Source organism: Nocardia sp. NPDC050408, assembly GCF_044458905.1.
Taxonomy (GTDB): Bacteria; Actinomycetota; Actinomycetes; order Mycobacteriales; family Mycobacteriaceae; genus Nocardia.
The window spans coordinates 1-113,445 of sequence record NZ_JBITIL010000019.1; the positions used below are offsets into that span (position 1 = coordinate 1).

Consider the following 113,445-nt stretch of genomic DNA (forward strand, 5'->3'; position numbering starts at 1 on the left):
ACCAGCGCCACCGCGCCACTCAACCTGCCTCCAAAGTCCGTGGTCACCCCAGGGAGACATGATCATCCCGAGCCAGATTCCACGTAACTTTTAAACTGATCAAACGACAAATGTATGGCCGAGCCAGCTTCCAACTGCTCCGACACCGCATCCTGCTGGCATAGCCCCAGCGACCACCGGAAGTGAGCCAAAGCCGTTCATCTGACAGTCCCGGTTGAAACCATTGCAGCCCAATATAATCGGTACTTATCCAACCTGCCTGACCCGGGTTGGAGTCGGTCTGGTGAGGCGAGTGGACGGTCGGAGTGCTGGCGTGCACGGTGGCGACGGGGCAACGGCCGAGAGACCCTGCGCCGCAGGAGTGGATAGGTGCTCCTGGGTTCCTCGGAGCGATCGACGCATCCCGCCACCAAGTGCGCGGCAGGCCGGAACCTGTAGGTCTGCTGGATGAGTCAGCCCTGAGCTACGACAACACGGACTGGGAGTTCGGGGTCGTCAGTGTTGATATCGTGCTCGAATCCGGCTGGGTTGTCGATTCGCCGAGTTGGGTCGTAGATCACCGCGACCAGCGCGGCGACGTTCGCTTGCCCTCGATAGCCGAACATGTCGTCGATGAGTTGGCTCCGAATCTCCTTCGCTCCCAACGATGGCCGGGTCATCTTTGCTTCGACCGCCACCTGTTCCTGACGTAGCACGAAGTCAATACGGTACGAGCCGCCTGCTCTGCGTGGGGTTGTCTCCTCCGGCTCTACGTCATCGAAGTGAAGCCGGAGCACGGCATGCAGGATCTTCTGAAGGTCATACTCGTCCGACACGGTAATGAGGCCGGGGCCGCGACGATTCGGGCGTTCCATAATGGCCAAAGCAGGTGGGAGTCGGCGAAACAGCTCGGTCAGCTGATTCATCGTGTCGTGGACTTCGGGATTGATGGCTAGCCGCCCTTTGGCTTCCAACAGCAGACGGCGCTGTTCAAGCAAGGGCTCCTCGTAGCTCTGCTTCAGTGAGTGTTGCCATCGGCCATGGCTCTTCAGGAAGCGGGGAACGGAGTTGTACAGTGCCCACGGCTTTCTGGGGTAGGCAATGAATTGCTTGATCCTGGGACTTGTGTTCGGATATCTGGCCTCGAACTGCTCGATAAACTGCCCACGGAGATCGTCTGACAGCGAGGAGAGTGAAGCCGAGTACCACAATGGATAGCGGTCCTGTAGCTGGCGTACCGCCAGCACGGCGTCTGACTCGCCCTCGCCTTGGGCCATTCTGCCGAGTTCAGCCAGCTCCTCTATCTGAGTCCGTTCAACGGAGCAGAGGGGGGAAAGGTGACCGGTAGAGCCGCCAAGGACCGGTGGAAGGGGCCAGGCCGCCAGGTCGGTGCGTCGGCCGGTATGGCCAGCTGGATCTCGGGCAGCGCATCGAGAAGCTGATCGATGGCGTTTTGAGCGAGCAGGTAGGCCAGCGACTGCGCGGGGCAGGCGTGTGGGCCGATGCCCCACGCCAGATGCGAGCGATTGCCTGTGTGATTCTCGGTCCGGATCGCGGGGTCGTTGTTGCAGCCGGCCATGCTGATGAGGATCGGCTGGTGCGCGGGCAGCCAGACGTCGTCGATGAGGATCGGCTGACGGGGATAGGTGGTGAGGAGGTTTGCCAGCGGCGGGTTGTTGAACAAGACTTCGTCCAAGGCGTCTCGGGTGGATAGGTTCCCGCCGACGACACTTCCACCGAAACGTTCGTCGGTGAGGATCAGCAGCAGGGTGTTGCCGATCAGGTTCTGTTGCAGTTCGATCCCGGCGCCGTAGACGCTGTTCAGTTGGTGGATCATCTCCAGTTCATCGAGTTCGGCCGGATGCCGCAGTAGTAGCGAGGTGATGTCGTTGCCAGGATGGGTCCGTTTGAGGGCCAGCAGTTCCAGCAGCGCCTCGACGATCATCTTGTTGCCGTCCTCGGCATCGATCCCCTCGAACATCGCGGCCATGCCTGCGGCGACCCGCTGTCCGATCTCCGGCGGGCAGCCCAGCAGAGCATCGGTGACCGCGAATGCGAGCGGTAACGCGTACTGACTGATCAGATCGGCTGTACCGGCCTGGCAAAAGGTGTTGACCAGCGGGATGGCGATCTTCTCCACGGTGGCATCGAGAGCATATAGATCTACCGCGTTGATACTCGTGGTGATTGCCTGCCGGTAGCGCTGGAGGACCGCTCCGTCGTTTCGACTCCCGGTGGGACGCCACTCCATAAGCGGCCGGACGGGGCAGTCGGCCGGGATGTTCTGCTGCCAGGTGCGCGGATCGACAGGGAAGTGCTCGGGATCGTTGAGGATCCGCAGCGCGGTGTCATACCCGACCACCAATGTGGCCGGCACGCCCGGCGCCAGCTCAACCGGAGCCAAAGAGCCGTATTGTCTTCGCATTTCGTCGTAAACACGGTGCGGATCCGCGGCGAATTCCGATGAGTACAGCGACACCCTTGGACCTTCGGTAGCCATCGGCGAGCCGTGGACGACTGGACAGGCCGGGGTGTCCAGTCGGGACTGTGGCGTACTCAAGAATGGAGCTCCAGATGTTCGTGTGTGCTGTTCTGGGGACGCGGTCTTCAGCGCATCCCTGCTTTCGGTCGCCGAACCACTGCTGCAAACTTCGAGAAGCGTACTGTCCAAGGGAATTTCGTGCCACTCGTTCCGCGCCGCGTTGACAGCAGCCGATTCGAAGTATCGTGCGTCGAACGCGGTTGGTGAACGTCTGATGGGGTCGATGGCGTGCTTTCTGGCCGCTTACGGCCTGGCCCGCGGCGCGCCCCTGGCACACGACCGCTCACATCCGCCGAGTACCTACCGGCGTGATTCGAATCGCCAGCCCTGCGACCGTCAGCGGGTTCGAGTTGTGAAGCGTTAGGCCCACGAAAGGCCCGGTCCACATGGACCGGGCCTTCGTTGTTTCGGTTGATCGTTCGGAACTACACGCAGACGCCGCCGAGGTTCAACGCGGTGACGTTGGTGTACCCGGCTGCTGGTTGGTAGTCGGGGAGACCGTCGTAGTAGACGGCGCTGACGATGTGCTGGCCCGCGATATCCGGAATCCAGAGGATGCTTGCGGTGCCGTTGGAGACCGGGACGGTGCCGACGATGTTGCCGCCGAGGCCGGGCAGGCGGCTGGTGAATTCGACGACACCGCTTTGCACCGGGGTGCCGTCGGGACGCTGCACCCTCGCCTGCGCAGTCTGCCCGCAGCCGACCGCCGCAACACTGGTAGCGCCGAGTGCCGGGCCGGTCATCGTTACCGACAGTGTTGGGGCGATCGCCGCATTCGCTTGGGGTGCAAAGGTTGTCGGTACTGTCAGACACGCCGCCGCCAGCGCCACACCGGCCGCGCCGCGCGAGAGTCCGCCCATCATGCCTGCCTTTCGCTGTGCCGACCGAGCCCCTCATGGCCCGGTGTAGGTCGTCGCACGGTACCTGAGACGCGGATCACATATGCGCAGGCCGCGCCGAGAATCTGATGTTCAGAGTGCCGAGGATCGGACGGTCCGAGCTGACGGAGCCCGGTATTCCCGTCCGAAACCGCGTCGCGCGGAGTTAGTGTTGCACCGCGCTACATAGCCACGTTCCAGCAAACCGCGAACGGAGCGTTATGGGACACAGGATGGGTATCGCCGCGTGCATGGCAGCCGGGCTGTTGTTCGTCACGGGCTGCGGAACGTCGACGGACTCCACCGGAACTTCCACGCAATCGACCTCGCCGGGGGCCGAGCCCGCGTATGCCGCCGCTCTTCGGCCGGTGATAACCACGTTGATGAAGGACAACGTCATTCCGGGTGCTGTTGTGGTTGTCAAATCGCCGAAGCAAGGCAATTGGACTGCGGCATTCGGTACTCGAACCATCGACTCGAATGAGCCGATGACGGTTGACGACTATTTTCGGGTCGGCAGCAATACGAAGACGATGACGTCGACGGTCATCCTGCAGTTGGCGCAGGATGGCAAGCTCTCGCTGGACGACCCCATCGACAAGTATTGGCCCGGCGTGCCGAACGGCGATCGGATCACGATTGCTCAGCTGAACGAAATGCGCAGCGGGCTATACAGTTACACGTTCGACCCGCAGTTCAATGCCGCGCTCGACAACGAGCCGCAGAAGGTGTGGACACCAGAGGAGTTGCTGGCCATCGCGTTCGCGCACCCGGTGAACTTCCAACCCGGGGAAAAGTTCGAGTACAGCAATACCAACTTCATCCTGCTCGGCCTGGTCATCGAGAAGCTCACGAAAACGACGGCCGCCGAGAGTTTCCAGAAGCGTATCTTCGAACCGCTGAGCCTGAAGCACACATCACTGCCCGCGGCCACGGACTCCTCGATTCCGAATCCGCATCCCCAGGGCTATGCCTTCGGCACCAACGTTTCCACCATCGACACCTACGCTCTTCCTCCCGCGGAACAAGCCGAGGCCTTCGCGGGCACATTGAAACCGAGCAACCAAACAAATATCAACGTGTCTTGGGCGTGGACAGCCGGTGGCGCGATCTCGACGGCCGACGATATGGCGACCTATGTGAAGGCGCTCGTCGGCGGTGGCCTGCTCGATGCGAAGATGCAGAAGACTCGGGTGGACAGCATTCAGCCGATCGATCCGGCCAATCCGGAGCAGGCCGGATACGGTCTCGGCATCGTGCGTTTCGGTACGCACCTGATCGGACACGACGGTCAGCTCCCGGGTTTCATGACCTTCATGGGCCATGACCCGGCATCGGACCTCACGATCGTGGTCACCACGAACCTCGCGGCAGTTCCGTCGGGTGAGGGGTCCGCCCTGGTGCTGGTCAAAGGCATGCTGCCGACCTTCTACGGTGCTGATGCCCTGCCGGGCAAAGCGACTACGAGCCCGACGAGCAGTTCCACCGAAACAACGACGACCGGTCGATGACAGTACGAGTGATGCCGGATGGATGAGACCGCCGTACTCATCGCGGGCGCAGGCCCGATCGGACTGACCACCGCGATCGAGTTGCGCCGCAGGGGAGTGTCGTGCCGGATCATCGACCCGGTACTGGAATCGCCCCAGTATGCGAAAGCCGTTGGTGAAATCGACATTCGTATTTGAGCCTGTTGCGGAACAGTGGCGCGACGTCGGGAACCGTGCTGTTCATACTGCCGCTGTGCATGAATGCGGTGGGATTCCAGAACTTGGAGTCCTCGAAGACTCCGCGCTCATTTGGTGTATCCGGACAGGCTCGGCGCGAACATTTGGGGGCGGTCATTTTGCGCGGGCGATGTCCACGATCGGCGCGGCTCCCGGGCTGTCTGTGTGCGAGACAGCCGAATCCTATGCTCCGTGGTTGTGATCCGAGCCGCCGGAGACAGTAGCGACGGCGATCATGACGGTCAGCGCATGGAAACCGGAATTTACGCGCCGACGACCAGTCCCGGCAGATAATGCGACGTAGCGGGCAGACGAGGAGGAAGCCGTGCGGTACCAGGCCGGGCTGGCGGGGACGTTGCGAGTCACCGTCGAATTCACCGATACCGCGCGTCGATTGCTCGACATTACGTGGTCGGCCGCCAACGCATCGGCCGCCCGCAAGAAGTTCGAGTACGCGCGGATCTTCCTGGTGACACTGGGTGGCGATCCGGAGCGGATGTACCTGGACCTCGTGGACCGACGGCCGTCGGCATCGGTGCAACTGCCAGCGGAATTGGCCGAGGGCGCATACGCCATCGAAGTCGACGCCTACGGCAGTGCGAGTTGGGGTGATGGGCGGCTCGACGCACGCGGGCGAAGTGCCTCGTTCATGATCGACCCAGGCGAATCAGGCTAGTGCCGCGTCCAAACAGCCCCTGCCGTATCGAGCCTGGTTCGAGGGGTTCCGTCGAAGGCAGTCGAAGGGTGGTCGCCCACGCCGCATCGACTGTCATATGACAGCCCTGCGAGCGGTCGGAGCGGGTGGCGCGGCAAGCTATCTGGAAGCGGCACTAAAAGAACTGTGTGCGGGATGCCAACTGTTCGACGTATGCGACCGAGTTATTCGACCGTGGTCAAGTGCGAGCGCGGTGAGCGGTGAGTATCACTCGGGCCCAAGAAGTTTCGACTGGTTGTGAGGCAGTGCCCGGGAACCGCGTTGCGGCTCAGCGAGCATGGCGGCGATGATGCCGCGCTGTTCGGCGGATCCGAGATCGGCGATCAGGGTTCTCATCGCGCCTCCATCGGCGTAGCCTCTGAGCTGTGCTGCGCCGCCAGCGAATGCACCAGATAGATCAGATTGCCTACGGTTACCAGACTGTGCACCTGATCATTTCGCACTGGGCCGGCCAATGAATCGCGGTGGAACTGCGGTAGTACTCGCCCGAGATGGGCCGGCCCCGCCTCGCTGACCACCTGGACCTCGAGCCGATCCGAACAACCTGGTTGCCGGGCATGCAAGACCGCGGCCTATGGGCGCCCTCTGGTCGATGTGGTGGTTGATACATCAGATTGGTTGTGAATCAATGCAATTCGTCAGATCGAACCGATACCATGGGAAAATGACCGCGATGCGGCTCGGTAACGGTACGTGGTCGATTCTGCGGGACGCCTGCGCGGGCGTGGGCATCAATTCCGCAGACGCCCAACTACTTCGAGTGACCGGGGAGATCGACTATCGGTTGCCCGGCGGTGTGATAGCGCGGATCGGTGCGCCCGGACAGCAGGGTGCCGCCAAGCGCGCAGTCGATGTCGCCCGATGGTTGACCGCCGCCGAAATCCCAGTGGCACAGGCGGTTTCCGACATTCCGCAGCCGGTAGTGGTGGACGGTCGCCCGGTGACGTTCTGGCATGAGTTGCCGCAGCACCGCGCGGGCACACCCGCGGAGGTGGCCGCGGCGCTGACCCGATTGCACCGACTCGCGCCGCCGACCGATATGGAAATCGGACAGGTGGCGCCCTTCGTCGGACTCGATGAACGCATCGACGCCGCGCACACCATGAGCACTGACGACAGATCCTGGATGCGTAGGCATTTGGCGGAACTACGTGGTCGCTGGGCCGCGCTGCCGACCGGACGACCGTGGTGCGTCATCCACGGCGCCGCGTGGAGCGGCAATGCGGTTGTCGCGGCGGACGACAGCGTGATTCTGCTCGATACCGGACTGTTGTCGTTCGGTCCGCCGGAATGGGATCTGGTGCATGCGGCGATCGAATGCGCCTCGTTCGGCTGGATCACCGATGCGCAGTACGGCGAGTACTGCCGGGCCTACGGCAGTGATGTGATGCGCTGGGACGGCTTCTATCTGCTGCGTGATATCCGGGAGTTCCGGATGGCCACCATGGCCGCGCAGGCGGCGGCCGCGAATTCGGAGTACCAGGAGCAGGCGGATCTCCGACTGGCCTGTGTGCGCGGCGATATCGGCCCACGGGTGTGGGACGGGTGGACAGCGCTGTCCTAACGCGCTTGCGATGCCGAGCGGCGGAGGTCCGGGAGGGCGTCCGCCGCATCGGGTTCAGCCCTGCTGGGTCGGCACGACGATGAGCTCGGCCACATTGACGCGCGGCGGTGCGGCGACGGCGTAGGCGATCGCATCGGCGATATCGTCCGAACCCAGGATTTCGAGTTCGCTGCGCCACTGGGTGAGCCCAGTGCGCTGTTCTTCATCGCGCATACCCGCGCCGAGTTCGGTCTCGACGAAACCGGGTTCGATATTCTTCACCCGGACACCGCGCGGGCCGAATTCCGCGCGCAGATTGCGGGTGAGATGGGCAACCGCGGCCTTCGTCGCGGTGTAGACGCCGTAGTTGGGGAATACGGTGTGTCCGCCGATCGAGCCGACATGCACCAGATCCGCGCGGCGGCCGTCGCGTGCCGCGGCGAGCAGGTCATCGATGAAAGCTCTTCCGGTGTAGAGCAATCCGTTGATATTGGTGCCGACCATCTGATCCCATTCGTCGGTGTCAGCGGCTTCGAACGGCGCGGCGAGCATGACGCCCGCATTCGCGACCACCAGATCGACCGGGCCGAATGCAGCGCGCACCGTCGCCGCGGCATCGCGCACGGATCGCTGATCGACCACATCGGCGACCACCGCGAGGGTCGGTCCACCGATCTCGGCGGCCAGTTCTTCGATCCGATCCTTACGGCGGCCGAGCAGGGCCACCCGTGCGCCATTGTGTGCGAGCTGTCGGGCAGTGGCGGCGCCGATACCACTGGACGCACCGGTGACGACCGCGGTGCGGCCTTCGAGGTTATTTGTCATGAACACCACGTTCGTATCCGCCGCGGCCATCCGCCAGGCTGCGGACTTCCTGGTAGTCGCAGGGCCACCCAGGTCCGACCAGGTTGTCCTACCCTCGGGTACATGGACTCCGAGAACCGATTGGGCGTATTCCTGCGCGCCCGCCGCGAACTAGCGCGTCCGGAGGAGTTCGGGATTCCGGCCGGCGGGCAACGGCGGGTAGCCGGGCTGCGTCGCGAGGAAGTGGCCATGCTGGCGGGTATGAGCGCCGACTACTATGTGCGGCTGGAGCAGGGACGCGATAAGCATCCGTCCGAGCAGGTTGTCGAGGCATTGGCCCGGGTCTTCGCGTTGGACGAGGAGGGGGTCGCGCATCTGCGCGAGTTGGCACGGCCGACGGCTCGGCGCAGGCGGGCAACGCGACGGCCCGAGCGGGTTGCGCCCGGGCTGCTGCGCCTAATGGATTCCTGGCCGAATACGCCCGCATTGGTCCTGGGCCGACATATGGATGTGCTCGCCGCGACTCCACTGGCCACCGCGGTCAATTCCTGTTCGGCCAAGGGCGTCAATATGGTGCGGGCGATCTTTCTGGACCCCCAGGCGCGTGAGTGTTATGCCGACTGGCCCACCATTGCCGCCGATACCGTTGCCAGTCTGCGTGCCACCGCGGGCACCGATCTCGACGATCCACGCCTGACCGAACTTGTCGGAGAGCTGACGCTGAAGAGCGAGGATTTCCGGCGGCTGTGGGCCCGTCATGACGTGCGGGCGAAAACCGCAGGCGTCAAACATTTTCGCAACCCGCTGGTCGGCGATCTCACGCTGTCGTACGAAACCTTTGCCGTGAACGGTGCTCCGGGTCAGATCCTCATCGCCTATCACGCCGAGCTGGATTCGGCCGATGAGCGCGCGCTCGCGCTACTGGGCATGATCGTCGCGGGTGCGGTGCCCGAACCCACTTCCGTACCAGCCGATTCCGATAACTGATTCAGTCTTGGTCGCGCGACGAACCCCGGCGATCCGGAGCGGTCGGTCCTGGTCATCGCGGACTTCGAAGGGGCCGAGCAGCAGTACACGCACGGCAGCAAGCCCGCCGTATCAGGTAGGGGAGTCGACGTTCTGGTGGATCGGCTAACGACTGTGCGGCAGGATGCCGAGTGTCACGGCCAATCCGGCCGCGATGCATCCAGCGGCCGCGGCGCTGGTCGGGAAGGAACGGGTGATGGTGGCGATGCCGGCCACGAAAATCAGGCAGGTTGCCGAGGCCAGCAGCGCGGTTCCGCGATCGACACCGGCCCGCCGGTGAATTCGCTTGTGCGTCACTGTCATGTTCGCTGATTACCCGATTGCCGAGTTATGAAACTGTTATCGACCGCGACAGGCCGAATCATTCCGTGACAACTGCCGTCTCCGACGCGCCTCGAGTGGTAGGACTGGCAGATGGGCAATGACGAGACGGACGCGGACCTGATCGAACTCGCCACCAAGATCTTCGATCTAGCTCGGCATGGCGATGCCGAGCAGCTCACGGCGTACCTCGATGCCGGTGTCCCGGTGAACCTCACCAACGACAACGGCGACACGCTGCTCATGCTGGCCGCCTACCACGGTCATCAGGACGCGGTGCAGGTGCTGCTCGGCCGCGATGCCGACCCGAACCGCGCCAATGACAAGGGACAGACACCGCTGGCCGGTGCCGTCTTCAAGGGCGAGACCGAGATCCTGCGCGCTCTGCTCGCCGCCGGTGCGGATCCGGATGCCGGGACACCGTCCGCGCGGGCCGCGGCCGCCATGTTCGGCAAGAACGATCTGTTGAGCTTGTTCGGGGCGTGACCGATTGGCATGAGCCCGAACGCCGATTCGGCTGCGTTCGGGCGGATCGGTATAGTCGCCGCGGATGAGTAGTGTCACCACCCCAGATAGGTCCAAGCCCGTGAACCGACGATTCGGGCGCGCGGTGTGGCTGGTGCCGGTGCTGCTCGTCGCCTTCGTCACCTGGTGCCTGCTGGCGCCACTGTGGCCCTTCCACCGGATCACCGGTGGGTTCATCGACCTGCAGGTGTACCGGCTCGGTATCGAGGCGCTGCGCGACGGCGCGGATATGTACGGTCAGCTGCCGCAGACCACCATCGGTATCGGCCTGCCATTCATCTATCCGCCGTTCGCCGCGCTGGTGCTGAGCCCGTTCGCACTGCTGCCGTGGGACGCCGCGGCGTTCACATTCTTCATCTCCTCGACGCTCGCGCTGGCCGTGACGCTGTATCTGGTCGCGCGGCGGCGCTGGCCCGAGCGTGGCGGATTACCTCTTGCGCTGCTTGCCACCTCCTGCGCGACCCCGCTGGCCATGCTTTTGGAGCCGGTCCGCTCGACGTTGGACTTCGGACAGGTGAATCTGCTGCTGATGGTGTTGGTCGCGGCCGACGCACTGACCGCGAAGCCGAAGTGGCGGCGCGGCATGCTGGTCGGCGTGGCCGCCGCGATCAAGCTGACGCCGGCCGCGTTCGTCCTCTATTTCCTGGTGCGCCGGGACTATCGCGCCGCGATCACGGCCGCGATCACCGGTGCGGTGGCGACCGCCCTCAGCTTCGCGATCCTGCCCAAGGAATCGGTCAACTACTGGTTCGGCGGACTCGGCAATGTCTCCGGGCTCAGCGGCTCGTCCTTCCATACCAACCAGTCGATCCAGGCCGTGCTCGCCCGCTTCGGCGTGGAGAAGCCGCTGTTCACCGTGCTGTGGCTGCTGCTGAGTGCGGCGCTGCTCGCGCTGGTGGTCCCGGCCATGCGTCACGCCGCCGAGGTGCCCGCGCTCGCGCTGTCGATCAACGCCGTCTTCACGCTGCTGGTCTCGCCGATCTCCTGGTCGCACCACTGGGTGATGATCGCGCCCGCGCTGTTCGCGATGGTCTGTTACGCGACCATACTGCCGCGCGGCCGGGCGATCGGCTGGTATGTGGCAATCGTCCTCACCACGGCAGCATTCGTCTACGGGCCGCAGAATTGGCTGCCCGGCGATAATCGCCGCGAATTGGCTTGGACCCCTTGGCAACACCTGTGGGGGAATACCTACGTGTGGTTGAGCGTTTTGCTGGTGGTTGCGTACCTCGTTGCCAGCAGGCGGACGAAGTCGCAAGTGGGCGAACGCGATCGCGCGTCGAAGGATGTCGATCTAGTCGATCTGGCAGGTCCTCGCCCGGCGGCCTGACCATTTCTGGGATGCCGGGTTTTGGACGGAGGGTGCCGCGTGGTCGCGATCGATATCGAACGGAATCCGAAGCCGGCGTGGCCGCTGACGCCCCTGCGCGCGGTGCACGCGCGCGGGCTCGGCGGGGTGCCGCCGACGGCACTGGTGCTGATCGGGATCGTCAGCGTGCAGGTCGGTGCGGCGCTGGCCAAACAGCTGTTCACTGCCACCGGTGCTGCGGGGGCGGTCACGCTGCGCCTGTTCTTCGCCGGAGTAGTGCTGCTGGTCATCTGGCGGTCCTCGCTGCGAATCGAGCGGCGCGCGCTACTTGTCGTGCTCGGCTACGGCACCGTGCTCGCCTCCATGAATCTGTGCTTCTATCAGGCCATCGACCGGATTCCGCTGGGTATGGCGGTCACCCTCGAATTCTTGGGGCCGCTCACCGTCGCGCTGGCGGGCTCGCGGCGATGGACCGATCCGGTGTGGGCGGTGCTCGCCGGTGGCGGCGTGCTGCTGCTGACAAAGGCGGGCGGTGATGTCGGCTGGTCGGGTGTGCTGTTCGCGTTGGCCGCGGGAGCCCTGTGGGCGAGCTACATTCTGCTGAGCGCCGCACTCGGTGACCGGACCAGCGGCGGCGGGGGATTGGCCATTGCGATGGCCTTCGGAGGTGTGCTCATGGTCCCGGTGGGCATTGCCGACGCGGGGGCCACGTTGTTCCAGCCGTCGGTCCTCGCCGCCGGTTTCGCGGTCGCGATGTTGTCGTCGGTGCTGCCGTATTCCGTGGAACTCGAAGCGTTGCGGCGCATTCCACCGCGCGTCTTCAGCGTGCTGATGAGCCTGGAACCGGCGGCCGCCGCACTCGCCGGACTGATCGTCCTCGGCCAGATCATGCATGCGGCGCAATGGGCGGGCGTCATCTGCGTGGTGGCGGCCTCCATCGGAGCGACCCGCACAGCGCGGCGGAAATAGTCAGCACCCTGCACTACCCGGGGCGAAGATCGGGATTTCGCACCACCACGGCTTGATCACCGGCGGTGTCGCCGGTGCGCCCGCGACGATCCAGTCGCCCTGTACGGATACCTCGCGGGGTGACAGCGGTTCGTTGGCCGGACCGGTGGCGACGGACCCGTCGAGATTGAATTTGCTGCCGTGACAAGGGCAGTTGATGGTGTTGCCCGCGATTTCGTTGAGGGCACAGCCCTGATGTGTGCAGATCACTGAGAAGCCCCGGTAATTACCGGGATTCGGTTGGGTCACCACGGTGTCGCCGAGGATGAGGCCCGAGCCGACCGGTACATCTGAGGCGCGGGCGATGGCGTTCTCCGGTGCGCCCTCCTCGACCCGCGGCGCAGGTGCGGGTTGTTCCGGGACCTGTTGATGGGTGGCGGGTAGCGGTGCGAACGCGCCCGCGACGATCCATTCGCCCTGAACCGAGATGGTGCGCGCGGCGAGCGGCTGAGTGGCCGGACCAGTGGCCACGGATCCGTCGAGATTGAATTTACTACCGTGACAAGGACAGTTGATGGTGCCGCCGCTGATCGTGCCAACCGCACAGCCCGCATGCGTGCAGATCACCGAAAAGGCTTGGTAATTACCGGGACTCGGCTGGGTGACGACGGTATCGCCGAGTAGCACTCCGGAACCGATCGGCACATCGGAGGTGCGGGTAAGCGCGGTGCCGGGAACCGGTTCCGGCCCGGCCTGCACCTCGGTCGGGGGCGGCGTCGGTTCCGCGGACGGCGCGGCGGCGACCGAACTCGACGAACTCGGCACCGCGGTGGCAGTGGAAGTGGCTTGGTTCGAGGAGGTTTCGCTCGTAGAACAGGCCGCGACAACTGCCGCCGCCCCTGCTCCGATGACGATTGTTCGACGGTTGACGTGTTCGACGCTCATCGGGACCTCGGCGTTGTCGGCTCGTTGTTGTAGGTGTTACGAGATGGCCGCCGATTCGGTTCGAGGTCGTTTCGGATTCTTGCCGAGGTTGGCGCTGCCTACCGCCCGGGTGAGACCGGACCGGGCGGGGCAGCCACCGGCCATTGAACAGAACAGTTCTGAGACCAGAGGTAGGTGTTCGATGAGACTCTCCTGAGAAACTCGGCGGCGCTACCCATAGGCGCGCGGTGTGACCCGTAGGCTGGAATGATGCGGGCGATTGCGTTCTACGAATTCGGCGGTCCGGACGTACTGCAGATCGTCGACATCCCGATCCCGGAACCGGGCCCGGGCCAGGTCCGGGTGGCGGTGCGAACCACTGCGGTGAATCCGGTGGATTGGAAGATCCGTTCTGGCGCATTATCTTTCGGCGAACCGGTGTTTCCGCAGTATCCGGGTGGTGAGATCGCGGGTGTGATCGATGCGGTCGGTCCCGATGTCACCGGGGTCGCGGTCGGCGACGAGGTACTCGGCTGGGCGGTCGCGGCGTATGCCGAATACACCCTCAGCAACGCCGTTGCGAAGAAACCCGAGGAATTGTCCTGGCCGGATGCCGCATCGCTCCCGGTCGCGGTATCGGCAGCGGAGAAGTCATTGGCGGCACTGAAAATACAGCCGGGCGAAACACTGTTGATCAACGGTGCGTCCGGTGCGGTGGGGTCGATGGCGGCGCAACTGGCCGCGGCCGAGGGGGCCACCGTAATCGGCACCGCATCCGCGGCCAATCAGGATATTGTGCGCGAACTCGGCGCCACGCCGATCACCTACGGCGTCGGATTGGTCGAGCGCGTGCGCGAACTCGCGCCCAATGGCATCGACGCGGTCTTCGATGCGGCCGGATATGGTGTGCTGCCGGCCGCCATCGAATTGCGCGGCGGCACCGACCGGATCGTGACGATCGTCGACCCGACAGCCCGCGAACTCGGCATCACTTTCCTCGCCGGTAGCGGTGCCCAGCGGCCGACCGAACTCCTCCACCAGGTCGCCGAACGGGTCGCCAGTGGTGCGTTTCGGCTGCCGGGCCCGGCGCGGACCTTCCTGCTCGAGCGCGCGGCGGCCGCACAGGAGGAGAGCGAAAAAGGGCGTGGCCCAGGCAAGGTCGTCCTCAACGTGAGCTGACCCCGTCCCGGAACGCCTTGTTGCGAACGACAACCGGCGTACCATCTTTTCTTGCCGTGTGCCGATCGGAGCCGCGGCAAAGAGGAGGACGGGCGCGATGGCCGGTAGTCCATCGGCGGACGGAACGGGCCGCGGTGTGCTCGATGCCGGTTTCCAGATCCTGGAGGCCATTTCGGCGGCACCGGAGGGCTGTGGACTCTCGCAACTGGCCCGCACCACCGGATTGGCGAAGGCCACCGCATATCGGTTGACCGAACAATTGGTGGCGCTCGGTGCCGTACAGCGAGTGGAGCAGCGGTATTTCGTCGGCGAGCGGATGGCGGAGCTCGGGCGGCATTGGCAGGCGGCGCCGATCCTGCGCCGGGCCGCGCAACGACCGGCCCGGGTATTGTCCGCATTAACGAATTCGACTGTCGCGGTGTGCATTCTCGACGCGGGCGAGGTTCGCATGGTCTCCGGGATCAAAGGTGCGGAGTTCTTCGTCAACACCACCGCGGATCCGGAGTTGGTCTACCGCACCGCGCTGGCACAGGTGCTGTTCGCGGGACGCGCCGACAATACTGTCCCGCCACCGACATATTCGGCCGCGGAATGGCAGCGTGTCTGCTCCGGAATCGTCGACGCCGGAATGGTTTCCGTCGACCATCACAAGCTGATCGCCGGGATATGTTGTGCCGCAGCGGCTATCCGTCAACCGGGCAGGTGTGATGCGGCCGCGATCGGCTGTATCTCTCTGGCCCAACAGTTTCCGCCGAATCTGCCCGGTCTGGTCGCACATACCGCCCGTGAAATCGAGAAGAATCTTCGCTGATCGGTTCGTTCAGTGGACCGGGCCGTTCCTGCATGCTCGGCGGGCGAACCAGGATAGATGGGCTGTCGAACGCTGAAGGGCCGATCCACCGATGCAAGACTCCGATCTCTGGGGCCACCGCTACGTCTCCTCATCCGTCACCGAGAATGGCCGACCGCGATTCCTGGTCCGCGGCACCCGGATCACCCTGTGGTTCGTCGACGAAACCCGCCGCCTCTCCGCCCACGCGGGTGCCAATACCGTGATGTTCGAGGTGGATCCCGACAGCGGCGTCCTGAAAACCCGATCCCCGTTCTCCACCGTGCTGTCCTACCCTCGGGAATTCGCCGCCCAGGACTCCTGGCTCACCGAATTCCTGCTGCTCGCGCCCACATGGACCACCACCGGTGACGGCACCCTCATCCTCAGCGACGACCGCATCAGGATCGAGCTGCAACAAACCGCCGACTGCCCCTGATACCTAGCTCGCCGGAATAAGAAAGCTTTCGACAACTCGGCGGACCTTGGACACCGCATCGGCTTCGCCGAGGCGCAGTGCGGTATTGGCGGCGCAGAGGACGGCGTCGATCTGGAAGGCGGCGAGATCGATATCCAAATCGGCGATTTCGCCCGCATCGACGGCATACCGGAGTTCGCGCGCCATGGTCGCTATCCAGTCGCGCTGATCGCGCACCAGGGCAGCGCGCACCGGGCCGGGGCGACTGTCGAACTCCGCCATATTCGCGACCCGATAGCAGCCGCCCGCGAACAGCGGTGTCTGCGCGTAGACGATCCAGTGTTCGATCAGGGCGCGAAGTCGTGCCACCCCATGCGGTTGTGCGCGGGCGGGCTGGATGACGGCATCGACGAACATATCGCGGGCGAAATCGAGCGCCGCGAGTTGCAGCGTCTCCTTGGTCTTGAACAGGGTCTGCACCCCCGCTTTGCTGAGCCCGGTATCGGTCGCCAACTTGCCGAAGCTCAAACCGTCGAGACCATTGAGGGAGGCCGTGTCGACTGCCTGGCGCAATACGAGCTGGCGACTCCGGGCACCGCGCAGCAGGCGCTTGTCCTCCGTAGTCATAACCAAAGAGTACGTCCGACCGTATAGCTAATCAACCGGCGTCACCATAGCGTGCAATAGATCGCGCAGAGTTCGCTGCTGAGTGGCGGTGAGCGAGGTCAGTGGCGACTGCGCCCCGAGTAGGTCGAGCGCCTCGGCGCGCCGCCGCTCCCCGGCTGCCGTCAGCACGATCTGCTTGGCGCGTCGGTCGGTCGGATGTGGTTGTCGCCGAACGAGATCCTGCTGTTCGAGGCGGTCCAGCACGAAGGTCGCGTTCGACGGCTCGCACGACATTCTGGTGGCCAATTCGCGCGCGGTAATCGGCTCCGACAGTTCGCGCAGGGCGATGACCTGCGACGGCGTCATATCCAACGTCTCGGCGACGCGGCGAACGTGCACGTCGAGGCGGTGGGTGAACTGATGTACCAGCTTGCAGACATCGCGGTCGATCTCGGTATCCACGGCGAGATTCGGTGCTGCCTGCTCCTTCATGCCGCCGAGTCTAGTGCCACGCTTCGAACTGTGATAGTTCTAGTTCAAATCATTTGAGTTGTCACTATCTGGGGAGTGAATGTATGCGTCCTGCTGTCTTTGCGCTCATGCTGGTGGTCTTCAGCCTGACCACCGGCGAATTCGTGATCGCCGGAATCCTGCCCGAGGTGGCGGATGGACTCGCGGTATCGGTGCCCGCGGCGGGTCTGCTGGTAAGCGCCTATGCGCTCGGCATGATCGTCGGCGGGCCGGTGGTGACCGTGGCGACGGCGCGGCTGCCGCGCAAACCACTGGTGGTCGGTTTGGTCGCGGTGGCGGTCGTCGCGAATCTGGGCTCGGCTCTCGCGCCGAACTATTCGACCGTGCTGCTGGCCAGATTCGCCGCGGGACTCGTGGTGGCAACGTTTTTCGCCGTCGCCATCGCGGCGGTCGTCTCGACGGCCGAACCCGGCCGCGAGGCATCGGCGGTGGCGCAGGTGGCGCTCGGCATGAATCTCGGCATTGTCGGCGGCACTCCGATCGGCGCGGCTATCGGCCAAACTTTCGGCTGGCGTGCGACATTCGTGTCGGTTGCGTTGTGCGCGGCGGTCGCGCTACTGCTTGTGCTGCGTTTCCTGCCGACGATGCCCGCGCTGTCGAGCGGATCGGTGCGCGGCGAGCTGCGCGTATTCGCCGATCGCCGTGTGCAATTGGCGATTGCGCTTACCGCGCTCGGCAATGTCGGTGTGGTGACGGTCTTTACGTACTTCACCCCGCTGCTCACCGAAGTGAGCGGCTTCGCGGCGGGGGTGGTTCCCGCGCTGCTGCTGGTGTACGGAGTCGGCGCGGTGCTCGGCAATTATCTCGGTGGACGGCTGGCCGATAGGGCGCTGATGCCATCGCTGGCCGTTCTGCTCGCAGCCCTGGCGGGCACGCTGGTGTTGCTGTGGGGAGTCGCCGATATTCAATTGATCACGGTGGCAATGATTTTCGTACTGGGTGTGCTAGCCTTCGCGATCATTCCCGGTATGCAGACCCGGGTCGTGACCTCGGCGGGCGGGGCACCCACACTGGCGATCGCGGTCAATGCCTCCGGATTCCAACTCGCCGCCGCGTGCGCGGGCCGCATCGGCGGCTGGGCCATCGATGACGGACCGGGGCTGCGTTCGATCTATCCGATAGCCGCTGTCCTCACGGTATCGGGCTCGGCGATGGCACTGTACATGCTGCTGCGTGATCGCAAGCCCGCGGTGGAATCGAGCTGACCGGTATGTCGTTGAATCCGATTGCTGCACAATCTGTCTCGAGTTGAGCCGCTATTATCTGGCTAGACGCTTACCAGCGTCGCCGATATCAGAAGAGGGGTACGACTGTGAGCATGATTCTCGCCGCGGCACATGACACGTATGGAGCAGTCCTGGCCCAACTCGGCAATCCGACACCGGAGGCGCCGCCCCTCGCGGACAAGATCCTGCAGATGGTCCGCTATTTCACCTGGTTCATCCTGCTCGCGGGCATTACCGCCATCACCTACGCGGGCGGTCGGTTCGCCTGGGAGAAGTGGTCCGGTGGTGGCCTGCAGTCGCCGAAGATGGTGGCCGGAGCCATGATCGGCGGCGTCGTCGCGACCAGCGCGGGCACCATCATGAATGCCGTAATCGGCAGCTAGGCACGCCATTTGATGGAGCAACCCATGCTCGGCCGGTGCGGCTCGGGCACGGGTGCTCCGGTGAGTACCGCCTCGACGGCGGCGCGTAATTCGTTGCCGGTCACCGGTTTACCGTTGCCGGGGGTGGATTCGTCGAAGGCGCCGCGGTACGCGAGTTCGAGGCGTGCGTCGTAGAGGAAGAAGTCCGGTGTGCACGCGGCGCGGAAATCTCGGCCCACCTGCTGTGTTTCGTCGATCAGGTAGGGAAACTTCCAACCGGCGCGATCGGCTTGGGCCCGTAGGTGTTCCGGCGCGTCATCCGGGTAGGCGTCGGCATCATTGGTGCAGATCGCCACGGTCGGGATGGTCAGTGTGCCGAGCACCTCGCCGAGCTTCGACTCGAGGTGCCGCACATACGGGCAGTGGTTGCAGGCGAAGACGACCAGTAGCCCGGACCCGTCCGCATAGTCGGCGCGGGCATGCAGGTGACCGTCGAGGTCGGGCAGACTGAATTCCGGAGCGGGTGTTCCGATCGGGACCATCAGGGATTGGACCGACATGAGGTGCCTCCATCCGAGTCGATATCGAGCGTAGTGCGTTTATCGCGCCAGATCCGCCGGATCGGTGTTGGCCCCGCACAGTACGACGCAGACCCGTTCACCCGGCTCGGGCCGATAGGCCTGGGTGGTCAATGCCGCGAGAGCCGTTGCGGCGGCGTGTTCCACGGCAACGCGGCGGTCCTGCCACAGCGCCAGCCGGGCCGCGATAATGTCGGCGTCGGGGACGAGCACCGAGGTCACGTCATAGTTCTGCGCCGCGTGTAGTGCCAGTTCGGTGGCGCGGCGGGCGCCGAGAGAATCGGCGGCGACCGAATCGACCGGCGCGTCGACGATCCGTCCGGCCTGGATCGCGTCGTGCAGCGCCCGGCAGCGTTCCGGCTCCACCGCGATCGTCCGGACGCCGTAGTGGTCCGCGGCCGTGGCGACTCCGGCGAACAGACCACCGCCGCCGACCGCGACGACAACGGTGTCCAGCCGTGGGAGCTGATGGTGGATCTCTACCATCAGCGTGCCCGCCCCGGCGGCGACGTAGGGGTTGTCGTAGGCGTGTGAGGGCAAAGCGCCACTGGTATCGGCGAATTCGCGACAGGCGGCGAGTGCTTCAGCGTATTCGGTGCCGACCAGGCGTACATCCGCGCCGTAGCCGCGCAGCCGTTCGACCTTCACCGTCGGCGCGGTAGTCGGTAGGAATACCGTCGCCGGTACTTCCTGTTCGCGGGCCGCCCACGCACACGCGAGTCCGGCGTTTCCGCCGGATGCGATGGTTACGCCCGCATCCGGCAGCGTCCCGTCGTCCTGGTGCGCCTGGATGAAGTTTCGGGCGCCACGGGCCTTGAACGAGCCGGTGTGCTGCATGAATTCCAATGCCAGCCACAGCTCACCCGTTGCGTCCCCGGGTGCGATGGCGACCGGCCGCACATGCCCGGTGATCCGATCGGCGGCGGCCTTCACATCGCCGTAGCTCAGCTCCATTCGCACTCCTGTCCTCGGGTTGCTCATTGCTCATCCTGCCCTCTCATCAGGCGTTGGGGAGCGCCCGGTGCAGGGGGTCGAGTAGATCGGTGAGGTGGTGGTCGTAGGGCGCCTGATCGAAGACCGTGGTGTCGCGCATGGTGAAGCCGTAACGGGTATTCGGGGAGGGCGCCGAGGCGTAGCGGACGTGCGCCACGTCGAGGGCGCTTGCCAAACGGGCGATCGGCTCCGGAGTATCGAATCATCTTGGCTCGCATGGGCGATCAACAATTCGGTGGTAGATATCCATCGAGTCCTCTTATTTGCGAACAAATTGCTGATATTCCCACCATGTAGTCTGCGTCCCATCTGGAAGTTGTAGTCATGCTCTGTCGAAGAGAGGTTGACCTGTGAAACTGATCTGGATGACGGTGACGGCCGCACTTGCCGTTGCCGTGGCGGGCTGCTCCGATGACAAGTCCACGACGACCGCATCGAGTTCGTCCGTACCTGCGCAGACGAGTTCGGTGAGTGCGACACCGATCGAAAACCAGGAGCCGGGCGAGGGCGTGCGGATTCCGTTGGGGGAGACCAGGAAAGTGCCGATTCCCGCCGATGCCGTGATGGATATCAGGGTGCCCGTCGACTGGGGCGCGGCTGGCGCCGGACTGCGCTGCGCGGTAACCGACAGCACCGGACGCAACGAAGACCTCCGTTCCACGAATACGAAAAAACAGGAAACAATCGGCGGAAAAGAATGGATGACGTTGTGGACCTTTTCCTCACCCGCGGGCGCCGAGGTCACCGTCGGATGTAAGGATCCGGAGGCGAAAATCGCCGCGGGCGACGATCATCTGATCCGGGTCGTCCCGCGTGGCATCACCCCGCACTGAATCGCTGTGACGCGGGCGCCCACCCCGCCTCCCGGGCCTGTGGTACGCCACCGCGATTGTCTACCGTGTAGACGATTTCCACCGATCCGCCGGGCAATGCGCGCGAACTGTCGAGGGTGAGGCCGGTGTCGATATCCAGGGCTTCGGTCAGCCGCATCCCGCCGCCGACGAAGAAGGGCAGCACGACCAGTTCGAGCTTGTCCAATGCGCCTAGTGCGCGGAAGGTTTCGATGGTGCGCGGACCGCCGATCAAGTGGACATCACCACCGCGATTGGCCGCGCGCAGCTGCTCGAGCAATCGCGTCGGATCGCTGTCGACGGTGACGTGATCGGGAGTGCCCGCGGGGCGCTGCGATGCGAGCACGAACACCTGCAGTGTCGGCCACGGCCAGCGGTCATTGGTCAGCGCGGGCGCGAAGGTGGTGTGCCCCATGAGCGCGGCCTCGCAGGTCGCGACGAATTCCGGAACGCCGTGGCTTTCGCCGGGCACATACGCCGGGTCGACTACCTGTGGCGGCCACCCAGTGGGCGTGGTGATGTAGCCATCGGCGCTCATGCACAAGCGAGAACGGATTCGCATACGACGTGCCTCCTCGGTGGTGTTGTCCAGTCTGCTCGATACGACGACGCGGCCGCCGGGAATTCATCGGCGACCGATCACCAATCCCAGTAGGCGCAAGGCGAGTTCGGTATCGCCCGTGACGTGCACGCGGTCGACCACATCCGCCGGATCGAGTTGGCGCGTGCCGAGGCGACCGAGGGTGTGCAGGTCGGTGGTGACGGTGGCATCGGCATTGGCGAGTTCACCGGGTGTCACGGTGGCTCGTCCGTCGTCGATGACGATGGCCGCAGCGGAACCGTCGATGTGGAACTGGATCGTCGCCCGCATGTCGGCGGGAGGGTCGATCAGTGTCGCGAGGAAGACGAGCGTCCATTCGGCGCGGTAGCTCTCCTCGGGCCGTCGCGGTTCGTCGAAATGGTGCCGCATGCCCCACATGGCAAGGGGGACAAGCGCTGCCGCGAGTTCCCGACCGGCCGGGGTGAGTTCGTACACCTGCGACGCTGCCGGTGGCGGCAGGGTGGTCCGGCTGATCAGGCCGTCGTCGTCGAGCTGTTTGATGCGCGCGGCGAGCAGGCTGGTCCCGATGCCGTCGAGTGCGTCGGCGAGGTCGGTGTAGCGCTTCGGGCCCGCCATGAGTTCGCGGATGATCAGCAGCGTCCAGCGTTCGCCGACGAGATCGAGGCTGCGGGACAGTCCGCAGTACTGGTTGTAGGTGCGCCGCGCCATCGCCATCCTTTGAGTTCGAAATCATGGTGTGCTTACTTCTAAATCTTATGTTAGCTTCGAGTTGGGGGGTTGGTCGAACTCAGGAGAGACCCGTGACTACATCGCTGACGAATTCCGCCGAACTCACCGCACTTTCCGCCGATATCCCGACTGCCGTGCGCCACCACTTCGTTCAGATCGATGGCCTGCGCATCCACTACGCCGAGGCGGGCGCGGGTGAACCGCTCATCTTGCTGCACGGCTGGCCACAGCACTGGTGGGAGTGGCGGCACGTGATCGCACCGCTCGCTCAGCGGTATCGGGTGATATGTCCGGATATCCGCGGCCTCGGGTGGTCCGAAGGATCCGGTGACGGCTATACGTTCGAGCGCTTGGCGCGTGATCTCGTCGAATTGCTGGATCGGTTGGAAGTGGATCGAGCGCGGGTGGTCGGACGTGATTGGGGGCTGGTCGTGGGGTATCGCGCCTGCCTGAACTGGCCGGAGCGGTTCGACCAGTTCGTCGCGCTGGCCGGTGTGCATCCGTGGACTATCGATGGGGTGCGTCCCGCGGTATTCACCAGACCGTGGCACGTCTACGCGCTTGCCGCGCTTGGACGTTCGTCAGCACTGCAAACGGTGCTGACAAAGCGGAGTCTGCGCGCGTGGCGGCACCAGGGGCGCTTCAGCGATGCGGAGGCCGCGGTCTATCTGTCCCGGATGCGCACACCGAGTGCGCATGCGGCGACCATCGACTTCAATCGCAATGTGATGTTGCACGAGGTACCGCATTTCGTACGGCACTACCGCATGATGCGGCTGCGGGTGCCGACCCTGCACCTCAACGGCGCCTGCGATCCGCTCTCCGAGGGCGTGCCGGACAGCTATCGCGATTACGCCGACGATATGCGCCTGGAACGGATCCCGGACTGCGGTCACTACGTGCCGGAAGAGCGGCCGCAGTGGCTGGCCGACCGGCTGCTGACCTTCCTCGGCTGAGGCGCGAGGCGGCGCGGGTAGCCTCGGATTCGTGGCAGAGGTAGTGCCGGGATACCGGGAGCGGCCGTCGCGGCTGCCGGGCGCCGTGGTGTGGACGAATACCAATGTCACCGGGGCCGCAGCCTTACCGGTGTTGCCGGACGGATGTATGGATCTGCTGTGGAGCAATGGCAGGTTGCTGGTGGCCGGACCGGACACCCGGGCGTATATGGCCGATGGTGCGACGGGCACTCGATGGGTCGGGATTCGATTCGCACCGGGCAGCGCGCCCACACTGCTCGGGGTGCCCGCGCACGAATTGCGCGATAAACGAGTGGAGTTGCCGGATCTGTGGCCCGCGGCGGCGGCTCGGCGGCTCGCGGAACAGGTCGGGGCGGCTGCGGATCAGACTGCCGCATTGGAGGCGATCGCAATGCGGCGGGCCTACCACACCGAACCGCCCGACCCGGTATTGCGACGGATCGTCGATGCGCTGAATGCCGGATGGTCGGTGGCGGCGACGGCCGAAGCAGCCGGGCTCGGTGCGCGGGTATTGCATCGACGTTCGCTCGCGGCCTTCGGCTACGGGCCCAAGACATTGGGCCGAATCCTGCGGCTGCAGCGGGCGCTCGCGGTGGCCCGCAGCGGAGTACCGCTCGCGGACACCGCATTTCGTACCGGATTCGCCGATCAGGCCCACCTCGCGCGCGATGTGCGCGAACTGACAGGTATGCCGTTGAGCGAGTTGCTCACCCGCTCATAGCGAAGGCTCAATCGGACAGCGGGGCGTACAGATCGACGCTATTGCCATCCGGATCCAGGATCGTCGCGTAGCGCTGGCCCCAGAAGGCGTCCCATGGCTTCAGTTCGCCGCGGTATCCGGCATCGATGAGTTCGCTGTAGACCGCGTCGACCTCGGCGGGGTCGACGCACTGGAAGGCCAGGCCGAGTCGCCCTGCGGAAGTCGGCGGCTGCCACTCGGAGTGGAACGACTTGATCACGGCCTCGGTATCCAGCGTCAGGCGCATACCGCCGGGCAAGGGGGCCTCCATATGCCCGTCATCCGCCTCCGGGAATTCGAGACCCAGGCGTCGGTAGAAGGCGAGGGAGGCGGCCATATCGCTGACGACAATGCCGATGACATTGAGTTGTGGAGTCATACCCGCAGCGTATGCCGCCCTTCGGTGGGCGTCTTGAACAAATCGGACTCAGCAGGCGGTGGCCGGGATCAGTTCCGCGATGAGGTTCTCGACCAGGATGCGGATCCGGTCGCGGATCGAGCGCACGATGGCGATGTCCTCATCTGTCGCCTCCGGCAGCATCCAATCGCGGTAGCTGATACCGGGGAAGAACGGGCACACGTCGCCGCAGCCCATGGTGACGACGACATCGGACATGGCGACCGCGTCCACGGTCAGCAGCTTCGGCGCGTGCGCCGAGATATCGATATCGAGTTCGGCCATGACCGCGACGGCGGCCGGATTGATGGTGTCGGCGGGCGCGCTCCCCGCGGAGTGCACATCGATGCGGTCGCCGGCGAGCGCATCGAGGAATCCGGCGGCCATTTGCGACCGGCCCGCATTGTGGACACAGACGAACAGCACGCTGGGCTTGTGAGCCATGTGCGGGAATACCTTTCAGGCTGGTGCGTGGTTCTGGGCGCAATGTCGGGATTGTCGGACGGTTGCACCGGGTCTGCGTCGTAGGGTGCGTGATACGTATACCAGGATGGGTGGAATATGTTTCGCGACGAGGGGGGCGACTTTGTCCGCCAAAGCATCTCGAGGCCCGTCGCTCGAGAGTTGTTGCCGCACGCGGGATATCGACCGAGAAGAAACCGGTCGGTCAGAAATTCAGTGTTTTGCCTGGATATGACGCGGCCCGCGGTGCCGGAGCGGCAACCGCGGGCCGTGCACGCGCGCGAGGCGTCACATGGGACGCAGGTTGATGACCTTGCGCAGCCGCGCGCGATCACGCTCTAGCCGCCGCGCCTCGTATGCGATCGGAAAATAGCGCACCCGCTCCGGTAGCAGCGGCACCGTGCGGGCGATGAACCACCCCAATGCCTTCAGCTTGCGCTCATCGGACTCCGACCACGTCAGGCCGAGCTTGCGCCGGGCTGCCTCCGGGGTGGTGCCGACGGTGACGAAGTACTGCAGCCACCCGACGGGTGCGACGGCACTTTTCCAGACCGGGTGCAGTACCCGTGGTAACTGGGTCGGCGGCGCGATCGTCCGGATCACCTTCAGGTAGTCGTGTGCAGTACCGGTCGCCTGCAGGTGGTTCTCCACCATATCTGTGAAGAATTTCTCGAATTCTGTGTAGTCCGCCGGAATCTCCTTGGGGGCGACCGAGAAATTTCGCATGAGTTGCACCGTCTCCTGGAAGTACGCCTCCTTCTCGGCCGCGGTCAGTGGGCGGCGGGCGAAGTATTCGGTGCTCACGGTGAAGGCGAAGGTGCCGGTGTGCAGCACCCAGGCCCAGGGCCCGGAGGCCAGCGCCTTGTGCCGGACGCCGTCCGGAGTGGTGGTATTGAGCGAGGCGTGCATCTTGCGCAGGCGATCCGCCTCGGCGATCGCCTCGTCGCCGCCGTAGATCCACATCATCACCGAGCCGAGGCTGCGCACCGCGCGTCCGAGTGGATCGGTGCGGAAAGTGGAGTGTTCGTCGACGACGGCGGCAATGGTCGGTTCCATGGTCTGCAGCAGAAATGCCGAACCGGCGGTGAGGGAGAAGGTGATCAAGCCGGTCTCGTCCCACATGCGCGTCCCCGGTGCGAACGGGCGGCGCTCCGGTGTGGTCCGCGAATCGGCGTCCGGTGCGACGGCTGTCATTGCGATCTCCTTTGATCGACCATCTAAGAACTTGAGAGACTTAGTGTAACAATCTCTCACAAATTTGGCTTGTCGACCGCTCTGTCCTGGGCACCGCTGACACGGCCCCCTAGGCTGAATCAATGTGACGACCGACTGGCGCAAACGGGACGGGCGGATCGGCGTGCTCACCGGCGCGGGCATCTCCACCGATTCCGGCATTCCCGATTTCCGCGGCCCCCGCGGCGTGTGGACGAAAGACCCCATCGCCGAACTGTTGTCGACCTACGATGCCTACCTCTCCGATCCGGAGCTGCGCAAACGCTCCTGGCTGGCCCGCCGCGACAATCCTGCCTGGCAGGCCCAACCCAATGCCGCGCATACCGCACTGGCCGATCTGGAACGGGCCGGACGCACCATCACGATCATCACCCAGAACATCGACCGGCTGCATCAGCGCGCCGGATCCTCACCGGGCCGGGTGATCGAAATTCACGGCAATATGTTCGAAGTCGTCTGTATCGGTTGCGAATACCAGACGAGCATGGCCGCCACCCTGGCTCGCGTCGCGGCGGGCGAGGCGGATCCGCCCTGTCCGGCATGCGGCGGCATTCTGAAATCCGCGACCATCATGTTCGGCCAGCAAATGGATCGCCGCACCATGACCAAGGCCGCGCTGACCGCCGAGTCCAGCGATGTCTTCTTGGCAGTGGGTTCCTCGCTGCAGGTCGAGCCCGCGGCATCGATGTGCGCGATCGCGGTCGACAGCGGCGCGGATCTGGTTATCGTCAATGCCGAACCGACGCCCTACGACAGCATCGCCACCGAGGTCATCCGCGAACCCATCGGCACCGCCCTACCACGCTTGGTCGCTGACGTACTGGCAAGTTGACGCTAACCCGCTTGGTCGCCGAACTAGTACTGGCGAGTTGACGCGCGACTCTGCCCCAACGGAGCGAGTTTTACGGGCGACACCTTGGCGGTCCAAGCGCACGCGACGCAGGCGCGCAGGACTCAACCATCCACCGTGCATCAGGTGCCGAACTCCCCCGCCATCACCGACCGCCACGGAGTGTCTTACAAAGAGTCAAGGACAACCGCCGCAGGGCTCTCATCCATAATCTCTGTCTTACGAGCGGCCCGTTCGCGGCCCGACGCGAGACACCAGGGGGCCGCCAACACGCGGCGCCCGCGCCGCCAACAACACAGCAAATCAAACACAACCGAGTACCCGCTCGACGTAGCCGTTGGCGAAGCGGCCTTTGGGATCGAAGCGGCGGCGCACCTCGGCGAAGTGATCCCAATCCGGGTAGCGCGGCCGCAGTGTTTCGGCGGTCTGGAAATGGCGTTTGCCCCAGTGCGGGCGGCCGTTGTATTTATCGAAAACCGCCTCGCAGGCGCGGAAATACGGCTCGAAGTCCATACCGCGGTACTGGTGCACGGCGATGTAGCACGTATCGCGCCCGTTCGCGGGGGAGAGATACGCGTCATCGGGGGCGACCCAGCGCACCTCGATCGGCATCGGCGTATCGAACCGTGTCGCGAGCTCCTTGATCTCGCGAATGGCGGCGACGGAATGTTCGCGCGGGATCGCGTATTCCATCTCGGTGAAGCGAATCAGCCGGGGCGAGGCGAAGACTCGATAGGAGCGGTCGACCTGGCGGCGGTAGCTGCCCGCATATGCCGCGCCGCGATGAATCCACGGGACCAGCCGGGGCCGGCGCTTGCCGAGTCGGCACAGCGCGTCGAAGGCGTAGTTGGACATCAGGATGTCGGCGAACCAGTCGGCGGCCCTACCGCGCGGCTGTTCCGGCAGGTCGACGGGGTTATTACGCTTGGTCATGGCCAGCGGGCTGTGCCCGAACATGTAGAACTCGAAATGCTGGTTGCCCTCGACGTAGGAGTCCAGATCCGCGAGGACCTCCTCGACCGGTACCGGGCGTTCGATCCCCTCCAGCACGAATGACGGCACCAGTTGCAGGGTGACCGCGCTGATCACGCCGAGCGCCCCCAAGCTGACCCGCGCCGCGCGCCAACCCTGCGGATCGGACTCCTCGTTCAACTCGACCCGGCTGCCGTCGGCGAGTATCAGCTCGATGGATTGCAGTACGGCCGAAAGGTTTTGCAGCGTCGCGCCGGTGCCGTGGGTGGCGGTGGCGGTCGCGCCCGCGATGGTCTGTACGTCGATATCGCCGAGATTGGGGAAGGCCAGGCCGAGCGGATGCAACGCATTGCTCGCGGCATTGAGGGTGATGCCCGCCTCGACTCGGGCGCGGCCGGTCTCCCGATCCGCATTGAGGATGCGGTTCAGCTTCGCGAGGTCGAGCAGAATCCCGTCGGTGAGGACGGCATCGGTGAACGAATGACCCGCACCGGCGACACGTACAGTCTGTCCGGTGGCGGCGGCGCGGCCGATGATCTCGGCCAATTCTTCGGTATTGCGCGGGGCGGCGATGGCAGCGGGCGCGCACTGCTGATCCCCGGTCCAGTTCCCCCACGAGTTGGTCATGCGTCCAACTGTAAGGGCTGGCTCGGAGCAGCGCTAGATATGTCCGGTTTTCTGCGCTAGCGCTTGCGGCCCGCGCAGACGAACGACTTGGCCTGTTCGACTTCTTCGTCCGTCAGGGGCGGTGCCGGCAACGGTCGGCGTGGAGTGTCATCGCTGCGTACGCCGTTGAGTGCGATGGCCATATAGCGCTGCCACGCATTCGGATTCACCGGCTTGGAGAACTCGGCGAGCGCGTCGACCATATGGATCAGTGCGAAGAAGTCCGAGGGCTCGATATCGGGCTGCAGTGCGCCGGCGTCACGCGCGCGATCGATGACCGCGGCGACGGTCGGCTTGATCCGGTCGCGCAACTGGGCGAAGCGCTCCAGATCCTCCTCGAGTTCCAGCATGACCTCGCTGAAGCCGCGATTGGTAGCCAGATGAGTGCAGGCGTACTCGAAGAATTGGACCAGCCCCAGCCATGGGTCGGGATGCTTGGCCGCGGTATCCGCGGCGACGGCGAACTCGCCGACATTCTGTTCGAAGACCTCGGCGATCAGTTCCTTCTTGTTGGCGAAGCGCCGGTAGACGGTGCCGACGCCGACCCCGGCGCGTTCGGCCACGTCATCGAGGGTGATCTCCAGGCCGTGATCGGCGAAGAGCTGACGGGCTGCCTCGACGATGCGCTGCTGATTGCGGGCAGCGTCGGCGCGTAGCCGCCGAGGTGGAGGCACGGTAGTGGCGGGATTCACAGGCACATCCTAGCAATAAGCGGGATTAAGTGGAGGAGTTGTCTCCGTTATTGTGTTAGCTTAACTCGGTAAGCGGAGGAAGTTCCTCCGGATTAAGCCTCGAGACAAATAGGGGACACATGACTACCACGTTGGACCGTGGGGCACCCGCCCCCGAGACAACTGACTCGGGCCGCCGCGGTTCGCACGCTCTGCGCTGGTGGGTGCTCGCCGTACTCGGCGTGGCTCAGCTCATGGTTGTGCTCGACGCGACCGTCGTGAATATCGCGCTGCCCGCAGCGCAACAGGACCTCGGTTTCAGCGATGGCGACCGACAGTGGGTTGTCACCGGCTACGCCCTGGCCTTCGGCAGCCTATTGCTGCTCGGTGGCCGACTCAGTGACCTGTTCGGCCGACGTAACACCTTCATTATCGGCCTGATCGGATTCGCCGGCGCCTCTGCGGTCGGCGGTGCGGCCACCAGCTTCGAAATGCTGGTCGCGGCCCGCGTCGGACAGGGCGTCTTCGGTGCGCTGCTCGCGCCCGCAGCACTGTCGCTGCTCACGGTGACCTTCACCGAACCGGGTGAACGCGCCAAGGCCTTCGGCATCTTCGGTGCGGTCGCCGGTGCGGGTGGCGCCATCGGTCTGCTGCTCGGCGGTATGCTCACCGAATGGGCCTCGTGGCGCTGGGTGATGTTCGTGAACCTCGCCTTCGCGGCGGTCGCACTGGTCGGCGCGGTGCTGCTGCTGGCCAAGCATGTGGTCGTCGAGCGGCCCAAGCTCGACATCCCGGGCACCGTCGTGGTGACCGCCGCACTGTTCGGCATCGTCTACGGGTTCTCGCACGCCGAATCGACCAGCTGGGGCAACCCGGTCACCCTCGGTTTCCTGATCGGTGGCGCGGCCCTGCTCGCGATGTTCGTGTGGATCGAGACCCGAGTCGCGAATCCGCTGTTGCCGCTGCGCATCGTGCTGGACCGCACTCGCGGCGGTTCGTTCCTGACGGTTTTCGTCATGGGCATCGGAATGTTCGCGATCTTCCTGTTCCTGACCTACTACATGCAGCTGAGCATGGGGTACTCCCCGATCAAGACTGGTCTGGCGTTCCTGCCGATGGTGGCGGGCATGGTCGTCTCCTCGACCACGGTGCCCTCGCTGCTGCTGCCGAAGGTCGGTCCGAAAATGGTGGTCGCCGGTGGCTTCCTGGTCGCCGCGCTCGGCATGGCATGGCTGACCCAGATCAGCCTGGACAGCAGCTATGTCGCGAATATCCTGCCCGCCCTGATCCTGATGGGTCTCGGTCTCGGTGGCGCGATGTCGACCGCCTTCCAAGGCGCGACCGCCGGTGTGCACCACGAGGATGCCGGTGTCGCCTCGGCAATGATCAACACCAGCCAGCAGGTCGGCGGCTCGATCGGCACGGCGCTGCTGAGCACCATCGCCGCGTCGGCCGCGACGGACTACCTGTCATCGCACACGCCGGGTCCGCTGGCCGTGGCACAGGCGCAGATCGAGAGCTACACGACCAGTTTCTGGTGGGCCACCGCGATTTTCGCGGCGGGTGCGGTGATCACCGGATTCCTGATGCCGAATACGGTTCCGGCTCCGTCGGAAGGTGAACCGGTAATCGTGCACTGATCTGTTCCGCTCGAACAGCACAACGCCCGCATCAATGATGATGCGGGCGTTGTGTTTTCCGGAATGTTCAGCAGTCCGTCCGGCTACGAAAGACCACACTTGCCACGAATCGATCTGCCGAACAGTTGCTGGCGTCCGCTTTTCGCCGTCTTCCGAGGCGCTGCGGGTACCGCCCTTCGTGCCGCCATCATCGCTGCGGACCTGTGTCCGTAAGCGGAGGTGGAAACTTCGGCCAACCTTCCCGGCATTCGTGTGCCCTCGACGCCGCCGTGTCAACGAACGATGCTGTTCATCGGGTGTGCCGCCGTGCCGGATGTTCGGCTCGGCCGACCCGACCGTTAGCATTGCGCCGGTGACATTCGGCTCGGCAGGAGGTCAGCGGATGGGTCAGCGGGCCCGCAACCCTGCCGTCGAACCGTTGGTGCTGGTGGTGATCTCGCTCGGCGGTGGTCTCGGCGCGCTGGCGCGCTACGGCATCGGCGTGTGGTGGCCTTCGCAACCGCATCAGGTCCCCTGGGCGACCTTCACGATCAATGTCGTGGGATGCTTTGCGATCGGAATTCTGATGGTTCTGATCACCGAGGTGTGGGTAGCCCACAGACTGCTCCGCCCATTTCTCGGTATCGGCGTGCTCGGCGGCTTCACCACTTTTTCCACCTACAGCCTCGAGGTTCGTAGACTGCTCGAATCGGGTGCCGCGGTCGAGGCGCTCGGCTATCTCGGGGGGACGGTGGTGGCCGGACTGGGGGCGGTTGTGCTCGGCATGTTTTCGGCACGGTGGGCTACTGGTACGGCACGGCGGACGAGTTGAATAGTGGACAGCGCGACGGAAGGGGGTCAGGCGATGAAAGATTCACCGACGGGCACTGGTCCGGCGGCGGGACAGTGGCAGTCGGCGGCGCGGCTGACGGTGCTGCTCGACGAGGACGACAAGTGGCGGCACGGGCCCCTGTTCCACGAGATCGTGCGGCGCGCCCGCGACACCGGCCTGGCCGGCGCCAGCGTGTGGCGTGGCGTGGAGGGTTACGGCTCGTCCTCGCGCATCCACACCAGTCGGATCCTAGATCTGGCCGAACATCTACCCGTGCTGGTGATGATCATCGACGAGGTCGAGCGGTTGCGTGCCTTCGTCGAACAGAATTCCGAGGTACTCGCCGGGGTGACAGTCGCATTGTCCGAGGTCGAGGTCTGGCAGCCGAGTCTGGGAGTCGCCCGATGATGGTGGTGCTCGTCCTGGTCGGCGGCATGGTCGGTGCGCCTGCGCGGTATCTCATCGACCGTGCGGTGGCCGCGCGATTCGAATCTCTGCTGCCGCTGGGCACATTGACCGTTAACATTGTCGGTTCGGCGTTGCTCGGTGGACTGATCGGCGCCGGCGCGAACCACTGGCTGTTGGCCGCCGCGGGAACAGGTTTCTGCGGTGCGCTGACCACATTCAGCACCTTCGGCTACGAGACGATCAGGCTCGCGGCCGAGGGCGCCTACGCCTATGCGGTGGGCAATGTGGTGCTCAGCGTCGCGACCAGCTTGACCGCGGTGTTCGTCGCCGCGGCCACGACCCAGTGGTTGTGGACATGATTTTGATGACGAGCCGGGCGCAGCCGACACGGAAGGGAGACCCGAGCATGGCCCATGATCGAGCCGGGCGACCCGCGCGTCCCACCGACCTGGAGGACATCGCGCGTCTGGTGACGGCCTACTACAGCCGCATCCCGAATCCGGCCGAGCCCGCGCAACAGGTGGCCTTCGGGACCTCGGGACATCGGGGCTCCAGTCTGGACACCGCGTTCAACGAGGCGCATATCCTGGCCATCACGCAGTCGATCGTGGAATACCGCGCCACGCGCGGGATTACCGGTCCGGTCTATCTGGCCCGCGATACCCACGCATTGTCCGAACCCGCGTGGACCACCGCGCTCGAGGTGCTGGCCGCCAATGATGTGACCACGATGATCGATGCCCGCGATCGCTACACCCCGACGCCCGCACTGAGTCATGCGGTGTTGCGGCACAACCGCGGTGGGGCCAAGCATCAGGCCGATGGCATCGTCGTCACGCCGTCGCACAATCCGCCGCGCGACGGCGGCTTCAAATACAACCCGCCGCACGGTGGTCCGGCCGATACCAAGGCCACCGATGCCATCGCCAACCGTGCCAACGAACTGTTGCGCAGCGGACTGGCCGGGGTGCGGCGGACCACGCTGCGGCATGCGCTGGAGAACTGCGTCGAGCGCTACGACTACCTCGACCACTACATCGCGGATTTGCCGAATGTGTTGAACCTGGATGCCATTCGTGGCGCCGGGATCCGGCTCGGCGCCGACCCGATGGGTGGGGCCAGTGTCGACTATTGGGAGGAGATCGGGCAGCGCTACGACCTCGAACTCGAGGTTGTCAACCCGTTCGTCGATCCGACCTGGCGGTTCATGACGCTGGATTCCGATGGCAAGATCCGGATGGATCCGTCCTCGCGCTATGCGATGGCCTCGCTGATCGCGATCAAGGACGATTACGACATCTCCACCGGCAACGACGCCGACGCGGATCGGCACGGCATCGTCACCCCTGATGGCGGACTGATGAATCCGAACCACTTCCTCGCGGTCGCCATCGAATATCTGGTCGCGAATCGGATGGGCTGGGATGCGCTCACCAAGATCGGCAAGACGGCGGTGAGTTCGTCGATGATCGACCGGGTGGTCAGCGTGCTCGGGCGCGATGTGTACGAGGTGCCGGTCGGCTTCAAATTCTTCGTGCCCGGATTGTTCAGCGGCAGTCTGGCTTTCGGCGGTGAGGAGAGCGCGGGCGCATCGTTCCTGCGGATGGACGGCACCGTCTGGACCACCGACAAGGACGGCATCCTGCTCGCCCTGCTGGCCACCGAAATCGCCGCGGTCACCGGCCAGAGCCCGTCCGCGCGCTATGTCGAACTCGAGAAGCGCTACGGCAGTCCGGCCTACGCCCGCATCGACGCCGCCGCGACCCCGGAACAGAAAGCACTGCTCGGGAAGTTGACACCGGACATGATCAGCACAAAGGAGATCGCCGGTGAGCCGATCACCGCGGTCCTCACCCGAGCCCGCGGCAATGGCGCCCCCCTCGGCGGACTCAAGGTCACGACCGAAAACGCCTGGTTCGCCGCCCGCCCCTCCGGCACCGAAGACAAGTACAAGATCTACGCGGAGTCCTTCCAGGGGCCCGAACATCTGACCCAGGTCCAAGCGGCCGCGGAAGAAGTGGTGGGGCAGGCGCTGTCCGGTGAGTGATAGATCGACTGCGGGGTCGTCGGGGTCGCTAGGTTCGAGAGCTTCAGCGGGGGAGCAGGGCGGCGCGGGGGCCGGATGGGGTGGGGTGGCATCCAGGGCGCTGCCGGTTGAGATCTGGGTGTTGGTGGGGGCGTCGTTTGTCATCGCCGTCGGGTTCGGTCTGGTGGCGCCGGTGTTGCCGCAGTTTGCGCGGGGGTTCGGCGTCGGGGTTGCCGCGGCTTCGGCGATTGTGAGTGCGTTTGCGTTGATGCGGTTGTTGTTCGCGCCGGTCAGTGGGCGGTTGGTGCAGCGGCTGGGGGAGCGGTCGGTGTATCTCGGGGGGTTGTTGATTGTCGCTGTTTCGACCGGGGCCAGTGCGTTTGCCCAGAGTTATTGGCAGCTGCTGGTTTTGCGGTCGGCGGGTGGGGTCGGGTCGACGATGTTCACGGTGTCGTCGCTGGCGCTGGTGATCCGGATGTCGCCGCCCGCGCAGCGCGGGCGGGTCTCCGGGCTGTGGTCGACGAGTTTTCTGATCGGTTCGGTGAGCGGACCGTTGGTCGGCGGTGCGCTTGCCGGGCTCGGATTGCGGGCGCCGTTCCTGATCTACGCGGCGGCGTTGCTGCTCGCTACCGCGGTGGTCTATGTGAATCTGCGGCATTCGACCCTGGCCGCACCCGAACCGGTGGGCGGGCTGCGGCTGATGTCGTTCCGCGAGGGATTGGCGCGGTCGGAGTATCGGGCAGTACTGCTATCGAACTTCGCCAATGGTGCGGCGGTATTCGGCGTGCGAATGGCGCTCGTGCCGCTGCTCGTTGTCGAAGTGCTGCATCAGAAACCGGGCATGGCCGGTGTGACACTGACAGTGTTCGCCGCAGGCAATGTGGCGGTGCTTTTCGCATCCGGCAGGCTCTCCGACCGTTTCGGACGCAAACCATTCCTGATCACCGGATCGCTGATCTGTGCGGCCGGTACCGCCGGACTCGGTCTCGCGTCGAACGTGCCCTGGCTGCTGGTGACCTCATTCGTGGCCGGGCTGGGTTCGGGCATGTTCACTCCCGCCCAGCAGGCCGCGGTCGCGGACGTCATCGGACCGAAGGCCCGCGGCGGCCCCGTCCTCGCGGGCTTCCAAATGGCCGCCGACCTCGGCACCGTCATCGGCCCGGTCGCAGTGGGTGCCGTGGCCCAACACTTCTCCTACGCCCTCGCCCTCGCCCTGACCGGCGCATTACTCGCCATCGCCGCCGCCATCTGGGCCTTGGTCCCGGAACCACTGCACCGACGAGGCGTCGAATCGAAAGTGGAGATCGCCGCGGATCACCCATCCGACTACATCTACCGCCCCGACGGCGCCGAGTGCCTCGTAGACACCCCCGCCCCAGCTCCTCAAAACGCCGCCCGCTGACCTGGACGTCTGATCACCAGGTAACCCTGGAGGGGCTCTCCGTTTGCCCGCATAAACGCATGGTGATCAGTGGTCCAGCAGCACCCCGTGCGCGGGGTGGCGTGTGATTGGGGCAGAGTGTTCGGGGTGAGCGAATCGGGATCGAAGTACACGCCGCGGCCGATGTCCAGTGCGACGACATATGCCCTGGGTGGCGTGGCGCTCGCGCTCATCGTGTTGATCGTGATCCTCGCGTTCCGGTGGGGGCGCGACGACGCCACGATCCGCAATGACGGCTACGGATCGGTGCACAGCGCGGACGTGCACGCGGTCCTGGACCAGAACAACGGCACGATTCTGCTCGGCCGCCCGGACGCGGCGAAGACCATCGATGTGTACGAGGATCCGCTGTGCCCGTCCTGCGGCGCGCTGGAGCGACTCTACGGTCAGGAGATCGCGCAGCAGATGGACGAGGGCAAGCTCGCGGTCCGATACCACCTCGTGACCTTCCTCGACCCGAAGTCGAAGAGTAAGGACTATTCGACCCGCGCGGTCGCCGCGAACGAATGTGTCGCGGAAACCGGTTCGGGTCCGGTGTATTCGAAATTCCACGCGCTGCTGTTCACCTCGAAGCAGCCGGAAGAGGGCGGCGCGGATCTCAGCAATGACGATCTCGCCAATGTCGCGAAGGAATCGGGCGCCTCGCTGGCGGCGGTGCAGTGCATCAGCTCCGGCGCGAAACTCGATGCGGCGAAGATCCACGCGCAAATGGCACGCGCGGCGTTGACCGATGCCAACGGCGAGGTCGCCACGCCCGCCGTCTTCGACGGCAAGAACAAGGTCGAGGTGAACAACCACGAGTGGGTCCTCGACCTGACGAAGTAATCGTGCCGGGCGGTGGCGCCGCCCGGCACGACGCACCTACCCGGCGGGCTCCGGCTCCGGCTCACCCTTCGCGATCGCGCTCAGTTCGCGCTCGACGAGTTCGTCGTGCGCCCTGGCCTGCGCGGCCGCCTTCTTCGGGCTCCAGTGTCCGGCCATCAGGAAGACGAACGGTAGGAACACCACCTGCGCGACCAGGCAGATCCACCACCAGCGTTCCCACTGCTTCGGCGAATCGGCTTGCGCCTGCTGTACTTCCTTGGCGTGCGCGGCCAGATAAGCCTGATCATCTGCCGGGATGGTGCCGACCGACTGCAACTGCGTAGTCGCCTGCGCCAGTTTGGGGCCGACGGTCGCGGCCACCGCGAGGTCGGCGGCCGGAATCTGCTGCACGGCTTGCAGGCGCGCGATCGCCTGATCCACCGGAATACCGAACTTCTTCGCGACCTGTCCGACCGCCGCCAGACCCGCGTTCGCGTCGGCCGGATTCGTGGTCAGTGTGGTCAGTGTCGCCGAATCGATGGCCTGCAGCGTCGCCAACTCCTGCGGATAGCGGGTGTTGAGACCGACGGTGGTCTGGATATCGGCGGGTGACGCCCCGGTCAGCTTGGTCAGCGCGGTGACCTGTGCGGCCTGATCATTGGGGTTGTGCTGCAGTGCCGCAAGGGTTTCCGTGCCGACCGTCTGGATGGTCGCGAGTTGCTGGGCGTATTTGTGTGCGATCTCCGATAGCCGCGGTCCGTAATTGACCAGCGGACCGGCCGCGTTCACCACGATCAGCAATCCGAACAGCACCACGGTGACGACGCTGCGCAGCGTGCCGCCCCACACCGCGAGACCCACCGCCGTCGCGGCGGGATTACGGGCCTCGACCGTCTCGGTGAAGCTCGCCATCCAGGTGGAGTAGGCGATGCCGGTGCCGACCGCGATCACTACGAAAACCGTCGCGAACGAGTAGTAACCGGTATCGGGCTGATCGGTGTAGCCGATGAACATGTACATGCCGACGATGCTGATGAGCGCGCCGACGATCATGAACGGCTTGCGCACCTTCAATTTGTCCGACACGATCCCGGCCAGCACCAGGGCGATCGCATTGGCGGCCCAGTACCAGTTGCCGAGCGCATTGGCCTTGGCCGGACTGAATCCGAAGTTCGTCGCCATATACACCGGAAGGAACGACACGATGGTGTAGAAGAAGGCGAGGAACAGGCTGATCGCCAAGGCCGAGCCGATGATGTCGGGGCGCAACATCTGTCGCCACACACCCTGCTCGAGTTCCTTGACATCCAGACCGCGGGCGCGGGCCTCGATCAGCGCACGGTCGCGCAAGGTCACCATGATCTGGTCGCGCAGTCGCGGATTCAGCTCGCGCAATCCGATCACCGCGACTACCGCGATGACGAGGCTGATCACACCGCACAGCCGATAGTGGTACTGCCAATCCGGATGCGCGTCGAGCGTGTGAGTGGAGATCTGCGTCGTGACCAGGGCGCCGATGACCGGCCCTAGCGTCCAGAAGCCCATTGCCGATGCCCGGTCCAGCTGCGGGGAGAAGTCGCGAATCAGAGCCGGTGTGGCCACCAGCACCGCACCCTCGACAATGCTGACCAGGCAGTACACGAGCAGGTACTGCTCTTTGGTGGTCGTCGCGGGCACCGCGAACAGGGTCAGCAGCGAGCAGATCACCACGCCGTAGGCGACGATATTCGCCCGCCCCCATCGATCCAGCACGCCCGCGAGCACCGAGGCAACCGCGCCGAAGGCGGCGCCGATGATGAAGATCCAGACGAAGTAGGCGAAGGACAGGTCGAAGTAGCCGATGAGTTCATTGCCCACGGCGCCGGTGACGAATAGTTGGTAGTAGAGCGCGATCGAGGCGATGACCACGACGGCCAGGTACCAGGAGCGGGCGGGTGTATCGGGATAGTGCGGTAGTTTGCGTTGCCACAGCCCTGTGAGCAGGGTCGGCGGATCCGCAATCTGGGTCGAGCTCATGGTCGAGATGCCTTTCTAGCCACGGCATTTCGTAAAGGACCTGAACCGTGTGTGGATCAGGGCGATTTGCCGGGTGGACACAGGGTAGTGAGATGGATCACTGCCCGCAGGTGTTTCGGACCATGAGAACGCTCGATTTGCGCAATTGGAATAGACGGTACCGATGAGTGGGACCATTGGTTGACGCCGCAAGCATCTCGAGCTGGGGTGGGGATTATGAATTCGGCCGCCGCAGTAAGGGTTTCGATTCCGAGGCGGGGGCGGATATTCGCCGGAATAGCACGGCGGTTGCGCACGGGGGCTGGAAATAATTCCGGCAGTGGCGATTTCGTTGCTCGTACCGACGACAACGGGGCCCGTGCACGATGGCGCGGACCCCGTTAGGTCTATCCGGGCTTACAGGTAAGCGCCGCACACGGGCCAAGCGCCCGGGCCCTGGGTGGCGAGCACATTCTCCGCGACGCGGATCTGCTCCTCACGGCTGGCGCCGCTCGGGCTGCCCGAGCCGCCGTTGGCGGCCCAGGTGCTCTGCGTGAACTGCAGGCCGCCGTAGAAGCCGTTACCGGTCGCGATGCCCCAGTTGCCGCCGCTTTCGCACTGCGCGACGGCGTCCCAGTTGTGGCCGGAGGCCGACGCGGTGGCGGTGGACAGGCCGAACGGAACGGCGGCGATGGCACCGGCGACGGCGGCGAGACCAAGGGCACGGGTGAACTTGCGGTTCTGAGTCATGTGGATTCCTGGCTGCGCCCGCTCGGCTCCGGCGGACTTCCGCCGTGTCCCTGCCCCCAGCGATGTCGGGGACCCTCGAAACCGCGGGGCAGGGTTACCGGCGTTCAGCGATTCGAGTTCGAGCCCGTCGCATTGATCCGGGCTGTCGACGACGACGCTAGCGAAGAATTCGCGACAGATCACGTTGAGATAACGTCCGAATTGCCTCGACCCTAACTGCGGATTATCGACATTCACGCAGTTCGAATGCGTAAAAATGTATATATACGACCGTTCGTGATAGTTACGTTATGTGTTCGGGATCACTACGAAATAGTGATCTGGATCGCGTTTGAGCGCTGGATCCTGGGGTGTATGTCTGGTTTCGCCGCCAGTCCGGCTCGGTGCGGATGGTGAAGTTGTGACCCGCTGGGGTATTTGTGAATCCCGCTCGCCCTCGGATCGAAGTCGACAAATCGAGCTTTGCGGCATGTGGGTGTTATGTGACGCTTCGAGCGCGAGCTGCCTTACCGATGTCGACGTGGCGCCGCATGGGGCTTCGACGCACACGGCCCGAGTGATGCCGACAGCACATAGCTCGTGGCGACTGGAGACGTGCAAATGGAATGTTGCGCCGCAAACGGCGATGGGTGCCGAGCGGTCACGTGAGGGGCGCGCAATCTGGAGGTGTCAGGGGCCAGTCATGGGGCAACGGGCGGGGGCACCGCGCCTCCGGCCATACGGCCGAGCGTTGGCGAGGGATGCTCCGTCTCGGTATCGCCGAGGCCGACCGAATGCCTGAGCTGGCGGCGGGCCTCTACGACGTCCTCTTCGGGATCACGGTCGGCGATCTCGCGTCACATTTGGTGGCAGCCTTTGGCCTCGCGGCCGACAAGGCAGAGGTCGTGGCGAACGAACTGATCGGCCTCGTCATCCACCCAACGCTTCCCCGCCTGCTGTTCGGAGTCGAACCCCTCGTGGACGCGATGCCAGAGGAGACTCGGCTGGCGGCCGATGTCGACCTCGACGGGATCAGGCACCTCCTCCGCATCGTGATGCCTCCGCCGCCCGCAGCGTGAGGCCGGCGACTGTCGACAGCCACCGCACTCATGCTCGGCCTTTCGCGCAGGAGCGCGGCACGACCGCTGTGCTCACGCAGGCGCTCACGCGGGCGCGCCGGTCGGCTGCGGCAGGCCCAGCGCGCCCAACCTCGCAGCGAACCCGATCCATCGCCCGGAACTACCGCTCCCGAGCCGGAATGTGTTCAGCGGTGGCACACTTCGCGGAGTGCGAACGCGTCGCGCACCGACCAAGAGGATCCCGCGGGCCGCTCGAGGCGGCTATGTGTCAGCTCCGCTGTCGTACGCCCGCTGGCAGTTCTGGATTTCCTCGCCGTGCTCGACAGTCCAGCTGTAAAGATGCCCAAACGGCTCGCGCAGGATGGACGAGGTCGTCCGGTTCGCGATCGCCCGCGATGCCTGACTACTCGGCGCCGCGACTGGTGAAGTCGAAGGATCCGCTGTCGATGCCCCAGGAGATGACCCGTTCGGGGTGAATTCGGATGACCGCGCGGTCCTGGGGTTGGAACGGTGGCTCCTCGTCATCGAGCGCCTCGGCCGTGCCGCGTACCTCGATGCCGCGAATAACGTACGGCTCCAATGAAACCTGTTCGTCGATGACGAACGACACCCGGCTGCCCGCCTCGACGTTGCGGTACTTTCGACTGGCACGCATCCGCATGCCCCCGATGTCGATCGTGCCGTCGGCGTTCACCCGATAGCTGGTCGGGTTGTTCTGCACAACGCCGTCGGGCGACACCGTGGCCAGCCGCCCGATCCCGGCCTCCGCGAGGAACTGCTGTTCATTGATGGTGAAGGTCATGTCAGGTACTCCTGGTGAATTCTATGTCTAGCAGCGCTAGATAGTGGAGCAACGGTAACATTCGTCCACTAGCTTGTCTAGCGTTGCTAGATTTCAGCTCGCTACCCGCGGGGTCGCGCTCGGATCAGCAAGTTGCACATGCCCGGAAGGCGCCGTACCACAGGCAGCGTCGACGCCGAGCGTCTCGTCACGTTCACGGGCAACCAGTTCCGGGTACGGTCCGCGAGGGCGGGGAGGCGGGGATCGTTCGGCGACCAGTCGTAGGCGGCGTCGTGTTCGAGGTAGATGGCACGGAACTCGGGATCGGTGATGAGGTCGCGTTTTTCGGTGATCCAGCCGTCGCGTTCCAGGTGGATCCGGTGTTCGCTGACGCCGAGTTCGCGCAAGTCGTCGAGGTAGTCGGCGACTTCGGGGGAGACGAAAAGTCGGTCGCCGCCGCGTAGTTGGGCGAGCCGATCGCGGGTTCGTCGCAGTTGCGCGATGCGGTCGCGGAGGTGGTCGATCTCGGCGATGGCTGCGGTGAGCGCGTCCGGGTCGGTGTCGAGGAGGTCTTTGATGCGGGCCAGTGGTACGCCCGCATCGGCAAGGGTTCTGATCTTGATGAGGTCGATGGCCTCTTGGGCGGTGTAGCGACGGTAGCCGGACGAGTCGCGGTCGGGTTCGGGTTCGGGTTCGGCGAGCAGACCGCGTTCGTGATAGTGGCGGATGGCTTTGATGGTCACTCCGGCGTAATCCGCGAGTCGGCCGATCGTGATCATGCTGGACATCCTTCCACTCCAGCGGCGGCAAACGGAACAGTCAGGCCCGTCGGGTCAGGCGACCTCCGCCGTTGCGGAAGCGCGCCTGGCCGTCGCGGACATCGTGGTAGGAGACGAGCAGCAGTCGCAGATATCCGTCGAATGCCTCGTGTGGGTATCCAGCGGGCGCGAAAAGGCCGGGCCGGATCGGGACGTAGCGTTGCGGCGGGGCGGAGGTCGTGCCGCCGGCGAACTCGGTGAAGATACGCCGTTGCGATTCGTCGGCCGGTTCGTAGGTTGTCCGCTCTTCGAGCTGACCGTCGACGACGCTGACGTCGACGCGGAGCTGATTGGAGCGGTAGGTGCCCGCGTAGGGGGTGAGGTCGACGTCGGGCTCGGATTCGGTTATCAGTGTGGGCGTTTGGACGCCGAGATGCTCGCTCAGGAGCCGCTGCAGGATCTGGTCCTGCAGCATGATCGCTCCGGAGGTATTGCCGAAGGCGGTGAAGACCAGGTCATGTTCGGGTACAACGCACAGGATCGATACGCCACCGGGCGATGCGCCCGACATGGCGAGGACGGTCGTGTCACCGAACGGATACAGCACCCAGCCCATGCCGATCGGCGGGACGTTCGGGCTGGCCATGTCGAAGGAGACCTGCTGCATCAGCGCGGTCGACTCGGTCGAGAGAACCCGTGCGCCGCAGGGAGATACACCGCCCGCGAGGTGCGTGCGCCCGAAGGCGAGCAGGTCTGCGATGGTGCCGATCGGCGTGCCGCCGGCTGGTCCCCAGGTGTCGGGCAGCGTGAACATGGCTGTGGGCTTGGCCGCCATGGTCTCGGGGTCATTGAAGTGGCCGACCGCGGTGCTGCGCAGGATGGCCTGCTCGGCCGAGGTGCTGGAGTCCTGCATGCCGACGGGTACGTAGAGATCGTGCTCGAGAAGTTCAGGGAACGGAATGCCGGTCACCACCTCCAGCAGGCGTCCCGCAACGATCATGCCGCCGTTGGAGTAGCTGACCTGCTCACCGGGTTCGAACAGGGTGCCGCAGCTGCTCGCGAGGCCCTCGACGTAGATCCTCAGGGCGTCGCGACCCTTGGCATCGGGGAAGAACAGGTCCGCGTCGATGCCATTCGTGTGCGAAATCAGGTGCCGGACAAGGACTTTGTCCGCCGCACCCGGTACGGTCAGGGCGAATTCGGGTAGGTACTTCACGACCGGTGTGTCGAGGTCCAAGACTCCGCGCTCGACCTGTTGGAGGACCAACGTGGTGGTCATGACCTTGGTGACAGAACCGAAGAGGAATCCGGTGTCTTCGAGCATCGGTGCGCCGGTAGCGACGTTCGCGGTGCCGTGGGCGACGACGATCTGTTCGCCGGCGTGGTAGACGCCGGCAACGAACCCGGGAACGTTGTTGGACTCGCAGTAGGCGGAGACCTGCTCGCGGATCTGGGCTTCGACGGTGTGCAGTGCGTTGTTGTTCATGCGAACCATCGTCGAACCTTGCCCTAGGGGCAAGGTCAAGCCCGGAACAAGGAAACCGGTGGACGCCGCCGCCGCGAAACGCACGCTATGCCGCGAGGAAGGCGATTCCCACCCGGCATACTGACTATAGTCAGTAAGAGTTAGCTGTAAGGCCGCATATCGAGTGATTTCACCTGGTTGCGGCAACATGCTTGGTCCCGGGTTTACCCCGAGTTGTTGTGTCGGAGGCGAAGTGTCCTCGCTGCGGGCGAGTGCGCGAGCGCGGGCTGCCGGCAGTGTCGCGTGTGGTGACATACCGGCAGCCGATCTGCCGACCGTGCGCGGACTGCGAGGCCGAGCGGGAGTCCCTCGGGCTCGCCTCGATCCAGCCAGCACGCTGGCCGGTCGATCCCGACGACTATCCCCGTGTCAGCTGAGACCATCGCCTTGTACCTCGAACACCCGTTCGTCGAAACTGCGAAAGTCGAGACCCCCTACCGTCACCCCCGAATCGAGGCGATTTGGTTGCCGACACGCCAGTGGTGTAACTTCGTTCAGGCAGTCAGGGAAACCCGACGGCAACCCACTCGGGGCTATGGCGCAGCTGGTAGCGCACCACACTGGCAGTGTGGGGGTCAGGGGTTCGAGTCCCCTTAGCTCCACTTTTTTTGCAGGTCAGGGCCGCTTTTTGGTTCGGTGAGACGAATCGAAAGCGGCCAATCCTCCAACAAACTCCCAACTAATTCCCCGGACCATTGACGGCGCGTTCGAGTGCTTCCGCCGCCGCGTGGTGAGTTCGCCCGCGTGCCATGTAGCGCCGCTGGGTCATGGCGGGGTCCGCATGGCCGAGTACGTCAGCGGTGATCCGTGCCGACAGGCCCGCGTCATCGAGAATTGTCGCGACGGCGTGGCGGAAGCTGTGCGCGGTGATGTCATCGGCCATGCCCAGCGCTTCGCGTACCCGCTGCCATTCGTGGCCGACGTTCTGGGGGTCGCGCAGCGTCCACACGGCCGAGGGAAAAACCAGGTCGAGTGTCGGTGTGTCCGGGTCCGGCGGCGCGACCAGCTTGCGGGCCGCTAGTACCGCTTTGCGCCGCTTGAGCATCTCAACGGCGAAGTCAGGCAGGGCGATTGTTCCCCGGCGGTTCTTGGGGTCGTCGTCGCGGTCTATGCGTACCAGGCCCTCACCTTTGACGCGCACGACCTTGCCGGTACTGCGCAGAGTCCGGGCCTCGAGATCAATGTCGGTCCAGAGCACGCCGAGAATCTGACTGCGCCGCAAGCCCGTTGCCGCCAGCAGGGTTACCACGTCGGCCAGATCGGCACTGTCGCAGTAGGCCGCGACCGTGGGTGGGGTGTACGCCGTCACCAGAGTTTTCCGGTTGCGCTCGGCGCGCGAGAGCTTGCGCGGGCACGGCACTTGCGAAGTCCGCACCGCCGCGAGGATGAACCGCAGTTCATCAATAGTGATGTCACGTGCGCCGCCGGTACGGCCCTTGGCCTCCACGTTTTTCGCCATCTCCGACTCACGGACAGGGTTGACCGTGAGGGCATCTTTACGCACCGCGTAGCGGAACATGCCCGACAAGACATTGCGGCCGGTCCGCATCGAAGACGGTCCTTTGGCCGCGCCGACCTGCTTGAGGAACGCCTCAACCGATGACGTGGTGACCTCCAGGAGCCGCCGCTGCCCGAACGCTGTGGTGAACAGTTCTGCTGCCACGTCGTAGCGTTCGAGTGTGCTGCCCGCGCGGCCCTGTTCGACCAGATAGCCCCGGTACAGAATCCACAGCTGTTGCACCGTGGTGGAGTCCGACAGTTCCCCGCCGAGGTCCACTCGGATAGCCGCCGCAGCCGCCATCACCGCATCCAGAGCGTGAGACCCGTTGCGGTCGGGTATCTTTCGGCCGCGTGTGTCGAGCCTGACCGGGGAGACCCGTCTCAGGTCACGCCTCTTGCCGGAGGCGTCGCGGACGAGTATCCGCGCTTCCCAGTGCCCGGCCGATAACTCGGTCAGCATGGGCGTGCCGGGGACGCCGATAGGGCGGGCCGGTCTGCCCCGCCTCACCGCCGCATCTTCTCAGCGGCGCGGTTCACTCGTCGGTGCGTGCCTCTAGCGCCGCGTCGAGCGCGTTCAGATCCCACCGAAAATCCTTTCCGACCCGCTTGGGTCGCGGTAGCCACGGGTACTTGTCACGATTGCGATTCCAGCGGCGCAGCACTTCGGGATGTACGCAGATGTGCGCCGCAGCGGCTTTGGTGGTGGCCCACTGTCGAACCGGCCGTGATCGTGCGTGTTCAGAAGACCCCGGTCCGGCAGGAAGATCAATACTCATTCGATTGCTCCAAATTAGCTGTATTGGGTGGCGGTCGATCTCTCCGGGCCGGGTGGAGGTTCGGCGGCGAGCATGGCCCGGTCGTATTCGTTGCGCCAGGCGATGCGTTGAGCGATGGCGGCCATGAGCAGATGCGCCCGTGACGGGATTCGGGTTCCCGGTGCGAGTTTCGACCAGGTGTAGCGGTGCGGGTCGGGGGTGGGTTTGTCGATCCCTGCCGCCGCGAGGGTGGCCCGGACGAATTCCATTCGGTCGGCCTGGTGGTCCCCGAGGGTTTTCCCGGTCCACAGTTCCGAGGTCAGCACTCGGTTGCCGGGCAGCCCGAGTGTTTCGCGGCGGTGTGCGCGTGCCTTGCAGCGGCCGGGTTGCATCCGCGATTTCGCGCCCTTGGGGACGATCCCGTACAACAACCACACTGCGCACCGTTCCGAACATGGTGTGCGACACAGCGCTTGGTGTAGCCGGTCGTAATGGGCGTGTTGCCGAGGAGTTTTCGCCTCCAGAACCTCACTGACCGATTTGGTGAGGTACTTGCACAGGTAGCCGATGTGGCGGTTGGCTTCCTCGGTGCCGCCGAGGATGCCTTTGGAATGGACCTGTGTACCGAACCGCACCAGGTGCGCCGGGTTCTCGTAATCCCAGGTGCTGTCCATCGCGGCGTCCCAGCTTTGCAGCGGTATCCGCGTGTCCGGGTCGACGAACGTCTTGGCCTCGCGGTCCCACAGCGGCGCCCGCGCCCCGTGGTAGACCATTTCGTTCGGGTGGGGCCACCACACTTGGTGGTAGGTCGCTTGGGTGACTTGCCGGATGATTCGGTGGGGGATGTCGCCGCGGATTGCGATGTGGGCATGGGGTGCGCCGCGTCGTTGGGGTTCGACGCTGGCGAAGTACTGCACGTTCCAGCCGACCACGCGGCGCAGGTTTTGAATCCAGCGGGAGAACAACCGCGCGAACCAGATCGCGTCCCACGCCGCACGCTCGTAGTCGTAGCTGTCGGGGTCGATGGGGGTGCCGTCGTCACGATCCACGCGCCCGTAGCTGTCCAGGGTGAGTGTGATCATCATCGAGGGTTTGAACTTGCCCGCGTATTCGCGCCCGATGGTGCGGTTCTGGATCGGGTTGCGCGGCAGTTCCGGCACATCCGGGCAGCGACGTGTCGACCGAGCACGCCCGGTGTCTCTGTCAGAAACTGAATCACTGTCGGCATCGTGGTCAGGATCGGCATCCGTATCGGGGTCAGGGCCGACCTCGATACCGGCATCGGTGATGTCCTGCGGGGCTGGCGCTTTGCCGCGCATTCCCAACGCCGCCAATTGTTTATCCACCCACACGATTTCCGCGCGCAACTCCTCGGCGTCTTGGGTCCAGCCTTCGGATTCAGCTTCGGTCAGCGTAACCATCAGATCGGCCCGGTAATACATGAGCCCGGTCTGATCGAACGTCGCTCGCGCACGCGGGATTTCGGGTTCGTGGTCCAGGTGCCAGCCTTCCCGGCACTGGGCCAGCCGCAACGCCTTCGCCTTGCGCGCGCACGCTGGGCACACCGCTTCCATAGTGTTGCCGCACGGCACCGGAACATGCGAGATGGCCCCGGTCGTGGTGTCGGTGCGTTCGAGGACCATCGGCCGGATACACACCCCGAACCGTTTCGCCGTTTCCACCGCCACCTCATCGAACGACGTCCCCCGCCCTGGAGGTTGCTCATCGTCTTCGCTCGCGTGTGACTGGCCGGCATCGAGCCTGTCTGTCATGAAATTCACCTATCCCGTAGTAGAAGCGGCATCGCGCCGGACACACCGCGTGGAGACCTCGGCGCGATGCCGTAGAGAACGAATGAGCCACTGCCGGAACAGATTTCAGAAATGGTTGTGACGCCGCCGGTACGACAGCCACTAGGCGCTACCCGCGCCGAGAAAGTTTCGAGGATGCGCTACCCGCGCTGGAATCAAGAAAGGTGAGGATGCGCTACCCGCGCTGAATGAGAATGCCGCTCGCAGAGGGTGTTTCGTGATGTCGCCTGGCGCGGCTTATACCAGGCTACCTATCGTCTCAAGATGTGCTGTTTCCCCTGATCACCAGGGTATCGATCGCTTTGTGAGAGTTCGGATGTTCATTGTTGTTCGGGATCGTCGTCGAGCCGGGGCGTGCCGTCAGGGTGGCGTGGCAGCGGTGGATAGGTGCGCATGATCCACTCGATATCGTCATCGGTGACCCAATAGGCGCGAACCCTGGTGATTTCCACCGATTCCTCGTGCTCGACGTAGGCTACGCCCGGAGTGGACTCGGGGATCTCGTCGCATAACGCGCCCCGGTCGCGCCCGCTCTGGCCGAACAGCATGTTCGGTTGTGTCGGCTCGCTCATGCGCAAACCGATCCGGTAGGGGTAGAGCTGGCGTAGCTCGAGCACGTCTTTGGACGGGTCTTGAAGGGCTCCGACCATCGGCACCGCCACCGCCCGCGATTGCGTGAGCACGATCCCCATCAACCGCGTGATCTCGTCTTTGATCTTGCGGTCGCTGTAGTAGGCGGTCAGGCTCGCGGCCTCATCGATGATCACCACGACCAGTGGTTCGGCCACGGTCGGAGTGATCTTTCGTTCGGCCTTGGGCATGTAGAGCCCGCCCCGGGACTGCACCAACGCCGCAGCGTCACGCAACAACTCGAGCGCCATCGGACCGTTGTCGTAGGCGAAACGCGCGAACCACTGCCGAGCTGCCCCGTATTCCATGCCTCCTTTCGGATCAACCAGCCACAGCACCACGCTTCCGTCTCGGATCGCTGGGCCGAGTGCGGCGATCAGCGACCACACCACCGACCCTTTACCCGAGCCCATCTTTCCGGCGACGAGGACTTGATTGCCGAGCAGACGAATCCGCCACGGTTCCCCGAGTTCGGTCAGCCCGATCGTGAGTGCCTCTAGGTCCACGGTTTTCGGCACCACCCGAGGCAACGGGATGGGTTCGATCAGCCGATCGGTGTGGATGACCTGAAGGCGCACGAATCCCGATTCGGCGTTGCGGACCCGGACCCCGACCACACCGAACCCGTGGCGCAACGCATCGGCCTGCTTGGCCCATGTCTGCACCGTTTGACCGCCTACCAGCTTGATCAGCAGTTCATCGGCGGTGTCGCCGATGGTGATCTTCACCAATGCGGGAGTCTGGACGCCGTTGTCGAGGATCTTAGTCAGCCCGTGGACCGCGGTCAGCGTCTTCCACCGCCGCTTGTAGCGCTTCCACGACAGGTAGTGAGAGGTCATCCGACCCCACACCCACCGCCGCCACGAGCCCGGCCACCAAGCCCACCACATCACCCACAAGGCGACCGACGACGCGGCGACACCGGCACCGTACGGCCAGCCCAGCCACCACGCTGTGGCGCCCGCCAACAAGAGCGGCACCGAAAGCATCGGGAACAAGGCTGCCCACCACAGCAGATGCATCAGTATCAGCACCAGTGCCTCGAGCAGATACATCAGCCCTTGACCGAGATCATCCATGATCGTCGGCGGACGCGCCGAGGGCTTCTCATACTCTGCGGAACGAACCATTTGCCTATCCACCTCTTCCAGCTTGAATTTGTCGAATGTTGTTGTCCCACAGCCTCATACAGCACATGAGTGGGGTTATGACGGGTCGGCTCCCATCACGGCGAGCCGACCCGCCACACAGAAACAGCGGTCAGCGATCAGGCCGGGGACTTGCCCGTGCCCGATCCACCCGCCGACCGACTACCCGACCCCGGCGGGGTCGCATACCCGCTCGCCCGCACGGTCTGGGTCAGGTATTTGAACTCACCCTGTCCACCCACGCGCGGCTGAACTGTCAACCCCGTCAACGCGACCGGACGCATACCCGGGGCGATTTCTTGGGTGGTGGGTTCGGGTTCGGTATCCGACAACAGCAGAACCTCGTAGCTGGCGCGGCGAGGGTTGGGTTCATTCGGGTCGGTGACCGGAATCTTCCACACCAGCTGCCCCGTCTGTTCATCCCGCTTCTGGGGTCCCGGACGGTCCGGGTTGCCGGTGTACTCCAGATCGGGGCGCACATCCCCGATCTGATACAGCCCAACGGGGAAGAACTCCCCGAACTCCACGGGGTATCGAAAGTTTCTGCGAATGTCGGACTTGTTGTCGTTGGCCACGACGGTCACCTTTCATCTGTATCTATCGGTTTTCTCGAGTTGGCACCGCCACTACGGCGGCAGCCTCGACGCGGTCACACACCGCACCGCTGATCGAAGGGGCTCCCACCCGGACGTGAGCAGCGCAAACAGGCGGGTCACGACCGCCGACACACCCCCGCGCACCACGGCCACCGACCGGCCGAACATCGGCCCGGATGGTTGAGAATTCGCCCCAAGAACCCGATGATCGGTGTTCTAACACGCGGGAATGCACTACTCTGAACACAGCAGAGACCGCCGTTTCTGCACTGGATGAAATGGGGACTCCGAAAAGGCGGCCCTGCTACCGGATTGCCTTCTAGGAGTGTGTTTCGTTCACGCTGTCCCCTCGTTGGCGCGGGGGGACAGCCGCGAAAACCGTTCGGCTCAGCCGATACTCACATCAGCCAATCCACTTCACCTACCTCTCATTGATCAACATTCCATCGTCACCGCCACAACCCCTACATGTCCAGGCTTCACCCTCTCCTAAAAATAGGTGAGGGTGAGATCGTCAAATGCCGCGAACACTCGAGACGCCGAGATATCCAGAGCGACAACATAGTTCGCGAACCACTCGCGCGTTCACGTGCCGCGAATCCCTCAGCGACACGGAAGCTCTCACGCCGACGACACGAACCGGGACACCCAACAACGGTGCCCCACAACCGATCCGAGGCCAAAGACAGGACTGACACGATCCCTGATCCTCCTTTTCCGTTGAGAGACACCCACAATCGTTCTCCAGAACCACAATACGAGGCTTGTCCAGCATTACTGCACAGTCACGCACCCGCGGTGAGCCCGCCGATCGGATATAACCCTCGTTCTATCCGGAATTCGAGGCGAAATACGCCCGAAAAGCGAATCGAAACCAACCGAACGCGACCGAACGGGACTGAATACGCCGAACCGGACGATCCGGCATCGAACAGCACCGAAACCGACCCAACACGACCAAACATCACCAAACGCACTCAACAAGACGACAAGAGCGACAAAAGAACATGCGACTATGATTTCAATCACACTTGATCAAACGTGCGGCAAGGTCCCTTAAAAGCACCGCTGCCGTAGGTTCCGCCGTGCGTCAGCTACGACGAAGCCCGGCGGCCTCCACGACCTGCCGGGCTCCCATTCTGCTACCGGGTTCTACAGGCCCCGACGCACCTTCACGGTGATTGTTCTGTCTATCGCGTCCAGTACGGTGATGAAAGCTTCCTGGTCGCCGTCGTGGGCTGTGCGCTCACGAAATAGAGTGTCTGCCAATGTGTTTCGAAGATCAGTGATCGTCCGTCGGGGGTCTGCCGAACTTGCGTAGATCATTGCGGGCGTTGAGTCTTCGATGACTGCACCGCTCGCTTTGCAGTGCGCAATCAGTTCGTCGCGCACTTGTTGATTGCTGGCATACATCCCGGCCATCCCCGAACCTCATGCATTCTCTTCGATGCCAACCAATTGCCCTGCGCTGCTGCGCAGAGCCCGAACATCTGGGTGGTCGATCGCCGCCGCCGCGTGAATAGCGCGAACGTCGGACGCCAACCGCGCCGAGCCGATGCGTCGTGCTTCCTCAACGACCTCGAGACCGAGCGCCGCGCCTTCCCTTGGTTCCCCGTTCTGAAGTGTCAGCACGGCCTCACGTGCCAGGCAGAACGCTCGCGACCGTGCCCACGACTCCGAGTAGCTCTCGATGGCAACCCTGAGCCGGTGCCGCGTCTCTGTCACTTCGACGCCGTGAACTGCGATGTCGTACAACGCGTGCCCGGTGTCCCCGTTCAGTTGGGCGAATGTGTAGAACTGCGCGAAGTTCCCATAGTCAGGCACGTCGTCATCCGCCGAATCGTGAAAGTGCTCGTCCGCATCACGAACCGCCCGAACGCACTCGCGAGCGTTGCCGAGCGACCCGAATGCTCGAGCTTGCACCGCGGACAGGTTTGCCCGCCGCAAGTTGCTGATCCTGTCCTCGCGCACCTTGGCCGCGCCCAGCAGCGTCAAGGCTTCGTCGGGCTGACCGAGGTAGATCGCTTGCCGCGCCATATCACTCAAGATGTCCGCGCGTAACGACCAGGCCCCCGCCTCATCCGCGCAATGCAAACCCACGCGCAGGTATCGGTCAGCCGCTCGATAATGCCCGGCGTCGAAGTGCGCCCAGCCGACCGCATCCGCCAGCGCCCCTACTGCCCCGTACAGATCGCGGCTTACCTGGTTGTCGTTGGCTGCTTCCAGGAGAGCGGCACCACGACGCACTTGTGCCGCCATTACCTCCCAGGCCCAAGGGTGCCCAAGGTGATCGGACTCGCGAACGGCGTGCATGACCTGTTCGATCTCGGCGACATGCTCAGGCCCGATGCTGTTCGGGATAGCGGTATGGACGATCGCGTCGTCCAGTGTCGCGGTTAGGCCCCCCGCTAGTAGCGAACTTCCCCCCACCGCGGCAAGCCCGCGTAGGAAGTCAATACGGCGCACGTCATCTCCATCACTAGCCCGGCGATTGCGCCGGAAAAATCCAAGGTCCTCAATCGGCACCCCGAACGCCTGAGAAAACGCCTGCCGGTATGGCTTCTGAGGCCACGTCACGCTGCCCCGTTGAAGTCGGCGGATCGCTTCATCGTCGTAGCGGCCTTCCCGCCCGGTGATTTCGGCGTACGCGGCGTTGACCCGCTCGGCTGTCTCGGCCTGGGTCCAGTCACGTTCTTGAATGTGTTGCGTCAACCGCACATTGGGTTCCCGATACACAGTCGACCCTCTCTTGTGTTCCTAACCGAGAATAACCACCCAGTACCCCGCATTGTCACCCGCTGACGGCACTTTGCGGGGGGCTTTGCGGGGGTGTTTGCCCTGCTAGAACGGCTAGAGCGGTGTGACGCTCATTGCTGCGCAACCATTTCACAGCAAGCAGGGGAGCTTGATTATGCCGTCGCCGTCGTTGTCCGACTTTCAGCCTGGCCCCTGTTCCCGTCCCGGGTACGTACATGAGCGCCGTTACGACCGGGCACACCTAACCAATCGAGCTACTGAGGGGGCGCGATGGTGAACCCAGAACTCCCGCACCGGACGCCATTCGTCGGCCCTCCCGCCGCCATCGCGGTCGATCTCCCTGCCGAGGTTGTTGAGCGCTACCTAAACGCCCTACACGAGTGGCAACCCGAACAAGCCCACGAACAACCCGATCAGGGGGTCTGAACTCCAATGGACCACATAGCTTTTGGCGACACACCGTTGTCGCGCTGTCACTTCTACAAGCGGGTGTGCGATCTGCCCGCGACCGTCGATTCGCCCCACCTCGGCCGCATCATCATGAAAGCCGAGCACGTATGGGCACTCATCCTCCCTGCCCACCTCGGACAAGCCGTGAAAACCTATATGCAACACCATGGTTCGGATATCGGGCCGATACTGTCGCATCCACGCTCGAACCGGTGGACGCTGCTTGTGCGCCCGGACATCCCCGACGACGCACGCCTGTTCGCCGAGATGTTCCGGCTGAACGTGTCGGTAGTGCGAACCGGTGGCACCGTCGCGTTGCCGTCACCGGTCGACAACGGCGCGCAGTTCAGACGTTGGATCGAAGCGCCGCGCTGCACGTTCCGGCCCTCCGGGCTTGTGGTGGTCGATGCGATCCGGGCGTGCTCGGGCCTTTATCGCCCGGTGAAGCGCTGGACTGCTCATGTCTGAATGTGAGTGCGGGCCGTGGATCAAGTTGTCGATGTGCGGTATCGGGACATTCGACCCCGACACCAGCGAATTACGGTCGGTCAGGTGCCCGGATCGGCTGTGCTCAGGCTTGGTCCCCATCGTCGACGCTCGGATCGCTGACCACGACGGCATTCTGCCCTCGGCCTTGCGCTGTCCATGGATCGGCGTACGGGTGGTGGATGACTCGGCCGAACGCATGCCCGATTTCTACACGCGCATATCGACGCAGGACCGGCCGCATGAATGAAGTTGCGCGGCCGCGAAAGGTACAGATATCTCCCCGCGTGCGGAAACTGCTCGCGGTCTTCCATGAGGAAACCCATTTCAAGCTCGACCTGGCCCCCGTCGACAGTACTCCGATCTACCAGCGCGCGGACGGCTCGGTGATGCCGGTTGACGAGGACGGATGGGTCTCCGACTCGGACGCCGAGCTGGACAAAGACGACGCAATCACGATTCAGCCGACCAGTGTTCGCGATCGCGAGGAATCATGAGCCTGGAAGTTCCTGTGCAACGCGACCTTTCACCGCTACCCGATGACCCGGACGTACACCTGAGTGTGTTCCTACACGGTGCACGGTTCGACTTCGTCGCGTGCCTTACGGCCGCGCTGATCTTCGTACAAGAGCACCAGGCGCAGCACTACGCCGATGCCGTCGCGGTCGACCTCGGCGACACCAGAGGCTACCCGCGGCTGCCGTGCGAGCGCCTTTACCTGTCACCGTGAGGTGAGACACTGGCGCGCGAGGTCCGAGGCTCACGAGCGTCAGCGGAATCTTGATTCGGACAGAGGGAACGAGAAGCGACGGAAGCGGAGGTATCAGCGTGGGGAATGATGATCAACTGGGCCTGGATTTGGTCGTTGATGTCAAGCCGAACGCATGGGTTACATGGGTCGAACCGCAGCGACGGACGGCACAGGTCAGGAAACTCCTCAACCGTGCCGAGCTGCCCGCACTGCCGTCGGAGCCATGGGATTTCGAATCAGACGAGGCAATTCAGATCAACGACGTGATCGCTGAGCTGTTTCCGGATATCACAGCCGCGACCCTTTCAGAGAATGCCGATCTCGTCGATCAACTCGTGTGCTTCCTCGGAGAATGGTTCATCCGCTATCTGGACGCACAATGGTGCGATCTGACCGATATGCCATCCGGATACAACTACTGTAAAGATATGTCTATATACGACGACATTAAGCCAGGCATAGCTTTCAAGTTCATGGATTGGAAGACCTGCACGGCAGAATGTCTTGTTAAATTCGTGATCGAGCATGAATTCCTCGATATTGTCGAACTGGTATCGGTGGGGTTCTGGAGGCTGCACAAAGATGGCGGCCCGTTGTTCTCCGATCTCGGCGAGAGCTTTCCTGACCACCCTCCTTTCGTGTGACCTAAAATAAATTTCGTTTCATAGTTTCGGGGGCGGGGTATCGCCATGCCGGGTGACGGTTACAGCAGTGATCGCAAAGGATTCGACAGCAACCAACGCGGGAGGATCTTCGAAAACGGCAGCGACCGATTCTTCCGTGACCGCGAAAACGGATACACTCACCAGTCTCGAACATACAGGGACGGAAAAGACAGTATCAAGTTCGACAAGGTCAGAAAGGACGAGCTAGGACGCACATCCACTATCGAAGAGAAATCAGGCAGAATCGGAGGAGATAAAGACGAAACTCAGCTGAAAGTGGTGCGCGCTCTCATCGAAAAGGGTGAGGTCCAGCATCATCTGCTGAGATCGGTTGAGGGCGAAGCGATATCGCCACGAGCTAAGGAACTCATCGATGGTCTGGTCCGCGACCACGGGGATAAGTTCACACATCAGATCATCTCGCGCGAGGACGCCCGCGAGGTCTGGGCGCGGGGATTGGAAAGGGAACCGACTCCGCAACTCGAACTACCTGGCGTCGGTGAGCAAGCGCGGCTGCAAAAGGAACGGCAGCGGGAGGCGCGGGACCTGGCGAAAGAGCGTCAAGAGCGGACGCGGATCGCGGAGCGAGAACAGCGGGCACGTGATAGAGAGTTGGCGCGGGGTGTAGGTCCGCGCGAGTTGAACGAGAAACGCGAACAGCTCCGCGAACATGTGGCAGAGGCGCGGAAGATTGCCGAACCGCGCGAAAAGGGTCAGGCACTCGAAATCGATAATCTGCGGGAGTCGCACACACGGTTGACCAAAGACCTAGCGGATATTCGCGAAATAGAACGCGCGAAGGCTCGGGAGATGGTTCACGACGCCGGACTAGGGCGCGAACACGCCCAAGAAACGGAGCGTCTCATAGAGCAGAACCACGAAGATAAACGCAGAGACGTAACGCATGAGCTTGGAAAGATCGGCTCTACCCTCGCACGTGAAGAGAAAGAGCGGACCGAGCGGGAAGCGATCGACAAACAACGCGAACAAGCGCGAGAAATGCGTGAGCGAGCAGTGCGGGAGGGGGTGCCACGGGAAGTTATTCGTGTGTACGAATTAGGTCGGCCCCAGCCGGGTGAGGAAGCAAGACCAACTCGAACCCATGCCGACGCTGAACGAGAACGGGCGATACATCAGCAGCGCGAACGCGAACGCTCCGAACGCGAACGTGAGGGCCGACACCGAGGCGAGTAGCGCTCAAAACGAAACCCAGCGTAGCCACGTCAGCATTCAGGACGGCACTGACGACGATCAAGCTCGCCGTCATGGACATGGTTGTGGAAGGCGTCCCGCTCCACCGGGCACTTGCCTGTGCTGGTCCTCCGCTGTGCTGGATTCGGCTGCCCCAGTCCTGAAATCCTGCGTGCGGAGTGCCTGCCGGGGTGCGTCGCGGATCGAGCGGGCTTACCGATCAGTCTCGCGAAAGCTATTGTGCCGCAGACGTGATGACCTCATGTAGAGAGTGAAAGAAGATTGGGAGCCCCCGGAAGAGAAAGAAAAAGAAGAAAAGAAGCCGGAAACCCAAGTAAGAGAACTTGCCGAATTTCCCTCTACAGAATCAAGAGCGGCGCGCATGTGCGCGCCGCCCGGTGCGCCCGCCCTCCCGCTCCGCTCCGGGGCGGACACCCCGGCGCGGGATCAGGATGGGGACCGAACCGCCACGACGGGACCTACACGGCGACTCCGGTCTCGCAGTACTGCCGACTCCGGTCTCGCAGTACTGCCGCACCCCTCCGGGGCTTGCCACCATCAACAATGGTCGCGGGGTACGGCTTGTTCCGAGCTGGCCATTAACTTGAGGATCGTGGACTCGCGCCAATTTGCGATGTCACGCCGGTAAGCAAACTACTTACCGTCACTCAGACCGGGCATCATATCTTTGATTTCGGGCAGGATGGAACTCAATTTTGTGCGATTGTACAATTTCAAGAACTGGCCGTCTGGATGCTTGTGGCGAAATCTTATGATGGCCTGGAGTTGTTCGATAAACTTTTCGCTTAGTTCAATGTCTTCGACCAAAGGGCAGCCTGTGCTTGCTGTCAGCTTCAAGCCTACGGCGCAAGGCTCGTCGGGGCTCTGTATGATCAGAACTCGTTCATCTGAAGGTTTACCCACGCCAAAGCGACGCCAATAACGTTCTCCCGTCAGTGGTGGCGGGAAGGCGTACGGATCAACCGACACGCGCACGCAATCGGAAGCGCATACACTCGCTAGTTCGTCTTTTATGCGTTCAAGCATTGGGAGTGTAACCATATCTCTCCATCCCGCCGCACGCTCATCGTCGAGATCTGCCAATGGATGCGGCCTCTTGAGATACTGTCCCGGGTTTGTAAGTATCTTATACGCTAGCTTCGCCGGAATGTGGATGATTACTTGTAAGATCATATAGGCTGCTATTTCGACGACTCGGCTATTGCTCAATGGGCGTGGCTTCTCCCGAAAGATCAGCCTGGGAAGTTCGGCTAGAACTAAAATCAGGGTAGTCCTAGCCGAGTCCATCCCGTCTGGGATTAATGACCCCCAGGGTCTTTCCGTAAGTCCGTGATCAGTTTCTGAATAAGCAAACATAGCAATAGCGTAAAAGTGAGCGTCCGCGCCTACCACAACGGACTGGTGTGCCCAAAAATACTCAAGATCAAGCTCATTCGGCGTCTCACCGAGTTCAGTAAAACGATCGACCAGGAGTTGGAGTCGCTGGGAATCCTCAAGTGCTTCCGGAAGAACTCGTGCTGTTACGATCGGATGCTCTCGGACTAGGCGTATCAGGCGGTCACGATCCCATAAGCGAATCTTTGGTCGGGGATGATTTTTCTGCCATTCGGAGACCCAATCGCGAGTCGGGTTGGAAAATCTGCTGTTCGTGCAAAATACAAGGACATCCAAGTCGGGTGTGCCAGCCGCGTTCATAACGGACGCGACAACATCCGCTTTCGCTACGGTTGAATCTCGGCCTTTGGATTCGATCCACCATCGTGACCGCTCTAGCTCGCCATCAGGAGTGGGATGAACGAAGGTCGCTTCTAGGTCGCGACCTCCATCAGGAGCAGAAACCCCATTGGTTGTGCCAGCTCTCCAAACCAGCTCAGTAGCGCCCATGGCCTCTAAAAGGCCGAATAAAAGCTCTTCTAGCTGCGAGCCGACTACTGAGTCCCAAAGCACAGTCGTTGTCACGGGAGCAGGAGAACTGGGTCTGTTCACTGCCCAAGTGTGCCATCAGGGCGGCCTGCTGGATGCCGGTTCCACCACCGGTCAACGCAGCATTTCCCAGGAGCAATGGCTTGCTGATCCAACAAACCAGCGTATCGCCCGCCACCGACAGGTGCCGGTCCAGTTGATGCCGAGACAATGGCCGTGTGTAACAAAGTTCTCACCCCGGCGAGCTGTGCCAGCTCCGCGCTCCATGTGGCCGGAGCTGGCAGACGATCTTGGCATCAGCGTCGACCGCGTGCGTCCGATCGATGATCCTTCTGTCGTAGCTCAACCATGGCGGGCGCATGTGGTCAACATCCGCGACGGTCACATAGCGTTGCCGTCCCCCGATCCAGACCAGAAATCGCGGGGACTTGGCCGACGCCGGCCACTACCTCATTCCGCTCGCCCGATCACGGAACTTATTCAGAAGCAATAGTAGTACCCGTTGCGCCAGACAATTTGTTTCAAGGAATGGTTGGATAGCCAACGGCAAGCCGCTAGCGGTCGACAATCCGAACCGTTACCGCAATCCCTTCTTTGGCTGATTCGCGCATCAGATCCCGTTCGAGCCCTCGAGGATTCGAGAGCCTTCCGTCGTGATCCATGACTACACACACCAAGTGGCTAACATTTGGGTGTACGGCGTATTTGTCGCGATCGACCAACAGTTCCTCTCCGACGGACCGTGCCGTCATACTTTCACGACTCTTCTTCACCTCTATGGCAACCCCATAATCCGGCACCGTGAAATCGATACGACTCGAGCCGCCAGCATATTCAGGAGACCAAGTCTCTTCGCGAACGTCCTCAAAAAAGAGAACCAGAAGCGATCGGAGGAGATCCTGTACATCGTACTCGTCTGTGACTTCAAGTGTCGGTCGTTGACTGTGACGCTTCTTCAAAGAGCGCTCGACATACAACATTCTATCAGCGAGTTGCAATATAAGCTTGACGGCATCGATCTGAGCTCCTGCAAATTCAACTGAGCCAGCAGACCCGCTTGTCACCAAGGATCCTCCCATAAACCCGGAGAATAGTTGAGCGATTGCGCGTGCCTTTTCTGAGGTCGAGCGCTGAATCGCGGCGTAGTCTTCCTTTTCGGCCTTTTCCGCCTCGTCTTGGCCTGAAATCCAATAACGTTGGCTCACCTTGTTTAGCGCAACCAAATTTCGAAACTTTGGATGCGGCACATAAGCCTCGCCATACTGTTCGGTAATGATCTGATCCAAATCGAACAGCCTGTCGCTGGGTGGTCTATACTGTGGCTCCTTGCCGGTGAGCCACTTATATCGATTTGCGAGGGACTCAAAACCATAGTCGGCCTTATCCATATTCCAATGTAAAAGCTTGGCATCTTGATGCTCATCCAAGAAGGTGAAGAACCGGTCAAGAAGTTCCGACTCTCGATCCTCTCGATTACTGCCTCGGATATCGGAAATGCTGAATGCTACATTGCTGCCGTGATCGTTTACCGACGTCGCGCTGATGCACGTGACTGGGACGGGCTCGTTCTTAGCCTTGTATAGGCTATGCGAAGCATAGTGGACAGCCCAAATCGACTCGCCACGATCCAATGCCTGCCTGAGTACTTGAACCTGTATATCAGATGCGCCGCTCACCCTGATCCCCTAAATTGAATTATTGTACGTTCCGGCCACAGCAATGCCGTCAATGGCGCTCTATAGATAACTCCACATCCTGTGTCGATGGCCATGAGGGTTTCCGAGATATACGGCCGCCCATTCTGTTGTATGTAGTGCCCGCAGATAACAGCCTTGCCGATAAGTTCTATGGGTGAGCGCGAGAATAACTCTGGATAAGATGCCAAAGCCACAGAATCCCGCGTCCGACATCCCGGATGCGATGGATCAAAGCCGCAGTGCGAGGCGAATACGTCATCCAGTTCGAAGTAATCCTCAAGGCTATTCAGGAACTCAATATGAGAATCCGGCACCGCCCGTTTAAAATCGTCCATGATATTAACGCTCCGCAGGCCCGTATATGAACGAGCCGTAGACAGCCCGCCTAGGCGCACGAGATGAATTGGATCAGCACCCTTCATGAAGTCATCAAATGCTTGATCATGGTTGCCCCGAAGAAGCGTTATCTGGTGGTGCCACAGGTTTTTCGCCTCGATCAGGCGGCTAATCACCTGTTTAGATCGTGGTCCGCGGTTCACATAGTCACCCAGAAACACAAGATGACGACGACCGCCAAACATATTCAGGGCTTGGCTCAGCTCATCATGGCTTCCGTGAATGTCTCCGACGAACACGAAGGCATCTGAACTCATAAAGGCGGCAGTGGCATATCGGCATAGTTTAGAGTATCAAGGTATTCAAATACCTGTTGAATCAAGGCGGAAGCATGGGGGTGCTCGGCTGCCAATTCCCTTACCAATTCCGAAAGGTCTTTGGATTCCTCGGATTCTACTTCAAAAACTTTCATAACCTTAGCCTGGATTTTGATTGAGTCGTCATAAGAAAGCGATTTCGCACGACGTAAACGTAGAACCTCAAGCACTTCCTGATCGGTCTGCGCCGCAGCCGCATCGCTAACCTCAAACGCGGTTATTCCAACTTTGACATTCTCTAGATATAACCATGTGCGGATCAGGTATATTCCTAGGCGGCCCAATTCCTCGTGAAGGGCATCGAATTCAATTCCCTTAATTGCGACTGCGCGGGCTGCAGACCGAAGCTCGGCTAATAGGCTGTCATAGGATCTCGGCGCTTGATAGGCAGACAGTGCATCCCGCAGTACGCCGTTTGGATCTTCCAGTTCGATGCCTTCTGCTCGCAGATGCAGTACGAATAAGCTTCCACGTTCCGCCATCTTTCGGAGGTGCCTCGGTGTGTACACAGTCACTGACACGCGTCCATCCGAGTAAGACCCAGCCCGTCGGTATGCGATTTGCAGTACGTCAACATCAGAGTCGTGGTCTGCGGACCCACGAGCCTGACTGCCGTACAGCATCAAGGCAAGAGACGGCCCCCGCACCACCGACATGATCTCAGCCAGGAGTGAATCACTCACAGTTGGGATCCCGCGGTCCTTGGCCTGCGCATTCACCTCAGACATGGCCATACGGTACTCGATGACTTGAGCGAAGACATCTGAGATGCACCACCGAATACTATTCGGGCCGTTGCAAAGCCGGTGTGCGGCCTGGTCTCGGTGAGTCCCATGTCGTCGCGGGGGCCACCTTCAAACCGATCGTGCGGCCGGACTCTGCGTGCTTACGTCAGCGAACTCGCCGTCAGCCGTCACAGCCAAAACCGCCGCACCTGCCTGCATTGACCGCTGCCTGCCGCCGCCCGGCAACCAGGTGAGAAACCCAGTCCGCGTAGCTGGTGGTTAACCAATGGTGGAAAGCCGCGGCGTGTCACGGATTTCGACACACCGATGCCAGCCGCAGGATGCTCCCAACTAAGTCCCAACAAATTCCACCAACGTAGCGATCTACCGAATGTGTGTTCGATGGTCCTGAGTAGTCGATTGTCGTCGTATGAGCTGGTCAGATGATATTTTTCCGACGGTAGAGTCGTTCGTAGTTGTCTGTGGTAGTCATGAGTTCTCGTAATGTGGGGGTCAGGGGTTCGAGTCCCCTTAGCTCCACAGAATGACAAAGTCGCAGGTCAACGGCCTGCGGATTCTTTGCGTTTGTGTATTAATCCGAACCATTTCGGTTCTGTAGCGGGCACGGCCCGGGGCAGAGCGGCATGTCGTGTAGAGCTTCCGGATGGGCTTGTGGCTGTCTGCTCGCTATCGATGGTGTCGGCGCCGGCGCAACCGGTGCAGAGGGGTACTGGTGCAACTGCGTCGTCAGGGGGCGGTCAGGCCGTACATGCTCGGCCTCGCGCACTGGCTATACCTGCAACGAGTGAGCGGTAATGCCGATGTCCGAGCAGCCAGAGCCGTCGATATACGGAGCCCGTGCGGCTCGCGGGTTCGCCCGTGATGACAGATTGGTCAACCTCCGCGAGCTAATTGTGCGGATCGGCGAGCACGCTGGGCCGCCACCTCAGCAGGGCCGAGGCCCAGGATGGGACCGGTCGGCGACTGTGGATTCGGGAGGTGATACCGGTCTGCTGCTTCGAGTGTGGCGAATCCATTTGCGATCACCTGCTGCCGCCTGCCGTGCCAACATCGAGGTATGACGCAAATCCCTAGAGGCAGAACACCTTTCGACGACATCTATGACCAGCCGGATCCTCGGGGGTTCTTCGGCGGTCTCGGCCGGTTCGACTACCAGACCCCGCAGCATGCCCAACAGGTATTCCGCCGTCTGGCCGCGGCACGCGCACGATCGGGACCGGTGACGGTGCTGGACCTGTGCTGCTCGTACGGCATCAATGCGGCGTTGCTCAACCACCACCTGACCCTCGCCGACCTGTACGCCCGCTATACCTCCCCGGGGATGGCCGCGCTGGACACGGCCGAACTGATCGAGTCCGACAAAGACTTCTACGCCGCTCGTCGCCGTGATGATGCCGTGCCGGTGGTCGGGCTGGATATCGCCGCCCCGGCGATCGACTACGCGCTGGCCGTGGGTCTGCTCGAGGCCGGCTTCTCCGAGAATCTGGAGACCGACACCGCTTCCGCGGCCCTGCTGCGCGCGGCCGGAGCCGCCGGTTTGATCACCGTGACCGGTGGCGCGAGCTTCCTGACCGCCCGCACCATCCACCAGTTGCTGTACGCCGCAAAGGAGCCGGTGTGGGTCGCCGCATTTGTGCTGCGCACCGGCTCCTACCAGCCCATCGCCGATGCTCTGGCCGAGCATGGGTTGGTCACCGAGGTCGATTCGGAACGCACGGTCGTTCAACGTCGATTCACCGATCCCGACGAACAGCGCTACGCCGTCGCGGCCGTCGCCGCGACCGGCGCCGACCCCACCGGAAAGGAGACCGAGGGCTACTACCATGCCGCATTGCATCTGTCCCGGCCTCGGGACCGGACCGTGCCCTACGCCAGCCTCGCCGGGCCCGAAACCAGCTGAGCGATGCCTGGATACCACGCGAGACTCACACACCCGCGGCATCCGCTCACGCCGCTGGCGCGCGCCGAAGCCGGGCTGCGGCCTGCGCTCAAGTCGACTCACCAGCGAACGCGCACATGCCGATTTCAGGTCGTCCGGTGTGCTCGAGATGAAGCCGGATTCCCGTAGCTGTCAAGACCATCCGCGAGCTTGCGGGGCCAGACAAAACGAAATGTGCTGGTACACCTCGGTGTTCGCGGTTCTCCCAGTGGCACCATAGGGATGGTTCCGAGTCTTCGCGAGCCTGCTGATCTTGGGTGATGGGCGAGAATCTGCTTTGTTGTTGTGGCCAAGATTCTCGGCGTGTCCGAGTGGAGCCGGTGTCACACTGTGTTGGCCGGGCCATTCCATCCTGTTCTCGGGACCGCACGGCGTCAGATACCGGTCGTGTGGATGGAGGCGTGGTCGCATGTCGCAAAAGTCGGATCATCCCGGATCTCGTGGCGAGGACGCCGTGCTTTTAGCAGCCGGTCTAGCCGAACTGACACTCAGCCGCATCGGACCGATGGTCGGCCGGATGTGGGGACTACTGCGACGGTCGGACCTGGTGGCGCTGGCCGGTGCGGCGGACGCCGATTTGAAGGCGCGCGGCAGGCTGGCATTGGACAGGTATGCCACAATTCCCCCGGCCCACCTGGAGATCCTCGCCCAGCGGGTTGCGGCGCGACGTGCTACCCCGCGCGATGTCTGACCGATACGACCCCGCTGCGTTCAAGGCCCGCATCGACACCACACTCGAGCAGTTCGTCGCGCAGGAGAATGACCAACTCCTGGCGGTCGACCCGCAACTGCGGCCGGTGGCCGATCAGATCGTGGTGGCGACAACGCACGGCAAACGGTTGCGGGCGGCGTTTTGTTACTGGGGCTGGCGGGCAGCGGGACAACCGGACAGTGACGCGCTCGTGCGGGCCGCGGCGGCGATGGAGTTGGTGCACGCGGCGGCCAGCGTGCAGGACGACATCATCGACGACAGCCCGCTGCGGCACGGCCTGCCCACCGCACAGATCGCCCTGCGCACACCGTTGCGCGGGCGCCCGAACGCCAAGAAGTCTGCCAGGGCCCTCGCCATGCTGGTCGGGGATCTGTTGATGGCGTCGGCCGGGCAGTTGTTCATTCTCAGCGGACTGCCCGCGGCATATCTGTCGCGCGCGCGTCCGCTGTGGGCGGCGCTGGCGCGGGAGTTGATCGCAGGTGAGTGCTTGGAGATTCTCTGCACCGGCGCGGCACCGGACACCGCAGAATCGTTGAAGGTGGTCCGGTACAAGACGGCGAAGTACACCGTCGAACAGCCGTTGCTCATCGGCGGCGCGCTGGCCGGCGCCGATCCCCGGCTGCTGAAAGCGTTCTCTGCGTACGGGTTACCGCTCGGCGAGGCGTTTCAGCTGCGCGACGATCTGCTCGGCCTGTTCGGCGATCCGGCCCGGACCGGCAAGGCGAGCCTCGATGACCTCCGCGCCCGCCGTCCGACTGCCCTGCTCGCCGAGACTTGGCGGGCCGCTGATCGCGGACAACGAAAACAGTTGCACACCTTGCTGGATCGACCCGATCTCGGTCCCGACGATCTCCGGGAGATGCGCGAGCTGATGAGCTGTGTCGGATCTCCCGAACTGATCGAACGGATGATCGGCGAGCGGGTCGAGGAGGCCACACACGTATTGGTCGGCCTGGATGTTCCACCGCCCGCCGCCCGAGCCCTGACCGAGCTCGCGCACGCCGCCACCACACGCAGGCATTGACCTTGCCGCAGAAGCACTTCCACCGTCTCGCCGTCGACACAAGGAGCCATGGTGACCTACACCCACACGTCGATGGACGCACTGCGGCAATACGGTGACGAACTCGCCGACTCAACGGTGGCCACGTTGTTCGAACGTGGCGAGCTCGGCACGTTCAACACCCTCATGCGCTATGTCTCCACCGTTGGCGCGCCCCTACCCGACGGTCTGCCCGATATCGCCCGTGAATACCTGCACGAAACCAGCGCTGCGCCTTCCTGGGTGGACTGGGGCGAGATGGAGAAGGCCCGGCTGTTCTTCATCGACAACAACGTGCACATCTCCACGGCCCTGTCCTTCGCCTCTATGCCCGCCTGCTACCTCGTCCCGCATATCGCGAAACTGCTGTCGGCCACGCACTCCCTGGAGTACCCCGCCAAACGCATGGCCGAGACCGGGCAGTTCACCGTCTACCTGATGCAGCCCGACGCCTTCGAAGCAGGCAGCCGCTTCATCCCCGCCGTCCAGAAAGTCCGGCTGCTGCACGCATCGATCCGCTACCACCTCTCCAGGGAAAACCGTTGGGACACCAACACCCTCGGCACGCCGATCTGCCAGGAAGACTTGATCGGCGGCCAAATGCTGTTCTCCATCCTCGTCCTCGACAGTCTGCATCGGCTCAACATCCACATGAGCGTCGACGGGGCCGAGGCGTACTACTACGCATGGCGGGTAGTCGGCGCAATGCTCGGCGTCGACCAAGCGCACGCGCCCAAAGACCTCGAATCCGCTCGAGAATTCCTCGACACCTACCTGACCCGCTACATGGGTCCCAGCGACGAAGGCGTCCACCTCACCCGCCAACTCATCGACCTCTACGAGGAGGTTGTCCCTGGCACCCTCTTCGACCCCGTCGTCTCCGCCCTCATCCGCTACCTGATCGGCGACACGAGCGCTGACTGGCTCCAAGTACCCCGCACCGCTTGGGATACCGCCGTCAAAACCGTGCCCGGCCTGCTCGGAGTCCTCGAAACCATCGAGGACAAATCCCCGCTGGGCGCATGGGCGCTGGACCGCCTCGGCCACCTCACCACCCGCTTCGAACTCAGTTCCCTGACCCGCGGCCGCGTCATGCAATACGCCATCCCGGAACATCTCAAACAAGACTTCGGCGTCTCGTCCACACTCCCACGCACACGGCGCTGGACACCCCCGCCTGCCACCTGAATCAACCGCGAAGCCGCACAACCGTGGCCAGGTGGGCATCACCACGTTCACGGTGATGACCACCCTGGGCACGCGGTCGCGACGTCGCCACTCGCCCGCGCTCGGCGACAACGTCGGTTTCGGCTGCGTGCCCGGACAGCGTGGCATACCCATGCCGTCGGGCGGGATCGTCGAAGACGTCGGCAGCGATGTGCGCACCGTGCGGAAGGGCGACTTCGTGATCGCGCCGTTCGCGTGGTCGGACGGCACCTGCGACTTCTGCCGCGAAGGACTGCAGACCTCCTGCCGGCACGGAGGCTTCTGGAACTCCGGCGACGTCCGCGGCGGCCAAGCCGAGGCCGTGCGCGTGCCGCTCGCGGACGGCACCCTCGTCGCGGTCCCGGTCGAGGAGAACTCGCCGCTGATCCCGTCACTGCTGACCCTCTCCGACGTCTACGGCACCGGCTACCACGCGGCGGCCAAGGCCCGCGTCACCACCGGCACCACAGTGACGGTCATCGGCGACGGCGCGGTCGGTCTCCTGGCGGTACTTTCGGCCAAACAACTTGGCGCGCAACAGGTCATCCTCATGGGACGGCACAAGGACCGTACCGACCTCGGCCGCGAATTCGGCGCCACCGATGTGGTGTCCGAACGTGGTGCCGAAGGCGTCGCCGCCGTCCGCGAGCTGACCCGCGGCGACGGCACCCATGTCGTCATCGAAGCTGTCGGTCACCTGCCCGCCTACGAGCAGGCGATCGGTGTCGTGCGACCCGGTGGCACCATCAGCCGTGTCGGCGTCCCCCAATACGAGTCCGCCCCAGTCGGTTTCGGCAGCCTGTTCGGACCCAACATCACCCTCACCGGCGGGCCCGCGCCTGTCCGCGCCTACATCGACATCCTGCTGCCCGCAGTCCTGGCCGGCAGCGTTGAACCCGGCAAAGTCTTCGACCGAGAAATCGCCCTCGCGGCAGTCCTCGACGGCTACCGCGCGATGGACAATCGGGAAGCCCTCAAGGTGCTCGTCCGCCCCTGACCCACCGACCGAACCAGAAGGAGATTCGGCATGACCGCATGGACCCCGGCCCAACTCGACACGATCGAGCGCGTCGACGAAATCGGCATCAGCTCCCTCCGAAAGGACGGAACCCTCAATACACCGCGCACCATCTGGGCCGTCCGTGACGGCGACGACGTCTACATCCGTTCGGTCAACGGGCCCACCGCCGCCTGGTATCGCGGAACGCGAAGCCGCCACAAAGGTCACCTGCAAGCCCCCGGCGTCGACGCCGATGTCACGTTCACCGATGTCGACGGTGCGATCAACGACCGGGTGGACGCCGCGTACCGCGCCAAATACCGCCGCTACGCCGCCTCGATAATCGACGCGATCACCGGCCCGCCCGCCGCCGAGACCACGATGCGCTTGGACGCACAGTAACGGCACACGCCCGGTCGAATTCGGTGTTGTGGGATGGTAGCGCTCAGCGCGAGGACACCGATCATCCTGGCGAGCTTCTCCAACCAGGCGACACGCTCATCTATGCCGGCACCGGGGTTGGGCTCAGACGCCCGCGCCTTGCTCCACCTCTCATGGGCGGCCCCCAGGATCTGCTCGGCTACGCGCCGGGGAACAGCGGGATAGCCGTGCCACGATTGGCGTGCGGGCAGCCTAAGAGACTGTGCGGGCTGTGCGATATGAAACCGGCCAGGTCTCAGTGAGACCCCTCGGACTGCGGTGCGCATCCGCTATCACACCGCAGTCCGATTCCATGTCATACCAAGGGCTTACATCGAACGAGAATCCGGCCGATAGCTTCGAATCGTCACCTCCCCGACACACCGAGCAGTTCCGCTGAAATCAAATCTCCGATCGACATCGACCGGGCCGGTATAGAGGACGGGCCGAGGTAGCATCTCCGACCCACCTCTCAGGAAGATCTATGACGACACCGGCCTTGGTCCCCGAGTCATTTCCACGATCATCGCGGCGCGACGGCGCCGACGGTGATTACGCCCGTCTGTTGCGCCGGATCTCCGACGCGGGACTGATGAACCGGCGTCCCCTCTACTACGCGGTCCGGCTCAGCCTCGTCGGGATCGCGTTCGCGGCCGCCTGGGCGGCGTTCGTTCTCGTCGGCGACTCGTGGTGGACGCTCACGATCGCGGCGTTCATGGCCGTGACGTGCGCTCAGGTCGCCCTCGTCATGCACGATGTCGCGCACCGCCAAGTCTTCCGGTTGCGGCGGCCGACGGAGGTCGTGGGCCGACTCGTCGGCAACGCAGGCATAGGCCTGGCGTACGGCTGGTGGCAGGACAAGCACACCCGGCATCACGCAAACCCGAACCACGAGGAACTCGACCCCGATGTCGCACCCGACATTCTGGTCTGGTCACAACGGCAGGCGCGGGCCAGCCGTGGCGTGGCTCGTCTCATCGGGAGGGCGCAGGCATTCCTGTTCTTCCCCCTACTGATGCTGGAAGGCCTGAATCTCCATGCGGCCGGTGTCCGCGCGCTCAGAAACCGATCCGTCAAACACCGCGGATTGGAGGGCGCGCTGCTCTTCGGCCACTTCGCCGCCTATCTGGCCGCACTGTTCGCGGTGTTGCCCGCCGAGAAAGCCTTCGCGTTCCTCGCTGTCCATCAAGCGCTGTTCGGCCTGTACATGGGCTGCATCTTCGCCCCGAACCACAAGGGCATGCCAACTCTGATCGGCGACGACCGCCCCGACTACTTGCGCCGGCAGGTGCTGACTTCCCGGAACGTACGGGGTGGCGTATTGACCGACCTCGCCCTCGGCGGGCTCAACTATCAGATCGAGCACCACTTGTTCCCGAGCATGCCGACGCCGAATCTGCGTCACGCCCGGGTGATCGTCCGCGACTACTGCGCCGAAATCGGCGTGCCATACCACGAGACCGGGCTGATCTCCTCTTACAGCGAGGCGTTGAAGCACCTGCACCACGTCGGCGCGCCGTTGCGCACCACCGACCGACACCAGGAGCCCGGATGACCTCTTCCCCGGCCGGGCCGCGGCGACACAACAGCGCCGGGCCCGAGAATTGGGTGCGGACAAGGCCGCTCGCGGATACTCGAGATATGGCTCGACGCCTTGGCCGGCATTGCCCTCGATGTCGTTGCTGCGGGTGTTGTCGATGCGCCCGGGGCCGCTTGGATCTTCACTGATGTCGAGGTGCGGAAGGCGTCGAAGCCGCTGCGTCGCAACTTGTTCGGTGGATTCACGTGCCCGGCCGGAATGGGGTGCCGAGCTCATCTGGTGGCTTGCCGGCACGGACAACCATTTCGTCACGAGTCGAGTCATCTTCGCGGACGGCGGCGGTTCGCGAGCGACCGTGCTCGGCGACCATCATCGGCGGTAACCGAAACGGGCCGGTCGGGCCCTGACTCGACCGCGTAATGCGCTGCGCTGTGCCTGGATTCACGAATGAGTACGACTTGGATCCCTCCGGCGAAGGATGACGAACTGGCCGCTGTCGCACAACTCCGATGGCAATGGTTCCTGAAACGCCGAGCGGGGCTCCTGCAACGACATCGACGGCAGCGGTGATTGCGCTGCATCGATTCGCGGCGTGCAGACGTGCGACGTGAACGCGTGAGTGTGCTGCTTTTCCGTCTGGATGATTCGGCATAGGTCGCTCGGCTAGCGCTGTTCTGGGACATCGGTGCTCGGCGCGGCGGGATGTTCGATCTGCTCGCGGAGGATGTCGCCGTGGCCGGCGTGACGTGCGAAGTCCTCGATGGCGAGCAGATAGATGAATCGGAGGTTGACGTCGCCGGCGCGCGGGTGTGTCCTGATGTCGTCGAGGTCGAATTCGGCGGCGATCACGCGGGAACGGTCGCTGGCGCGTTCGAATTCGGCGATTACGTCGGCCAAGGTCTCGCTGTCGTCGACGACGAAACTAGTGTCGCCCGGTGTCGTGCCGCCGTCGCATTCGCTCTTGGGTAGGCCCGCCAATACGTGCTGGAACCAGATCCGTTCGGCGACCGCGGCGTGCTTGAGTAGTCCGATCGGGGTTGTCATCGACGCAACGAGCCGGCGGCGGGCGTCTTCTTCGGACAGACCGCGCACTGTGTTGACCAATTCGGCCCGGTTGCGGTCGAGCATGCTCTCGAGCAGGTGTCGTTCAGCACCGGTGGTGATTCGTGGTATCGACCATGTCATTGTCGGCTCGCTTCGGTTGGGTAGCGGGTGGATCTACTTGTCGTACTTGTGGTTTCGGTTTCTCGGCGCATCCCTTCGGCCTGGGCCGATGACCTGCTGCCGTGGAGGTGGCAGGCGGTCACGGTCGGATTTGAGAATGCTGCGGTGCGGAGTCTCGCTGGATTTCGTCGTGCTGGGCGGCGATTCTGCAAGAGCCCGGGTCCGGAATTCGGTGAGTTCTGCCGCTGGCCTGGGCGAGCTGTTCGCTGAGTGCGCGGTTGTCGGCCTCGAGTCGCAAGATCTGCGCGTCGCGGGGGTCGCGCGCAGGCGTTGCTCGAATTCTATCCCGAGGTGTGCGGGCCGGTTCGACGAGGCTGTCGCGTTGTTCGATGACCAGCGTCGCCGACCGTCTTCTTCGATGCCGGACCGAACTGGTCTGGGTGTCTTGGTCTTTCAGCACGCCGAGAGGCTCTCGGCCAGCGGCCTGGCTGCGGTGACTGGCTCGTCAGCTGGTGCTTTCGCCGCACAGCCGGGCCGGACCTGAGTTGCGTGCCACGCAAGTATTCCTTACCGATGTTGCGCTGCAGATCATGCCTGGGTGGGTCAATACTGATCCGCGGGAGTTCTCGACAGCGGATGTGCCGCTCCCGATGAGACAACCGATAGGTCGCGCCACCCTTCGCGGGGCAGTGCCGACTGCCACCCCACCAGGACAGGAGCCCAGTCATGCCCAGAATCGTGCGTCCAATCGCCTACGGCACACCCGATGTGCTGGCCGTAACCGAGGTGCCGACTCCGCGCGCGACCGCCGGGGGCGTGGTCGTCGAGGTCCGGGCCGCGGGGGTCAACCCGATCGACTGGAAGCTCTACAGTGGGGCTTTCCACGCCGTGGACGACGACCACAAGGACGCCGCCGGGGTCGCCGCCTCGATGCCCTCGATCGGTCTGGAGTGCGCGGGCGTCGTCACCGAGGTTGGTGCGGAGGTAACCGGGGTGCAGGTCGGGGACGAGGTCATCGTGTACCCCGTGACGGCCGCCTACGCCGACTACGTCACGGTCCAGGCCACGTCGATCTTCACCAAGCCCGCGGGGATCGGGTGGGCCCAGGCCGGGGCGCTGATGCTGACCGGCACCACCGCCGTCCACGCGCTGCACGCTGCAGGCGTAGGTGCCGGCGACACGGTGCTCGTCCACGGCGGGGCCGGCGGGGTTGGCCTGATGGGCGTGCAGCTGGCCACCGCTGCGGGGGCGACGGTGATCGCCACCGCCGCCGAGCGCAACCACGCACTGTTGCGCGAGCTCGGCGCCATCCCCGTCGTCTACGGCCCTGGGCTCGCCGACCGGGTGAACTCCGCTGCGCCGCAGGGCATCACCGCCGCAGTCGACTTCGCCGGTACCGACGAGGCGCTCGACGTCTCGCTGGAGCTGGTGGCCGACCGCACCCGGATCGCCTCGATCGCCGGGTCGCCACGACGTGCCGCGGCCGGCATCAAGCTGCTCGGCTACGGGCCGGGGCAGGACGCGGGCACCGAAGTCCGCGCCGCCGCCCGCGGTGAACTCGTCGAGCGGGCCGGGTCCGGCGCGCTGCGCGTCATCGTCGATACCACCTTCCCGCTCGCCGAGGCCGCGAAAGCTCACGAGGTCGGCATCGCCGGACACGCACCGGGCAAGCTCGTACTGATTCCGTAACCGTCACATCCATTGTGCTGCAACAGTTCTCGCACGGAAAGGGCGAGCTGTGGTCGTCTGAAATTCTCGCAACCGGGCTGGCTTGCCAGCGCGGCGTGGTATGTGCCAGGAGAGTGTGTTTGGTGCGAATCCGACGAAACCCGTCACGGTCAGTACAACTAGGGCGTGGAATGATCCGCGTAGCAGGTGATGTCGGTATCCGGCATGGTTCCCAGGCTGAAGTATGTGTTGATCGCGCGATTTACGCAGCTGCTGAGTTCGGGCCGAAATGTCATGTGGATACGGACATCCTGCAGCGTCACCATCCGCGACTCGGACATGTCCTGATGCAATCGGACGCCGTGGGCATAAGGAGTCCGGGGATCCCCCGTCGCCTGCAAGATGAGCGCGGGCACCGAATTCCGGACGACAGTCGCAGGCTCGACCGGGCGAGACCAGAAGGCACACGGCTGGATGTTGTTCGCCAGCGCGCCGAACACCGGCTGCGTGGCACGGGTCTCTTCGATGTTGCGCCAGTACCAGGTCGGATCAATCGGTGCCCCGACATCGCCGCAGGCGATCTCCGCAAGCACCGAGTTCTCATTGTCGCGCAGCGCTTCAACGATGGCGCGAAGCCGGGGTGTTCGCGATGCAGTGGGCGGACCGCCCGCGGCATCGGCGATCTCGCGCACAGTGGCGGCCATCGCTTCGTTCAGCCGGAAGTTCATCAGCAATCCGTGCAGGATGAACGGAAGCCAATGATCGTCAATGGCAAACCCATCGATGACAATCGGTTGGCGTGCGGCGATACGAACGAGCTCCTCGATTTTCGCGCGCACTTGCTGTGGAGTCGCACCGAGCCGGAATTCGTCATCCCGACCGGAAACCCAGCCGGCCCAGTCGTCCAGCGCGATCTCGTCTGCCGGACCCCAATCCTGAACCAAGCCCTCCCAATACCGGTCCGGGTCGATCGTGCTATCGAGCACGACGCGGTCAACCCTCTCGGGGAACATCTGCGTGAACACGGCACCGAGGTAGGTGCCGTAGGACACGCCGTAGAAGTTGGCCTTCTCCTCACCCAGGGCGCCTCGCACAATGTCCATGTCACGCGCGGTGTTGCGAGTGGTGAATTGCCTCAACTTGTTCGGATCACGAATCAGGCAGGTCACGGCCATCCCCGCGGACTGAACGGTGTCGTGCACGAATCCCAGCGGATCCAGACCCGCCGACCGAATCATCTCGCCTACCGGCCACCCGCACCGCGGACTCCGACCGGATTCGCCGACGCCGCGCGGATCCATGCCGATCAGGTCGTAACTCGCCAAGACCTCCGGCGAGAGCACATCACCGAGCAGATCCAGACTGTCCAGCCCCTCCGTACCGGGACCGCCCGGATTGGACAGCAGAATTCCCCGCCGCTGCAGCGGATCGCCGGCCTTCACCCGCGAAATCGCCACGGTCATTGTGCGATCGTCGGGATTCCCGTAGTCGAGCGGCACCAGTACATCCGCGCACTCGCCACCGGCCTTGTCGACATTCTCGACGCCGCAAGGCTTCCACTCGAGCCGCTGGTGATAGAACCGGTCCAACCCGATCGGGAGGGCGTCGTCCACCGGGTCGGCCTGGCTGTAGGCTGGCGCAGCCACCAGCAGGGACACCGCGACTACAGACATCGAACGCCAGAACAGGTTCACCGACAACAGACTTCGCCTCTCGACCTGAGGGATCACGAAGGTTGGTGCGACGTGAACCGTAGCCGATACGGGGGTTCGGTTGTGGTAACCCGCACCCACTCAGGGTGAGTCGAGCATTTCGGCGCGCATCGAGTCCGTCCAGCACGCGGTGCAACCCGAAGTGGAACTTCCGCTCGCGCATCTCCGCCTGGGCCCTGTCCCTCATTCAGTCCACCCGTACGGCGTGGATCGCGGTGAAGGCCAGCAGGGGAGTAGCGGTCCGCGGCGGATCCTCGAGCAGGGGCGAGTGCCCGAGACCGGGCAGTAACTCGACCTTCGCGCCCGGAACAGTTCGGTAGGCGGAAGCGGATGAGGATCGCCATCTGCGGTCGTCCGCACCGAAGATCACCAGTAGCGGCTTGCCCAGGACCGTCAGCCGATCCGGAAGCGCCTGCTGCTCCATGTAATGGCGGGTGGCCTGCATCGTCGCGGTGAGCGTGTGAAAGGTCATGGCGCGCACCTCGTCCAGGAGCTCTTGTGAGATCTGGTAGCCCGCGCGGCTGAAACCGGTGCTCGCGAATTGACGGAGCTGCTCGTCGTTCGGCGGCCACTGCGCGGGCCCGAATGCGGCGGACTCCGGTGCGATGAAGGCGTCCAGGCTTGGACCGGTGTTGATGAATGCGAGCGCGGTCACCAGGTCGTGGCGCTGTTCGGCGAGGGCGGTGGCGACCGCGCCGCCGCTGGAATGGCCCACGACTATGGTGTGCTCGACGCCGAGCCGGTCCAGGGCCGCGCCGACCCTGCGTGCCTGGTCCGGGAGCGCGTAGCTGCGGTCGGCAGGTTTGGCCGACCTGCCGTGCCCGAGCAGGTCGATCCGGATGACGCGGTGCGATCCGGTCAGCAGCGGAACTATCGGGTCCCACGATCGGGTCGAGGAGGCGGACCCGTGGATGAGCAGGAGTGTGGGGGCGTCATGAGGGCCGTCCTGGCACACGTAGATGTCACCGTCATCCACAGGCAGGGTTGAACTCTCGGCGCCGCCATTCACATTCGGTCCGCCGTCAGAAACAGTCATGAGCCCACTGTCGCCGCCAACACACACCGGCGTATTGGACAAATGTTCCCCTCCATCGACTCACTAGCATGGGACGATGCGGACGTTCGTGCACGATGCGGCTGTGTGGGGTGTCGCGTGCCCGCGGCAGCCCAGCCGGGTGGTCGGTGTCACCATGGCCGGGTTCCGTGTTCGTGACTTGGACGCGCTCCGGATGGTCCCGCACCCGGCCGTGACGCTGCTCGTGGAGTTCGGCGCCGGTTCACCGGTCGTGGGCGATGCCGCCGGACGGCAGCAGCGAGGAAGTGTCGTGGCCGGGCCGGGGGTCGGGTCCGGAGGCGCGCTCTGGGCGTGGGGTGAGAACGTCGAGTGCGTGCAGGTGCGCCTGTCCCCCGTGATCGCACGCGCGGTTCTGGGCGTCGCCCCCACCGACCTCGACGACACCGTGCTGGCCCTCGAGGACCTGTGGGGCCGGGAGGCGTCGCGGATCCGTGAACGACTGGGCGATGTCTCGTCGTGGCAGGATCGCTTCGCGTTGATGGACGCGATGCTCGCCCGCCGGCATGAGGCGGGGCCGCTGGTGGACCCGGAGGTGGCCTGGGCCTGGCACCGGATCGTCGGCAGCCATGGCCTGACCCGGGTCGACGGACTCGCGGCCGAGGTCGGGTGGAGCCGTAAGCGGCTGTGGTCCCGGTTCCGGTCGCAGCTCGGCCTGCCGCCCAAGCGCGCCGGGAAGCTGGTTCGCTTCGACCGTGCCGCCCACCGCCTGATCGCGGGTGAAGGCGCGGCCCAAGTCGCGGCCGAAGCCGGCTACGCCGACCAGTCCCACCTACATCGGGACGTCATGGCGTTCACCGGGGCGACCCCCGCGACCGTGGCCGGCGAGCCGTTTCTCGCCGTTGACGACATCGCATGGCCCAGCGGCCGAACACCGCCGAACCTCACGTCTCCAGGGCACTCCGGCTCGGTCGCTGGCCGGAGGTGAGACGGCTTCCGGCTGTGAACGTCGCCGCTGTCCCGTGCCGGCCAGCACCATCGCCAGCGATTTCGACGGTGCGGCCAAGGACGGAAAACCCTACCGCCTTTCGCGGTCGAGATTGTTCGTCGGCTCGTTGAGTAGGGTGATCGGCGTGCGCTGGATCCGCAGTCCGGTGATCGCGATGAGCACCGTCCGGCCGCCGGAGATCTCCACTACCTTGCGGTCGAGATCGGCTGCGCTGAAACCGATTTCATGCAGCGCCTGGTCGGCACGGGATTCGATGCCCCAATCGTCGCCGATCGTTTCGAAATGCACCTCATCGACCGCGCCGCCTCGACTGCGCGCAGGCCGCGAGTTTGCCTGCGATTCCGAGCAATTGCGCGATGGTGGTGTCCCGGCCGAGGGTGAGCGTCTGCGGCAGATAACCCACCGCGCCGCTGGTTTCGATGCGTCCGGATGTCGGTGTGAGAATTCCGGCGATGAGGCGCAACCTTCTGGCATCTGATGCGATCCGCCCTGGCCACGACACCGCGCCACGATGCCGCCGCGGCATGGCTGTCCAGTGGGTTCGATGACGGTGTCCGCGAAGGCCCTTCGCGTGTAGCCGAATTGGCGGCGCTGGCGGCCTCCGTCGCCGCCGAAGAGATCTTCCACAACCGTCAGCGCCGTCGTTCTGCCCTGCGCATGCGCACCTCGATCGGGTACGAGATGATTTCGCCGTCAATCCAACTCGTGGCCTAGAGTCCAATAATTCCTGTGATCGGTGAACGGATTTGATATGGCAGACTCTCTTCGTCACTTGGCGAGTTCACGCTGTTCGGCTGCGTCGTGGGCTAACTCGACATTATTATTCTGAGTATCTTCCTGATTGGCGACATTTCGCTTATCGGCACGGGTGTTATTGAAGATTAATCCCCATAGCGTGACTCCGGCGATCAATGCGTACCGAAGATTTGTAGCCATGTAACCCGCCATTCCGGAGAGGGCTTTAGGCGATGTCGATAAACGTTGAGCCCACCTCGTCATCCCATCGAATCTAGCTGCAGCACAGTGCTTCTGGTGCTGGTGGTGCGCGGCCGAGTACGGCAGTGCTCCGCCCTTGCGAGGGTGAGATGGTAATCCTCGAATAGACCATAATTCTCACCTGTTCCGCATGGCCGCGGCATTTTACCCTTCCTCGGTTGCAGGCATTGCATCCTCCGTCGTAGGAGGCGGTTGGTGTGTCTATCGCGGCCTCGACAGCGCGCTACCGCGCTGGCGCAGGAACGGTTTTCGTGCATGGCCGCTCCGTTTTATCTTTTTCGCGGGGGTAGGCGCGCCTGCCCCCAGCGAGTAGCATTTGTGTTCGGTCGAAAAATTGCCGGACGCGTGAGCGTGTACGGCCGGCGCATCTTATGTCCATCGCGGAGGAAGATGCATATGCCTAGCACACCGAATACGCGAGATCTCGTCGTCGTCGTCACCCCATTCACGGAGCCGAACGCAGCGTTGGTTGTGGCGGTGGAGCGTGCCGGTGGGCTGGGCGTCCTCGACCTCGGGCGCAGGCCGGACATCGCACGTGCCGGTCTAGCGGATGTGTGCCGGTGGTGGACGGGACCTTTCGGCGTCCGGGTCCCCTCCGGCTGCGACCTCACTCCCGCCGATCTGCCCGACCGAGTCGACACGATTGTGTTGCCAGCACCCCTGTTGTCACCGGGTGCCCAATCGCCGTGGCGGACCGCCGGTGTGATGGGCAAGCGGCTACTGGCCGAGGTGGTCTCGCTGGCCGAGGCGAGCACGGCAGTGGCGGCCGGTGCACACGGCCTGATCGTCCGGGGATGTGAGGCGGGTGGCCGAGTCGGAGAGTTGACGACATTCGTGCTGCTGCAACAGCTCTTGTCCGAGCCGCGAATTACCGTGCCGGTCTGGGCCGCGGGTGGAATCGGGGTGCATTCAGCAGCGGCCGCCATTGCCGGTGGGGCAGTAGGGGTGGTGCTGGACGCCCAGCTGGCGTTGGTAGCGGAAATGGATCTGCCCCCCGCCGTCGCCGCCGCGATCCGGGCTATGGACGGCAGCGAGACGGCGGTCGTCGGCGGTCATCGGATCTACGTACGCCCCGACTTGCCCGTAGCTGGAGCGGGCGCGACCGAACCAGATCCGGCCGCGCGACTCGGTGCGCGTGACCTGCGTACTCAGTTGCTGCCGGTCGGCCAGGAAGGCGCCGTGGCCGCAGGGCTGGCGCAGCGGTATGTCACCGCCGCAGCGGTGGTCCAAGCGGTACGCGCCTCGGTTGCCGCTGACCTGAACACCGTTGTCGAACGCCGGCCCCTGGCGGCGGGGGCGGTATTCGCCGCGGCACATGGCCTGCGGTATCCCGTGGCACAGGGACCGATGACGCATGTCAGCGACAAGTCGGCGTTCGCCGCAGCCGTCGCCGACGCCGGCGGTCTTCCGTTCCTCGCGCTGTCGCTGCTGTCCGGCGAAAAGACCAAGGCGCTACTCGAACAGACCGCAGCCCTGCTGGGCGACGCCCCTTGGGGAGCCGGGATCTTGGGGTTCGTCCCGGGTGAGGTACGGGATGCCCAGATGGAGGCGATCTTCGCGATTCGTCCGCCGTATGCGCTCATTGCGGGCGGACGGCCCTCGCAGGGGGCGGAGCTCGAGGCGGCAGGCATCCCGACATTCCTGCACGTCCCCTCGCCTGGGCTGCTCGACCAGTTCTTGGCGCAGGGTTCGCGGCGGTTCGTATTCGAAGGGCGCGAGTGCGGCGGCCATGTCGGTCCGCGCAGCAGCTTCGCACTGTGGGATGTCCAGGTGGAACACCTGCTCGCTTTCGGTGAGCGAGCCGCCGATGAAAGATTCTTCGAGGACCTGCAGATCCTCTTCGCGGGCGGAATTCACGATGAGCGATCCGCGGCGATGGCGGCAGCCTTGGGCGCTCCGCTGGTCGAGCGTGGCGCAGGGATCGGGGTGCTGATGGGCACCGCCTACCTCTTTACCGAGGAGGCGGTGGCGGCGGGCGCCATCATGCCGACCTTCCAGCAGGCGGCATTGCAGTGCGACGGCACCGTGCTCCTCGAGACTTCGCCCGGGCATTCCACCCGGTGCGCAGACTCGCCCTATGTGCGGGCCTTCCAGGACACCAAGCGACAGCTCGTCGCCGATCGGGCACCACAGCAACAGATGTGGGCGCAGCTGGAGCAACTGAACCTCGGCCGGCTGCGCATTGCCAGTAAAGGGCTGCGACGCGAGGGCGAGCAGATCGTCCCGGTCGGCGAGGACATCCAGCGTGCCGACGGGATGGTCATGATCGGCGACGTCGCTGCACTGCGGTCTGCCACAACGACGATGCCCGTGCTGCACTCCCAGGTGAGCGAGGGTGCCACCGGACTTCTCGGCGCGCGCGCGGCCGAGCTGGGCTTCGACGCCGACTTCGGTTCGCCCCGAGAGCGTGCGGCAGCACCATTGGATGTGGCGATCATCGGAATGGCCGGTGTATTTCCGGAGGCCGGGGATCTGGCGCGGTACTGGACGAACATTGTCAGCGATAGGGACACCGTTACCGAGGTGTCGCCGGACCGGTGGGATCCCGAGCTGTATTACGACCCGGAAGCGGTTGGACACGCCGGCGGGCGTAAGACCCCGTCCAAATGGGGCGGCTTCCTACCCGACGTGCCGTTCGACGCACTCGAATTCGGTATCCCGCCCGCATCGCTCGCCGCCATCGAACCGGTGCAACTGCTCGCGCTGGAGGTGGCCGCCCGCGCGCTGCGCGATGCCGGATACCGGGTGTTGGATGACAGGGCCGGCGGCGGGGGCACTGGTCGCGAGTTCGATCGGGAACGCGTTTCGGTGGTGTTCGGCACGGAGGCGGGCACCGACCTCGGCACCGCGTACGGCTTCCGCTCCCTGTTCCCCAGCTACTTCGGGACCCTGCCGGAAGCGTTGGATGCTCATTTGCCCGCCTTGACCGAAGACAGCTTCCCGGGCGTACTCGGCAACGTGCTCGCGGGCCGTATCGCCAACCGGCTCGACCTCGGCGGCGTCAACTACACGGTCGACGCGGCATGCGCCTCATCGCTGGCGGCCCTGGACACAGCATGCAAGGAACTACAGGCCGGAACGAGCGACATGGTGCTGTGCGGTGGCGCCGACACCCACAACGGCATCTGCGACTACCTGCTTTTCGCCGCGGTCGGCGCGCTGTCGAAGAGCGGTCGGTGCCGCACGTTCGATGGTGCGGCGGACGGCATCGCGCTCGGTGAAGGGGTTGGGTGCGTAGTGCTCAAGCGTCTGACCGACGCCGAACGCGACGGCGACCACATTGTCGCGGTGATCAAGGGCCTGGCCGGCTCCAGTGATGGGCGCTCGCGCGGATTGACCGCTCCGCGGCCGGAGGGGCAGCGGTTAGCGATGGAGCGTGCCTACCGCATGGCTGGTGTGTCGCCCGCTCGGCTGGGCCTCATGGAAGCGCACGGCACCGGAACAATTGTCGGCGATCGAACCGAATTGTCCACATTGACGACGTTTCTGACCGAGGCCGGTGCACCTGCCGGAGCCTGTGCCCTGGGATCGGTGAAGTCCCAGATCGGGCACACCAAATGCGCTGCGGGTTTGGCCAGCCTGATCAAGGCGGCGCGAGCAGTGCACGCGGGAGTGCGCCCGCCGACCGGTAACCTACAGAATCCGAATGGATACTGGCAGCGCGAGAACAGCCCGTTCTTCTTCGATACAGCTGCCCGGCCGTGGTGCACACCGGCCGCCGAACGGATCGCAGGGGTGAGCGCGTTCGGCTTCGGTGGCACCAACTTCCATGCGGTGGTCGCTGGCTATGGCGGCGCACCAGAGCCCGCGCACGGCCTCGATGAATGGCCCGCCGAGCTGTTTTTGTTCCGCGGTGTCGACCAGGCCGAGGCGGTGCGGGACATCGATCGCTTGGCCGAGCTGATTGCGGCAAACGACGCAGCGGGGCGGCCCTGGCGGCTGCGCGACCTCGCACTTACGGCCGAGCGGCATCCCTCGACCGCCGATGTGCCGGTACAGGTTGCACTCGTGGCCGGTGACCTGGACGAACTGGCCGAGAAATTGGAGTTGGCCCGCGCGTTCCAGACCGATACTTCCGCTGGACTGTACGTCCGCGCGCCGCAGGTCGAGCCCGGACAGGTGGCCTTTCTATTCCCCGGTCAGGGCTCACAGCGGGTCGGGATGCTCGCCGACCTATTCGTGGCCTTCCCCAGGCTGCGAACTCTGATAGCCGACGACAAGGTGGCCGGCGCGATGTTCCCGCCCGCGGCGTTCTCGCCGGAGGATGTGGCAGGCCAGCGAGCCGCCTTGGCCGACACCAGGGTCGCGCAGCGGGCACTCGGAGCGGCGGGCATAGCCATGCACCAGCTGCTTACCTCGCTCGGTGTCCGGCCCGACGCGGTTGCGGGTCACAGCTATGGTGAGCTCGTCGCGCTGTATGCGGCCGGCGTATTCGATGCGGATGAGTTGCTCGATCTGAGCATCGCGCGTGGGGAGGCGATTCACGCCGCGGCAGTGTCCGCGGCAGACGGGGATCCAGGGGCGATGGCAGCCGTAGCCGCAACCCCGCAGCGGGTCCGAGCCGTCTTCGCCGGAAACTCCGGCTGCCAAGGTGCAGTGGTGGCAAACCACAACGCTCCCGCGCAAACTGTCATCTCTGGGCCCACTCCCGCGATCGAAGCCGCAATCGCCGGTTTCGGCGAAATTGGGCTGAAGGCCACCAAACTTCAGGTCGCGTGCGCCTTCCACAGCCCGGTCGTCGCCGGAGCTGGCGAGCAGCTGGCCGCCGATCTGGGCCGGTACTCGGTGGCCGAACCGTCGATCCCGGTCTGGTCGAACACGACCGCGTCGCCGTATCCGGGAGTGCCCGGATCGATCCGAGCGATGCTCATGCGCCAGCTCGCCGAGCCAGTGCGCTTCGCGGACCAGATCGAGGCAATGTACGACTCCGGCATTCGCGTGTTCGTCGAGGCCGGACCCGGTCGAGTGCTGACCGGGCTGGTCGGTCAAATTCTCGCCGGGCGCCCGCACACGGCGGTCGCCTGCGATGTGCCGGGCGAGCCCGGGCTGCGCCGGTTGCTGCTCACAATCGGCGAGCTCGCGGTGGCGGGCGTGCCGGTCGACCTGACGCCGCTGTTCCACGGCCGGGACGCGACGACCGTGTCGACGTCCTCCGTTGCGCGACGACCCGGATGGATCGTGAACGGCCACCTGATCCGGACCGCCGCAGGCGAGTACCTCCCAGGTGCATTTAAGCCGGCCCGCGAACTTGCAATCCAGCCCATTCCAGCGGCGGGGCGATCCGAACCCGACCGTGATGGCGCGGTCTTGGAGTACTTGCGGTCCACGCGCGAGGTGATGGGTGCCCAGCGTGACGTCATGCTGGCGTACCTCGGCGCGCCGCTGCCGGCACCACCGGCGCAGACGCCGGTGCCTATCGAGGCCCCCGCCCTGGTCGCCGTGGAAAGTGCTGCAGCGGTCACGGACGTCATCCCGGTCACGCCGGAGCGCGCACTCGATGCGGTGCGCAAGATCGTCAGCGAACGCACCGGCTATCCAGAGGACATGCTGCAAGCCGATCTCGACCTGGAAGGCGATCTGAGCATCGACTCCATCAAACGCATCGAGATCGTTGGCGCCTTACAGGAGCACACATCTTTCTTGGGATTCAGCGCGGCCGCGCCCGACGAGTCGGTCGTTGAGGAACTCGCCCAGCTGAAGACGCTGCGAGCGATCGTCGATTGGCTCCTGGCCCGTGTGGGCGAATCCCTTCGGCCACCCGCGCCCAGCGAGGCGACCACGGACAGCGAGCAATCCGGTTCGGAACCGCCTGCCGCAGCAAGTTGTTCGCGTTACGTGGTTCGGGTCGCTCCGCTACCCCCGCCAGGCGGCACCAACGGGTCCGGTCCGGCGAGCTTGTTGGCCGGGCGTCGGTTCGCGATCATCAACCCCGATCACGGCGTGAGCCGAGAACTGGCAGGGCTCCTGCGACGGCATGGCGCCGAGGTACTGCTGTCGCCGGATGGTAACGGGCACGGGTCGCTTTCTGACGCCGATACGGTCGTTCACCTGGGCGCCATCGCTCTGGAGGGGCCGCCCGTGCTGCCAGGCGGCTTCGGCGAGATGCGCGAGGTCTTCCTCGGCGGGGCTCAGCGGCTGTTGGTCGTGACCGCGTTCGGCGGCCGCTTCGGTCAGGTTTCCCCGGACGGCGGGCGAACCGCGGGCCTAGGCCTGCACGGGCTGGTGCGAACGATCGCGCAGGAATTCCCCGAACTCGTCGTGCGCGCCGTCGATGTCGATCCCACGGATGCCGCGGAGCGGATTGCCGCGCACCTACTGGCCGAGTTGCTCGGGGCCGATGAGGAATCGCCCGTAGTTGTCGGGTATCGCGACGGCGAGCGCGTCTCCCGGCGTATCGAGGCGGCCCCGCTGGAGCGTGTGCAAGGCGCACAGGCGGAACGGGAACTGGGGCTGAATGCTTCCTCGGTTGTCCTGTTGACCGGAGGCGCTCGCGGCATCACCGCCAAGGTTGCGATCGGATTGGCCCGCGCCAGCGGGTGCCGTATCGAGTTGCTGGGTCGTACACCGCAACCGATCGAAGACGAGGATCCCGCAACCGCGGACGCACCCGACTCGGTAGCGCTGCGGCGTGCCGTGATCGAGCTGGGTACCCGGGCGCCGGCCGAGGTCGAGGTGCGCACACGCCAGTTGCTCGTTCAGCGGGAGATCCGTTCCACGATGGCAGAGCTGAACCGGTATGCCGCTTCCGTGTGCTACCACGCCGTCGATGTCCGAGATCCCGACGGAGTGCGCGGTGTCGTCGAGAATATCTCCGAACGACACGGTCGGCTCGATGGCGTGATCCACGGTGCGGGCGTGCTGGACGATCGGATGCTTCGGGACAAGAGTCCCGAGGGATTCGAACGGGTCTATTCGACCAAGGTCGACGGGGCCAAGGCGCTCGCCGACGCTGTGGACCCCGACCACCTTGCCTTCCTCGTACTTTTCGGCAGCGTGTCGGGCGTTTACGGCAACCGTGGTCAGGTGGATTACGCGGCTGCCAACGACGCCCTCGATACCCTCGCGCACATCTGGGCAAAACGTTTCACGGGACGCGTCGTGTCGGTGGATTGGGGTCCATGGACCTCGTCCGGGGGCGGCATGGTCTCGGCTGAGCTGTTGCGGGAGTACTCCCGCCGGGGCATCGAGGCGATCGACCCCGACGAGGGCGTCGCTTGCCTTCTGCGGGAGCTGGCGCAGGGCGATAGCGCACAAGTCGTGTACTTGTGTGGATCTCCCGAGGCGTACGGCGCCGATTCCGGTGCACCGGCCAGGCTGCGGCGCAATGGTTCCCGTGATGGCTGAGAGCCGGGGCCCCACCGGCCAGGACGTCGCCGTCGTCGGGATCGGCGCGGTGTTTCCGGCTGCGCCGAACGCCCAAGCGTTCTGGCGAAACATCGTGGCGGGCGTGGACGCCATCACCGAGGTTCCCGCCACCCGCTGGGACCCCTCGTACTTCCAGCCGGACTTGCCTGCCGCGAGTGACCGGATGTACTGCCGCCGAGGCGGATTCGTCGATGATCTGGCGACATTCGACCCCGCGGCGTACGGCATCATGCCGGTCGCGGCGGCGGGCAGTGAGCCGGACCAGCTGCTGGCGCTGCGCGTGGCCACCGAGGCGGTTGCCGATGCCGGCGGCGAGGACCACCTGCACGATCGCAGCCGAGTCGGGGTCATCGTGGGCCGCGGCGGCTACCTGTCGGCGGCCGGCGCACGCCTGGACCAACGGGTTCGCACGGCGCATCAGCTCGTAACGACTCTCCGCGAGCTGGTACCGGGGCTTGCCGAGGACGAACTGGTGCGCGTGCGCGAGGCCTTCCAGGAGAAACTCGGCCCCGATCGGCCCGAGGCCGCGATCGGGTTGGTGCCGAACCTGGCGGCTTCGCGCATCGCCAATCGGCTCGACCTACACGGCCCCGCCTATGTCGTGGATGCTGCCTGCGCCTCCGCGCTTGTCGCAGTCGACCTGGCCTGCTCCGAACTGGCCACCGGCCGCTGCGACACGGTGATCGCCGGTGGGGTGCACCACACCCACGACATCGTGATGTGGTCGGTCTTCACCCAGCTCGGTGCCATCAGCCGCCGACAGATGATTCGCCCGTTCCATCGCGAGGCCGATGGCCTGCTCATCGGCGAAGGCACGGGGATGGTTGTGCTCAAACGGCTCGCCGACGCTGAACGTGACGGCGACCGGATATACGCCGTGATCCGCGGTACGGGCGTCTCGAGCGACGGACGGGCGGCCACCCTGATGGCCCCCCGGATGGAGGGCCAAGTGCTCGCAGTGGAGCGGGCGTGGCGATCCGCCGGCTTGGACCCCACCGAACCGAACGCGATCGGTCTGATGGAGGCCCATGGCACCGCGACGCCTGCCGGTGACCAGGCCGAGCTGGCCACCCTTACCAGCGTTTTCGGGCCGGTCATTGCAGCGGCGCCGGACATCGGGATCGGTTCGGTCAAATCCATGATCGGCCACGCCATGCCGGCCGCCGGGATCGCTGGCCTGATCAAGGCCATCTGCGCCGTCCATGACGGTGTTCTGCCGCCGACCCTGCACTGCGAGGACCCGCGTCGCGGGTTTACCGGCAGCCGGTTCGTCCCCATCATTCAGGCTCGGCCCTGGGATAGCCGGGCACACGTTCCGCGCCGAGCCGCAGTCGACGCGTTCGGGTTCGGCGGGATCAATGCCCACGTCATCGTCGAGCAGCCGTCCGAAGGGCACACAGTTCGCAGGCGGCTCGCCGGTTCTGCCGGTGCCGTCATCGAGGCCGATGCTCGTTCCGGCCGGAATGGGAACAGTTCCGTTGAATGCCTGCTGCTCCTCGCCGGGGCCGGCCCCGAAGATATCGCGCGCCAACTCGACGCCGACGACGAGGCGCTGCTCGCGCAGGCGGCCACCGGCCCGCGCATCGACGGCAGCCCCGCCCGGCTAGCCATCGTCGGCCCGAATAATCAGCGGCTCGCGTTGGCGCGCAAGATCGTTGCTCGGGGTACGCCGTGGCGGGGCCGAAACGACATCCACTTCGCGCCACAACCCCTGCTCACCGACTCCGGTGGCCTCGCTTTCGTCTTCCCCGGTCTGGAAGCTGGGTTCGAGCCCCGCGTGGACGAAGTGGCGTCGCACTTCGGGCTACCTGTGCCGGCGTTACGGCACGGCACCGACTTCATCGAGCAGGCTGTCGACCTCATCTCGATGGGTCGAATACTCGCCGCAGCGCTCAGTGAGCTCGGCGTGGTCCCCGGCGCTCTCAGTGGGCACAGCCTGGGCGAGTGGACCGCGATGATCGTCGGCGGCCTGTACCAGCGCCAAGAAATTGACGCATTCCTCGACTCGTTGCGGCCAGGTTTCGCGAACGCGCCCGACTTGGTCTACGGGGCGCTCGGCTGCTCGGCCGCGCAGGCAACGTCCGCTCTCGGCGAGCTTATCGGCCCGGACGGTGTCGTCCTGACGCACGACAACTGCCCGCATCAGTCGGTCATCTGCGGCCGACCGGACCGCATCGACGCTGCGATCATTCGACTCCGCGGAGTCGGTGTGTTGGCCCAGATGGTGCCGGTCCGTACCGGATTCCACTCGCCGATGATCGAGCCTTTCCTAGGGCCCGCGCACGAGGCGTTGCGCCGCCTCCCGTTGGGACGGCCCCATATTCCGGTGTGGTCGGCCACCTCCCTCGAACCCTTCCCGGATGCCGCCGATGAGATCCGGGCGCTGGTCATCCGGCATCTCATCGAGCCGGTTCGGTTCCGGCAACTGATCGAGCGCTTGCATGCCCGAGAGGTGGTGGCCTTCGTCCAGGTCGGGCCGGGCAGCCTGCCCGGATTCATCGAGGACACGCTGCGTGGCCAGGAGCACCTGGTCGTGTCCGCGGACGTTGCGAAGCGTGGCGGGCTCGACCAGCTCCGCAGGGTTGCTGCCGCTCTGTGGGTGGCCGGACTTTCACCGCGGTTCGAGCGGCTGCCCGGCACCCCGCCGCCCGCAGGGCCGCAGGTCACAACGATGCGACTCGATTTGGGCAACCCGCTGATCCGCTTTGACGGAGCCCTCCAGCCGCTCACTACTTCGTCCGAACGGTCGGCCGGTGCACGAGCCACCGGTCACCCCGTTCTCGTTGAGCTGGACGCCCTGGTTACCGAGGTAACTTCGGATGCCCAGGCGGTTGTCGACGCCTGGAGAGCCAGCGGCGTCCCGGCTGTGCCGGTCACCTCCGCAGGCGATGCCGTGACCGAGGTGAAAGCGACCACTACCCAGGTGTTCTCGCTGGAGCGGATGCCCGAGCTCTCGGACCACTCGCTGCGGCCCGTGCCTCCCGGTTGGCCGGACCCCTCCGACGGTTTCCCTGTGGTTCCCCTGACGGTGATGCTCGAGGTGATGGCTGACGCGGCTCGCGACCTGATTCCCGGCCGCGCAGTGATCGGGTGGGCGAACGTCCGCGCCCTGCGCTGGCTGTCCGTGGCGCCGCCGACGACCGCGACGATCCGGGCAGTCGCACAGGGCCGGGGGACCGATGGCGTCGACCGAGTCGCCGTGACGATCGAGGGTCATTCGAGCGGTACGGTCCTCCTCGCCGCAGAGCCCCTGGAGCCGCCGGCGCCGAGCTGCGAGCCGCTCACCGGTGAGCGCCCGCCTGTGGTCGACGGGGCCGAGTTGTACACCGAACACTGGGCCTTCCATGGCCCACGTTTCGCCGGCGTCGCCGATATCCTGTGCAGCGCCGAAAACGGCCATCGCGGCGTTTTGGTGAACCTGCCGACGCGGGGCGCGCTGCTCGATGCGGCGGGCCAACTCATCGGGCATTGGGCGCAGATCAGCCTGGACGCCGACAAGACAGTTTTCCCCGTGGGCTTCGCGGCGATTCATATGTACGGTCCGTACCCCGAAGTCGGAGAACTGCTGACCCAGATGGTCTGGATCCGCGAGGTCACGGCCCAGCAAGTCCGCGCCGACTCCGAGCTCGTCGACAGTTCGGGCCGGCTGTGGGCCCGGATCGAGGGCTGGACCGACCATCGATTCGCCAGCGACGAGGTCACCTGGCCGATGAAATTCGCACCGGAGTCCCGCGGTGTCGGCGAGATGCAAACCGGCGGCTGGTGTTTGGTCAAGGAACGGTGGCCGGACAGCGGGTCGCGTGAGCTGGCCATGCGTAGTTACCTCTGTTCCGCCGAGCGTGCCGAATACACCCGACTCGATCCGATGGAGCAGCGGCGCTGGCTCCTCGGCCGGATCGCCGCCAAGGATGCCGTGCGCAACTGGCTGTGGGCGCGCGGCGGCAGTTCCATGTATCCATGTGAACTCGCAGTAGTCGACGGCGAGGCCGGCTCGCCGCACGTTAGCGGCGGTCGGGTCCCTCGTGACCTGCGGGTCTCGATCGCGAACACCAACTGCCGCGGGCGCACACCCGGTCTCGGGGTCGCACTCGCCGGGACAGGCCCCATCGGGATCGGCGTTCAGGCGCTTACCGAACGCGGCGATGGTGATCCAGCAACGTCGGCAACCGCGTTCTCCGCGGCCAAACAGGCGGTCGTCGAGGCACTGGGACCGCCCACATGCCCAGACGACCTCGTGGTCACCGACTCGACCCCAACCGGCGGGCCTGACGCCGTTCTCACCGTGACCCTCAGGTCCCCCGATCACTCGGTTTGGCGGGTTCGGACCACCCTCGTCGGACAGGCGGATGCGGCATTCGTCGTGGCGTGGACGGACCCGGCTTCGGAAGAAGGAGAGGGACAGCTATGACAGCCGATGGCACCGACCACCGGGTCTTCGACGAAGTGGTCAGCATGCTCACCGAAGTGATCGGCGCGGACTTCCTGCTGGATGTCGAGATCAGCCCGTCCACGACATTCAGCGAAGACCTCGCGATGGAGAGCATCGAGTTCGTGGCGCTGGGGGGCAAGCTCGAGCAGCGCTACGGCGAGCAGGTCAACTTCGTCGAGTTCGTCGCCGACATGGACATCGACGAGATCATGGCGATGGACATCGGCCGCCTGGTCTCCCATATCGAGGGGTGCCTCGCGCGCCCCTCTGAGGTGATCGACTGATGGCGTTCGTGACCGCACGTGGGGCACGGTTCCACACGGTGGAGCTGGGGTCGTCGGGACCGCGGGTGGTGATGCTGCATGGGTTGTTCACCGCAAGCCTTGCCTCCTGGTATCTGACTGTGGCTCCGGCCCTTGCCGCCCGAACTCGAATCCGGCTTATCGACTGGCGCGGCCATGGCCTGAGCGAGCGCACGCAGTCCGGCTACGGCTCCAACCAGATGGCGCGGGACCTCGCCGCGCTGACCGAGGACCTGGACCGGTTCGCCATCGTCGGCCATAGCTTCGGAGCGATCGTCGCGGTGCGCTTCGCGCTTGCCCAGCCCGACCGCGTCACCCGAATGGCACTCGTCGATCCGCCGCTCGCGGACGGCGCACGTCCCTGGTGGACACGTGATGAAAGCCGCCTGACACGTGAGCAAGCACGTGCTGCATCGCCGCGCCCCGGCGGGCAGAACCGGGCCGGACTTGCTTTGTGTCGGTTGATCGAGGAGACATCGATCCTGTCCGAGCTGGAGGCCGAACCCCCGCTGTCCGGCGTCGGCCTGCGAGAACTAGCCCAAATTCCGACGCTGATGGTCGTGGGGGCCGAGTCGCCGTACCGCGCGGCGGCCGAGGGAATCGCCCAAGGTAGCCCGGGAATGTTCTTGCGGGTTCTGCCCGGCGGCCATGATCTGCAGGTCGCGGCCAAGCGACCACTGGCTGATCTACTGGTCAGCTTCCTGGAGGTGCCCGATGGCTGAGGCTTTCGCGAACGGCGTGCGCTTCCATGTGCAGCGGGTGGCATCGGCGGCGGGGCGTCGGCACACCCCGGGCGATCACACGGCCGTATGCCTGCACGGGCTCGCCGTCGACGACCTGTCGAGCTTCTACTACACACTTGCTGACCCGGTTGCCAAGGCCGGCGTCGAGGTGATCCTTTACGACCAGCGTGGTCAGGGCCTGTCGGAGCGGCCCCCGGAAGGCTATCGCCTCGAAGACGCCGTGGCGGATTTGTTTGCGATCCTCGACGCCCTGGATATCCACGATCCGGTTGTCCTGATCGGCAACAGCTACGGCGGAATTCTCGCCGGGCATGCGGCGCTGGCTCGGCCCGACCGCGTAGCGGGTCTGGTACTGATCGATGCCGGATTCGCCGGCGAGATCGTCGGTGAGTGGCTGGAACGCATGATCAACACGCTCAGTGTTGCTGGCCTGCAATATGAGCACGAACGGATCGGCGAACAGTGCGCCGCCGTGGGATGGCGCAAGTTGGCTAGGCAAGCCATCGGCATCAACGCGCTGCTCAACGAGACGACACTGATCGAGGACCTCGCCGCCGCGCCGGTGGTCGACCCGGTCCGGCTGGGCGAAATCAGCTGTCCGGTGTTGGCGGTGTTCGGCGAGCGTTCCGACATGATCGGCGCTGCACGCGAGCTGGCCGGTCAGGTCCCGGATTGCACGGTGAAGGTGTTGCCTGGGCTGGCCCACACTCTGTTACGGGAGGCGTCCGACCCGCTGGGCGAGGTAGTGGTGTCCTGGCTGGGTTCGCACGCGGGTGCACAACGATGAGCCGCTTCCTCTTCGTCGTCCCGCCGCTGGCCGGGCATATCAACCCAACGGCGGCCATCTCGGTAGAACTTGCCGAACGCGGCCACGAAGTGGCCTGGGTCGGCCACCGGGTAGCCCTCGAACCGCTGCTGCCGGCGGGTACCCGGATTTTCCCGGTCGCGGACGCGGTATCCGAGGAACGGCTGCGCGCCTTCCATGAGCGCTGGCTGCGACTGCGTGGTATCGCGGAGCTCAAGTTCTTCTGGGAAGAGTTCTTGATTCCACTCGGACACGTGATGCTGCCCGCGGTCGGTGCCGCGATCGACACGTTCGTCCCGGACGTCATCGTGTCCGATCAGCAGGCGCTTTCGGGTGCGCTAGCCGCACGCCGGGCCGGGTTGCCGTGGGCGACCTCGGTGACCACCTCATCCGAGCTGACCCGGCCGCTCGCCGCTATGCCCAAGGTCGAGTCGTGGGTGATCGAGTGCATGGCAGCTTTCCAGCGCGCTCACGGCGTCACCGACCCAGTTGATCTCCGCTGGTCGGACTACCTGGTCATGATCTACTCGACCACGGCGCTGATCGGCCGACGCGACGGTATTCCCGGACACTTCGTCTTCCCGGGACCGGTTCTGAACACCACGCTGCGGGATGTGGCCTTCCCCTGGGACTGGCTCGATCCGGTGCGCCGCACGGTGTTGGCGTCGCTGGGCACGCTGAATGCCGGAGCCGGCGGGCGCTTCTTCCGCACGCTGGTAGACGCGGTCGCCGATGAAGCGGACCGATTGCAGCTGATCATCGCGGCTCCGCCGGCGCTGATCGGCTCGGTCCCGCCGCACGTCTTGGTTCGGGAGTACGTACCCCAGTTGTCGCTGCTCGCCAAGGTTGACGCCGTCGTCTGCCACGGTGGTCACAACACGGTCTGCGAGGCACTGGCGCACGGCCTGCCAGTGGTCGTTGCACCGATCCGCGATGACCAGCCCGTCGTCGCCGCACAGATCGAGTGCGCCGGTGCGGGGGTCCAGGTGAGGTTCGCACATGTGCGGACGCCGGAGCTTCGCGAGGCCATCCGCGCGGTGCTCGACAACCCGGCCTACCGGTCGGCTGCCCGGCAGGTACAGGCGTCGTTCGAAGCGGCCGGTGGCGCCGTGGCGGCGGCCGATCACTTGGCGAAGTTGGCGGACCGTTCGCTTGCCCAGGCGCGGCATGGAGGTAACCATGGCTGACTTGGTTTCGCAGCTGGATGCGGCCCTCGACCTGCGGCTCGTTGCGCACTTCTACCAGAAACTCCACGGTCGGAATCCTGCCGGGATCTGGCAGGCGCCAGGTGCTGTCCCTTTGCTGAGCGACAATGGCGGGTCAGTTGCGACCGCGACCGAGTGGGGTGCGATCGTGGCCGTCGAACCACGAGATGGCGACACCGTCGAATTGCGATCGCTCAGCCGGTTGGCCGAGCGGGCCTCGGTGGACTTCGCGAGCTACTCGCCCGGCCGCGGGGTCGCATCGGGTCCGGACTGGGCGGTCGAACCACTGGCCGTCGTGTGGGCATTTCGCGAGTCCGGGTATTCGCTGGGCGGTGCGGCGATCACCGTCCAGACCGACCTTCCGCGCGGCAGCGGACCGGCGGTGCCGGTGGCGGCGGCGTGCGCGACTGGACTTGCCCTGCGCGACCTGTGTGGACTCGAAATTTCCGACACCGATCTGATCGACCTGGTCAGCGACGGGCTCCACGCATTCTCGGTTGCCGTCGCAGCGCCGGGACTGGTGGCCGCGTCGCTGCTGTTGGGCGGTGGTGAGGCGCTCGCCTGCGACAGCCGCGGCGGCTCGCTGGACCGCCTCACTTTGGAGTTGAGGGATGCGGGGCTTCGGCTGCTGATTGTCGATACCCGAGTGCGCCGACACCTCGGTGAGGGCGATTTCGCCGCGATGACCCGGATCGACGCCGGTGGCCGCAGCCTGCCTGATCAGGCGGGAGCGCTGCTGCGCGCCGGTGACGTGCGAGGCCTTGGACCGCTGCTCACCGCTGCACACGACGTCCTTCGGCATGCGGGGTGGAGCAGTCCTGAGCAGGACCTGGTGGTGGCTGCCGTGCTGGAGGCGGGGGCGCTCGGTGCCCGCATGGTCATCGAGGAAACCGGCCTCCCGGTGATCGCGCTGGTGCCTATCGAGCAGGTCGGCGCGGTCCGATCGGCGGTAGCGCACGCATTTCGCCGGTGGGGCCGGCCGCCACCGCGGTCGCTATCCACCGCCACCGCACGGCGCGCGCGGCGCGTCGCCTGAGGTAACACTGGAAGGGGCACCCGACATGAATTCGCTCGTAAGGGGTCGAAGGCGTTGGGCCGATATGTTTCCCCCGCTGTTCGCGACCGGAGTTCTCGTCAACGGTGTCCGGCTTCGCCGGCGCCTGCGCCGCCTGGCCGTGCTGGAGCCGGCCACGGAACCAGTTGCGGATGGCCACAGTTTCCTCACCGCAACAGGTGTGGAGCTGGACGAGGCCACCAGGCGGGCCGCGAGCGCCTTCGCGCGCTTGCACGGGTTGGACGTCGTCGACCTGGTTCCGGCGAATCTGTCGGTTGACCTGGCGATGGACTTGGGACGGCGGATCAACCCAGCTACTTTCCGGGGCGACGCGTTCGCGCTGGGGCGAGGGGCCCATCACGCGATTCTCGCCGACCGGGCTGTTCTCCAACGTGCGGGCGTTGCGCAGTTCGATGAGCTGGAGCTGACCGAGCTGGCCCGGATCACGATTCTCCTGAAACGGCAGGCCTATGACTCAACCGAGGTAGTGGTTGCGCCGGGTCTGCGGGCGCTGCCCGAACGGACCGACAAGGGCCGCGCACTCCTGCGGGTGCTCTTCCCGTTCGAGCACCAGGTCCGCTTGGCACTGCCGGGTGTTCAGTACGCCGCTTTGGCTCTGAGCGTTCTGGTAAATCCGGCCCGGGGCTTGATTGCCGCCGCAATGTTCTGTCTCCAGCCCTACCTTGTTTTCGCAGGCCGGCACCACCCCCTTGCCCCACCCGATCTGCACCGTGCGGTACTGGTGCGTTCGGTACTTGCTCCGCGGCGATGGTGGCGTGCTCTGCGAGGTCCCGCGCCCCAGGCCATGGCCAGACGCGCGCTGGCAGCCGATCGCCGGCCGGTGTACGCCGCCGAGCTAGCTGCCGGGATCGAGCGATTCTTCGAATCCCGCCGGATCAGCTGTCCCTGGTGCGGCGGGACCGACCTGTCGGTCCGGGTGGCCACGCCCGATCTCCTTCAGCACAAGCCGGGACGGTTCACCCTGGAGCAGTGCCGGCAATGCGGGCACATCTTCCAGAACCCGAGGCTGACCGCAGCTGGGCTGGAGTTCTACTACCGCGATTTTTACGACGGCCTCGGCGCGGAGTTGCAAGAGGCGGCCTTCGAGCACCCCTATCCGAGGGGCGTTTATCAGGCTCGGGCCACGATGCTCGCGCCGTTCACCACGCCCAAGTCGTGGTTGGATGTCGGCACCGGCCACGGCCACTTCTGCGCCGCCGCCCGCGTGGTCTGGCCTCAAACGCTGTTCGATGGGCTGGATATGTCGAACAGCATCGAGGAGGCTGAGCGGCGGGGTTGGGTCTCGCGGGGCTACCGGGGACAGTTCCCCGAGCTGATCGAGCAGTTGGCGGGTCGGTACGACGTAGTGAGCATGCACCACTACTTGGAGCACACGCGCGAGCCATTGGCCGAGCTGGATGCGGCGGCCCGAATACTGCGGCCCGGCGGCTACCTCCTGATCGAGGTGCCCGATCCCGAGTGGCCATTGGCTCGGCTCCTCGGACGGTACTGGCTGCCCTGGTTCCAGCCGCAACACCTGCACATGTTCCCGGTCGCGAACCTCGAGCGGACCTTGGCCGAACGGGGGTTCACGACCGTCGCCGAGGAGCACGGCCGAGCGCACATGGGCGTCGGCCTCACTCTCGCCGTCGGGCTGTTCCTGCGGGATCTCATGCCGCAGGTGGACTATCCATGGTCACAATCCTCTGCGACGCTCCCGCGTCGACTCTGGCAGGCCGGCATTTGGCTAGCGGGCTCGCCGCTGGTCGTCGTCGGCTTCGTGGCCGACCAGATCCTCGACGGAGTGACCCGCCATACGGGTCGCGGCGATGCCTACCGAGTGCTCGCCCGGATGGACGAAGGGCACGGTCCGGCCGAAATACCCCCAGCGGCGGAAGAAGGTGCCCCGTGAGTCGGTTTCTGTTCGTTGTGCCTCCGCTCGCCGCCCACGTCCACCCGACTGCGGCGGTCGGCGCGGAGTTGGTCGCTCGCGGCCACGACGTCGCCTGGGTCGGCCACCTCGAACACATCAGCCCCATGCTGCCGCCGGGGGCCCGCGCGATCGAGGTGGGTTACCCGGACAGCGGATCCCCCGAACCGGTGGGGTCGCGGCAGTGGGGGGAGTCGATGCAGAGTCGTCGCCGCGGGATGCGTGGGCCTGCGGCGTTCCGGTTCCTGTGGGAGGAGTTTCTGATCCCGCTCGCCACCTCGATGGTGCCGGGTGTCGAGGCCGCGGTTGATGACTTCTGCCCCGACGTGGTGGCTGTGGATCAGCACACCCTCGCCGGCGCGCTCGTCGCCCACGCCCGTCGCCTGCCATGGGCGACCTTGGCGATCATGTCCGCTGAGCTGGTCGACGCCCCTGGGCCCAAACTGCAGGCCTGGGTCACCGAGCGCGTGAACGGCTTTATGCGCCGATTCGATGGTCTGGGTGTGGACACTTCCGAGGCGGGTGACCTGCGCTTCTCCGAGCACCTAGTGCTCGCCTTCACGACGGCGGCGCTCGTCGGCCCGCTCGAGCGGTTCCCCGGCCACTACCGGTTTGTCGGACCCTCGATCTATCCGCGTGGCGGTGACTTCCCCTGGGATCGCCTCGACCCTGCCCGCCAACATGTGTTTCTAACGCTCGGGACCGTCGCCGGCGACGTAGGGCAGCGCTTTCTTTCCACGGCGATCGAGGCGGTGGAATCCGTGACGGATCGAATCCAGCTGATAGTGGTCGCCCCACCAGGGGCGATCGACTCGTCCAAGGCGGACGTGCTGGTGCGCGACTTCGTGCCCTATCTGGAACTGCTGCCACATCTCGATGTCGTGGTGTGTCACGCCGGGCATACCACGACCTGCGAGGCCCTCGCTTTTGGCGTGCCGCTGGTGGTAGCCCCGATCCGCGATGACAACCCGGTCGTCGCGGGGCAGGTCGAGGCCGCTGGGGCCGGGATCAGGGTGAAGTTCGGCCGGGTGCGGGCCGCCGAGCTGTGCGAGGCGATATTGACGGTCCTGGACGATCCGTCGTACCGCCGGGCGGCGTTACGGGTGCAAGCCTCCTTCGCGGCCGCCGGTGGGTCCGTGGCCGCGGCCGACTGCCTGGAGAAATTGGTATGAGCCGCCCGCGACTGCGCACAGTGTTGCCGTTGCTGGTTACCGGTGGGCTGATGTGCAACGGGTGGCGGCTGCGCCGCCGGTTATCCGCGTTGCGGACCTTAGCGCCGGCTGACGAGCCGGTCGGCGAGGGGCTGCGTTTCGTTACTGCGGAAGGAGTCGCTCTGGACGACGCCGTCCAGCGCTCGGCGGCCGCTTATGCACGCAAACACGGGGTGGCGGTGCTTGATCTCGTGCCAGCGGACCTGCCTGTCGAAGCCGCGCTGGATCTGGCCCGCGTAGTGGATCCCGCAACCTACCGCAGCGCACGGTTGCGTCCCGGACGCGGTGCAGCGCATGCCCTGGCAGTCCAGCCCGCGGTTCTGGAGCGAGCGAAGTTCAACAAGATCGCCGACCTGGATCCGGTGGAGATCACCGAGTTCACCGCCGAGGCAAAACGATGCGCCCCCTCGGACTCGGATCTGGTGGTGGCAGCCCACCTCGCGGCGGTTGATGTCGACCTCGGCAAGCGGCGAGCCGCTCTGGAAGCCACCGGATTTCCTGGGGTGTGGGCGTTGGCCCCCCTCGTGGTTCGATACGCGCTACTGGCTGCCGGGTTCTGCGCCCATCGTGGCTGGGGTGCTGCGGCGGTACTGATGTACTGTGTCCAGCCCTATCTCGTCGTGGCCGGTGGCCCGCTCCGTCCCCGGGACCTCGCATGGGCTTGGCTGCGGCCAGTGCGTGAGCCCTACACCTGGATCAGGACGACTTCGGGCAAGTGGCGCTCGCCGGAACAGGAGCGGGAGCGCGCAGGGGCCGCCGCTGCCAGGCAACGTTACGCGCGGGATCTCGCGTCCGGCACGGCGCGATTCTTCGAGACACGTCGAGAGACCTGTCCGTGGTGTGGCGGTCATGTGCTGAGGAAATGGGTCGAATCGCCGGACTTCAGTCAGCGTAAGCCCGGAATCTTTCGGCTGGACAAGTGCCTGGAGTGTGGCCATGTTTTCCAGAATCCGCGGCTGTCTGTGGCCGGCTTGGAGTTCTACTACCGCGACTTTTTCGACGGTTCCGGTGCGGCGATGGCGGATTTCAGCTTTACGGTGACGGCGCCGGTCTATCGGGATCGGGCGGTGATGTTGGCTCCGTTCACCACACCCGAGCGCTGGCTGGATGTCGGCACGGGGCAGGCCCACTTCTGCAATGCCGCTCGCGAGGTGTGGCCGGAGACGGTCTTCGATGGGCTGGACATGAGCGTGAATATCGAGCGTGCGCAGCAGCGCGGCTGGGTCTGTCGCGGCTTTCGCGGGTTCTTTCCCGAGCTGGCGGAGGAGTTGGCTGGGCGCTACGACGTGGTCAGCATGCACCACTACTTGGAGCACACGCGCGAACCCTTCGCCGAGCTCGATGCCGCGGCGCGGGTGTTGCCGCCCGGTGGCTACCTGCTCATCGAGGTTCCCGACCCCGAGTGGCCGCTGGCGCGGCTGCTCGGGCGGTACTGGCCGGGCTGGTCGCAGCCGCAGCACCAGCACCTCTTCCCGCTCGCCAACCTCCGAACGGCTTTGGCCGCACGGGGTTTCACTTCCGTGGCCGAACAACGTGCACAAGCTCAGATGCCTTTGGACTTCAGCGGATCCGCTCTCTTCCGAGTCGCCACGCTCATGCCGGACCTGTCTACGTGGTCACCGTTCGCCGCGACCCGTTTCCGTCGGCTGCGGCGCGTTGGGACCTGGATAGTGGGAGCGCCGGTCATCCTCGCAGGCGGGGTTGTCGACCAGGCGATCAAGGCGGCGCTGCGCGATGGAAGCGGGAGTAACTGCTATCGACTGCTGGCCCGCAGAGACTGAACGAAATCCATTGCCCTGCAGGTTGTGCACGGCTCCCGCTAACTCTGGTACGGGTGATTGGTGAACTGGACTTGGCCCGACTCCGGGAAGTGGGCCGCGCTGAGGGTGACGCTGCCGACGAAATTGTCGTGGCCGGGGCTGAACAAGGCTGAGTAGCCGCTGTTGCCCCAATAGCCGGGGCCATTGGCATGTGCGGTGAAGCTGCCGGTTTCGCCGGTGTCGACGTTGCGGTAGTTCAGGGTGATGTCGAGCGAGCAGGGGCCGAGGCCGATCATCTGGGCGGACACGGTGAACGCGGCCATGCCCGGGTAGGCATTGCCGTTGACCGACGAGTCGACTATCGCGACGCACGGGCCGTTGGTCAGTGCGTAGATCGTCGCGAACTTGCCGCCGCTCGAGTCAGCGGAAGCCGGTGCGGCCGAGGCGATTACGGCGGCTGCGGTAATCGCGGAGAGAGAGAAAGCGGTGACGGACCGGATCGAACGCATCAATACCCCCAGTTGTGGGTGCTGGTCATGCCGTGCGACGGTACCAGTTCTTCCCTGCGCCCCAAGACCGTTCGCGCAGAACAGTGCTGGCATCCACCACACTGGCTTCGGTGAATCTCGCGCGATGATGTCAGCCGAGGCCGAAGGGTTGGCCCCATAGGGTTTCGGAGTCGTCCATGACATTGTCGTGCACGGTGACCGTGGTGTAGGCGCGAGCTTCGGCGGCGCCGGCGCAACCTTCTACCGACAGTGTGTGGTCCACGTACTGGGTTATGCCCGATGTGCCGGTGAAGGTGTAGTCCTCGATTTCCTTGGTGGCTACCTTGCCGGGCTTCAACTGGACGCTCAGGGAGGGGTCGGCATAGGGCGAGATCCCTGAGTCGCCTGCGGTGCCACCGGCGTACCCGCCCGCGGTGATGCCGCCATTGCCCCCGCCGCCACCACCGTCGCCGTTGTCGGTACCCGCGGGCGCGTCGGTTTTCGGTTGCGGCGGCGGCGTATCGCCGCTGCCGTCCGCGTGCGTGCCACTGCCGAGATCGACCTGGCAGCCGACGAGGTAACCGGTCTCGATCCGACCGCCGGTGACCGTGATATCGGCGGGTGCGGTGATGTGCACCGAGGTCACACCGGAAACCCACGCATTGCGGGAGAGTGGGCTCGCGGCCATCGACCCGGAGATCGTCGCATGTTCACCGGTGCGGTCGACCGCGACGACAAGGCCATCGCGAGTGATGAACTGGTCGTGGCCATCGAGCAGGGGTACGGAGGTATCGGCTTGTGCCGCACCGGATGTCACCAGTGCCAGGGGCAGGACCGCGCACGTCATGATTGCGGCGCCGACTGAACGGCGCATCGCGCTGTTCCTCTCATTCGATCGCATTACGCCGCTCATCCGACGCTGAACGGGTCGCCGTACAAAGTCACTTCGGCCGACCCTTGGTCGTTGGTCACGGTCAGGGAGCTGAACGCGCGCGCCTGCGCGTATCCGCCGCACCCGCTCAGCTGGACACCGCGATTGCGGTAGGCGATACCGACGGCACCCGCTGCGGGGTCGAGCTTCTTCGTGCCGAACTTCACCACGGCGACGCCGCCGGGCAACAGTTTGATACTCGGAGTCAATTCCGGCGATACCGAGCCGGGCGATAGGTAGACATCACCGCCGAGTGACAGCCCGCCGGACAGATCTGCCTGGCAGCCGATCAGATAGCCGGTCTCCAAACTGCCTGCTGTCGCGCCCGGAGCCGTCGCGTACGCGGTCGCCGACAGCTGCGCTGTGCGTGACATGCCATTGGCGGCGAGGGACTGGGAGATGATCGCGGTCTCACCGGTCCTGGTCAGATCCACCGGAATACCCGTTGCGGTCGTCAAGGCTTGCTCGCCGTCGGGCAGCGGCACCACCGTGTCCGCCTGCGCGAACCCACCTCCGAGCATCAGCACCGCCAACCCGACGCTGATACCGGCCGACCACCGGCCGACGCCATCGATCACCCTCATCAAACCTCATCCTCAACCCGCCAGCAGCTACCGGAGAACTTCGCACGCAAACCTGGGCGTGAGCTGGGAATCAGCATTGTGGTTGCTGTCGAACGCGACGGGGCGGTACTTCTATCACGGTGCCGTTCCGGTGGGGCGTATCCAGCGTTCAGGTGCGATGACGTAGGGCGTCGATGACGGTGCGCGCCGCATTGGACGGAGTGCGCCGGGCACTGTAGGCGATGGCGAGTTTTCACGGAATCGGTTCGGCCGCTTCGGAATACGCGATGCCGGGGTCGTTAAGTCGTCGCTACCAGGAACTGCTCCGCGCTCGGGGGACGCAGGCCGTCGGTTCGGTCGGCGAAGTAGCGCTGGGTCAGGATGGACGTCGAAATGTGTTGCGCCGATGCGAAACCCGCTGCCTCGGCCAGCTCGATCAGTTCATCGGGACTGAAGAGGCTGAGGAATGGCACTCCACTTGCGCGTGCGGCATTCTCCACGGCCTGGCGTATCGCGCGTTCCTCCGCATCCAGTAGGTCCAGCGGCAGTTGGAAGGTCATGGCCAAGGTGGAGCCGGGTGCGAGGGCCGAGATCCGCTGTAGTGTCTGAATATTCGCTTCGCGTGTGAGGTACATGGAGACGCCGGTTTCGGCGACCACCGCGCGACGGGACGGGTCGAAGCCCGCCGAGATGAGTCGGTCCCACCAGGATTCGGCCTCGAAATCGACCGGAACCAGCCGCAGCCACTTCGGAATTCCGAACCCGAGTTCGTCCAACCGCTGCCGTTTCCATGCCTGTGGGCCCGGCTGATCGACCTCGAATACGGTTAGGCCGGAAGCGATTTCGGGTCGACGCTGCGCGAAGGTGTCGAGTCCGGCGCCGAGGATGACGTATTGGTCGACGCCGTGCGCCGCCTGCTCGACCACCAGATCCTCGACGAATCGGGCGCGCGCCACGACGCACGCGCGCGACAGGCTCGTCGTCTCGGGATCCATATCCCCTCGCGCGCGCCATCCGGCGTCGGGGTCGATGAGCCGCAGCCCGATCTCGTCTTCGAGTACATGCGGCGCCGGATCGATCTCGACGTGCAAAGCCCGCCACAGTGCCACGCGCTCCGCCGTGCTCTCGGGGCCGATGACCTGTTGCATCAGCCGACCTTTCCGACCTGCAGACTCCACACCCGTCCGTCCGGGTCGCGCACCGTCATTTCCTTTGTCCCGTAATGGGTTTCCTCGAACGGCGTGACCACCTCGACGTCACTGCTCGGTCGGAACGCATCCGGTTCGGTCACCGTCAGTACGAGTTGTGTCTGTGGGGTCTGGCTGCGTGGGACCTCGGCGATGAATACATAGGGACCGTCGCCATTGCGGAACAGTCCGGAGTTGTGGTCGGTGGTGAATTCGGGTTCGAAGCCGAGCGCCTGAAAGAACCGCGCCGACTTGCCCCAATTGTGCGTCTCGACGAATACGCCTTCGATACCCTGCGTCGTCATATCGTCTCTCCTTGTCGCGCTCACGGTTGCTGATCGTGGGTGTCGTCGAGGTATCCGCGCAGCGCCTCCGCGACCAATGCCGACAGTGACATCCCGGACTCGATGGCCCGGAACTTGACCTGCTTGATCAATCCCACCGGCAAATACACGTTGAACTGCTTCACATCCTCGTCACCCACGCACCGATGCTAGCATTCTAGAAAGCTAGTAACAAGATCATCGTGTGTGCACAGCCATGCATGGTGATCTTGATCAGGGGCCGGAATGTGGGGGCATTCGGCGGGCCGCGGGGCGGCGCGATAACTTGAGCGGGTGATCAAGAGTTCGGTATCCACGACGGCGGGGGCATGGCGGGCAGGTGACGGCGTCCCGGTGACGTTGCGGGAGGCGACGGTGGCATGGGCCTTTGCGGCACATGCGGAGCTGTCCGAGGTCGCCACGGGGTACGGGAACTTCATCACTGTGGATGAGTTGGCCGAGCGGGTGCAGGAAACGTCCGGGGTGCATACGGGTGCGCCGACGCGGACGTGGATGGAGGCGATTCTGCGCAAGGTCGCGCGGCGTTGCCACAATGCGGGCGAGCCACCGCTGACTTCGCTGTGCGTGCAGGCGAACCACACCGTCGGCGACACCTACAAGTACGTGCTGGAACTGGCCGGGTTGCCGATTCCGAAGGACCTCGAGCTGCACGCCTCCTACGCCAGGTGGCAGTGCTACGAGCATCATGGTGCCGCCATGCCCGCCGAGCCGACCGCCCCGCCGCTCACGCCGAAGGTCGCGGGCCGCCGCTCCGCGAGCACCGCCGCGCAGGAGGCCAAGCCGGAGCCTGTCCGCGCGCCGGTGTGCGAACAGTGCTTCATCCAGCTGCCTGCCAGTGGGACCTGCCAGTACTGCGTGTAGGCGGCGTCACGGCGAAATGGACCTCCGCACGCTCAAAGCGCCCTCCATGTTCGCGTGATACCGGCAGTAGAAGGGGTGCGAGCCGACTTCATCGGGCGCGGTGAAGGTGATGGTCTGGCCCGGGCCGATCTCGTGATCGAACAGGCCCGGGCGTTTGCTGGTGATGCTGTGTTTCACCGAATCGTGGTTGACCACCGTGAGCACCGCACCCGGTGCAATCGGGGGTGTGCCGCTGTAGTTCTCGTGTCCGATGGTGATGGTGACCGCGGATATCGGCGCGGGGCCGGACCACGTGGGTGCGGCGCTCTCCTGCGAGGAGCCGCACCCTGCCGCCCAGGCGGTGATGAGCAAACCGATCGCGATTCGATGTCGCCACGGCGAGGTTCGAGTGCTGTTCACCTAGACCGGCTGCCCACAATTCGAGCTGCCATGCCCACCGGCTATAACAAGTTGACGATCGGTGATGTCTCCGTGCTCGGCGGTGTTTAGGCCACGACCGAAACATGGTGGGGGTCGGGCCCGCCGATTCCTAGGCTGCTGAACAGTGCGGATTCAGGAGTCGACGATGGTGAACGATGTATTGGCGCGGCCGGTAGGCCTGATGCTGGGATGGCCGAGCGTGACCGGTTGGCGGAAACGGTGGCGACCGAGCTGGTTTCGTTGGACGGCCACGCAGTCGGCCGCCGATCAAATCCTGAGTATGGATCCGGTCCTCGCGGTAATGCTGCGAGGACCGCGGTGATCGCGGGTACCGTGAGGTGCCTCGGTACCACGATGCGGGGCAGCGTATGAAGCGGATCTACTGCACACCCGAGGATCTGACGCGCATCCGGATCGGGGCGCCGCTCGGCGCGATGGGCGAAACAATGCTGGCCACCCGGGTGGTGCAACGCACCGACGCGACGTTGTACAGCGGCTGGCGCGGGCAGGTGCGGCGCGCGATGCCGGACAACTTCGGCGTGCTCGCGGATATCTTCCCCGGCGTGCACCACTTCGTCGACCTGATCACACCGACCCGTGGTGCGCGGTCGATATCGGCGGGGATCGAGGCATTGCATCTGGCCTCCCGTGACGAACTCCGCCGCGAGGTGGAGCACGCAGGCCGCCGGCGGGCACTGACCGACCACCCGCTGCCCGCGTGGACGCGGCATCTGTCCGACCGCGACAGCGCCGCCCGCCACGATGTCGCGCTCGCCGTCGAGGCATTCCATGCGGTGGCATTCGCCGGTCGGTGGGCGCATGTGCAGTCGTATCTGGAGGTGGCGGCCGAGCGGATGGCGCGCAGCATCGCGACCGAGGGCGTCGAACGGTTCTTCGCCGGACTGGCACCCTTCGCGCGGTGGCGCGCGCCCGCGCTCGAGGTGCTCACCCCGATGGAATGCAACGACGAACATCTCGACGGGCGCGGCCTGAGCATCATTCCCTCGCTGTTCATCTGGCCCGGACCGAAGCTGCTGAAGTCCACCATCGATAAGGACGCGCCGATGACGCTGGTGGTTCCGGTGCTACGTGATATCGCCGATTTCGCCACGGCCTGGGGTCCCCGCGCGACCAACGAGGCGCTGAGCGCACTACTCGGCCGGACGCGCGCCGCCGCCCTCCAGGAGATCGCCGAGGGCTGCACAACGACCGAACTCGCTCGCCGACTGGGTATTTCACCCGCGACGGCGAGCGAACACGCATCGATATTGCGCGAGGCCGGGCTGATCGAGAGCTGGCGGCACCGCAATGCGATGCGGCATCAGGCGACCACCTTGGGCATTGCATTGCTCGACGGTGATCTCGACAGCGGGGTGCGCATCGCCTAGTGCCCCGCCAGTATCGTCGGGCGGGTGCAGCTCATAACCGACCGGAAGACAGTGCTTCGGATGGGTGTCGGTCTGGTCGCGTCAGCGGCGGTGGTCGTCGCGGGTGCCAATGTCCGATTGTGGCTGGTCTCGGCCGGATATCGGTCCATGGCCGCGGCCGCGCCGTCGGCTCCGGTGGTGATCGTGCCGGGCGCGAAGGTCGGACCCGACGGTGCGCCGATGGCCTATATGCGTGGACGACTCGATGTCGCGATCGAACTGCTGCGGGCCGGAAAAGTGCGCGAGATCCTGGTGTCCGGTGATGCGGCGGGCACTTCCGGTGACGAAATCGCTTCGATGACAAAGTATCTCGCCGACCACGGCATCGATCCGGCGGTTGTGCGCTGCGATGGCGCAGGGCTGTCGACCCGGGCTACATGCGAGCGGGCCAAGAATCTGTTCGGTGTCGACCGCGCCATTATCGTCACCCAATACCAGCATCTGCCACGGGCGGTCGCATTGTGCCGTGGCGCGGGCATCGATGGCCACGGCGTCACGGCATACTGCGAGTGTAGGCGAAAAACCTTGGTGCGTAACACTATTCGTGAATGGTTGGCCGCACCCAAAGCGGTCGCCGCGCTGATCTGAGCGCTACCGGGGGTCCGGCAGCGCCGGATCCATCGGATCTACCGGACCGCCAGGATTCGGGATCGGTGGCGGTCGCATCGGATCAGGACTCGGCCGTGGATCGGGGATCGGTGGCTCGGGTGTCGGGCCGGGGTCCGGTGGTGGTACCGGCTCGGGGTGCGGAACGGGGCCGGGCACCGGTGGGATGGGATCTGGTGAGGGGCCGGGTACCGGCTCAGGGCCGGGCACCGGGGGGATGGGATCTGGTGAGGGGCCGGGTACCGGCTCAGGGCCGGGCACCGGCGGTATCGGATCCGGTGAGGGGCCGGGTACCGGTTCAGGACCGGGCACCGAGTCGGGACCAGGCCTCGGCGGAATCGGTTGCGGCGCCGGACCGGGTATCGGTTCCGGCTCCGGATACGGTTCGGGCCCGGGCATCGGTTCGGGGCCGGGTTTCGGTGGTACCGGATCCGGGATCGGTGTCGGTGGCACCGGCTCTGGAATCGGCGTCGGCGGGATGGGGCTCGGATTCGGTGGCACGGGACGAGTCATGCGCATACCTCCTGGGCACAGCGGTACCCATCCGATTGCGGGTGAATCAGCCATACCGCGGTGCACGGCAGCATGCCGACGACTTCGACCTGGCCGCATTTCCGGTGTACCTCGCCTGACACGCTCAGTTGGTGCGCGTGGCGTACCCCGGCGGAAGTTTGTGCGGCGGACAGTCGATCACGGTGTCGTCGTCGAGATCCCGGGATTCCAGGAAGGTGATGCGCCCGGATGCGGAGACCAGGGTCAGCGGGTAGGTCGGTCCTCGGTCGCGCTCGGCGATGATCGCGTCGAGATTCTCCTCGTAGCGGGTAAGGGTGCAGTCGGGATAGTCGAGCATCCACTGCGGATAGGAGATGGTGGTGTGCACCCGACGGTCACCGAGCCAAACGATGAGTACGGTGGTGGTTCCGGTCGCCTCCACCCAGGCGATTTTGTACATATCGTCGTTCAGTTGGACCAGCTTCGCCGCCTGATTCTTGGACCAGCGCCCGAACATCGGCCCCATCAGACTTCGCGATTCGATCGTCTGCGCATCGCGCACGTACAACTCGTATTTCCAGCCGTTCTCGTAGGCGTAGATGAGGTGTTTGCCGAGGATGCCGGTCAGATCGCCGTGTAGTGCCAAGTGCGTGGTCGCCAACCGCTGCGCGCTCATCGCCTGACTCCTCTCGGTTGACCTACGAGGTCGGGACCTGCGTCTTCTTCGCAGCCTAATCATTGCCGCGGGTATTGCGGCCGGTTTGCCGGGAACGGCGCAATCATGGCCGCGCGGCCGCGTAGAGGACCTCGCGCATCTCGGGCAGCGATTCCTGATCCGCCCGCCACACCAGCCGCAGACTCAGATCGGGCACCGGAAAGTCCAACCGAACCAGCGTGCCGTGCGCGAGTCCGTCGGCGACCGCGAATTCCGGCAGCAGGGATATGCCGAGTCCGTGTTCGGTCCAGGCCCGCATGACCGGAACCGCACCGGCCTTGACGCGCCGCGGACCCGAGCCGAGCACCTTTTCACCCGCCATCCAGAACGAGCATTCGGGCACATTGACCAGCAGCCGCTCATCGATGAGGTCGGCGGGCGTCAAGCCGGACCGCGCCGTCAGCGGATGCGTCGGCGCGGCGACCAGGGCGAGCGGCACCCGATCAAGGTCGAGGAAGGCCAGCGGTTCGGTGGGCGCCGGGAAACCCAGATCGCCAACGGCGCCACCGGAATCCAGCAGCAGTGCCGCATCGAGATCACCGCCGACCACATCGGCGAGTAGGCCGTCGCGGGCCCGATCCGAGCGCACCTCGACCTCGATATCGGGCCGCCGCTCGGCCAGCCGCGCCAGCACCTGCGGAACATACGCACCCGCGAGGGTTTCCAATGCGCCGAGTCGCAGGACGGGCCGTTCCTCCCGTACGTCGCGCACCGCCTGTTCGGCCTGTTCGAGCAGTCGCCGCGCCCATCCGGTGAGCCGCTGACCCGCGGGCGTGAGCCGCATGCCCTTGGGATCGCGCACGAAAAGTGTCACCCCGAGCGCGGTTTCGAGTGTGCGGATCTGCTGGGACACCGATGACGGCGCGAGCTCGAGTGCGACCGCGGCCTCGGTGACCGTGCGGTGGCGCACGACGGCCTCGAAGGTCCGCAGCTGACGTAACTCCATGGCCTGGCCAACACCGCCGCAGCATTCGGATATTCCGAACGCGGTATGCGCCGCGGCCGGTGGAGCCGACGTGCCCGTCCAACGAGAGTCGATCGCGTCATCACCGAACCGAGGAGCTGTTGCACCGGATGAGCATTCTGCAATCGCGGGCGAGTACGTCCGCATCAACCAGAGCCCTGCTGGGGATATCCCTCGGGTACTTCATGGTGCTGTTGGATATGACGGTGCTTTCGGTCGCCGAGCCGGATCTGGCGGCGTCCCTGCACACCTCGGTCGCCGGACTGCAATGGGCGACCACCGGCTATACCGTCGCCTTCGCCGCCCTGCTGCTCTCGGCGGGCGCCGTTGCCGATCGCCATGGCGCGCATCGGGTATTCCGTTTCGGCACAGCGGCTTTCGGTCTGGTCTCGCTGCTGAGTGCCTTCGCGCCGAACCTGTGGGTGCTGGTCGCGCTGCGGGTGCTGTTGGGCGTCGCGGCGGCGGCGTGTGTGCCCGCATCGATGGTGATGATCACTCAGCTCTATCCGGATCCGGGTCGACGCGCGCGGGCGATTTCGACGTGGGCGGCGATCAGTGGTGCTGCGGTCGCCGCGGGGCCGATCGTTGGTGGTGCACTGGTCGGCCTGGCCGGTTGGCGGTCGATATTCGTGGTCAATGTTCCCATTGCGGTGGTCGTGTTGGGGCTTAGCATCGGATCCGCTGTGACCTGCGCGCGCGGTGATCGCCGCATCGACTGGGGTGCGCAGTTGACCGCGGCCCTCGCCCTGGCGCTGTGCACCGATGCGCTGATCGCGGCGGGCGCGCAGTCGTGGGGGCATACGGCGTGGTCGCTCGGCGGCGCGGTGCTCGCTGGAAGTATTTTCGCATTTCTCGAACGACGCAGTGCCGCACCGGTATTGAATCGGGAACTGCTGCGCGCGGGCCGAGTGCGGGCGGGGCTGCTGGTGGGTGCCGCGGTGAATTTCGCGCTCACCGGTGCGCTGTTCGTCCTGCCGTTGCTGTTGCAGCGACAGCTGAATCCGCTGCAGACCGGGCTCGCCTTCCTGCCGCTGACCGTGCCGTTCGCCGTCATCCCGCCGCTCGCGGGCAAACTCGTGGCCCGCATCGGACCGCGTCGCCCGATCCTGACCGGACTCGCCCTGCTGACAGCGGGCGGTGTCGTGCTGGCCGCGGCAGTATTCGCGGGCCTCGGCTATCCGGTGCTGGCGTTCGGCCTACTGTTTTCGGGATTCGGTGTCGCCTTTGCCCTTCCAGCGCTGGTCACTGCCATTGTCAATGCGGCACCACCGGGGACCACGGGCGCGGTCGGTGGCCTTCTCAACGCCGTCCGCCAAGTCGGCGCGACCCTCGGCGTCGCAATCATGGGTGCACTCGTCACCCCGGGCATCGGCTGGTCATTGCTGACCTCCGCGGCGGCCTGTGCCATCGCCTTCATCGTCTTCGGCTACCCCCGCGCGGCCGAATCCTGATGTTGGCGAGGAGAATCGGTCCAGCGAACAACTCGTCGTCTGTCCCAACTCGGACGCCGATCTGGACAGAGCTGACGCCATTTCAGTCACACGGATCAGCGTTCGCGACACGGAGACGTCCGGAATGGGCAAGCCTCGCGAGCCGACGGTCCGCGACGCGCGAGCGTCGAAGGTTGACCGTGCCCCGAGCGGCGGTGCATGGTTGGCCGATGAGCGGGGAAGAGGTTCGTGCGGGTGTCAAGCTGACCAATCTCGACGCACCGCTGTTCGACGGTGCCGATGCGACGAAGCGGGATCTGATCGACTATCTCGAATTCGTCGGGGATCGGCTGGTCGGGCAATTGCGTGACCGTCCGCTTTCGGTGGTGCGCATCCGGCCGGGGCAGGAACCGTTCATGCAGAAGAATCTGCCGAAATACACGCCGGAATGGGTGCGCCGGGTGACGGTGTGGGCCGAGACCTCCAAACGCGAAGTGACCTACGCCCTCTGCGATGATGTGCGCACGCTGGTGTGGTTCGGCAATCAGCGCGCGGTCGAATATCACCCGACGCTGCTGCTGGCCGATCACGCCGCGGGCCCGACGCATCTGATCCTGGATCTCGATCCGCCCGAGGGCGGCGCCTTCCGGCAGGTCGTGCTGGCAGCCGAGCTGATCCGGCAGGCGCTGTCGGATGACGGACTCGCGGGCGCGGTGAAAACCAGCGGCGCCAAGGGCGTGCACATCTTCGTACCGCTCCAGCCGCGAATCGCGATCGAGGATGTCGCCGCCGCCACCCGGGCGATCGCGGCGCGGGCCGAACGCATCGATCCTGATCTGGCCACCACCGCATTCATCCGCGAGGACCGTGCGGGGAAGGTCTTTCTCGATTCGACGCGCGCGGGCGGTGCGACAGTGGTCGCGGCCTACAGTCCGCGCGTGCGTTCGGGGGTACCGGTGTCCTTCCCGATCGAATGGGCCCAGCTCGCCGATGTCAGCCCGGGTGATTTCACCGTGCGCACCGCACCGAAGCAGTTGGGCGATCGGGATCCGTGGGCGCGGGAGATGCCCGCGCCGCAGGCCTTGCCCGCCGATCTCATCGAGGAGGGCCACACCATCCCGGTGGCCCGGGTCCAGGCGATGCACGAGGGCAAGCGCCGGGCCCGGGCCCGCAGGCAGAGTTAGCTTTTCAGTGCTCGATGACGGTGCGGAAGTGCGCCGCCCCGTCGGTGATCGCGTCGACAGTCACCAGGGCACGCAACTCCATGCCGTTATCGGTCACCGTGCAGACCTCCGTCGCGCCGATATCGGCGTCGAGGGAATCGGGGCAATGCACGTGCTGCGGGGTGTGCCCGGTCTGGTCGGTGAAGTCGATGGCGACCCGCCGGGCGAGCTGTGAACTGGAGATCGCATCCGTGTCGTTGTCATCGTCATTGCCCCAGCCCGCGGAGGTTTCGCCGAAGCTGCCGAGAATGCCGACGATGAGCATGACGATCAGCAGTGTCCGGCCGCCGCCGGAGAGCACAAGCGGGCGGGTCGGCGACTGCGCAGCCGGTTCCGGCCCACCCGTCACCCGACCAGCACCTCCCATCGGACCGCTCGGCGATCCGGTATATATCGGACCGGATGGCGCCGCCCGCTTATCGCCGAAAGCGCCTTTCAGGTATGTCGGGGTCAGCAGGTACGCGTAGGCGGACACCCGCATTTCGGTGCGCAGCACCGCCGCAGTGGCCTCGAAGATCGCGCTCGGCATCCGTCCGGTGATCAGGACGATCAGCCACAGAATGAACGAGATGATCCCCCATCCGGTGGTGAACCAGCCCGACAGCACCAGGATCGGGAAGGCCAGAATGAGTCGGAACAGCACCGCGAGTCGGTTCAACGGCGTGGGTGCGGGGAACAGCAGTCGAATCGGATAATCCGGTGCGCTCCACGCGAACGGCGGGTAGTCGTCGACCAGCAACATGACATACCCGTGCACCCGCACGGTGTAGCCGTAATATCCGCGCAGGAATTCACCGCACCAGTCGGGCAATCGACCGAGCACCAGCGCGCCGAACCAGCCGCAGACGATCACCACGAAGGCGGCGATGCTCAGGAACCAGAGCACGATCAGCTGGGGTATGGCCAACAGCAGCCGCAGCAGAACGGTCCAGCGGCGGTGTTGCTCCGGTGGAAAGACATCCAGTTCGACCAACGCTTCGCGACTGGTCGGTGATCCCTCGTTCATTACCACGGCGACCCACTCACTTCCTTCGTCCAGCGGAATTGTCCAGAACTCGGATGAGTGAGATCGAATGTAGCCCGTGGGTTGCCGATAGATCGGTAACCGCGCCGCCCGCGGCGGCCCCGAGCTCTCTGTTAAGGGATCTTAAATAGCCGTCTCCGAACAGGCGCCACCGATGGGCGCGGCGCACAATTCCGTTGTCGGAGAGAATGATCCACTCTCGACGGTACGGGTCCTCAGTGGATCTATTGAGACTGTTGTCAGCGGAGGAACCAGTGCCCCCACATGTGACCGTGATTCATAGAGTTCGCGGCGTCGATGTCCCCTACCTAGAGCGAATCGACCACCATGCCAATGCCGTCACCTACGTTTGCGCGAAGGATCTGATCGACGGAATACCGCGGCATGCGGCCGCCGCCGTCGAATTACTCGAGGATATGACGAACGTGCCCGAGGCCGTGCACGCGCTGGCGGCTCGATTCGGCGCGCCGGAGCGCATTGTCGCGCTGCACGAATTCGATTTGCTGACTGCGGCAGAATTACGGAGGGAATTCGGTATCGCCGGTGACCGCCCGGACTATGTGCTCCCGTTTCGCGATAAACTGGTGATGGGGGTGACGGTCGCCACCGCGGGTGTGCCGACTCCCGCCTTCACCCATGTCGGCGATGTCGAGTCGATTACGGACTTCGCTGCGGTGCACGGCTTTCCGCTCATAGTCAAACCCCGTCTCGGTGGCGGTAGCAAGGACATCATCCGGCTGAATTCCATCGATGATTGCGCGGCATTGCCCGACCTGAGCTCGGAACCTTTTCTCGTACAACGTTTCTGTCCGGATGAGGTCGGCGCCGTCGACGGCGTGTGGACCGGTACCGAGCTCGGCCCGTGGCGGGCTTCGCAATACCTCGGCACTTGTCTCGAATTCGCCAATGGTGGAACAACTCTCGGTTACGTCGAGATCGACGAGCCGGAATTGGTCGACCCGCTCACGAGCTTCACCAAGGCCGTGCTCACCGCGCTCAGCGCCGATGTACCGACGGTCTTCCACCTCGAATTCTTCCTCGGTCGTGACGGTGCCGCACCGCGTATCCAATTCCTCGAAGTGGCCGCGCGGGCCTCGGGTGGGGAAACCACGCATATGTGGCGGGAGGTGCACGGCTACGACCTGCTCGGTGCAGCCGTGGATATCCAACTGGGCCGGATTCCGGCCGCCGATCCGCTTACCGACGAATCGGTGGTCGGTGAGTTGCTGATCCATCCGCCGGTGACCCCACCGTGCACCGTGGTGGACGTCCAGCTGCACGTACCGCAGCAGCATTCGCCATACCACGTCTCGGTCCCGCAGCCGGGGACCACCATCACTCAGACGTTCGGCTATGCCGATATCGGTGCCGCCTTCCGCTTCCGTGGCAAATCCACGGTGGAGGTCATCGACTCGCTGCGACGCACCGCGGCGGGTTTCCGGATGGATTGCGTGGCCTACGATCCGGCTGTCGACGCGGCCGTCGCCTGAGTCGCGGGAAGGGATCGTGTCGCGGTTCTCTGCTGCCCTGCCGCCGGTTGGCACGCAGCGTGTATTGACGCTGATCGCGGCGGCATCCGCCGTTTTCAGCGGTATCTATCTGTCCACCGTCGTCCTCTACTTCACACGGATCGTGCATATTTCGCCGATGCGGGTCGGTATCGGCCTCAGCGTCGCGGGAGCCGTGTCCATCGTCGTCTCGATACTGGCCGGGAAGCTGTCGGATCGACGCGGCCCGCTGGGTGTGCTGCGGGTCAGTCTGATTCTCGCGGCGTTCGGCACCCTGGGCTTTCTCACCGTCGATGAATTCGCCTGGTATCTGATCGTCATACCGGCCACGGCCGCCGCGCAGACCTGTGTGCAGCTGATGATCTCGACGATCATCACCCGTGTGGTCACCGAACGGGCCAACGAATTCCGGGCCTATATCCGCTCGATTCTGAATGTGGGCATAGCCATCGGCATCGGCCTTTCCGCGGTGGCCGTGCAGTGGGATTCGGCGAATTTCTATCACGCGGCCATTGTCATCGGTGCTGGTTGCGTCGCCGGGGCCGCGCTACTGGTCGGGCGGCTACCCGTATTGGGGCCGGTTGCGGTGGAATCCGAGGCGGGTGGACAGCGCTGGGCGGTGTTGCGTGATCGGCCGTATCTGGCGCTCACCTTATTGGATGGGGTGTTGTCGCTGCAGTACCGGATTCAGTCGGTCGCGATTCCGCTGTGGATCATCGGTGCGACGACGGCTCCGCGCTGGTCGATCGCCGCGATCGACATGCTCAATATCTTCATCGTGGTGTTCTTCCAGGTCCGTGCGAGCCGCAACGTCGCGACCGCGCGCGCGGGCGGTGCCGCGCTACGGCGCGCCGGATGGGCATTCCTGCTGGCTTGCATTGTGCTGGCGGCGGCCGAAGGCCAGTCGGGCTGGCTCGCGGTGCTCACTCTCGCTAGTGGTGCGGCGGTCTTGAGCGTCGGTGAATTGTGGCAGACGGCAGGCGGGTTCGAGGTCTCGAATGCCTTGGCGCCGCCGGCGGCCGTCGGTGAATACCTCGGCGTATTCGGCACCGGTCTGCGGTTGGCCGATGCGTTCGGCCCGGCCTTACTGACCTGGTTGTGCATCGGGATCGGGGTCGCGGGCTGGTATGTCGCGGGGCTGATCCTGCTCGCCGCCGGGCTGCTCGCGCCGGTAACCGTCGCCAAGGCGGAGTCCCGGCGGGACCGGTACGCGCTCGTGGCGGCATCATAGGCCGCTACCCGGTGGCCGAGACCGCGGTATCAGCCGGCCCGAGCGGGAGGACGAAGTACAGTTCACCGCGCCGCGCCACCCCGAGTTTTCGATAGACGCGGGTGAGATGTTGTTCGACGGTGCTGGTGGTGATGGTGAGCTTATCGGCGATCTCGCGATTGGCCTTGCCGCGGGCCGCCAATTCCGCCACCCGGCGCTCGGCGGGACTCAGCGTGGCGAGCCCGCCCGGAATCCGGCGCAGTGCGGGCATCGGTTGGGTCGGCTGCGTCACGGTTTGCGGTTTGCCGTCGAGCAGATCGTGCAGCAGAACCTCGGCGCCGCAGGTTTGGGCGATGCGTGCCGCATCGCGGAGCAGTGCGCGGGATCGCTCATGATCGCCGACGGCGCGGTGTGCCTTGCCGAGTTCGCCGAGGGCCGTGGCCAATTCGACATCGTCACCGCCGGTGCGGGCGATCGCGGCCGACTCGCGCAGCAAGCGGAAGGCCTGATAGCGATCGCTGGTGCCGGCGAGCAGCCGGAGTGCGACGCCACCGGAGCGGTGCCGGTCCGCGGCCCCGAGCAGCTCGATATGTCTGGTCGCGAATTCCTGTGCCTGCCGGTGCTCGCCGAGTGCGAGATGGGCCGCCGCAATGTCATTGCGCCACGGCACCAGCCAGGGAAAATCCATATTCCAGCGGTCCATGAGATAGCCGCAGCGGCGGAAACTGCGCAATGCCTCGTCGGCGCGTCCGACCGCGAGGTGATGGTGGCCGTGTGCCTGCAGATACGGCAGTCCGAAGCGGGATTCGAAAATGGTTCGGGGCACCGGCCTTTCGAGTTGAGTCGCGGCCTCGGCATGACGACCCGAGATCGTCAGCGCGTGCACCATCGTGGCGATCGGCGTGCCGATCCAGAGTCC

Annotated in this window: 106 protein-coding genes, 1 tRNA gene and 3 pseudogenes (1 of these 110 only partly in view); 58 read left to right on the top strand and 52 right to left on the bottom strand. The window is 64.8% G+C overall.

The window, feature by feature from the left end; all coding sequences use genetic code 11:
• Positions 1-452: 452 nt before the first annotated feature.
• From ACIBJI_RS34845 to ACIBJI_RS34855, 3 genes are all read right to left on the bottom strand, one after another.
• Positions 453-1,256, bottom strand: coding sequence for a hypothetical protein (locus ACIBJI_RS34845; protein WP_397087583.1), 804 nt, complete (start codon positions 1,254-1,256; stop codon positions 453-455).
• A gap of 23 nt (positions 1,257-1,279) precedes the next feature.
• Entirely contained in the window at positions 1,280-2,479 is a 1,200-nt protein-coding gene (locus ACIBJI_RS34850; RefSeq protein ID WP_364345096.1) for a cytochrome P450, read from the bottom strand.
• Positions 2,480-2,946: 467 nt separating this feature from the next.
• On the bottom strand, positions 2,947-3,381 hold the full coding sequence (locus ACIBJI_RS34855; protein ID WP_364345094.1) for a hypothetical protein: 435 nt from the start codon (positions 3,379-3,381) through the stop codon (positions 2,947-2,949).
• Positions 3,382-3,650: 269 nt separating this feature from the next.
• On the opposite strand from ACIBJI_RS34855, the gene ACIBJI_RS34860 reads away from it, so the two are divergent.
• Both ACIBJI_RS34860 and ACIBJI_RS34865 read left to right on the top strand, forming a co-directional pair.
• On the top strand, positions 3,651-4,910 hold the full coding sequence (locus tag ACIBJI_RS34860; protein WP_397087703.1) for a serine hydrolase domain-containing protein: 1,260 nt from the start codon (positions 3,651-3,653) through the stop codon (positions 4,908-4,910).
• Positions 4,911-4,928: 18 nt separating this feature from the next.
• Positions 4,929-5,066: pseudogene (locus ACIBJI_RS34865) on the top strand (FAD-dependent monooxygenase); the annotation flags it as partial.
• Positions 5,067-5,106: 40 nt separating this feature from the next.
• Here the strand turns inward: ACIBJI_RS34865 and ACIBJI_RS34870 are convergent.
• Positions 5,107-5,233 (bottom strand): annotated as a pseudogene (locus ACIBJI_RS34870) (D-alanyl-D-alanine carboxypeptidase); the annotation flags it as partial.
• Between the two features lie 218 nt (positions 5,234-5,451).
• Between ACIBJI_RS34870 and ACIBJI_RS34875 the strand changes: the two are divergent.
• Positions 5,452-5,802 (top strand): hypothetical protein, encoded by a 351-nt coding sequence (locus tag ACIBJI_RS34875; protein ID WP_364345092.1) that lies wholly within the window; start codon positions 5,452-5,454, stop codon positions 5,800-5,802.
• A gap of 246 nt (positions 5,803-6,048) precedes the next feature.
• Here ACIBJI_RS34875 and ACIBJI_RS34880 read toward each other — a convergent pair whose 3' ends face one another.
• Complete coding sequence (locus tag ACIBJI_RS34880) at positions 6,049-6,177, bottom strand: hypothetical protein (protein WP_397087586.1); 129 nt, start codon at positions 6,175-6,177, stop codon at positions 6,049-6,051.
• Positions 6,178-6,505: 328 nt separating this feature from the next.
• Between ACIBJI_RS34880 and ACIBJI_RS34885 the strand changes: the two genes are divergently transcribed.
• Positions 6,506-7,405: an aminoglycoside phosphotransferase family protein gene (locus tag ACIBJI_RS34885; RefSeq protein ID WP_364345088.1), complete on the top strand. Its 900-nt coding sequence runs from the start codon at positions 6,506-6,508 to the stop codon at positions 7,403-7,405.
• A gap of 54 nt (positions 7,406-7,459) precedes the next feature.
• On the opposite strand, the gene ACIBJI_RS34890 is transcribed toward ACIBJI_RS34885, so the two are convergent.
• Positions 7,460-8,209 carry an SDR family oxidoreductase gene (locus ACIBJI_RS34890; RefSeq protein WP_364345086.1) on the bottom strand — a complete coding sequence of 250 codons (750 nt, stop codon included), beginning with the start codon at positions 8,207-8,209 and terminating at the stop codon, positions 7,460-7,462.
• A gap of 102 nt (positions 8,210-8,311) precedes the next feature.
• Here ACIBJI_RS34890 and ACIBJI_RS34895 point away from each other — a divergent pair, with 102 nt between their 5' ends.
• Complete coding sequence (locus tag ACIBJI_RS34895; RefSeq protein ID WP_364345084.1) at positions 8,312-9,175, top strand: helix-turn-helix transcriptional regulator; 864 nt, start codon at positions 8,312-8,314, stop codon at positions 9,173-9,175.
• A gap of 144 nt (positions 9,176-9,319) precedes the next feature.
• Here ACIBJI_RS34895 and ACIBJI_RS34900 read toward each other — a convergent pair whose 3' ends face one another.
• Positions 9,320-9,517, bottom strand: coding sequence for a hypothetical protein (locus ACIBJI_RS34900; protein ID WP_364345082.1), 198 nt, complete (start codon positions 9,515-9,517; stop codon positions 9,320-9,322).
• 111 nt (positions 9,518-9,628) lie between these two features.
• Between ACIBJI_RS34900 and ACIBJI_RS34905 the strand changes: the two genes are divergently transcribed.
• The 3 genes from ACIBJI_RS34905 to ACIBJI_RS34915 all read left to right on the top strand — a co-directional run bounded on the left by ACIBJI_RS34905 (position 9,629) and on the right by ACIBJI_RS34915 (position 12,338).
• A complete protein-coding gene (locus tag ACIBJI_RS34905; RefSeq protein ID WP_364345080.1) occupies positions 9,629-10,021 on the top strand; it encodes an ankyrin repeat domain-containing protein in 393 nt (130 codons plus the stop codon).
• 64 nt (positions 10,022-10,085) lie between these two features.
• A complete protein-coding gene (locus tag ACIBJI_RS34910; RefSeq protein WP_397087589.1) occupies positions 10,086-11,390 on the top strand; it encodes a glycosyltransferase 87 family protein in 1,305 nt (434 codons plus the stop codon).
• A 39-nt stretch (positions 11,391-11,429) separates the two neighbouring features.
• Complete coding sequence (locus tag ACIBJI_RS34915; RefSeq protein ID WP_364345076.1) at positions 11,430-12,338, top strand: EamA family transporter; 909 nt, start codon at positions 11,430-11,432, stop codon at positions 12,336-12,338.
• On the opposite strand, the gene ACIBJI_RS34920 is transcribed toward ACIBJI_RS34915, so the two are convergent.
• Positions 12,339-13,262, bottom strand: a complete 924-nt coding sequence (locus ACIBJI_RS34920) for a Rieske 2Fe-2S domain-containing protein (protein WP_397087591.1) — start codon at positions 13,260-13,262, stop codon at positions 12,339-12,341.
• A 249-nt stretch (positions 13,263-13,511) separates the two neighbouring features.
• Here ACIBJI_RS34920 and ACIBJI_RS34925 point away from each other — a divergent pair, with 249 nt between their 5' ends.
• From ACIBJI_RS34925 to ACIBJI_RS34935, 3 genes are all read left to right on the top strand, one after another.
• On the top strand, positions 13,512-14,420 hold the full coding sequence (locus ACIBJI_RS34925; protein WP_364345074.1) for an NADP-dependent oxidoreductase: 909 nt from the start codon (positions 13,512-13,514) through the stop codon (positions 14,418-14,420).
• A 97-nt stretch (positions 14,421-14,517) separates the two neighbouring features.
• A complete protein-coding gene (locus ACIBJI_RS34930) occupies positions 14,518-15,231 on the top strand; it encodes a helix-turn-helix domain-containing protein (protein ID WP_364345072.1) in 714 nt (237 codons plus the stop codon).
• A gap of 91 nt (positions 15,232-15,322) precedes the next feature.
• Complete coding sequence (locus tag ACIBJI_RS34935; protein WP_364345070.1) at positions 15,323-15,688, top strand: hypothetical protein; 366 nt, start codon at positions 15,323-15,325, stop codon at positions 15,686-15,688.
• Between the two features lie 3 nt (positions 15,689-15,691).
• Here the strand turns inward: ACIBJI_RS34935 and ACIBJI_RS34940 are convergent, their stop codons facing one another.
• A complete protein-coding gene (locus tag ACIBJI_RS34940) occupies positions 15,692-16,294 on the bottom strand; it encodes a TetR/AcrR family transcriptional regulator (protein ID WP_396958672.1) in 603 nt (200 codons plus the stop codon).
• Positions 16,295-16,321: 27 nt separating this feature from the next.
• Positions 16,322-16,765, bottom strand: coding sequence for a MarR family winged helix-turn-helix transcriptional regulator (locus ACIBJI_RS34945; RefSeq protein ID WP_396958671.1), 444 nt, complete (start codon positions 16,763-16,765; stop codon positions 16,322-16,324).
• 83 nt (positions 16,766-16,848) lie between these two features.
• On the opposite strand from ACIBJI_RS34945, the gene ACIBJI_RS34950 reads away from it, so the two are divergent.
• Entirely contained in the window at positions 16,849-18,009 is a 1,161-nt protein-coding gene (locus tag ACIBJI_RS34950) for an MFS transporter (RefSeq protein ID WP_396958670.1), read from the top strand.
• Between the two features lie 113 nt (positions 18,010-18,122).
• The gene (locus tag ACIBJI_RS34955) at positions 18,123-18,413 is read left to right on the top strand and encodes a hypothetical protein (protein WP_364345216.1); all 291 of its coding nucleotides are present in this window, start codon (positions 18,123-18,125) and stop codon (positions 18,411-18,413) included.
• On the opposite strand, the gene ACIBJI_RS34960 is transcribed toward ACIBJI_RS34955, so the two are convergent.
• Genes ACIBJI_RS34960 through ACIBJI_RS34970 form a run of 3 tightly spaced genes read right to left on the bottom strand, consistent with a single transcriptional unit; the run spans position 18,410 to position 20,138 of the window.
• Complete coding sequence (locus tag ACIBJI_RS34960) at positions 18,410-18,952, bottom strand: thioredoxin family protein (RefSeq protein ID WP_364345062.1); 543 nt, start codon at positions 18,950-18,952, stop codon at positions 18,410-18,412. The genes ACIBJI_RS34955 and ACIBJI_RS34960 overlap by 4 nt on opposite strands.
• A 39-nt stretch (positions 18,953-18,991) precedes the next feature.
• The gene (locus ACIBJI_RS34965; RefSeq protein ID WP_396958669.1) at positions 18,992-19,924 is read right to left on the bottom strand and encodes a threonine/serine dehydratase; all 933 of its coding nucleotides are present in this window, start codon (positions 19,922-19,924) and stop codon (positions 18,992-18,994) included.
• Positions 19,925-19,970: 46 nt separating this feature from the next.
• Positions 19,971-20,138 (bottom strand): hypothetical protein, encoded by a 168-nt coding sequence (locus ACIBJI_RS34970; RefSeq protein WP_364345058.1) that lies wholly within the window; start codon positions 20,136-20,138, stop codon positions 19,971-19,973.
• Between the two features lie 175 nt (positions 20,139-20,313).
• Here ACIBJI_RS34970 and ACIBJI_RS34975 point away from each other — a divergent pair, with 175 nt between their 5' ends.
• Entirely contained in the window at positions 20,314-20,796 is a 483-nt protein-coding gene (locus ACIBJI_RS34975; protein ID WP_397087593.1) for a hypothetical protein, read from the top strand.
• Here ACIBJI_RS34975 and ACIBJI_RS34980 read toward each other — a convergent pair.
• Together ACIBJI_RS34980 and ACIBJI_RS34985 are read right to left on the bottom strand one after the other, a co-directional pair.
• A complete protein-coding gene (locus ACIBJI_RS34980) occupies positions 20,783-21,376 on the bottom strand; it encodes a dihydrofolate reductase family protein (RefSeq protein ID WP_364345054.1) in 594 nt (197 codons plus the stop codon). The two genes, ACIBJI_RS34975 and ACIBJI_RS34980, sit on opposite strands and share 14 nt — an antisense overlap.
• Before the next feature lie 63 nt (positions 21,377-21,439).
• Positions 21,440-22,084, bottom strand: coding sequence for a winged helix-turn-helix transcriptional regulator (locus ACIBJI_RS34985; protein WP_396958667.1), 645 nt, complete (start codon positions 22,082-22,084; stop codon positions 21,440-21,442).
• Between the two features lie 47 nt (positions 22,085-22,131).
• Here ACIBJI_RS34985 and ACIBJI_RS34990 point away from each other — a divergent pair, with 47 nt between their 5' ends.
• Both ACIBJI_RS34990 and ACIBJI_RS34995 read left to right on the top strand, forming a co-directional pair.
• A complete protein-coding gene (locus tag ACIBJI_RS34990; RefSeq protein ID WP_397087595.1) occupies positions 22,132-23,061 on the top strand; it encodes an alpha/beta fold hydrolase in 930 nt (309 codons plus the stop codon).
• Positions 23,062-23,092: 31 nt separating this feature from the next.
• On the top strand, positions 23,093-23,803 hold the full coding sequence (locus tag ACIBJI_RS34995) for a helix-turn-helix domain-containing protein (RefSeq protein WP_397087597.1): 711 nt from the start codon (positions 23,093-23,095) through the stop codon (positions 23,801-23,803).
• A 7-nt stretch (positions 23,804-23,810) separates the two neighbouring features.
• Here ACIBJI_RS34995 and ACIBJI_RS35000 read toward each other — a convergent pair whose 3' ends face one another.
• The 3 genes from ACIBJI_RS35000 to ACIBJI_RS35010 form a co-directional block, all read right to left on the bottom strand.
• Positions 23,811-24,200, bottom strand: a complete 390-nt coding sequence (locus ACIBJI_RS35000; protein WP_397087599.1) for a VOC family protein — start codon at positions 24,198-24,200, stop codon at positions 23,811-23,813.
• Positions 24,201-24,248: 48 nt separating this feature from the next.
• Entirely contained in the window at positions 24,249-24,662 is a 414-nt protein-coding gene (locus ACIBJI_RS35005) for an arsenate reductase ArsC (protein WP_364345044.1), read from the bottom strand.
• 306 nt (positions 24,663-24,968) lie between these two features.
• Positions 24,969-25,874: an oxygenase MpaB family protein gene (locus tag ACIBJI_RS35010; protein ID WP_397087601.1), complete on the bottom strand. Its 906-nt coding sequence runs from the start codon at positions 25,872-25,874 to the stop codon at positions 24,969-24,971.
• Between the two features lie 124 nt (positions 25,875-25,998).
• On the opposite strand from ACIBJI_RS35010, the gene ACIBJI_RS35015 reads away from it, so the two are divergent.
• Positions 25,999-26,745, top strand: a complete 747-nt coding sequence (locus ACIBJI_RS35015; RefSeq protein ID WP_364345040.1) for a Sir2 family NAD-dependent protein deacetylase — start codon at positions 25,999-26,001, stop codon at positions 26,743-26,745.
• A gap of 321 nt (positions 26,746-27,066) precedes the next feature.
• On the opposite strand, the gene ACIBJI_RS35020 is transcribed toward ACIBJI_RS35015, so the two are convergent.
• Together ACIBJI_RS35020 and ACIBJI_RS35025 are read right to left on the bottom strand one after the other, a co-directional pair.
• Positions 27,067-28,362 carry a D-arabinono-1,4-lactone oxidase gene (locus ACIBJI_RS35020; protein WP_397087603.1) on the bottom strand — a complete coding sequence of 432 codons (1,296 nt, stop codon included), beginning with the start codon at positions 28,360-28,362 and terminating at the stop codon, positions 27,067-27,069.
• A gap of 56 nt (positions 28,363-28,418) precedes the next feature.
• Positions 28,419-29,093, bottom strand: a complete 675-nt coding sequence (locus ACIBJI_RS35025) for a TetR/AcrR family transcriptional regulator (protein ID WP_364345036.1) — start codon at positions 29,091-29,093, stop codon at positions 28,419-28,421.
• A gap of 119 nt (positions 29,094-29,212) precedes the next feature.
• Between ACIBJI_RS35025 and ACIBJI_RS35030 the strand changes: the two genes are divergently transcribed.
• The 7 genes from ACIBJI_RS35030 (at position 29,213) to ACIBJI_RS35060 (ending at position 36,223) form a co-directional block, all read left to right on the top strand.
• Entirely contained in the window at positions 29,213-30,712 is a 1,500-nt protein-coding gene (locus tag ACIBJI_RS35030; protein ID WP_364345034.1) for an MFS transporter, read from the top strand.
• A 352-nt stretch (positions 30,713-31,064) separates the two neighbouring features.
• Positions 31,065-31,523 (top strand): fluoride efflux transporter CrcB, encoded by a 459-nt coding sequence (crcB, locus tag ACIBJI_RS35035; protein ID WP_364345032.1) that lies wholly within the window; start codon positions 31,065-31,067, stop codon positions 31,521-31,523.
• 33 nt (positions 31,524-31,556) lie between these two features.
• Positions 31,557-31,931 (top strand): DUF190 domain-containing protein, encoded by a 375-nt coding sequence (locus tag ACIBJI_RS35040; RefSeq protein ID WP_364345030.1) that lies wholly within the window; start codon positions 31,557-31,559, stop codon positions 31,929-31,931.
• Positions 31,928-32,290, top strand: coding sequence for a CrcB family protein (locus ACIBJI_RS35045; protein ID WP_364345028.1), 363 nt, complete (start codon positions 31,928-31,930; stop codon positions 32,288-32,290). The genes ACIBJI_RS35040 and ACIBJI_RS35045 overlap by 4 nt, the downstream gene beginning before the upstream one ends.
• A gap of 47 nt (positions 32,291-32,337) precedes the next feature.
• Complete coding sequence (gene pgm / locus ACIBJI_RS35050; RefSeq protein ID WP_364345026.1) at positions 32,338-33,978, top strand: phosphoglucomutase (alpha-D-glucose-1,6-bisphosphate-dependent); 1,641 nt, start codon at positions 32,338-32,340, stop codon at positions 33,976-33,978.
• Positions 33,979-34,063: 85 nt separating this feature from the next.
• Positions 34,064-35,359 (top strand): MFS transporter, encoded by a 1,296-nt coding sequence (locus ACIBJI_RS35055; protein WP_364345024.1) that lies wholly within the window; start codon positions 34,064-34,066, stop codon positions 35,357-35,359.
• Between the two features lie 126 nt (positions 35,360-35,485).
• A complete protein-coding gene (locus tag ACIBJI_RS35060) occupies positions 35,486-36,223 on the top strand; it encodes a DsbA family protein (RefSeq protein ID WP_396958664.1) in 738 nt (245 codons plus the stop codon).
• A gap of 36 nt (positions 36,224-36,259) precedes the next feature.
• Here ACIBJI_RS35060 and ACIBJI_RS35065 read toward each other — a convergent pair whose 3' ends face one another.
• Positions 36,260-38,218: an MFS transporter gene (locus ACIBJI_RS35065; RefSeq protein WP_397087605.1), complete on the bottom strand. Its 1,959-nt coding sequence runs from the start codon at positions 38,216-38,218 to the stop codon at positions 36,260-36,262.
• Positions 38,219-38,614: 396 nt separating this feature from the next.
• Positions 38,615-38,947, bottom strand: a complete 333-nt coding sequence (locus tag ACIBJI_RS35070; RefSeq protein ID WP_364345020.1) for a transglycosylase family protein — start codon at positions 38,945-38,947, stop codon at positions 38,615-38,617.
• Between the two features lie 740 nt (positions 38,948-39,687).
• Here ACIBJI_RS35070 and ACIBJI_RS35075 point away from each other — a divergent pair.
• Positions 39,688-40,005, top strand: a complete 318-nt coding sequence (locus ACIBJI_RS35075) for a TetR/AcrR family transcriptional regulator C-terminal domain-containing protein (protein ID WP_397087607.1) — start codon at positions 39,688-39,690, stop codon at positions 40,003-40,005.
• Between the two features lie 403 nt (positions 40,006-40,408).
• Here the strand turns inward: ACIBJI_RS35075 and ACIBJI_RS35080 are convergent, their stop codons facing one another.
• The 3 genes from ACIBJI_RS35080 to ACIBJI_RS35090 form a co-directional block, all read right to left on the bottom strand.
• The gene (locus tag ACIBJI_RS35080; protein WP_397087609.1) at positions 40,409-40,807 is read right to left on the bottom strand and encodes a PPOX class F420-dependent oxidoreductase; all 399 of its coding nucleotides are present in this window, start codon (positions 40,805-40,807) and stop codon (positions 40,409-40,411) included.
• A gap of 101 nt (positions 40,808-40,908) precedes the next feature.
• On the bottom strand, positions 40,909-41,565 hold the full coding sequence (locus ACIBJI_RS35085; RefSeq protein WP_397087611.1) for a MerR family transcriptional regulator: 657 nt from the start codon (positions 41,563-41,565) through the stop codon (positions 40,909-40,911).
• Between the two features lie 40 nt (positions 41,566-41,605).
• On the bottom strand, positions 41,606-43,030 hold the full coding sequence (locus tag ACIBJI_RS35090) for a serine hydrolase domain-containing protein (RefSeq protein ID WP_397087613.1): 1,425 nt from the start codon (positions 43,028-43,030) through the stop codon (positions 41,606-41,608).
• Positions 43,031-43,598: 568 nt separating this feature from the next.
• On the opposite strand from ACIBJI_RS35090, the gene ACIBJI_RS35095 reads away from it, so the two are divergent.
• A tRNA-Ala gene (locus tag ACIBJI_RS35095) sits at positions 43,599-43,671 on the top strand.
• 77 nt (positions 43,672-43,748) lie between these two features.
• On the opposite strand, the gene xerC is transcribed toward ACIBJI_RS35095, so the two are convergent.
• The 7 genes from xerC to ACIBJI_RS35130 all read right to left on the bottom strand — a co-directional run bounded on the left by xerC (position 43,749) and on the right by ACIBJI_RS35130 (position 52,227).
• Positions 43,749-45,029: a tyrosine recombinase XerC gene (xerC, locus tag ACIBJI_RS35100; RefSeq protein WP_397087705.1), complete on the bottom strand. Its 1,281-nt coding sequence runs from the start codon at positions 45,027-45,029 to the stop codon at positions 43,749-43,751.
• Between the two features lie 73 nt (positions 45,030-45,102).
• Entirely contained in the window at positions 45,103-45,345 is a 243-nt protein-coding gene (locus ACIBJI_RS35105) for a hypothetical protein (protein WP_157187294.1), read from the bottom strand.
• 14 nt (positions 45,346-45,359) lie between these two features.
• A complete protein-coding gene (locus tag ACIBJI_RS35110; protein ID WP_397087616.1) occupies positions 45,360-47,096 on the bottom strand; it encodes a replication initiator in 1,737 nt (578 codons plus the stop codon).
• Between the two features lie 359 nt (positions 47,097-47,455).
• Positions 47,456-48,895, bottom strand: a complete 1,440-nt coding sequence (locus ACIBJI_RS35115; protein ID WP_397087618.1) for a cell division protein FtsK — start codon at positions 48,893-48,895, stop codon at positions 47,456-47,458.
• Between the two features lie 137 nt (positions 48,896-49,032).
• Positions 49,033-49,488, bottom strand: coding sequence for a hypothetical protein (locus ACIBJI_RS35120; protein WP_397087620.1), 456 nt, complete (start codon positions 49,486-49,488; stop codon positions 49,033-49,035).
• A gap of 1,173 nt (positions 49,489-50,661) precedes the next feature.
• Positions 50,662-50,931 (bottom strand): hypothetical protein, encoded by a 270-nt coding sequence (locus ACIBJI_RS35125; protein ID WP_397087622.1) that lies wholly within the window; start codon positions 50,929-50,931, stop codon positions 50,662-50,664.
• 9 nt (positions 50,932-50,940) lie between these two features.
• Positions 50,941-52,227 carry a hypothetical protein gene (locus ACIBJI_RS35130; protein ID WP_397087624.1) on the bottom strand — a complete coding sequence of 429 codons (1,287 nt, stop codon included), beginning with the start codon at positions 52,225-52,227 and terminating at the stop codon, positions 50,941-50,943.
• 471 nt (positions 52,228-52,698) lie between these two features.
• Between ACIBJI_RS35130 and ACIBJI_RS35135 the strand changes: the two genes are divergently transcribed.
• From ACIBJI_RS35135 to ACIBJI_RS35155, 5 genes are all read left to right on the top strand, one after another.
• Positions 52,699-53,184 (top strand): DNA-directed RNA polymerase subunit beta, encoded by a 486-nt coding sequence (locus tag ACIBJI_RS35135; RefSeq protein ID WP_397087626.1) that lies wholly within the window; start codon positions 52,699-52,701, stop codon positions 53,182-53,184.
• 260 nt (positions 53,185-53,444) lie between these two features.
• Positions 53,445-53,699 (top strand): hypothetical protein, encoded by a 255-nt coding sequence (locus ACIBJI_RS35140; protein WP_397087628.1) that lies wholly within the window; start codon positions 53,445-53,447, stop codon positions 53,697-53,699.
• Positions 53,696-53,932, top strand: a complete 237-nt coding sequence (locus tag ACIBJI_RS35145; protein ID WP_063040659.1) for a hypothetical protein — start codon at positions 53,696-53,698, stop codon at positions 53,930-53,932. Before ACIBJI_RS35140 ends, ACIBJI_RS35145 begins: the two co-directional genes overlap by 4 nt.
• A gap of 98 nt (positions 53,933-54,030) precedes the next feature.
• Positions 54,031-54,597, top strand: coding sequence for a hypothetical protein (locus ACIBJI_RS35150; RefSeq protein ID WP_397087630.1), 567 nt, complete (start codon positions 54,031-54,033; stop codon positions 54,595-54,597).
• A gap of 45 nt (positions 54,598-54,642) precedes the next feature.
• Positions 54,643-55,812 carry a hypothetical protein gene (locus ACIBJI_RS35155; protein ID WP_397087632.1) on the top strand — a complete coding sequence of 390 codons (1,170 nt, stop codon included), beginning with the start codon at positions 54,643-54,645 and terminating at the stop codon, positions 55,810-55,812.
• A gap of 651 nt (positions 55,813-56,463) precedes the next feature.
• Here the strand turns inward: ACIBJI_RS35155 and ACIBJI_RS35160 are convergent.
• The 4 genes from ACIBJI_RS35160 to ACIBJI_RS35175 all read right to left on the bottom strand — a co-directional run bounded on the left by ACIBJI_RS35160 (position 56,464) and on the right by ACIBJI_RS35175 (position 60,891).
• Positions 56,464-57,789 (bottom strand): restriction endonuclease, encoded by a 1,326-nt coding sequence (locus tag ACIBJI_RS35160; RefSeq protein ID WP_397087634.1) that lies wholly within the window; start codon positions 57,787-57,789, stop codon positions 56,464-56,466.
• A 518-nt stretch (positions 57,790-58,307) separates the two neighbouring features.
• On the bottom strand, positions 58,308-59,429 hold the full coding sequence (locus ACIBJI_RS35165) for a hypothetical protein (RefSeq protein WP_397087637.1): 1,122 nt from the start codon (positions 59,427-59,429) through the stop codon (positions 58,308-58,310).
• Complete coding sequence (locus ACIBJI_RS35170; RefSeq protein ID WP_397087640.1) at positions 59,426-60,103, bottom strand: metallophosphoesterase family protein; 678 nt, start codon at positions 60,101-60,103, stop codon at positions 59,426-59,428. The genes ACIBJI_RS35165 and ACIBJI_RS35170 overlap by 4 nt, the downstream gene beginning before the upstream one ends.
• On the bottom strand, positions 60,100-60,891 hold the full coding sequence (locus ACIBJI_RS35175) for a hypothetical protein (protein WP_397087642.1): 792 nt from the start codon (positions 60,889-60,891) through the stop codon (positions 60,100-60,102). Before ACIBJI_RS35175 ends, ACIBJI_RS35170 begins: the two co-directional genes overlap by 4 nt.
• Positions 60,892-61,966: 1,075 nt before the next feature.
• Here ACIBJI_RS35175 and ACIBJI_RS35180 point away from each other — a divergent pair.
• The 7 genes from ACIBJI_RS35180 to ACIBJI_RS35210 all read left to right on the top strand — a co-directional run bounded on the left by ACIBJI_RS35180 (position 61,967) and on the right by ACIBJI_RS35210 (position 68,783).
• Positions 61,967-62,809: a hypothetical protein gene (locus tag ACIBJI_RS35180; RefSeq protein ID WP_397087645.1), complete on the top strand. Its 843-nt coding sequence runs from the start codon at positions 61,967-61,969 to the stop codon at positions 62,807-62,809.
• Between the two features lie 448 nt (positions 62,810-63,257).
• Positions 63,258-63,539, top strand: coding sequence for a hypothetical protein (locus ACIBJI_RS35185; protein ID WP_364344990.1), 282 nt, complete (start codon positions 63,258-63,260; stop codon positions 63,537-63,539).
• Positions 63,532-64,584, top strand: a complete 1,053-nt coding sequence (locus ACIBJI_RS35190) for a polyprenyl synthetase family protein (RefSeq protein WP_364344988.1) — start codon at positions 63,532-63,534, stop codon at positions 64,582-64,584. The genes ACIBJI_RS35185 and ACIBJI_RS35190 overlap by 8 nt, the downstream gene beginning before the upstream one ends.
• Positions 64,585-64,635: 51 nt before the next feature.
• A complete protein-coding gene (locus ACIBJI_RS35195; protein ID WP_397087647.1) occupies positions 64,636-65,790 on the top strand; it encodes an oxygenase MpaB family protein in 1,155 nt (384 codons plus the stop codon).
• A 31-nt stretch (positions 65,791-65,821) separates the two neighbouring features.
• Positions 65,822-66,805, top strand: a complete 984-nt coding sequence (locus tag ACIBJI_RS35200) for a zinc-binding dehydrogenase (protein WP_364344984.1) — start codon at positions 65,822-65,824, stop codon at positions 66,803-66,805.
• Positions 66,806-66,835: 30 nt separating this feature from the next.
• A complete protein-coding gene (locus ACIBJI_RS35205) occupies positions 66,836-67,210 on the top strand; it encodes a DUF2255 family protein (protein ID WP_364344982.1) in 375 nt (124 codons plus the stop codon).
• Between the two features lie 502 nt (positions 67,211-67,712).
• Positions 67,713-68,783, top strand: a complete 1,071-nt coding sequence (locus ACIBJI_RS35210) for a fatty acid desaturase family protein (protein ID WP_397087651.1) — start codon at positions 67,713-67,715, stop codon at positions 68,781-68,783.
• A gap of 648 nt (positions 68,784-69,431) precedes the next feature.
• Here the strand turns inward: ACIBJI_RS35210 and ACIBJI_RS35215 are convergent.
• Complete coding sequence (locus ACIBJI_RS35215) at positions 69,432-69,953, bottom strand: DinB family protein (protein ID WP_397087653.1); 522 nt, start codon at positions 69,951-69,953, stop codon at positions 69,432-69,434.
• A 705-nt stretch (positions 69,954-70,658) separates the two neighbouring features.
• Between ACIBJI_RS35215 and ACIBJI_RS35220 the strand changes: the two genes are divergently transcribed.
• The gene (locus ACIBJI_RS35220) at positions 70,659-71,621 is read left to right on the top strand and encodes an NADP-dependent oxidoreductase (RefSeq protein WP_364344976.1); all 963 of its coding nucleotides are present in this window, start codon (positions 70,659-70,661) and stop codon (positions 71,619-71,621) included.
• Between the two features lie 158 nt (positions 71,622-71,779).
• Here the strand turns inward: ACIBJI_RS35220 and ACIBJI_RS35225 are convergent, their stop codons facing one another.
• Entirely contained in the window at positions 71,780-73,294 is a 1,515-nt protein-coding gene (locus ACIBJI_RS35225) for an alpha/beta fold hydrolase (RefSeq protein WP_397087707.1), read from the bottom strand.
• 205 nt (positions 73,295-73,499) lie between these two features.
• Positions 73,500-74,348 (bottom strand): alpha/beta fold hydrolase, encoded by an 849-nt coding sequence (locus ACIBJI_RS35230; RefSeq protein ID WP_397087656.1) that lies wholly within the window; start codon positions 74,346-74,348, stop codon positions 73,500-73,502.
• A 76-nt stretch (positions 74,349-74,424) separates the two neighbouring features.
• On the opposite strand from ACIBJI_RS35230, the gene ACIBJI_RS35235 reads away from it, so the two are divergent.
• Positions 74,425-75,312: a helix-turn-helix domain-containing protein gene (locus tag ACIBJI_RS35235; protein WP_364344970.1), complete on the top strand. Its 888-nt coding sequence runs from the start codon at positions 74,425-74,427 to the stop codon at positions 75,310-75,312.
• Positions 75,313-75,405: 93 nt separating this feature from the next.
• On the opposite strand, the pseudogene ACIBJI_RS35240 reads toward ACIBJI_RS35235, so the two are convergent.
• A pseudogene (locus ACIBJI_RS35240) lies at positions 75,406-75,859 on the bottom strand (ATP-binding cassette domain-containing protein); the annotation flags it as partial.
• Between ACIBJI_RS35240 and ACIBJI_RS35245 the strand changes: the two are divergent.
• Positions 75,811-76,047 carry a hypothetical protein gene (locus ACIBJI_RS35245; RefSeq protein WP_364344967.1) on the top strand — a complete coding sequence of 79 codons (237 nt, stop codon included), beginning with the start codon at positions 75,811-75,813 and terminating at the stop codon, positions 76,045-76,047. The pseudogene ACIBJI_RS35240 and the gene ACIBJI_RS35245 overlap by 49 nt on opposite strands.
• A 54-nt stretch (positions 76,048-76,101) precedes the next feature.
• Here the strand turns inward: ACIBJI_RS35245 and ACIBJI_RS35250 are convergent, their stop codons facing one another.
• Positions 76,102-76,332: a hypothetical protein gene (locus tag ACIBJI_RS35250; RefSeq protein ID WP_364344964.1), complete on the bottom strand. Its 231-nt coding sequence runs from the start codon at positions 76,330-76,332 to the stop codon at positions 76,102-76,104.
• A gap of 393 nt (positions 76,333-76,725) precedes the next feature.
• On the opposite strand from ACIBJI_RS35250, the gene ACIBJI_RS35255 reads away from it, so the two are divergent.
• From ACIBJI_RS35255 to ACIBJI_RS35300, 10 genes are all read left to right on the top strand, one after another.
• Positions 76,726-83,673 (top strand): SDR family NAD(P)-dependent oxidoreductase, encoded by a 6,948-nt coding sequence (locus ACIBJI_RS35255; RefSeq protein WP_397087659.1) that lies wholly within the window; start codon positions 76,726-76,728, stop codon positions 83,671-83,673.
• Positions 83,666-88,102, top strand: a complete 4,437-nt coding sequence (locus ACIBJI_RS35260) for a beta-ketoacyl synthase N-terminal-like domain-containing protein (protein WP_397087661.1) — start codon at positions 83,666-83,668, stop codon at positions 88,100-88,102. The genes ACIBJI_RS35255 and ACIBJI_RS35260 overlap by 8 nt, the downstream gene beginning before the upstream one ends.
• The gene (locus ACIBJI_RS35265) at positions 88,099-88,407 is read left to right on the top strand and encodes an acyl carrier protein (RefSeq protein ID WP_364344955.1); all 309 of its coding nucleotides are present in this window, start codon (positions 88,099-88,101) and stop codon (positions 88,405-88,407) included. The genes ACIBJI_RS35260 and ACIBJI_RS35265 overlap by 4 nt, the downstream gene beginning before the upstream one ends.
• Positions 88,407-89,147 carry an alpha/beta hydrolase gene (locus ACIBJI_RS35270; protein ID WP_364344952.1) on the top strand — a complete coding sequence of 247 codons (741 nt, stop codon included), beginning with the start codon at positions 88,407-88,409 and terminating at the stop codon, positions 89,145-89,147. The genes ACIBJI_RS35265 and ACIBJI_RS35270 overlap by 1 nt, the downstream gene beginning before the upstream one ends.
• Positions 89,148-89,184: 37 nt before the next feature.
• A complete protein-coding gene (locus tag ACIBJI_RS35275; protein WP_396956407.1) occupies positions 89,185-89,955 on the top strand; it encodes an alpha/beta fold hydrolase in 771 nt (256 codons plus the stop codon).
• Positions 89,952-91,160, top strand: a complete 1,209-nt coding sequence (locus ACIBJI_RS35280) for a nucleotide disphospho-sugar-binding domain-containing protein (protein ID WP_364344946.1) — start codon at positions 89,952-89,954, stop codon at positions 91,158-91,160. The genes ACIBJI_RS35275 and ACIBJI_RS35280 overlap by 4 nt, the downstream gene beginning before the upstream one ends.
• On the top strand, positions 91,153-92,214 hold the full coding sequence (locus ACIBJI_RS35285; RefSeq protein WP_396956405.1) for a hypothetical protein: 1,062 nt from the start codon (positions 91,153-91,155) through the stop codon (positions 92,212-92,214). The genes ACIBJI_RS35280 and ACIBJI_RS35285 overlap by 8 nt, the downstream gene beginning before the upstream one ends.
• 64 nt (positions 92,215-92,278) lie before the next feature.
• Positions 92,279-94,144: a class I SAM-dependent methyltransferase gene (locus tag ACIBJI_RS35290; RefSeq protein ID WP_364344940.1), complete on the top strand. Its 1,866-nt coding sequence runs from the start codon at positions 92,279-92,281 to the stop codon at positions 94,142-94,144.
• The gene (locus tag ACIBJI_RS35295; RefSeq protein ID WP_364344937.1) at positions 94,141-95,334 is read left to right on the top strand and encodes a nucleotide disphospho-sugar-binding domain-containing protein; all 1,194 of its coding nucleotides are present in this window, start codon (positions 94,141-94,143) and stop codon (positions 95,332-95,334) included. Before ACIBJI_RS35290 ends, ACIBJI_RS35295 begins: the two co-directional genes overlap by 4 nt.
• Positions 95,331-97,154 carry a class I SAM-dependent methyltransferase gene (locus ACIBJI_RS35300; protein ID WP_364344934.1) on the top strand — a complete coding sequence of 608 codons (1,824 nt, stop codon included), beginning with the start codon at positions 95,331-95,333 and terminating at the stop codon, positions 97,152-97,154. The genes ACIBJI_RS35295 and ACIBJI_RS35300 overlap by 4 nt, the downstream gene beginning before the upstream one ends.
• A 38-nt stretch (positions 97,155-97,192) precedes the next feature.
• On the opposite strand, the gene ACIBJI_RS35305 is transcribed toward ACIBJI_RS35300, so the two are convergent.
• From ACIBJI_RS35305 to ACIBJI_RS35330, 6 genes are all read right to left on the bottom strand, one after another.
• Positions 97,193-97,735 carry a hypothetical protein gene (locus tag ACIBJI_RS35305; RefSeq protein WP_364344931.1) on the bottom strand — a complete coding sequence of 181 codons (543 nt, stop codon included), beginning with the start codon at positions 97,733-97,735 and terminating at the stop codon, positions 97,193-97,195.
• 37 nt (positions 97,736-97,772) lie between these two features.
• Entirely contained in the window at positions 97,773-98,495 is a 723-nt protein-coding gene (locus ACIBJI_RS35310) for an MspA family porin (protein ID WP_397087664.1), read from the bottom strand.
• Between the two features lie 35 nt (positions 98,496-98,530).
• Positions 98,531-99,136: an MspA family porin gene (locus tag ACIBJI_RS35315; RefSeq protein WP_364344925.1), complete on the bottom strand. Its 606-nt coding sequence runs from the start codon at positions 99,134-99,136 to the stop codon at positions 98,531-98,533.
• Between the two features lie 278 nt (positions 99,137-99,414).
• On the bottom strand, positions 99,415-100,263 hold the full coding sequence (locus ACIBJI_RS35320) for a class I SAM-dependent methyltransferase (RefSeq protein ID WP_397087666.1): 849 nt from the start codon (positions 100,261-100,263) through the stop codon (positions 99,415-99,417).
• Positions 100,263-100,607: a VOC family protein gene (locus tag ACIBJI_RS35325; protein WP_364344922.1), complete on the bottom strand. Its 345-nt coding sequence runs from the start codon at positions 100,605-100,607 to the stop codon at positions 100,263-100,265. The genes ACIBJI_RS35320 and ACIBJI_RS35325 overlap by 1 nt, the downstream gene beginning before the upstream one ends.
• 20 nt (positions 100,608-100,627) lie before the next feature.
• Complete coding sequence (locus ACIBJI_RS35330) at positions 100,628-100,786, bottom strand: ribbon-helix-helix protein, CopG family (RefSeq protein ID WP_062985155.1); 159 nt, start codon at positions 100,784-100,786, stop codon at positions 100,628-100,630.
• A gap of 133 nt (positions 100,787-100,919) precedes the next feature.
• Between ACIBJI_RS35330 and ACIBJI_RS35335 the strand changes: the two genes are divergently transcribed.
• Positions 100,920-101,507: a hypothetical protein gene (locus ACIBJI_RS35335; RefSeq protein ID WP_364344918.1), complete on the top strand. Its 588-nt coding sequence runs from the start codon at positions 100,920-100,922 to the stop codon at positions 101,505-101,507.
• Positions 101,508-101,513: 6 nt separating this feature from the next.
• Here the strand turns inward: ACIBJI_RS35335 and ACIBJI_RS35340 are convergent, their stop codons facing one another.
• Positions 101,514-101,906: a cupredoxin domain-containing protein gene (locus ACIBJI_RS35340; protein ID WP_364344915.1), complete on the bottom strand. Its 393-nt coding sequence runs from the start codon at positions 101,904-101,906 to the stop codon at positions 101,514-101,516.
• Between the two features lie 389 nt (positions 101,907-102,295).
• Between ACIBJI_RS35340 and ACIBJI_RS35345 the strand changes: the two genes are divergently transcribed.
• Positions 102,296-103,315: an ArsR/SmtB family transcription factor gene (locus tag ACIBJI_RS35345; RefSeq protein ID WP_397087669.1), complete on the top strand. Its 1,020-nt coding sequence runs from the start codon at positions 102,296-102,298 to the stop codon at positions 103,313-103,315.
• 24 nt (positions 103,316-103,339) lie between these two features.
• On the top strand, positions 103,340-103,942 hold the full coding sequence (locus ACIBJI_RS35350; protein WP_364344909.1) for an ElyC/SanA/YdcF family protein: 603 nt from the start codon (positions 103,340-103,342) through the stop codon (positions 103,940-103,942).
• Positions 103,943-104,597: 655 nt separating this feature from the next.
• On the opposite strand, the gene ACIBJI_RS35355 is transcribed toward ACIBJI_RS35350, so the two are convergent.
• Both ACIBJI_RS35355 and ACIBJI_RS35360 read right to left on the bottom strand, forming a co-directional pair.
• Positions 104,598-105,128, bottom strand: a complete 531-nt coding sequence (locus ACIBJI_RS35355; RefSeq protein WP_364344903.1) for a phenolic acid decarboxylase — start codon at positions 105,126-105,128, stop codon at positions 104,598-104,600.
• A gap of 103 nt (positions 105,129-105,231) precedes the next feature.
• Positions 105,232-106,113, bottom strand: a complete 882-nt coding sequence (locus tag ACIBJI_RS35360; protein ID WP_364344900.1) for a LysR family transcriptional regulator — start codon at positions 106,111-106,113, stop codon at positions 105,232-105,234.
• Between the two features lie 128 nt (positions 106,114-106,241).
• Here ACIBJI_RS35360 and ACIBJI_RS35365 point away from each other — a divergent pair, with 128 nt between their 5' ends.
• Both ACIBJI_RS35365 and ligD read left to right on the top strand, forming a co-directional pair.
• A complete protein-coding gene (locus tag ACIBJI_RS35365; RefSeq protein ID WP_364344897.1) occupies positions 106,242-107,582 on the top strand; it encodes an MFS transporter in 1,341 nt (446 codons plus the stop codon).
• A gap of 209 nt (positions 107,583-107,791) precedes the next feature.
• The gene (gene ligD / locus ACIBJI_RS35370) at positions 107,792-108,745 is read left to right on the top strand and encodes a non-homologous end-joining DNA ligase (protein ID WP_397087672.1); all 954 of its coding nucleotides are present in this window, start codon (positions 107,792-107,794) and stop codon (positions 108,743-108,745) included.
• Between the two features lie 4 nt (positions 108,746-108,749).
• Here ligD and ACIBJI_RS35375 read toward each other — a convergent pair whose 3' ends face one another.
• Positions 108,750-109,790, bottom strand: coding sequence for a DUF4389 domain-containing protein (locus ACIBJI_RS35375; RefSeq protein WP_364344891.1), 1,041 nt, complete (start codon positions 109,788-109,790; stop codon positions 108,750-108,752).
• A gap of 290 nt (positions 109,791-110,080) precedes the next feature.
• On the opposite strand from ACIBJI_RS35375, the gene ACIBJI_RS35380 reads away from it, so the two are divergent.
• Together ACIBJI_RS35380 and ACIBJI_RS35385 are read left to right on the top strand one after the other, a co-directional pair.
• Positions 110,081-111,298, top strand: a complete 1,218-nt coding sequence (locus ACIBJI_RS35380; protein WP_397087674.1) for an acetyl-CoA carboxylase biotin carboxylase subunit family protein — start codon at positions 110,081-110,083, stop codon at positions 111,296-111,298.
• Between the two features lie 16 nt (positions 111,299-111,314).
• On the top strand, positions 111,315-112,547 hold the full coding sequence (locus ACIBJI_RS35385) for an MFS transporter (protein ID WP_397087676.1): 1,233 nt from the start codon (positions 111,315-111,317) through the stop codon (positions 112,545-112,547).
• A gap of 4 nt (positions 112,548-112,551) precedes the next feature.
• On the opposite strand, the gene ACIBJI_RS35390 is transcribed toward ACIBJI_RS35385, so the two are convergent.
• Positions 112,552-113,445, bottom strand: partial view of a LuxR C-terminal-related transcriptional regulator gene (locus ACIBJI_RS35390; RefSeq protein WP_397087678.1) — the end only. The gene runs 1,146 nt beyond the window's last position; the window shows 894 of its 2,040 coding nt (coding positions 1,147-2,040); its start codon lies beyond the right edge, outside the window; it ends in the stop codon at positions 112,552-112,554.

What these genes read in the sequence shown, in the direction of transcription:
- ACIBJI_RS34845 (WP_397087583.1), bottom strand. Translation starts at nt 1,256, where the DNA reads ATGGCCCAAGGCGAGGGCGAGTCAGACGCCGTGCTGGCGGTACGCCAG.
- ACIBJI_RS34850 (WP_364345096.1), bottom strand. Translation starts at nt 2,479, where the DNA reads ATGGCTACCGAAGGTCCAAGGGTGTCGCTGTACTCATCGGAATTCGCC.
- ACIBJI_RS34855 (WP_364345094.1), bottom strand. Translation starts at nt 3,381, where the DNA reads ATGGGCGGACTCTCGCGCGGCGCGGCCGGTGTGGCGCTGGCGGCGGCG.
- ACIBJI_RS34860 (WP_397087703.1), top strand. Translation starts at nt 3,651, where the DNA reads ATGGCAGCCGGGCTGTTGTTCGTCACGGGCTGCGGAACGTCGACGGAC.
- ACIBJI_RS34880 (WP_397087586.1), bottom strand. Translation starts at nt 6,177, where the DNA reads ATGAGAACCCTGATCGCCGATCTCGGATCCGCCGAACAGCGCGGCATC.
- ACIBJI_RS34885 (WP_364345088.1), top strand. Translation starts at nt 6,506, where the DNA reads ATGACCGCGATGCGGCTCGGTAACGGTACGTGGTCGATTCTGCGGGAC.
- ACIBJI_RS34890 (WP_364345086.1), bottom strand. Translation starts at nt 8,209, where the DNA reads ATGACAAATAACCTCGAAGGCCGCACCGCGGTCGTCACCGGTGCGTCC.
- ACIBJI_RS34895 (WP_364345084.1), top strand. Translation starts at nt 8,312, where the DNA reads ATGGACTCCGAGAACCGATTGGGCGTATTCCTGCGCGCCCGCCGCGAA.
- ACIBJI_RS34900 (WP_364345082.1), bottom strand. Translation starts at nt 9,517, where the DNA reads ATGACAGTGACGCACAAGCGAATTCACCGGCGGGCCGGTGTCGATCGC.
- ACIBJI_RS34905 (WP_364345080.1), top strand. Translation starts at nt 9,629, where the DNA reads ATGGGCAATGACGAGACGGACGCGGACCTGATCGAACTCGCCACCAAG.
- ACIBJI_RS34910 (WP_397087589.1), top strand. Translation starts at nt 10,086, where the DNA reads ATGAGTAGTGTCACCACCCCAGATAGGTCCAAGCCCGTGAACCGACGA.
- ACIBJI_RS34920 (WP_397087591.1), bottom strand. Translation starts at nt 13,262, where the DNA reads ATGAGCGTCGAACACGTCAACCGTCGAACAATCGTCATCGGAGCAGGG.
- ACIBJI_RS34925 (WP_364345074.1), top strand. Translation starts at nt 13,512, where the DNA reads ATGCGGGCGATTGCGTTCTACGAATTCGGCGGTCCGGACGTACTGCAG.
- ACIBJI_RS34930 (WP_364345072.1), top strand. Translation starts at nt 14,518, where the DNA reads ATGGCCGGTAGTCCATCGGCGGACGGAACGGGCCGCGGTGTGCTCGAT.
- ACIBJI_RS34935 (WP_364345070.1), top strand. Translation starts at nt 15,323, where the DNA reads ATGCAAGACTCCGATCTCTGGGGCCACCGCTACGTCTCCTCATCCGTC.
- ACIBJI_RS34940 (WP_396958672.1), bottom strand. Translation starts at nt 16,294, where the DNA reads ATGACTACGGAGGACAAGCGCCTGCTGCGCGGTGCCCGGAGTCGCCAG.
- ACIBJI_RS34945 (WP_396958671.1), bottom strand. Translation starts at nt 16,765, where the DNA reads ATGAAGGAGCAGGCAGCACCGAATCTCGCCGTGGATACCGAGATCGAC.
- ACIBJI_RS34950 (WP_396958670.1), top strand. Translation starts at nt 16,849, where the DNA reads ATGCGTCCTGCTGTCTTTGCGCTCATGCTGGTGGTCTTCAGCCTGACC.
- ACIBJI_RS34955 (WP_364345216.1), top strand. Translation starts at nt 18,123, where the DNA reads ATGATTCTCGCCGCGGCACATGACACGTATGGAGCAGTCCTGGCCCAA.
- ACIBJI_RS34960 (WP_364345062.1), bottom strand. Translation starts at nt 18,952, where the DNA reads ATGTCGGTCCAATCCCTGATGGTCCCGATCGGAACACCCGCTCCGGAA.
- ACIBJI_RS34965 (WP_396958669.1), bottom strand. Translation starts at nt 19,924, where the DNA reads ATGGAGCTGAGCTACGGCGATGTGAAGGCCGCCGCCGATCGGATCACC.
- ACIBJI_RS34980 (WP_364345054.1), bottom strand. Translation starts at nt 21,376, where the DNA reads ATGCGAATCCGTTCTCGCTTGTGCATGAGCGCCGATGGCTACATCACC.
- ACIBJI_RS34985 (WP_396958667.1), bottom strand. Translation starts at nt 22,084, where the DNA reads ATGGCGCGGCGCACCTACAACCAGTACTGCGGACTGTCCCGCAGCCTC.
- ACIBJI_RS34990 (WP_397087595.1), top strand. Translation starts at nt 22,132, where the DNA reads ATGTTAGCTTCGAGTTGGGGGGTTGGTCGAACTCAGGAGAGACCCGTG.
- ACIBJI_RS35000 (WP_397087599.1), bottom strand. Translation starts at nt 24,200, where the DNA reads ATGACTCCACAACTCAATGTCATCGGCATTGTCGTCAGCGATATGGCC.
- ACIBJI_RS35005 (WP_364345044.1), bottom strand. Translation starts at nt 24,662, where the DNA reads ATGGCTCACAAGCCCAGCGTGCTGTTCGTCTGTGTCCACAATGCGGGC.
- ACIBJI_RS35010 (WP_397087601.1), bottom strand. Translation starts at nt 25,874, where the DNA reads ATGACAGCCGTCGCACCGGACGCCGATTCGCGGACCACACCGGAGCGC.
- ACIBJI_RS35020 (WP_397087603.1), bottom strand. Translation starts at nt 28,362, where the DNA reads ATGACCAACTCGTGGGGGAACTGGACCGGGGATCAGCAGTGCGCGCCC.
- ACIBJI_RS35030 (WP_364345034.1), top strand. Translation starts at nt 29,213, where the DNA reads ATGACTACCACGTTGGACCGTGGGGCACCCGCCCCCGAGACAACTGAC.
- ACIBJI_RS35040 (WP_364345030.1), top strand. Translation starts at nt 31,557, where the DNA reads ATGAAAGATTCACCGACGGGCACTGGTCCGGCGGCGGGACAGTGGCAG.
- ACIBJI_RS35045 (WP_364345028.1), top strand. Translation starts at nt 31,928, where the DNA reads ATGATGGTGGTGCTCGTCCTGGTCGGCGGCATGGTCGGTGCGCCTGCG.
- pgm (WP_364345026.1), top strand. Translation starts at nt 32,338, where the DNA reads ATGGCCCATGATCGAGCCGGGCGACCCGCGCGTCCCACCGACCTGGAG.
- ACIBJI_RS35065 (WP_397087605.1), bottom strand. Translation starts at nt 38,218, where the DNA reads ATGAGCTCGACCCAGATTGCGGATCCGCCGACCCTGCTCACAGGGCTG.
- ACIBJI_RS35070 (WP_364345020.1), bottom strand. Translation starts at nt 38,947, where the DNA reads ATGACTCAGAACCGCAAGTTCACCCGTGCCCTTGGTCTCGCCGCCGTC.
- ACIBJI_RS35075 (WP_397087607.1), top strand. Translation starts at nt 39,688, where the DNA reads ATGCTCCGTCTCGGTATCGCCGAGGCCGACCGAATGCCTGAGCTGGCG.
- ACIBJI_RS35080 (WP_397087609.1), bottom strand. Translation starts at nt 40,807, where the DNA reads ATGACCTTCACCATCAATGAACAGCAGTTCCTCGCGGAGGCCGGGATC.
- ACIBJI_RS35085 (WP_397087611.1), bottom strand. Translation starts at nt 41,565, where the DNA reads ATGATCACGATCGGCCGACTCGCGGATTACGCCGGAGTGACCATCAAA.
- ACIBJI_RS35090 (WP_397087613.1), bottom strand. Translation starts at nt 43,030, where the DNA reads ATGAACAACAACGCACTGCACACCGTCGAAGCCCAGATCCGCGAGCAG.
- xerC (WP_397087705.1), bottom strand. Translation starts at nt 45,029, where the DNA reads ATGCTGACCGAGTTATCGGCCGGGCACTGGGAAGCGCGGATACTCGTC.
- ACIBJI_RS35105 (WP_157187294.1), bottom strand. Translation starts at nt 45,345, where the DNA reads ATGAGTATTGATCTTCCTGCCGGACCGGGGTCTTCTGAACACGCACGA.
- ACIBJI_RS35110 (WP_397087616.1), bottom strand. Translation starts at nt 47,096, where the DNA reads ATGACAGACAGGCTCGATGCCGGCCAGTCACACGCGAGCGAAGACGAT.
- ACIBJI_RS35115 (WP_397087618.1), bottom strand. Translation starts at nt 48,895, where the DNA reads ATGGTTCGTTCCGCAGAGTATGAGAAGCCCTCGGCGCGTCCGCCGACG.
- ACIBJI_RS35125 (WP_397087622.1), bottom strand. Translation starts at nt 50,931, where the DNA reads ATGGCCGGGATGTATGCCAGCAATCAACAAGTGCGCGACGAACTGATT.
- ACIBJI_RS35135 (WP_397087626.1), top strand. Translation starts at nt 52,699, where the DNA reads ATGGACCACATAGCTTTTGGCGACACACCGTTGTCGCGCTGTCACTTC.
- ACIBJI_RS35140 (WP_397087628.1), top strand. Translation starts at nt 53,445, where the DNA reads ATGAATGAAGTTGCGCGGCCGCGAAAGGTACAGATATCTCCCCGCGTG.
- ACIBJI_RS35145 (WP_063040659.1), top strand. Translation starts at nt 53,696, where the DNA reads ATGAGCCTGGAAGTTCCTGTGCAACGCGACCTTTCACCGCTACCCGAT.
- ACIBJI_RS35155 (WP_397087632.1), top strand. Translation starts at nt 54,643, where the DNA reads ATGCCGGGTGACGGTTACAGCAGTGATCGCAAAGGATTCGACAGCAAC.
- ACIBJI_RS35170 (WP_397087640.1), bottom strand. Translation starts at nt 60,103, where the DNA reads ATGAGTTCAGATGCCTTCGTGTTCGTCGGAGACATTCACGGAAGCCAT.
- ACIBJI_RS35175 (WP_397087642.1), bottom strand. Translation starts at nt 60,891, where the DNA reads ATGTCTGAGGTGAATGCGCAGGCCAAGGACCGCGGGATCCCAACTGTG.
- ACIBJI_RS35180 (WP_397087645.1), top strand. Translation starts at nt 61,967, where the DNA reads ATGACGCAAATCCCTAGAGGCAGAACACCTTTCGACGACATCTATGAC.
- ACIBJI_RS35185 (WP_364344990.1), top strand. Translation starts at nt 63,258, where the DNA reads ATGTCGCAAAAGTCGGATCATCCCGGATCTCGTGGCGAGGACGCCGTG.
- ACIBJI_RS35190 (WP_364344988.1), top strand. Translation starts at nt 63,532, where the DNA reads ATGTCTGACCGATACGACCCCGCTGCGTTCAAGGCCCGCATCGACACC.
- ACIBJI_RS35205 (WP_364344982.1), top strand. Translation starts at nt 66,836, where the DNA reads ATGACCGCATGGACCCCGGCCCAACTCGACACGATCGAGCGCGTCGAC.
- ACIBJI_RS35210 (WP_397087651.1), top strand. Translation starts at nt 67,713, where the DNA reads ATGACGACACCGGCCTTGGTCCCCGAGTCATTTCCACGATCATCGCGG.
- ACIBJI_RS35215 (WP_397087653.1), bottom strand. Translation starts at nt 69,953, where the DNA reads ATGACATGGTCGATACCACGAATCACCACCGGTGCTGAACGACACCTG.
- ACIBJI_RS35220 (WP_364344976.1), top strand. Translation starts at nt 70,659, where the DNA reads ATGCCCAGAATCGTGCGTCCAATCGCCTACGGCACACCCGATGTGCTG.
- ACIBJI_RS35230 (WP_397087656.1), bottom strand. Translation starts at nt 74,348, where the DNA reads ATGACTGTTTCTGACGGCGGACCGAATGTGAATGGCGGCGCCGAGAGT.
- ACIBJI_RS35235 (WP_364344970.1), top strand. Translation starts at nt 74,425, where the DNA reads ATGCGGACGTTCGTGCACGATGCGGCTGTGTGGGGTGTCGCGTGCCCG.
- ACIBJI_RS35245 (WP_364344967.1), top strand. Translation starts at nt 75,811, where the DNA reads ATGCGATCCGCCCTGGCCACGACACCGCGCCACGATGCCGCCGCGGCA.
- ACIBJI_RS35250 (WP_364344964.1), bottom strand. Translation starts at nt 76,332, where the DNA reads ATGACGAGGTGGGCTCAACGTTTATCGACATCGCCTAAAGCCCTCTCC.
- ACIBJI_RS35255 (WP_397087659.1), top strand. Translation starts at nt 76,726, where the DNA reads ATGCCTAGCACACCGAATACGCGAGATCTCGTCGTCGTCGTCACCCCA.
- ACIBJI_RS35260 (WP_397087661.1), top strand. Translation starts at nt 83,666, where the DNA reads ATGGCTGAGAGCCGGGGCCCCACCGGCCAGGACGTCGCCGTCGTCGGG.
- ACIBJI_RS35265 (WP_364344955.1), top strand. Translation starts at nt 88,099, where the DNA reads ATGACAGCCGATGGCACCGACCACCGGGTCTTCGACGAAGTGGTCAGC.
- ACIBJI_RS35270 (WP_364344952.1), top strand. Translation starts at nt 88,407, where the DNA reads ATGGCGTTCGTGACCGCACGTGGGGCACGGTTCCACACGGTGGAGCTG.
- ACIBJI_RS35280 (WP_364344946.1), top strand. Translation starts at nt 89,952, where the DNA reads ATGAGCCGCTTCCTCTTCGTCGTCCCGCCGCTGGCCGGGCATATCAAC.
- ACIBJI_RS35285 (WP_396956405.1), top strand. Translation starts at nt 91,153, where the DNA reads ATGGCTGACTTGGTTTCGCAGCTGGATGCGGCCCTCGACCTGCGGCTC.
- ACIBJI_RS35290 (WP_364344940.1), top strand. Translation starts at nt 92,279, where the DNA reads ATGTTTCCCCCGCTGTTCGCGACCGGAGTTCTCGTCAACGGTGTCCGG.
- ACIBJI_RS35300 (WP_364344934.1), top strand. Translation starts at nt 95,331, where the DNA reads ATGAGCCGCCCGCGACTGCGCACAGTGTTGCCGTTGCTGGTTACCGGT.
- ACIBJI_RS35305 (WP_364344931.1), bottom strand. Translation starts at nt 97,735, where the DNA reads ATGCCAGCACTGTTCTGCGCGAACGGTCTTGGGGCGCAGGGAAGAACT.
- ACIBJI_RS35310 (WP_397087664.1), bottom strand. Translation starts at nt 98,495, where the DNA reads ATGCGCCGTTCAGTCGGCGCCGCAATCATGACGTGCGCGGTCCTGCCC.
- ACIBJI_RS35315 (WP_364344925.1), bottom strand. Translation starts at nt 99,136, where the DNA reads ATGAGGGTGATCGATGGCGTCGGCCGGTGGTCGGCCGGTATCAGCGTC.
- ACIBJI_RS35320 (WP_397087666.1), bottom strand. Translation starts at nt 100,263, where the DNA reads ATGCAACAGGTCATCGGCCCCGAGAGCACGGCGGAGCGCGTGGCACTG.
- ACIBJI_RS35325 (WP_364344922.1), bottom strand. Translation starts at nt 100,607, where the DNA reads ATGACGACGCAGGGTATCGAAGGCGTATTCGTCGAGACGCACAATTGG.
- ACIBJI_RS35345 (WP_397087669.1), top strand. Translation starts at nt 102,296, where the DNA reads ATGAAGCGGATCTACTGCACACCCGAGGATCTGACGCGCATCCGGATC.
- ACIBJI_RS35355 (WP_364344903.1), bottom strand. Translation starts at nt 105,128, where the DNA reads ATGAGCGCGCAGCGGTTGGCGACCACGCACTTGGCACTACACGGCGAT.
- ACIBJI_RS35360 (WP_364344900.1), bottom strand. Translation starts at nt 106,113, where the DNA reads ATGGAGTTACGTCAGCTGCGGACCTTCGAGGCCGTCGTGCGCCACCGC.
- ACIBJI_RS35365 (WP_364344897.1), top strand. Translation starts at nt 106,242, where the DNA reads ATGAGCATTCTGCAATCGCGGGCGAGTACGTCCGCATCAACCAGAGCC.
- ligD (WP_397087672.1), top strand. Translation starts at nt 107,792, where the DNA reads ATGAGCGGGGAAGAGGTTCGTGCGGGTGTCAAGCTGACCAATCTCGAC.
- ACIBJI_RS35375 (WP_364344891.1), bottom strand. Translation starts at nt 109,790, where the DNA reads ATGAACGAGGGATCACCGACCAGTCGCGAAGCGTTGGTCGAACTGGAT.